General features: G+C 67.0%; 118 protein-coding genes, 1 tRNA gene, 1 other RNA gene and 4 pseudogenes (2 of these 124 cut by a window edge). 50 read left to right on the forward strand and 74 right to left on the reverse strand.

The window, feature by feature from the left end; all coding sequences use genetic code 11:
• On the reverse strand, positions 1 to 23 hold the start of the coding sequence (locus P1K88_RS00290; protein ID WP_276411584.1) for an AbrB/MazE/SpoVT family DNA-binding domain-containing protein. Its footprint begins 223 nt before the window's first position; the window shows 23 of its 246 coding nt (coding positions 1-23); the start codon lies at positions 21 to 23; its stop codon lies beyond the left edge, outside the window.
• Positions 24 to 400: 377 nt separating this feature from the next.
• Between P1K88_RS00290 and P1K88_RS00295 the strand changes: the two are divergent.
• The 4 genes and pseudogenes from P1K88_RS00295 to P1K88_RS00310 all read left to right on the forward strand — a co-directional run bounded on the left by P1K88_RS00295 (position 401) and on the right by P1K88_RS00310 (position 2,913).
• A pseudogene (locus tag P1K88_RS00295) lies at positions 401 to 1,242 on the forward strand (polyprenyl synthetase family protein).
• 32 nt (positions 1,243 to 1,274) lie between these two features.
• Complete coding sequence (locus tag P1K88_RS00300) at positions 1,275 to 1,835, forward strand: AAA family ATPase (RefSeq protein ID WP_276411586.1); 561 nt, start codon at positions 1,275 to 1,277, stop codon at positions 1,833 to 1,835.
• Positions 1,832 to 2,251: an RNA-binding domain-containing protein gene (locus P1K88_RS00305; RefSeq protein ID WP_276411642.1), complete on the forward strand. Its 420-nt coding sequence runs from the start codon at positions 1,832 to 1,834 to the stop codon at positions 2,249 to 2,251. Before P1K88_RS00300 ends, P1K88_RS00305 begins: the two co-directional genes overlap by 4 nt.
• Positions 2,248 to 2,913 (forward strand): HAD family hydrolase, encoded by a 666-nt coding sequence (locus P1K88_RS00310; protein WP_276411643.1) that lies wholly within the window; start codon positions 2,248 to 2,250, stop codon positions 2,911 to 2,913. The genes P1K88_RS00305 and P1K88_RS00310 overlap by 4 nt, the downstream gene beginning before the upstream one ends.
• 1 nt (position 2,914) lies before the next feature.
• On the opposite strand, the gene P1K88_RS00315 is transcribed toward P1K88_RS00310, so the two are convergent.
• Entirely contained in the window at positions 2,915 to 3,970 is a 1,056-nt protein-coding gene (locus P1K88_RS00315) for a molybdopterin-dependent oxidoreductase (protein ID WP_276411644.1), read from the reverse strand.
• 121 nt (positions 3,971 to 4,091) lie between these two features.
• On the opposite strand from P1K88_RS00315, the gene P1K88_RS00320 reads away from it, so the two are divergent.
• Positions 4,092 to 4,310, forward strand: a complete 219-nt coding sequence (locus P1K88_RS00320; RefSeq protein WP_276411590.1) for a hypothetical protein — start codon at positions 4,092 to 4,094, stop codon at positions 4,308 to 4,310.
• 9 nt (positions 4,311 to 4,319) lie between these two features.
• Here the strand turns inward: P1K88_RS00320 and P1K88_RS00325 are convergent, their stop codons facing one another.
• Complete coding sequence (locus P1K88_RS00325; protein ID WP_276411645.1) at positions 4,320 to 5,279, reverse strand: lamin tail domain-containing protein; 960 nt, start codon at positions 5,277 to 5,279, stop codon at positions 4,320 to 4,322.
• Positions 5,280 to 5,355: 76 nt separating this feature from the next.
• Here P1K88_RS00325 and P1K88_RS00330 point away from each other — a divergent pair, with 76 nt between their 5' ends.
• A complete protein-coding gene (locus P1K88_RS00330; RefSeq protein ID WP_276411646.1) occupies positions 5,356 to 6,249 on the forward strand; it encodes a CBS domain-containing protein in 894 nt (297 codons plus the stop codon).
• Here the strand turns inward: P1K88_RS00330 and P1K88_RS00335 are convergent, their stop codons facing one another.
• From P1K88_RS00335 to P1K88_RS00365, 7 genes and pseudogenes are all read right to left on the reverse strand, one after another.
• Positions 6,250 to 7,293, reverse strand: coding sequence for a nucleoside recognition protein (locus P1K88_RS00335; RefSeq protein ID WP_379786649.1), 1,044 nt, complete (start codon positions 7,291 to 7,293; stop codon positions 6,250 to 6,252).
• Between the two features lie 60 nt (positions 7,294 to 7,353).
• Positions 7,354 to 7,880: pseudogene (locus P1K88_RS00340) on the reverse strand (magnesium transporter).
• 40 nt (positions 7,881 to 7,920) lie between these two features.
• On the reverse strand, positions 7,921 to 8,499 hold the full coding sequence (locus P1K88_RS00345) for a magnesium transporter (RefSeq protein WP_276411648.1): 579 nt from the start codon (positions 8,497 to 8,499) through the stop codon (positions 7,921 to 7,923).
• A 110-nt stretch (positions 8,500 to 8,609) separates the two neighbouring features.
• Entirely contained in the window at positions 8,610 to 9,014 is a 405-nt protein-coding gene (locus P1K88_RS00350) for a universal stress protein (protein WP_276411650.1), read from the reverse strand.
• Positions 9,015 to 9,132: 118 nt separating this feature from the next.
• On the reverse strand, positions 9,133 to 9,408 hold the full coding sequence (locus tag P1K88_RS00355; protein ID WP_419181078.1) for a hypothetical protein: 276 nt from the start codon (positions 9,406 to 9,408) through the stop codon (positions 9,133 to 9,135).
• On the reverse strand, positions 9,405 to 10,961 hold the full coding sequence (locus tag P1K88_RS00360; protein WP_276411651.1) for a bacteriohemerythrin: 1,557 nt from the start codon (positions 10,959 to 10,961) through the stop codon (positions 9,405 to 9,407). The genes P1K88_RS00355 and P1K88_RS00360 overlap by 4 nt, the downstream gene beginning before the upstream one ends.
• A gap of 75 nt (positions 10,962 to 11,036) precedes the next feature.
• Positions 11,037 to 12,452, reverse strand: a complete 1,416-nt coding sequence (locus P1K88_RS00365; RefSeq protein ID WP_276411653.1) for a signal recognition particle protein Srp54 — start codon at positions 12,450 to 12,452, stop codon at positions 11,037 to 11,039.
• Between the two features lie 91 nt (positions 12,453 to 12,543).
• Here P1K88_RS00365 and P1K88_RS00370 point away from each other — a divergent pair, with 91 nt between their 5' ends.
• From P1K88_RS00370 to P1K88_RS00385, 4 genes are read left to right on the forward strand one after another with little or no spacing between them, the layout of a single operon-like run.
• Positions 12,544 to 13,452, forward strand: coding sequence for an AEC family transporter (locus tag P1K88_RS00370; RefSeq protein WP_276411654.1), 909 nt, complete (start codon positions 12,544 to 12,546; stop codon positions 13,450 to 13,452).
• Between the two features lie 31 nt (positions 13,453 to 13,483).
• Positions 13,484 to 13,858, forward strand: coding sequence for a cupin domain-containing protein (locus tag P1K88_RS00375; RefSeq protein WP_276411656.1), 375 nt, complete (start codon positions 13,484 to 13,486; stop codon positions 13,856 to 13,858).
• A gap of 38 nt (positions 13,859 to 13,896) precedes the next feature.
• Positions 13,897 to 14,205 carry a hypothetical protein gene (locus P1K88_RS00380; protein WP_276411657.1) on the forward strand — a complete coding sequence of 103 codons (309 nt, stop codon included), beginning with the start codon at positions 13,897 to 13,899 and terminating at the stop codon, positions 14,203 to 14,205.
• Positions 14,206 to 14,240: 35 nt separating this feature from the next.
• Positions 14,241 to 14,891 (forward strand): bifunctional 4-hydroxy-2-oxoglutarate aldolase/2-dehydro-3-deoxy-phosphogluconate aldolase, encoded by a 651-nt coding sequence (locus P1K88_RS00385; RefSeq protein ID WP_276411658.1) that lies wholly within the window; start codon positions 14,241 to 14,243, stop codon positions 14,889 to 14,891.
• 39 nt (positions 14,892 to 14,930) lie between these two features.
• Here the strand turns inward: P1K88_RS00385 and ftsY are convergent, their stop codons facing one another.
• Genes ftsY through rpl18a form a run of 3 tightly spaced genes read right to left on the reverse strand, consistent with a single transcriptional unit; the run spans position 14,931 to position 16,739 of the window.
• On the reverse strand, positions 14,931 to 16,091 hold the full coding sequence (gene ftsY, locus P1K88_RS00390; protein WP_276411660.1) for a signal recognition particle-docking protein FtsY: 1,161 nt from the start codon (positions 16,089 to 16,091) through the stop codon (positions 14,931 to 14,933).
• Positions 16,092 to 16,101: 10 nt separating this feature from the next.
• Positions 16,102 to 16,569 (reverse strand): prefoldin subunit alpha, encoded by a 468-nt coding sequence (gene pfdA / locus P1K88_RS00395; protein WP_276411662.1) that lies wholly within the window; start codon positions 16,567 to 16,569, stop codon positions 16,102 to 16,104.
• Positions 16,566 to 16,739, reverse strand: a complete 174-nt coding sequence (gene rpl18a / locus P1K88_RS00400; RefSeq protein WP_276411664.1) for a 50S ribosomal protein L18Ae — start codon at positions 16,737 to 16,739, stop codon at positions 16,566 to 16,568. The genes pfdA and rpl18a overlap by 4 nt, the downstream gene beginning before the upstream one ends.
• A 125-nt stretch (positions 16,740 to 16,864) precedes the next feature.
• On the opposite strand from rpl18a, the gene P1K88_RS00405 reads away from it, so the two are divergent.
• Positions 16,865 to 17,224 (forward strand): DUF5658 family protein, encoded by a 360-nt coding sequence (locus P1K88_RS00405; RefSeq protein WP_276411666.1) that lies wholly within the window; start codon positions 16,865 to 16,867, stop codon positions 17,222 to 17,224.
• A gap of 40 nt (positions 17,225 to 17,264) precedes the next feature.
• The gene (locus P1K88_RS00410) at positions 17,265 to 17,429 is read left to right on the forward strand and encodes a hypothetical protein (protein WP_276297168.1); all 165 of its coding nucleotides are present in this window, start codon (positions 17,265 to 17,267) and stop codon (positions 17,427 to 17,429) included.
• Positions 17,430 to 17,490: 61 nt separating this feature from the next.
• Here P1K88_RS00410 and P1K88_RS00415 read toward each other — a convergent pair whose 3' ends face one another.
• The 3 genes from P1K88_RS00415 to P1K88_RS00425 are packed head-to-tail and all read right to left on the reverse strand — an operon-like array spanning position 17,491 to position 18,586.
• Positions 17,491 to 18,153: a translation initiation factor IF-6 gene (locus P1K88_RS00415; RefSeq protein ID WP_276411669.1), complete on the reverse strand. Its 663-nt coding sequence runs from the start codon at positions 18,151 to 18,153 to the stop codon at positions 17,491 to 17,493.
• Between the two features lie 2 nt (positions 18,154 to 18,155).
• Entirely contained in the window at positions 18,156 to 18,434 is a 279-nt protein-coding gene (locus P1K88_RS00420; protein ID WP_276411671.1) for a 50S ribosomal protein L31e, read from the reverse strand.
• Positions 18,434 to 18,586 carry a 50S ribosomal protein L39e gene (locus P1K88_RS00425; RefSeq protein ID WP_276275507.1) on the reverse strand — a complete coding sequence of 51 codons (153 nt, stop codon included), beginning with the start codon at positions 18,584 to 18,586 and terminating at the stop codon, positions 18,434 to 18,436. The genes P1K88_RS00420 and P1K88_RS00425 overlap by 1 nt, the downstream gene beginning before the upstream one ends.
• 178 nt (positions 18,587 to 18,764) lie before the next feature.
• On the opposite strand from P1K88_RS00425, the gene P1K88_RS00430 reads away from it, so the two are divergent.
• Positions 18,765 to 19,253, forward strand: coding sequence for a hypothetical protein (locus P1K88_RS00430; protein ID WP_276411674.1), 489 nt, complete (start codon positions 18,765 to 18,767; stop codon positions 19,251 to 19,253).
• On the opposite strand, the gene P1K88_RS00435 is transcribed toward P1K88_RS00430, so the two are convergent.
• Positions 19,250 to 20,062, reverse strand: a complete 813-nt coding sequence (locus P1K88_RS00435) for a ZIP family metal transporter (RefSeq protein ID WP_276411675.1) — start codon at positions 20,060 to 20,062, stop codon at positions 19,250 to 19,252. The two genes, P1K88_RS00430 and P1K88_RS00435, sit on opposite strands and share 4 nt — an antisense overlap.
• Before the next feature lie 164 nt (positions 20,063 to 20,226).
• Between P1K88_RS00435 and P1K88_RS00440 the strand changes: the two genes are divergently transcribed.
• Positions 20,227 to 20,505: a DUF7999 family protein gene (locus P1K88_RS00440; protein ID WP_276411677.1), complete on the forward strand. Its 279-nt coding sequence runs from the start codon at positions 20,227 to 20,229 to the stop codon at positions 20,503 to 20,505.
• Here P1K88_RS00440 and thpR read toward each other — a convergent pair.
• Complete coding sequence (gene thpR, locus P1K88_RS00445; protein WP_276411679.1) at positions 20,502 to 21,065, reverse strand: RNA 2',3'-cyclic phosphodiesterase; 564 nt, start codon at positions 21,063 to 21,065, stop codon at positions 20,502 to 20,504. The two genes, P1K88_RS00440 and thpR, sit on opposite strands and share 4 nt — an antisense overlap.
• A gap of 80 nt (positions 21,066 to 21,145) precedes the next feature.
• On the opposite strand from thpR, the gene P1K88_RS00450 reads away from it, so the two are divergent.
• The 6 genes from P1K88_RS00450 to sufU all read left to right on the forward strand — a co-directional run bounded on the left by P1K88_RS00450 (position 21,146) and on the right by sufU (position 25,014).
• Positions 21,146 to 21,355, forward strand: a complete 210-nt coding sequence (locus P1K88_RS00450) for a hypothetical protein (protein ID WP_276411681.1) — start codon at positions 21,146 to 21,148, stop codon at positions 21,353 to 21,355.
• Positions 21,356 to 21,483: 128 nt separating this feature from the next.
• Entirely contained in the window at positions 21,484 to 22,215 is a 732-nt protein-coding gene (locus P1K88_RS00455) for a tetratricopeptide repeat protein (RefSeq protein WP_276411683.1), read from the forward strand.
• Positions 22,212 to 22,502 (forward strand): DUF424 domain-containing protein, encoded by a 291-nt coding sequence (locus tag P1K88_RS00460; RefSeq protein WP_276411684.1) that lies wholly within the window; start codon positions 22,212 to 22,214, stop codon positions 22,500 to 22,502. The genes P1K88_RS00455 and P1K88_RS00460 overlap by 4 nt, the downstream gene beginning before the upstream one ends.
• A 112-nt stretch (positions 22,503 to 22,614) precedes the next feature.
• Positions 22,615 to 23,067, forward strand: coding sequence for a hypothetical protein (locus P1K88_RS00465; protein ID WP_276411686.1), 453 nt, complete (start codon positions 22,615 to 22,617; stop codon positions 23,065 to 23,067).
• Positions 23,068 to 23,137: 70 nt separating this feature from the next.
• Positions 23,138 to 24,385, forward strand: a complete 1,248-nt coding sequence (locus P1K88_RS00470; RefSeq protein WP_276411687.1) for an aminotransferase class V-fold PLP-dependent enzyme — start codon at positions 23,138 to 23,140, stop codon at positions 24,383 to 24,385.
• Positions 24,386 to 24,585: 200 nt separating this feature from the next.
• Positions 24,586 to 25,014 (forward strand): Fe-S cluster assembly sulfur transfer protein SufU, encoded by a 429-nt coding sequence (gene sufU / locus P1K88_RS00475; protein WP_276411689.1) that lies wholly within the window; start codon positions 24,586 to 24,588, stop codon positions 25,012 to 25,014.
• Positions 25,015 to 25,258: 244 nt separating this feature from the next.
• Here the strand turns inward: sufU and P1K88_RS00480 are convergent, their stop codons facing one another.
• From P1K88_RS00480 to P1K88_RS00510, 7 genes and pseudogenes are all read right to left on the reverse strand, one after another.
• Positions 25,259 to 27,418 (reverse strand): hypothetical protein, encoded by a 2,160-nt coding sequence (locus P1K88_RS00480; RefSeq protein ID WP_276411690.1) that lies wholly within the window; start codon positions 27,416 to 27,418, stop codon positions 25,259 to 25,261.
• A 483-nt stretch (positions 27,419 to 27,901) separates the two neighbouring features.
• Positions 27,902 to 29,854, reverse strand: coding sequence for a heme-binding protein (locus tag P1K88_RS00485; protein ID WP_276411692.1), 1,953 nt, complete (start codon positions 29,852 to 29,854; stop codon positions 27,902 to 27,904).
• 62 nt (positions 29,855 to 29,916) lie between these two features.
• Positions 29,917 to 30,239, reverse strand: a pseudogene (locus tag P1K88_RS00490) (DUF5783 family protein).
• Positions 30,240 to 30,285: 46 nt separating this feature from the next.
• Entirely contained in the window at positions 30,286 to 30,519 is a 234-nt protein-coding gene (locus P1K88_RS00495) for a hypothetical protein (protein WP_276411693.1), read from the reverse strand.
• A 76-nt stretch (positions 30,520 to 30,595) separates the two neighbouring features.
• Entirely contained in the window at positions 30,596 to 32,056 is a 1,461-nt protein-coding gene (locus P1K88_RS00500) for a RecJ family nuclease (protein WP_276411695.1), read from the reverse strand.
• A 44-nt stretch (positions 32,057 to 32,100) separates the two neighbouring features.
• Entirely contained in the window at positions 32,101 to 32,646 is a 546-nt protein-coding gene (locus P1K88_RS00505) for a hypothetical protein (RefSeq protein ID WP_276411698.1), read from the reverse strand.
• A gap of 3 nt (positions 32,647 to 32,649) precedes the next feature.
• On the reverse strand, positions 32,650 to 32,904 hold the full coding sequence (locus P1K88_RS00510) for a hypothetical protein (RefSeq protein ID WP_276411699.1): 255 nt from the start codon (positions 32,902 to 32,904) through the stop codon (positions 32,650 to 32,652).
• Between the two features lie 245 nt (positions 32,905 to 33,149).
• On the opposite strand from P1K88_RS00510, the gene P1K88_RS00515 reads away from it, so the two are divergent.
• On the forward strand, positions 33,150 to 33,878 hold the full coding sequence (locus P1K88_RS00515) for a PspA/IM30 family protein (RefSeq protein WP_276411701.1): 729 nt from the start codon (positions 33,150 to 33,152) through the stop codon (positions 33,876 to 33,878).
• 1 nt (position 33,879) lies between these two features.
• Here the strand turns inward: P1K88_RS00515 and P1K88_RS00520 are convergent, their stop codons facing one another.
• From P1K88_RS00520 to P1K88_RS00540, 5 genes are all read right to left on the reverse strand, one after another.
• Complete coding sequence (locus P1K88_RS00520; RefSeq protein ID WP_276411703.1) at positions 33,880 to 35,067, reverse strand: MFS transporter; 1,188 nt, start codon at positions 35,065 to 35,067, stop codon at positions 33,880 to 33,882.
• A 2-nt stretch (positions 35,068 to 35,069) separates the two neighbouring features.
• A complete protein-coding gene (locus P1K88_RS00525) occupies positions 35,070 to 35,822 on the reverse strand; it encodes a uroporphyrinogen-III synthase (RefSeq protein WP_276411705.1) in 753 nt (250 codons plus the stop codon).
• A complete protein-coding gene (gene cobA / locus P1K88_RS00530; protein ID WP_276411707.1) occupies positions 35,822 to 36,580 on the reverse strand; it encodes a uroporphyrinogen-III C-methyltransferase in 759 nt (252 codons plus the stop codon). Before cobA ends, P1K88_RS00525 begins: the two co-directional genes overlap by 1 nt.
• The gene (gene hemC, locus P1K88_RS00535; RefSeq protein WP_276411709.1) at positions 36,577 to 37,722 is read right to left on the reverse strand and encodes a hydroxymethylbilane synthase; all 1,146 of its coding nucleotides are present in this window, start codon (positions 37,720 to 37,722) and stop codon (positions 36,577 to 36,579) included. Before hemC ends, cobA begins: the two co-directional genes overlap by 4 nt.
• Positions 37,723 to 37,785: 63 nt before the next feature.
• The gene (locus tag P1K88_RS00540) at positions 37,786 to 38,331 is read right to left on the reverse strand and encodes a CDP-2,3-bis-(O-geranylgeranyl)-sn-glycerol synthase (protein WP_276411710.1); all 546 of its coding nucleotides are present in this window, start codon (positions 38,329 to 38,331) and stop codon (positions 37,786 to 37,788) included.
• Between the two features lie 120 nt (positions 38,332 to 38,451).
• On the opposite strand from P1K88_RS00540, the gene P1K88_RS00545 reads away from it, so the two are divergent.
• Positions 38,452 to 39,096 (forward strand): DUF502 domain-containing protein, encoded by a 645-nt coding sequence (locus P1K88_RS00545; RefSeq protein WP_276411712.1) that lies wholly within the window; start codon positions 38,452 to 38,454, stop codon positions 39,094 to 39,096.
• Positions 39,097 to 39,102: 6 nt separating this feature from the next.
• Here the strand turns inward: P1K88_RS00545 and P1K88_RS00550 are convergent, their stop codons facing one another.
• The 5 genes from P1K88_RS00550 to twy1 all read right to left on the reverse strand — a co-directional run bounded on the left by P1K88_RS00550 (position 39,103) and on the right by twy1 (position 43,147).
• Positions 39,103 to 40,035 carry a branched-chain amino acid transaminase gene (locus P1K88_RS00550; RefSeq protein ID WP_276411714.1) on the reverse strand — a complete coding sequence of 311 codons (933 nt, stop codon included), beginning with the start codon at positions 40,033 to 40,035 and terminating at the stop codon, positions 39,103 to 39,105.
• 158 nt (positions 40,036 to 40,193) lie between these two features.
• Entirely contained in the window at positions 40,194 to 40,487 is a 294-nt protein-coding gene (gene yciH, locus P1K88_RS00555) for a translation initiation factor (protein WP_276411715.1), read from the reverse strand.
• Positions 40,488 to 40,698: 211 nt separating this feature from the next.
• Complete coding sequence (gene ribB, locus P1K88_RS00560; RefSeq protein WP_276411717.1) at positions 40,699 to 41,373, reverse strand: 3,4-dihydroxy-2-butanone-4-phosphate synthase; 675 nt, start codon at positions 41,371 to 41,373, stop codon at positions 40,699 to 40,701.
• Positions 41,360 to 42,058: a DUF120 domain-containing protein gene (locus tag P1K88_RS00565; protein WP_276411719.1), complete on the reverse strand. Its 699-nt coding sequence runs from the start codon at positions 42,056 to 42,058 to the stop codon at positions 41,360 to 41,362. Before P1K88_RS00565 ends, ribB begins: the two co-directional genes overlap by 14 nt.
• Before the next feature lie 111 nt (positions 42,059 to 42,169).
• Positions 42,170 to 43,147, reverse strand: a complete 978-nt coding sequence (gene twy1, locus P1K88_RS00570) for a 4-demethylwyosine synthase TYW1 (RefSeq protein ID WP_276411723.1) — start codon at positions 43,145 to 43,147, stop codon at positions 42,170 to 42,172.
• A 431-nt stretch (positions 43,148 to 43,578) separates the two neighbouring features.
• On the opposite strand from twy1, the gene P1K88_RS00575 reads away from it, so the two are divergent.
• A complete protein-coding gene (locus tag P1K88_RS00575; protein WP_379786639.1) occupies positions 43,579 to 44,370 on the forward strand; it encodes an aldo/keto reductase in 792 nt (263 codons plus the stop codon).
• Between the two features lie 57 nt (positions 44,371 to 44,427).
• Here P1K88_RS00575 and P1K88_RS00580 read toward each other — a convergent pair whose 3' ends face one another.
• From P1K88_RS00580 to P1K88_RS00590, 3 genes are read right to left on the reverse strand one after another with little or no spacing between them, the layout of a single operon-like run.
• Positions 44,428 to 45,216 carry an ATP-binding cassette domain-containing protein gene (locus P1K88_RS00580; RefSeq protein WP_276411725.1) on the reverse strand — a complete coding sequence of 263 codons (789 nt, stop codon included), beginning with the start codon at positions 45,214 to 45,216 and terminating at the stop codon, positions 44,428 to 44,430.
• Positions 45,213 to 46,217, reverse strand: a complete 1,005-nt coding sequence (locus tag P1K88_RS00585; RefSeq protein WP_276411726.1) for an ABC transporter permease — start codon at positions 46,215 to 46,217, stop codon at positions 45,213 to 45,215. Before P1K88_RS00585 ends, P1K88_RS00580 begins: the two co-directional genes overlap by 4 nt.
• A gap of 42 nt (positions 46,218 to 46,259) precedes the next feature.
• Positions 46,260 to 47,510 (reverse strand): sugar ABC transporter substrate-binding protein, encoded by a 1,251-nt coding sequence (locus tag P1K88_RS00590; RefSeq protein WP_276411727.1) that lies wholly within the window; start codon positions 47,508 to 47,510, stop codon positions 46,260 to 46,262.
• Between the two features lie 132 nt (positions 47,511 to 47,642).
• Between P1K88_RS00590 and P1K88_RS00595 the strand changes: the two genes are divergently transcribed.
• A complete protein-coding gene (locus tag P1K88_RS00595) occupies positions 47,643 to 48,596 on the forward strand; it encodes a C-terminal binding protein (protein WP_276411729.1) in 954 nt (317 codons plus the stop codon).
• A gap of 522 nt (positions 48,597 to 49,118) precedes the next feature.
• Here the strand turns inward: P1K88_RS00595 and P1K88_RS00600 are convergent.
• A complete protein-coding gene (locus P1K88_RS00600; protein WP_419181083.1) occupies positions 49,119 to 49,634 on the reverse strand; it encodes an IclR family transcriptional regulator in 516 nt (171 codons plus the stop codon).
• Positions 49,618 to 49,854 (reverse strand): helix-turn-helix domain-containing protein, encoded by a 237-nt coding sequence (locus P1K88_RS00605; RefSeq protein WP_276411733.1) that lies wholly within the window; start codon positions 49,852 to 49,854, stop codon positions 49,618 to 49,620. Before P1K88_RS00605 ends, P1K88_RS00600 begins: the two co-directional genes overlap by 17 nt.
• 778 nt (positions 49,855 to 50,632) lie before the next feature.
• Between P1K88_RS00605 and P1K88_RS00610 the strand changes: the two genes are divergently transcribed.
• Together P1K88_RS00610 and P1K88_RS00615 are read left to right on the forward strand one after the other, a co-directional pair.
• Positions 50,633 to 51,004: a NifU family protein gene (locus P1K88_RS00610; RefSeq protein WP_276411734.1), complete on the forward strand. Its 372-nt coding sequence runs from the start codon at positions 50,633 to 50,635 to the stop codon at positions 51,002 to 51,004.
• 252 nt (positions 51,005 to 51,256) lie between these two features.
• The gene (locus P1K88_RS00615; RefSeq protein ID WP_276411736.1) at positions 51,257 to 51,574 is read left to right on the forward strand and encodes a hypothetical protein; all 318 of its coding nucleotides are present in this window, start codon (positions 51,257 to 51,259) and stop codon (positions 51,572 to 51,574) included.
• A gap of 16 nt (positions 51,575 to 51,590) precedes the next feature.
• Here the strand turns inward: P1K88_RS00615 and P1K88_RS00620 are convergent, their stop codons facing one another.
• Together P1K88_RS00620 and dgoD are read right to left on the reverse strand one after the other, a co-directional pair.
• The gene (locus P1K88_RS00620) at positions 51,591 to 52,415 is read right to left on the reverse strand and encodes an SDR family NAD(P)-dependent oxidoreductase (RefSeq protein WP_276411737.1); all 825 of its coding nucleotides are present in this window, start codon (positions 52,413 to 52,415) and stop codon (positions 51,591 to 51,593) included.
• A gap of 53 nt (positions 52,416 to 52,468) precedes the next feature.
• On the reverse strand, positions 52,469 to 53,650 hold the full coding sequence (gene dgoD, locus P1K88_RS00625) for a galactonate dehydratase (protein ID WP_276411739.1): 1,182 nt from the start codon (positions 53,648 to 53,650) through the stop codon (positions 52,469 to 52,471).
• Between the two features lie 218 nt (positions 53,651 to 53,868).
• Between dgoD and P1K88_RS00630 the strand changes: the two genes are divergently transcribed.
• The 3 genes from P1K88_RS00630 to P1K88_RS00640 all read left to right on the forward strand — a co-directional run bounded on the left by P1K88_RS00630 (position 53,869) and on the right by P1K88_RS00640 (position 58,009).
• Entirely contained in the window at positions 53,869 to 54,627 is a 759-nt protein-coding gene (locus P1K88_RS00630) for an IclR family transcriptional regulator (protein WP_276411741.1), read from the forward strand.
• Positions 54,628 to 55,479: 852 nt separating this feature from the next.
• Positions 55,480 to 56,982, forward strand: a complete 1,503-nt coding sequence (locus P1K88_RS00635; RefSeq protein ID WP_276411742.1) for a sulfatase — start codon at positions 55,480 to 55,482, stop codon at positions 56,980 to 56,982.
• Position 56,983: 1 nt separating this feature from the next.
• The gene (locus P1K88_RS00640) at positions 56,984 to 58,009 is read left to right on the forward strand and encodes a lysylphosphatidylglycerol synthase transmembrane domain-containing protein (RefSeq protein ID WP_276411743.1); all 1,026 of its coding nucleotides are present in this window, start codon (positions 56,984 to 56,986) and stop codon (positions 58,007 to 58,009) included.
• A 77-nt stretch (positions 58,010 to 58,086) separates the two neighbouring features.
• Here the strand turns inward: P1K88_RS00640 and P1K88_RS00645 are convergent, their stop codons facing one another.
• Positions 58,087 to 58,974: a ketopantoate reductase family protein gene (locus tag P1K88_RS00645; RefSeq protein WP_276411745.1), complete on the reverse strand. Its 888-nt coding sequence runs from the start codon at positions 58,972 to 58,974 to the stop codon at positions 58,087 to 58,089.
• An 85-nt stretch (positions 58,975 to 59,059) separates the two neighbouring features.
• Here P1K88_RS00645 and P1K88_RS00650 point away from each other — a divergent pair, with 85 nt between their 5' ends.
• Positions 59,060 to 59,608: a hypothetical protein gene (locus tag P1K88_RS00650; RefSeq protein WP_276411746.1), complete on the forward strand. Its 549-nt coding sequence runs from the start codon at positions 59,060 to 59,062 to the stop codon at positions 59,606 to 59,608.
• Here the strand turns inward: P1K88_RS00650 and P1K88_RS00655 are convergent.
• From P1K88_RS00655 to P1K88_RS00670, 4 genes are all read right to left on the reverse strand, one after another.
• Entirely contained in the window at positions 59,605 to 59,907 is a 303-nt protein-coding gene (locus P1K88_RS00655) for a DUF7130 family rubredoxin-like protein (RefSeq protein ID WP_276411748.1), read from the reverse strand. The two genes, P1K88_RS00650 and P1K88_RS00655, sit on opposite strands and share 4 nt — an antisense overlap.
• Before the next feature lie 34 nt (positions 59,908 to 59,941).
• Entirely contained in the window at positions 59,942 to 61,150 is a 1,209-nt protein-coding gene (gene metX / locus P1K88_RS00660; protein ID WP_276411749.1) for a homoserine O-acetyltransferase MetX, read from the reverse strand.
• Entirely contained in the window at positions 61,147 to 62,433 is a 1,287-nt protein-coding gene (locus tag P1K88_RS00665; protein ID WP_276411751.1) for an O-acetylhomoserine aminocarboxypropyltransferase/cysteine synthase family protein, read from the reverse strand. Before P1K88_RS00665 ends, metX begins: the two co-directional genes overlap by 4 nt.
• Before the next feature lie 77 nt (positions 62,434 to 62,510).
• On the reverse strand, positions 62,511 to 62,909 hold the full coding sequence (locus P1K88_RS00670) for an SHOCT domain-containing protein (protein ID WP_276411753.1): 399 nt from the start codon (positions 62,907 to 62,909) through the stop codon (positions 62,511 to 62,513).
• A 92-nt stretch (positions 62,910 to 63,001) separates the two neighbouring features.
• On the opposite strand from P1K88_RS00670, the gene P1K88_RS00675 reads away from it, so the two are divergent.
• The 3 genes from P1K88_RS00675 (at position 63,002) to P1K88_RS00685 (ending at position 65,309) form a co-directional block, all read left to right on the forward strand.
• Complete coding sequence (locus P1K88_RS00675) at positions 63,002 to 63,277, forward strand: DUF7967 family protein (RefSeq protein WP_276411755.1); 276 nt, start codon at positions 63,002 to 63,004, stop codon at positions 63,275 to 63,277.
• 83 nt (positions 63,278 to 63,360) lie between these two features.
• The gene (locus tag P1K88_RS00680) at positions 63,361 to 64,275 is read left to right on the forward strand and encodes an ABC transporter ATP-binding protein (protein WP_276411756.1); all 915 of its coding nucleotides are present in this window, start codon (positions 63,361 to 63,363) and stop codon (positions 64,273 to 64,275) included.
• On the forward strand, positions 64,272 to 65,309 hold the full coding sequence (locus P1K88_RS00685) for an ABC transporter permease subunit (protein ID WP_276411758.1): 1,038 nt from the start codon (positions 64,272 to 64,274) through the stop codon (positions 65,307 to 65,309). Before P1K88_RS00680 ends, P1K88_RS00685 begins: the two co-directional genes overlap by 4 nt.
• A gap of 6 nt (positions 65,310 to 65,315) precedes the next feature.
• Here P1K88_RS00685 and ligA read toward each other — a convergent pair whose 3' ends face one another.
• The 4 genes from ligA to P1K88_RS00705 all read right to left on the reverse strand — a co-directional run bounded on the left by ligA (position 65,316) and on the right by P1K88_RS00705 (position 69,652).
• Positions 65,316 to 67,409 carry an NAD-dependent DNA ligase LigA gene (ligA, locus tag P1K88_RS00690; RefSeq protein ID WP_276411760.1) on the reverse strand — a complete coding sequence of 698 codons (2,094 nt, stop codon included), beginning with the start codon at positions 67,407 to 67,409 and terminating at the stop codon, positions 65,316 to 65,318.
• 70 nt (positions 67,410 to 67,479) lie between these two features.
• Complete coding sequence (locus P1K88_RS00695) at positions 67,480 to 67,791, reverse strand: HalOD1 output domain-containing protein (RefSeq protein ID WP_276411762.1); 312 nt, start codon at positions 67,789 to 67,791, stop codon at positions 67,480 to 67,482.
• Between the two features lie 200 nt (positions 67,792 to 67,991).
• The gene (locus P1K88_RS00700) at positions 67,992 to 69,095 is read right to left on the reverse strand and encodes a pyridoxal-phosphate-dependent aminotransferase family protein (RefSeq protein ID WP_276411763.1); all 1,104 of its coding nucleotides are present in this window, start codon (positions 69,093 to 69,095) and stop codon (positions 67,992 to 67,994) included.
• A 65-nt stretch (positions 69,096 to 69,160) separates the two neighbouring features.
• Entirely contained in the window at positions 69,161 to 69,652 is a 492-nt protein-coding gene (locus P1K88_RS00705) for a zinc ribbon domain-containing protein (protein ID WP_276411765.1), read from the reverse strand.
• A 225-nt stretch (positions 69,653 to 69,877) separates the two neighbouring features.
• Here P1K88_RS00705 and P1K88_RS00710 point away from each other — a divergent pair, with 225 nt between their 5' ends.
• The 6 genes and pseudogenes from P1K88_RS00710 to P1K88_RS18310 all read left to right on the forward strand — a co-directional run bounded on the left by P1K88_RS00710 (position 69,878) and on the right by P1K88_RS18310 (position 77,858).
• Positions 69,878 to 71,356, forward strand: a complete 1,479-nt coding sequence (locus tag P1K88_RS00710; RefSeq protein ID WP_276411767.1) for an ATPase domain-containing protein — start codon at positions 69,878 to 69,880, stop codon at positions 71,354 to 71,356.
• 8 nt (positions 71,357 to 71,364) lie between these two features.
• Positions 71,365 to 73,536 carry a PAS domain S-box protein gene (locus P1K88_RS00715; protein WP_276411769.1) on the forward strand — a complete coding sequence of 724 codons (2,172 nt, stop codon included), beginning with the start codon at positions 71,365 to 71,367 and terminating at the stop codon, positions 73,534 to 73,536.
• Between the two features lie 138 nt (positions 73,537 to 73,674).
• Positions 73,675 to 74,271, forward strand: a complete 597-nt coding sequence (locus tag P1K88_RS00720; RefSeq protein WP_276411771.1) for a hypothetical protein — start codon at positions 73,675 to 73,677, stop codon at positions 74,269 to 74,271.
• Between the two features lie 33 nt (positions 74,272 to 74,304).
• On the forward strand, positions 74,305 to 76,041 hold the full coding sequence (locus P1K88_RS00725; RefSeq protein ID WP_276411772.1) for an excinuclease ABC subunit C: 1,737 nt from the start codon (positions 74,305 to 74,307) through the stop codon (positions 76,039 to 76,041).
• A gap of 1,359 nt (positions 76,042 to 77,400) precedes the next feature.
• Positions 77,401 to 77,610, forward strand: a pseudogene (locus tag P1K88_RS18305) (M48 family metallopeptidase); the annotation flags it as partial.
• A 107-nt stretch (positions 77,611 to 77,717) separates the two neighbouring features.
• Positions 77,718 to 77,858 (forward strand): hypothetical protein, encoded by a 141-nt coding sequence (locus P1K88_RS18310; RefSeq protein ID WP_336407611.1) that lies wholly within the window; start codon positions 77,718 to 77,720, stop codon positions 77,856 to 77,858.
• On the opposite strand, the gene P1K88_RS00735 is transcribed toward P1K88_RS18310, so the two are convergent.
• Positions 77,859 to 78,782, reverse strand: a complete 924-nt coding sequence (locus P1K88_RS00735) for a hypothetical protein (protein ID WP_276411773.1) — start codon at positions 78,780 to 78,782, stop codon at positions 77,859 to 77,861. It abuts the gene before it with no gap.
• Between the two features lie 172 nt (positions 78,783 to 78,954).
• Positions 78,955 to 79,794: an alpha/beta fold hydrolase gene (locus tag P1K88_RS00740; protein WP_276411774.1), complete on the reverse strand. Its 840-nt coding sequence runs from the start codon at positions 79,792 to 79,794 to the stop codon at positions 78,955 to 78,957.
• A 377-nt stretch (positions 79,795 to 80,171) separates the two neighbouring features.
• On the opposite strand from P1K88_RS00740, the gene P1K88_RS00745 reads away from it, so the two are divergent.
• Together P1K88_RS00745 and P1K88_RS00750 are read left to right on the forward strand one after the other, a co-directional pair.
• Positions 80,172 to 81,263: a DUF7972 family membrane protein gene (locus P1K88_RS00745; protein ID WP_276411775.1), complete on the forward strand. Its 1,092-nt coding sequence runs from the start codon at positions 80,172 to 80,174 to the stop codon at positions 81,261 to 81,263.
• Positions 81,264 to 81,490: 227 nt separating this feature from the next.
• A complete protein-coding gene (locus P1K88_RS00750; RefSeq protein WP_276411776.1) occupies positions 81,491 to 82,822 on the forward strand; it encodes a hemolysin family protein in 1,332 nt (443 codons plus the stop codon).
• Positions 82,823 to 83,641: 819 nt separating this feature from the next.
• Here P1K88_RS00750 and P1K88_RS00755 read toward each other — a convergent pair.
• Complete coding sequence (locus P1K88_RS00755; RefSeq protein ID WP_276411778.1) at positions 83,642 to 84,235, reverse strand: LURP-one-related family protein; 594 nt, start codon at positions 84,233 to 84,235, stop codon at positions 83,642 to 83,644.
• A gap of 288 nt (positions 84,236 to 84,523) precedes the next feature.
• Between P1K88_RS00755 and P1K88_RS00760 the strand changes: the two genes are divergently transcribed.
• Entirely contained in the window at positions 84,524 to 85,516 is a 993-nt protein-coding gene (locus P1K88_RS00760; RefSeq protein WP_276411503.1) for a transposase, read from the forward strand.
• 169 nt (positions 85,517 to 85,685) lie between these two features.
• Here the strand turns inward: P1K88_RS00760 and P1K88_RS00765 are convergent, their stop codons facing one another.
• On the reverse strand, positions 85,686 to 86,018 hold the full coding sequence (locus P1K88_RS00765) for a DUF5789 family protein (protein ID WP_276411780.1): 333 nt from the start codon (positions 86,016 to 86,018) through the stop codon (positions 85,686 to 85,688).
• A gap of 383 nt (positions 86,019 to 86,401) precedes the next feature.
• The gene (locus tag P1K88_RS00770; RefSeq protein WP_276411781.1) at positions 86,402 to 86,872 is read right to left on the reverse strand and encodes a DUF7992 family protein; all 471 of its coding nucleotides are present in this window, start codon (positions 86,870 to 86,872) and stop codon (positions 86,402 to 86,404) included.
• Between the two features lie 331 nt (positions 86,873 to 87,203).
• Here P1K88_RS00770 and P1K88_RS00775 point away from each other — a divergent pair, with 331 nt between their 5' ends.
• Entirely contained in the window at positions 87,204 to 87,371 is a 168-nt protein-coding gene (locus P1K88_RS00775; protein WP_276411783.1) for a putative zinc finger protein, read from the forward strand.
• 228 nt (positions 87,372 to 87,599) lie between these two features.
• On the opposite strand, the gene P1K88_RS00780 is transcribed toward P1K88_RS00775, so the two are convergent.
• The 14 genes from P1K88_RS00780 to P1K88_RS00845 form a co-directional block, all read right to left on the reverse strand.
• The gene (locus P1K88_RS00780) at positions 87,600 to 88,409 is read right to left on the reverse strand and encodes a formate/nitrite transporter family protein (protein WP_276411785.1); all 810 of its coding nucleotides are present in this window, start codon (positions 88,407 to 88,409) and stop codon (positions 87,600 to 87,602) included.
• A gap of 363 nt (positions 88,410 to 88,772) precedes the next feature.
• Positions 88,773 to 89,642, reverse strand: a complete 870-nt coding sequence (locus tag P1K88_RS00785; protein ID WP_276411786.1) for a universal stress protein — start codon at positions 89,640 to 89,642, stop codon at positions 88,773 to 88,775.
• 93 nt (positions 89,643 to 89,735) lie between these two features.
• On the reverse strand, positions 89,736 to 89,972 hold the full coding sequence (locus P1K88_RS18360; protein WP_419181084.1) for a universal stress protein: 237 nt from the start codon (positions 89,970 to 89,972) through the stop codon (positions 89,736 to 89,738).
• Between the two features lie 178 nt (positions 89,973 to 90,150).
• On the reverse strand, positions 90,151 to 90,327 hold the full coding sequence (locus P1K88_RS00795; protein WP_336407610.1) for a universal stress protein: 177 nt from the start codon (positions 90,325 to 90,327) through the stop codon (positions 90,151 to 90,153).
• 9 nt (positions 90,328 to 90,336) lie between these two features.
• Entirely contained in the window at positions 90,337 to 90,624 is a 288-nt protein-coding gene (locus P1K88_RS00800; protein WP_276411789.1) for an amphi-Trp domain-containing protein, read from the reverse strand.
• Positions 90,625 to 90,923: 299 nt separating this feature from the next.
• Positions 90,924 to 92,120, reverse strand: coding sequence for a cation:proton antiporter (locus P1K88_RS00805; protein ID WP_276411790.1), 1,197 nt, complete (start codon positions 92,118 to 92,120; stop codon positions 90,924 to 90,926).
• Positions 92,120 to 92,608 carry a cation:proton antiporter regulatory subunit gene (locus tag P1K88_RS00810; protein WP_276411791.1) on the reverse strand — a complete coding sequence of 163 codons (489 nt, stop codon included), beginning with the start codon at positions 92,606 to 92,608 and terminating at the stop codon, positions 92,120 to 92,122. Before P1K88_RS00810 ends, P1K88_RS00805 begins: the two co-directional genes overlap by 1 nt.
• A 43-nt stretch (positions 92,609 to 92,651) precedes the next feature.
• A complete protein-coding gene (locus P1K88_RS00815; RefSeq protein ID WP_276411793.1) occupies positions 92,652 to 93,113 on the reverse strand; it encodes an FKBP-type peptidyl-prolyl cis-trans isomerase in 462 nt (153 codons plus the stop codon).
• A gap of 86 nt (positions 93,114 to 93,199) precedes the next feature.
• A complete protein-coding gene (gene uvrB / locus P1K88_RS00820; RefSeq protein WP_276411795.1) occupies positions 93,200 to 95,263 on the reverse strand; it encodes an excinuclease ABC subunit UvrB in 2,064 nt (687 codons plus the stop codon).
• Between the two features lie 51 nt (positions 95,264 to 95,314).
• Entirely contained in the window at positions 95,315 to 95,929 is a 615-nt protein-coding gene (locus P1K88_RS00825; protein WP_276411797.1) for a rubrerythrin family protein, read from the reverse strand.
• An 88-nt stretch (positions 95,930 to 96,017) separates the two neighbouring features.
• Positions 96,018 to 96,412: RNase P RNA component (gene rnpB, locus P1K88_RS00830), an RNA gene on the reverse strand.
• A 315-nt stretch (positions 96,413 to 96,727) separates the two neighbouring features.
• The gene (locus P1K88_RS00835) at positions 96,728 to 97,006 is read right to left on the reverse strand and encodes a DdfA family disk-determining factor (protein WP_276411798.1); all 279 of its coding nucleotides are present in this window, start codon (positions 97,004 to 97,006) and stop codon (positions 96,728 to 96,730) included.
• An 86-nt stretch (positions 97,007 to 97,092) separates the two neighbouring features.
• Complete coding sequence (locus tag P1K88_RS00840; RefSeq protein ID WP_276411800.1) at positions 97,093 to 98,856, reverse strand: nitrite/sulfite reductase; 1,764 nt, start codon at positions 98,854 to 98,856, stop codon at positions 97,093 to 97,095.
• A gap of 94 nt (positions 98,857 to 98,950) precedes the next feature.
• The gene (locus P1K88_RS00845; protein WP_276411802.1) at positions 98,951 to 99,292 is read right to left on the reverse strand and encodes a DUF8134 family protein; all 342 of its coding nucleotides are present in this window, start codon (positions 99,290 to 99,292) and stop codon (positions 98,951 to 98,953) included.
• Between the two features lie 259 nt (positions 99,293 to 99,551).
• On the opposite strand from P1K88_RS00845, the gene P1K88_RS00850 reads away from it, so the two are divergent.
• The 4 genes from P1K88_RS00850 (at position 99,552) to P1K88_RS00865 (ending at position 101,086) form a co-directional block, all read left to right on the forward strand.
• On the forward strand, positions 99,552 to 99,716 hold the full coding sequence (locus P1K88_RS00850; RefSeq protein WP_276411803.1) for a hypothetical protein: 165 nt from the start codon (positions 99,552 to 99,554) through the stop codon (positions 99,714 to 99,716).
• Positions 99,717 to 99,754: 38 nt separating this feature from the next.
• On the forward strand, positions 99,755 to 100,432 hold the full coding sequence (locus P1K88_RS00855; RefSeq protein WP_276411805.1) for a DUF7119 family protein: 678 nt from the start codon (positions 99,755 to 99,757) through the stop codon (positions 100,430 to 100,432).
• Positions 100,433 to 100,466: 34 nt separating this feature from the next.
• Positions 100,467 to 100,540: transfer RNA gene (locus P1K88_RS00860), tRNA-Lys, on the forward strand.
• Between the two features lie 330 nt (positions 100,541 to 100,870).
• The gene (locus P1K88_RS00865) at positions 100,871 to 101,086 is read left to right on the forward strand and encodes a DUF8123 family protein (protein ID WP_276411807.1); all 216 of its coding nucleotides are present in this window, start codon (positions 100,871 to 100,873) and stop codon (positions 101,084 to 101,086) included.
• 55 nt (positions 101,087 to 101,141) lie between these two features.
• On the opposite strand, the gene P1K88_RS00870 is transcribed toward P1K88_RS00865, so the two are convergent.
• From P1K88_RS00870 to P1K88_RS00885, 4 genes are all read right to left on the reverse strand, one after another.
• Positions 101,142 to 102,002 carry a hypothetical protein gene (locus P1K88_RS00870; protein WP_276411808.1) on the reverse strand — a complete coding sequence of 287 codons (861 nt, stop codon included), beginning with the start codon at positions 102,000 to 102,002 and terminating at the stop codon, positions 101,142 to 101,144.
• 2,100 nt (positions 102,003 to 104,102) lie between these two features.
• Positions 104,103 to 104,882: an SDR family NAD(P)-dependent oxidoreductase gene (locus tag P1K88_RS00875; protein WP_276411811.1), complete on the reverse strand. Its 780-nt coding sequence runs from the start codon at positions 104,880 to 104,882 to the stop codon at positions 104,103 to 104,105.
• A 212-nt stretch (positions 104,883 to 105,094) separates the two neighbouring features.
• The gene (locus tag P1K88_RS00880) at positions 105,095 to 106,138 is read right to left on the reverse strand and encodes a zinc-dependent alcohol dehydrogenase (RefSeq protein WP_379786682.1); all 1,044 of its coding nucleotides are present in this window, start codon (positions 106,136 to 106,138) and stop codon (positions 105,095 to 105,097) included.
• A 246-nt stretch (positions 106,139 to 106,384) separates the two neighbouring features.
• Positions 106,385 to 107,233 (reverse strand): fumarylacetoacetate hydrolase family protein, encoded by an 849-nt coding sequence (locus tag P1K88_RS00885; RefSeq protein ID WP_276411813.1) that lies wholly within the window; start codon positions 107,231 to 107,233, stop codon positions 106,385 to 106,387.
• A gap of 110 nt (positions 107,234 to 107,343) precedes the next feature.
• On the opposite strand from P1K88_RS00885, the gene P1K88_RS00890 reads away from it, so the two are divergent.
• The 3 genes from P1K88_RS00890 to P1K88_RS00900 all read left to right on the forward strand — a co-directional run.
• A complete protein-coding gene (locus tag P1K88_RS00890; RefSeq protein ID WP_276411815.1) occupies positions 107,344 to 108,030 on the forward strand; it encodes an AzlC family ABC transporter permease in 687 nt (228 codons plus the stop codon).
• A complete protein-coding gene (locus tag P1K88_RS00895; RefSeq protein ID WP_276411816.1) occupies positions 108,027 to 108,359 on the forward strand; it encodes an AzlD domain-containing protein in 333 nt (110 codons plus the stop codon). Before P1K88_RS00890 ends, P1K88_RS00895 begins: the two co-directional genes overlap by 4 nt.
• A 320-nt stretch (positions 108,360 to 108,679) precedes the next feature.
• Positions 108,680 to 109,640, forward strand: the 5' portion of a protein-coding gene (locus P1K88_RS00900) for a Gfo/Idh/MocA family protein (RefSeq protein WP_276411818.1). 137 nt of this gene lie beyond the right edge of the window; the window shows 961 of its 1,098 coding nt (coding positions 1-961); the start codon lies at positions 108,680 to 108,682; its stop codon lies off the right edge, out of view.

Consider the following 109,640-nt stretch of genomic DNA (forward strand, 5'->3'; position numbering starts at 1 on the left):
TCGTCTTCGACCTCGTGGGACATGGAAAGATTTTCGCGACGGATACAAAAATAATTTGCCTCCAAATTTGCCAGATATAGTAGTAGAACGGAGCGATGCTGAAATCGTCCAAAGCTGCTTCGAGGTGATACCGGCACGCCTCGAAGCCATTGGCGGGTTACACCGTTCCAAGCACGGACACCGAGCGGTCGGCCGTGAGCGCGCTCCGTCGCGAGAACACGGGGGGCTGGCCTAGAACAGGCATCCGGCGGCTCTGCCGCCGGTTCACCGGTCGCGAGCGACGCGAGCGACCGGCCTTTTCGCCCACGTTTTTCAAGGAGTGGTTCGCGCGAAGCGCGAACCCGACGCCGAAAAAGGTGGGTCGTCAGGTACTTTTCGGCCTGGTCCTAACGCCAGGGTGATGGAGTATCTCCACCGGCGTCGTGACCGCGTCGAGGAGCGACTGGAGGCGGTGCTCGACGACGTCGAACCGTCGGCACTCGCCGACCAGGTCCGGCACGTCGCGCTCTCGGGGGGCAAGCGGGTGCGACCGACCGTGACGGTGCTGGTCTGCGAGGCGCTGGGCGGCGACCCGGACGACGCCCTCGACTTCGCCGTCGGCATCGAGCTGGTCCACAACGCGTCGCTGGTCATCGACGACATCATCGACGAGTCCGAACTGCGCCGCGGGACCCCCTCGGCGTGGTCGGCGTTCGGCCACGGCCCGGCCATCGTCGCCTCGGACGGGCTGCTGGGTGAGGCCTTCGCGCTCTTCTCGGCCGACGAGCGGGCGATGCAGACCGTCAGCGAGGCGATGGTCGAACTCGGCGAGGGCGAGGCGACCGAACTCATCGCCCAGCCCTCGAACGAGGCCGAGTACATGGAACTCGCGCGGCGCAAGACCGGGGCCCTGTTTCGCGCGGCGGCCGAACTCGGTGCCATCGCGGCCGACGCCGACGCCTACACCGTCGAGACCATCGGCCGCTACGCCGAGCGGGTCGGCGTCGCCTTCCAGATGCGCGACGACGTGCTGGACGCGACGGCCGACGCGGAGACGCTGGGCAAGCCCGCGGGGCACGACGCGGCGATGGATCGCCCCTCGATCGTCGAGGTGACCGATCTCACGGCCGACGAGGCCGACCAGCGCGCTCGCGAGGAATCGGAGACGGCCTGGAGGCGCTCGCGACCATCGACGCGCCAGAGTCCCAGTCGATGGACTACCTGCGGGACCTGGCGGAGTTCGTCGTCGTCCGCGAACGGTAGGGCTTTTGGCCGGCGCTGGCCAACGCACGCCAATGACAGTCATCGGCATCGTCGGACTGCCCGGGAGCGGCAAGAGCGAGGCGGCCAACGTCGCCGTCGACATGGGGGTGCCGGTCGTCACGATGGGCGACGTCATCCGCCAGGAGTGTCGCGACCGGGGGCTGGACCCGGCGACGGACCACGGGACGGTGGCGACGGCGCTCCGCGAGGAGAACGGCCCCGCGGCCATCGCCGAGCGGTCGTTGCCTATCATCGAGGAGCGCCGCGAGGACAGCGACACCGTCGTCGTCGACGGCATCCGCTCGGACGTGGAGGTCGAGGCGTTCCGCGAGGCGTTCGGCGAGTCGTTCCTGCTGGTCGAGGTGGACGCACCCTTCGAGGTCCGCGCCGAGCGCCTGGATCTGCGTGGCCGGGACGCGAGCGCCGAGGAGGGCGGCGAGTCGCTGGCGGACCGCGACGAGCGCGAGCTCGGGTTCGGGATGGGCGAGGCCATGGCGATGGCCGACCTGACCATCGAGAACACCGAGACGCTCGCGGCCTTCCAGCGGACCGTCCGGACGCTCCTGCGAGAGGGGGCGGAGGCCCTGGAATGAGTGCCGTCTACAGCGTCGACGTCCAGGTCACCGCGCCGGTCAACGACACCGAGGTGACCGCCCGGGTGGCCGACGCCATCCGCAACCTGTTCCCGGAGGCCGACCCGGAACACAGCCACGGCGAACTCCGCGCCGAGGTCCACTCGATGGACGAGTTCTCGGAGTTGCTCCACCGCCTGGAGATTCTCGACACCGCGCGCTCGGTCTTCTTCGACGCACTCGAGGGCGACACCTTCGCGTTCGACGTGAAGAAGCAGGCGGCCTTCGAGGGGCGTATCAACTTCGCCGTCGGCGAGCCCGCGGAGCTGGGCGACATCCACGTTCGCGTGCGGGTACGCGAACCCGACGCCGAGGCCTACATCGACTACGTCGCCCCGCCGACCGAGGACGGGACGCCGGTCGACTCCGAACCATGACGACCGCGATCTGTTTCGACCTCGACGGGACGCTCGTCCACTGGACGCGTCCGCACGAAGCGGTGCTGCGTGAGACGCTGGCCGACCACGGCATCGACCCCGACGACACACTCGTGGCGACAGTCGAAGAGACGTTCTGGACCGCACACGATACGATGGTGGAATCGCCGTTCGAACAGGCGATGGCGACCGCGCTCGACGAGGCCGACGCGGACGGCGGCGACCCGGCGGCGATGGTCGAGACGTTCCGGGAGCGGACCTACGAGGCGACGACGGTGCCCGACGGCGCCCGCGAGAGTCTGGCGTCGCTCGGTGCCGACGACCCGCTGGCGGTCGTCACAAACGGCGTCCGCGAGTGGCAGGTGGGCAAGCTCGCCCATCACGACCTGACCGACCACTTCGACGTCGTCGTCGCCTCCTACGAGGCCGGCGCGCACAAACCCGACCCGGCCCCGTTCGACCGCCTGCGCGACAGACTGCCGGCCGACGAGTACGTGATGGTCGGCGACGACTACGAGGCCGACGTCGAGGGCGCGCGAGCGGCCGGGTTCGTGCCCGTTCACTACGAGCACGAGGCGCGAAGCGCCTCGGACGGGGCAAGCGGCGACCAGCCGCGAGACGCGGGGCCCGACCTCTGGGCGACCCTCCGGGCGCTCGTGTAGGTCAGAAGCCGCTGACGAAGATGGCGAGCCACTCGCCCACCTCGCGGCGCTTGGTGACCCGCACCTCCTCGACCCACTTGACCCACTGGAAGCCACGCCGTCCGGGCGCGACCAGGCGCATCGGGAAGCCGTGGCCGTGCGAGAGGCGCTCGCCGTCGACGTGCGTCGCGAGGACGGCATCACGGGCCTCGTCGATGGGGAGGCTCCAGCGGTAGCCCGTGACCGAGCGGAACTGGACCCACGCCGCTGGGTCGTCCGGGTCGGCGGCCGCGAGCAGGTCGCCCACGCGGACGCCCTGCCACGCGTGGTCGGAGTACCACCCGCTCGTGCAGTCGAGCAGACCCTCCCGCGTCGCATCCGCCGAGAGGTCGTCGACCCCGTACTCGGCGGGCGTCGAGACGCGACCCACGACCGACAGCGACCAGTCGGCCGGGTCGACCGGGTCCGGGTCGTCGGCGACCCAGCTGGTCACCGGGAAGCGGTTGCCCTCGCCGCTGCCCTCCTCGCGCGACCCCGTGTACCGCCGGTCGGCTCCCGCGGTGTCCAGCAGGTCGTTGACCGGTCGCTGGAACCGCCAGACGAGCGCGCCCGCGGTGACGACGCCGGCGTAGCGGAGGACGTCGCGGCGCCGGCCCACGGTGGCCCGCGTGGGCCGGTGGTAGCGATAGCGCAGGTGTGTTGCCAGGAGGACGGGCACCAGCAGGCCGAGGCCGACGTGGAGGTGAAAGAGCCCCCACGGCCCCAGGTCGAGCGACCCGCCGAACACCCACCAGACGCCGGTCGCCAGGGCCGCCGTCACGTCGGCCGCGAGCAGTAGGGAGAGAACCCGCCGGCCGGTGAGCCGCGCGGGCGAGACCCGGTGGGAGACTCGCCACAGCTTCATCGGCACCAAGGCGACGAGCACCACCCCCGCGATGGCGTGGAGGTCGATGAGCCACGCACCACGCGGCGTCCCGGCCCAGATGGTCGCCACGCCGGTCGCGAGTAGCGTCGTGACGGCGACGAAGAGACTCCAGTCGACGGCGCGTGGCGACGGGACGACCCGGCGAACGTCCATGGCAGTCCTTGGCACCGAACGGCCAAATACTGCCGGGCGTGTTCGACGGTCTGACCGGCACTCGGGAGCGGTAAATACGTCTGACGTGGAAGTTATGATCGCAGGCTACCAACGTGCCACTATGGCCTGCCTACAGACGCGGCTCCTGGGTGTCCAGCTGGTGGCGCTGGCGACGGCGGTCGTCGGCGAGGTGGTCGGGTCGCGAGCCGTGACCACGGTCGGCGTCGTAGCCTTTTCCCTCGTGCTGGCGGCGGCGCTCGTCGCGAGGGCCAGCGAGCGAGTCGCAGGCGTCCTCAACGGCGGACCGGCCGATCCTGCCTCGCGGCGGACCGAGCGCTGAGGCGGGCGCTCACCCGTAGGTTCGCCGGGCGACGACGCGCCCGCTCGCGTCGCGGACCGTGACCGTATCGCCCCCGTTGTTCCAGACCGCCCTGGTACGTCCCCAGTAGCGGTCCGTCTCGGTGTCGGTGCCGGCCCCGGTGTGGAGGGTCACCCGGTCGCCGGGGGCGAGCGTCAGCGCGTCGAACGTGTAGACGTGGTCGGCCGCGTCGGCGACCGTCCACCCGGTCAGGTCCAGCGCCGACTCGCCGCGGTTCTCGAAGACGACGTACTCGTCGTTCAGGTTCTCGTTGTCGTCGCCGGCGGCGTCGGCGTTGATCGTCGCTATCGCCAGGCCGGTCTCGCCGGCCGTGACCGTCCCGCCGTCGGCCACCGGCGTCCCCGTCGTTGCCGGGTCGACACAGCGCCAGAGGCCGCGACCGTTCTCGCGGGCCGCCGTCTCGGCGCTGTAGAACCGGTCCGCCCGCGAGAAGTCGCTGTCGTAGACCCTGGCGTGACCGGTGGCGACCAGGCGGTAGTTGAACAGTCGGTCCTCGACGACGACGTACGCGAGCAGGCGGTCGTAGTAGCCCCGCCGGTCGGTCGCCGGGTCGAACGCGAGGCCGACCTCGCGGCCCAACAGGGCGTCTTTCGCGAAGTTCGAGGCGTCGGTGCCCGCCTCACGGAGACACGCCCGTCCCGCGTCGGTGTCGGGGACCCCCTCGAACTCCGCGGGGTCGTTCTCGACGTGGACCTCGGGCGTGTCGACGCCGACGAGTCGCACGGTGTCGACGGTCCCGTTCGGGTACGCGACGCGAATCGTGTCGCCGTCGACGACGGCGGTGACGCTCACCGAAACGGTGTCCTGTGGAATCGGGCCGGCCGACCCGACGGCGGTCGGCGTCGACGCCGACGGGGCGGACGCGGAGAAACCACCACATCCGGCGAGGGCGACCAGCAGCACGAGGGCGACGAGCGAGCGGCGGTCCATCGCCGGAGAGACGGGCGGCGGGCCCACAAACCTGACGGGGGAGATTATGTCGCTGGGAGCGATAGTTCGACGCAGGATGCTCGTCCCACTGCCAGTCCGCGACGTGATGACCGCCCCCGCACGAACCGGCACGAGAGACACGACGATCGTAGCAGTGGCGGGTCGGCTGCGCGACGAGGGCATCGGCTCGCTCGTCGTCGAGGCAGATGGCGAGCCCGTCGGCATCGTCACGGAGAGCGACGTCGTCGCCGTCACGGCCGAGGGGGGCGACGCGACGGCGCTGACCGTCGGCGACGTGATGTCTTCGCCGCTCGTGACGATACGCCCGGACGCGAACATCGAGGCCGCCGTCGAGCGGTTGCGGTCCCACGGCATCAAGAAGCTGCCCGTCGTCGACGACGGCGTCCTGGTCGGCATCGTGACCACGACGGACCTCTCGCACTACATTCCCCAGCTCGCCCATCCGACGCCGGCGCCGGACCTCCCCCACCAGCGCAAGCGGTTCACGCGCCCCGACACCGTCTACGAGGACGACGACTGGACCTTCGAGAGCTACGGCGTCGAGGACGGCATCGACGTCGGCGACCACGTCCGCTTCAGCAAGACCCTCACCGAGGAGGACGTCGAGCAGTTCGCCGAGGTCAGCGGCGACACCAACCGCCTCCACCTGGACGCCGAGTTCGCCGAGGGGACCCGCTTTGGCCGCCGCATCGTCCACGGCACGCTGGTCTCGGGGCTCATCAGCGCCGCGCTCGCCCGCCTGCCGGGGCTCATCATCTACATCTCACAGGAGCTCAGCTACCGCGCTCCCGTCGACATCGGCGAGCGTGTCACCGCCCACTGCGAAGTCGTCGAGCGCATCAGGGACGACCGGTTCCGCCTCACGACGGCCGTCGACGGCGCCGACGGCGAGGCCGCCCTCGAGGGCGAGGCCGTCGTCATCTCGGACCCCATCCCCGAGACGCGGTGATCAGAGGCCAAGCAGGACGACGAGTGCGGCGGCGATCCAGACGATCTTCAGGCCGGTGTTCACGACGATGACCTTCGTCCCGAACTCCCGGCCCCAGATGCCGTACTGGAACGGGATGGAGCGCTTGAACGTCGAGACGGCAAAGGAGACGATGCCGCCGACGAGCATCGTCGCGACGGCGGTGCGGGCGGTGAAGGTGCCGTCGGCGATGAGCGGTGCGATGACGGCCGCCCCCGAGGTCGTATCCAGTGCGTAGGCGGCGACGACGGGTGCGGCCGCACCGGGCAGGCCGAGCGACCCGGCGAGCGCGTCGGCGGTGGCAGTGACGCTCGCCCCGCCCGGGCCAAGCAGCGCGAGCAGTTCCTCGGAGTAGGCGACCAGCAGCGAGACGACGACGTAGATGGCGACCAGTCGCGGGAGGATGTCCCGGATCCGGTCCAGCGTCTGCCCGTAGGCCTCCCGGACCGCGGCCTCGCGGCTCTCGGGGCCGTCGGTACCCGCATCGGGAGCGTTCCCGTCGTCGGCCCGCCCGCCGTCGGTGCTGGCGTCGAGGTCCGCTGTGCGGCGCGTCGACCCGTCGAGCAAGAGCGCGCCGGCGACGATGCCGGTCAGCGTTATCGCCAGCGCGACCAGCCCCCGTGTCGCGACGTAGAGCACCCCGACCTCGAGGCCGAGGATGGGGATGAGGACCGGCGCGTAGAAGGTCACGATGTGCTGGGCGAAGCCGAAGAAGGTGTTTATCGTCACCGCGACCAGCGTCGCGCGGTCGTCGAGGACGCCCGACTCCCGGAAATCCGCGAGCATGCCGTAGCCCGCGGTGGTCGAGGCCGTCGTGGTCAGGATGGCGGTGCCCACCTCGTCGGGGAGATTCGCCGGGTCGGTGAGGTACCGCGAGACCGCCGCGATGCGCTCGACGAGGCCGAAGGCGACCGCGAGGTTCGCGAGGAAGACCCCCAGCGAGAGAAAGACCACGATGCGAAGCACCCGGTCGGCGACGGTCACGAGGACGTCGGCGAGCGGCGGCGTCGCGAGGACGGGAGCCACGGTCTGCACGGTCGGTAGTGAGGCGGTGACCGGCAAATGTCCGTCGATGGCCGTCCGACCTTAGACGAGCACCCGGACGACGCCAAAGAGCACCAGCACGCCGAGCACGTCGCTGACGTTGGTGACGACCGGGATGACGATGTCGTCGGGATCCAGCTCGAACCGGTAAGCGGCGTAGGCCGTCACCGCCGTGACGACGACCACCAGCGCAGCCAGCACGAGACCACTCGTCGTCGCGACGACGACGACCGTCAGGAATGGGAGCTGGACGGTCCCGAGCAGCGCCTGGAGCGCCCACGCGCCGGCCCCGACCAGCGGGAAGACCGTCAGCGCCAGCGCCACCGTCGCGACGGCGTTGCCCCCGAGCCGGTCGTCCGTGGGGTGAAACGAGACGATGCCGAGGTGGACCGCCGTCGAGAGCCTCGCGGCCGGATACTTCCGAGGTTGCCCGCCATCCCGATGGTGACGGGGACGAGGACCAGCAGCGTGGGGTACTGCAGCAACACCGACTCGAACGTATCGAGCACGATGCCGCTCCCGAGTTCGATGGACGTCAGCACGACCAGCACGGGGAGCATGCGCCGCATGATGCCCCGGACCGACCACTGGTCGACGTACGTCGACACGTCAGCCACCCCCCAGCGCCAGGACGATGCGGGTCGCGACCAGCAGCGTCGCGACGCCGACCACGTCCCCCGTCGTCGTCACCACCGGCCCCGCGAGCGTGTCGGGGTTCAGGCCCCGCCGGTAGCCGACGAAGACGACCGAGACCACGACGACGGTCAGGATGAGCCCCGAGACGACGCCCGCGAGCAGTGCGATGGCGACCAGCGTCGCCAGCGGCGCCGACGGCCGGCCCAGCGCGGTGAGCAACCCCACCGCGAGCACCGCCGAGAGCATGCTGACGAGCACGCCGTTGGCCAGCGACGCCGCGACGGCCGCGTTGACGCGCTCGTCCGCGAGCGAGAGCGTCGGGTCGACCAGCCCCTGGTGAAGCGCAGACCCGAGCCGGCCACCGAGCGATCCGTAGACGTTCCCGCGGGTCGCAAGCAGCGCGGGCACGAGCACCAGCAGGCCGGCCACCTGCTCGAGCTCGGCGTCCATCCCCCCGAGGACGACGCCCGCAAAGAGGCCACCGACTGCACTGAGGACCAGTACCGGAACGGACTCCCGATAGGCCTCGGTGGCGATCTCGCGGACGGTCATTACCGACAGCATCCGAGCGCAGTCGCAAAAAGGGACCGAAGGCCCGACAGCGGGCCGTGCACCAGCCCGTCGGCTACCGGAGCGACCGTCTGCTGGCGGAGTCGGTGCGCTCAGTCCTCGTCTCGCTCGCTGCTGACGACCAGTACCGAGCGGTCGGTCCCGAGGATGACGTCCTGCGTGACGCTCCCGAACAGCGCCTTGCCGGCGGGCGAGCGCTTGCGGCCGGCGAGGACGATCAGGTCCGCGTCCTGGTCGTCGGCGACCTGGCGGATGGCCGCCCCGGGATCCCCGCTGGTGCCTTCGAGAGAGACGTCGATTCCGGCGTCCTCGAGCAGTTCCTTCGCCCGACGGACCGACGCGATCTGCGTGACGAACGCCCCTTCGCGGTTCTGTTCGAAGTCGTGTACCAGCGTGACGTGGACCGACTCGGTATCGAGTGGCAGACTCGTGAGTTCGGTGGCCTGTGCTCGCGCGCGTGTCTCGTCACGGTCGATGCCGACGACGATCTCGTACATACCCCACGGTAGTCAGAGCGGGGTCAAAATACTGTGGGCCAGTCTCACGCGATGAGAACGGTGGGGCCGGTCGACGGGGCCGTACAGCCGTGGCGACGCCCGTCTGTGTCGACGACGTTCAGCTGCCGTCGGCGCGGTGCAGGCGCCCCTCGGCGTCGAACTCGCCGTAGTCGCCGGTCGGATACCACTCGCCTCTGGTCGTGCTCGCCGCGACGTCGCGGGTCTCCCAGTAGCGGTCGGCGACGTGGTCCCCCCGGAACAGGATCTCGCCGTCCTCGCCCAGGGCCATCTCGGTCCCGGGCAGGGGCGACCCTAGCGCCGTCGGGGCCGAGGACCCGTGTGGCGTCACGCACCCGACGCCCGTCAGTTCCGTCGTCCCGTACACTTCGCTCACCGGGACGCCACAGCCCCACAGGAACTGGAGGCGCTCGGCCCCGAGGCCGTCGCCCCCCGAGAGCGCGTACTCGAGGTTCTCCAGCCGAACGACTCGCGCAGGGGCGCGAAGACGAGGCGTTCGGCCGCGGTATCGGTGAGCGACTCCCCGCCGCCGTCGCGCAGCTGCTGGCCCCGCTCGACCGCCCGGCCGTCGGCGAGGCGCCCCTTGACGCCGCCCAGGTCGTCGATGTGTGCCGCCAGTGCGTCCGCCAGGCGGTCGTAGACCCGCGGGAGGCCGACGAGGACCTCCGGGCTGAGCAGTCGCAGGCCCGCGAGCAGGTCGTCGCTCGGGACGTACGCGGCGGCCGCACCGCTGTCCCACAGGTAGTAGGTCGCGACCCGCTGGAAGACGTGCGACAGCGGGAGCGAACAGGTCCCGGTCCCCCCCGACGGGACGGGGAACTGATCGCCCAGCATCGCCACCGCCGCCAGCAGGTTCTGGTGTGAGAGCCCGACGCCCAGCGGTTCGGCCTCGGTGTCGAGTTCGTGGACGACGGTGGCGACGTCGTCCGGATCGGCCTCGAAGCCCGGCAGCGCGGGTCGGTCGCCCCTGGGGAGGTCGGCGACGTCGAAGACGGTCCCGGCGGCCCCGGCCACCGCCTCGCTCGGGTCGCCGTCGGTCACCAGCGCGTCGATGCCCGCCGTCGTCTCGGTCGCGACAGCCCGCTCCTCGTCGAACCCGGAGTAGATGGGAACGGAGACGACCCCGGCGAGATGACAGGCCAGGTCGGCGACCGACCACTCGTAGCACGGGCGGGTGCGAATCCCCAGGGTCGTCCCCGGCTCGACGCCGGCGTCGAGAAAGCCCGCGGCGACGGCCCTGGCGTCCCGGTAGAGCGTCTCGAAGGTTCGCGTCTCGAACTGGCCGTCCTCGTAGGCGTACGCCGCCGTCCGGTCGCCGTGCCGGTCGGCGAGGCCGCGGATCCAGTCCGCCATCGAGCCGTGTGGAATCGAGACGGCCCCGCCGACGTGGACGTCGCTCCCCAGGCGGACGCTCTCCTCGGACGCGTCGTAGGTCCGGTCGTCGTCGCGGGACTTGTTCAGCTTGCCCGGACTGTAGTCGTAGTCCTCGGGGACCGTCTCCGAGAAGTACTCGCCGTAGTTCTGGTCGACGTCGGCCCCGGCGATGTGGGAGTCCAGCCAGTCTCTCGCGAACTCGAGGACGTCGACGGTGATGGGTTCGCCCGCCTCGTGCTTCTCGCGGAACTCGCGGACGGTCTCGGCGAACTCTGCGTGCATCTCGCGGTGATTGTAGAAGCAGTCCGCACAGTCCATCGCGTACCCGCAGTCCTGCATGAACTCCTCCTCGTCGCCGAAGTGGTACTCGGTGTACCGCTCCAGCTCCCGGAGGATGTCGCCGATCGCCGCCTCCGAGTGGCCCTCGTCGACGGCGACATAGAGGTCGTTCAGCAGACCAAAGAGGTGCTTGTGCTGTTCGTCGAACCTGTCGATGTCGGTGCTGTATCGCTCGTCGACCCACTCGATGAACGTCTCCCCCGGCCCGGATGCCATACGTGTCTTTCAGAAATTCGAATACAAAAAACGCCAAACCGATTCCCAGCGGGTGAAAACCTCCGCTGGCCCGGATCAGTCGCCGAACGGGCCGCCACCGCCGCCGCCCATGCCACCCATGCCGCCCATGCCCCCGCCACCGCCGCCGCCCTGCTGCATCTGTTTCATCATCCGCTCCATGTCGCCGTCGCCCATGCCCTGGAACTGCTTTAACATCTGCTCCATCTGCTTGTGCTGCTGGAGCAGCTCGCGGACGCGTTCCTCGGGTTTGCCCGACCCGCGGGCGATGCGCTCGGTCCGGGACTGGCCGACGACGCGGGGGTTCTCCAGCTCCTCGTCGGTCATCGAGTCCATGATGACCTCGAAGTCGACCATCCGTTCCTGGGTGACGTCCATGGCGTCGTCGGGCAGCTGGTCCATCAGCCCGCCGCCAAGGCCCGGAATCATGTCCAGCACCTGGTCGAGGGGGCCCATCTTGTTCATCGTCTGCATCTGCTTTCGCATGTCGTTGAGGGTGAAGGGCCCGTCCATCATGTCCTCGGGGTCCCAGTCCTCGTCTTCCTCCTGGGTCTCGGTCATCGCGCGCTCGACGCGCTCGGTGAGTTGCTTCAGGTCGCCCATCCCCAGCAGGCGGGAGATGAACCCCGAGGGCTCGAAGCGCTCGATGTCCTTGACGGTCTCCCCCGACCCGAGGAAGGCGATGGTCGAGTCCGTCTCGTTGACGGCGGCGAGTGCGCCCCCACCTTTCGCCGTCCCGTCGAGCTTGGTGATGACGACGCCGTCGATGCCGATGGCCGACTCGAAGTCGGCGGCCTGGCTCTTGGCGCTCTGCCCCATCGCGGCGTCCAGCACCAGCAGGTTCCGGTCGGGGTTCACCTCGGCCTCGATTCGCTCGATCTGCTCGATGAGCTCCTCGTTGAGCCCGTCCCGACCGGCGGTGTCGACGATGCGGACGTCGGCCTCTTTCGTCGCTTCGAGCCCCTCGCGGGCGATCTTCACCGGGTCGTCGGCGTCCGGGTCGCCGTAGAAGTCGACCTCGGCGTTGTCGGCCATCTGCTCGGCCTGGTCGTACGCCCCCGGTCGATCCGTGTCGGTCTGGATGATGGCCGGGTGCAGCCCCTTCGTCGAGAACCACCACGCCATCTTCGCGGCCGTCGTGGTCTTCCCCGACCCGTAGAGGCCGGCGAGCATGATGGTCTGTTCCTCCAGCGGGAGGTCCGTCGACTCCCCGACCAGGTCGACCAGCTCCTCGTAGACGATGCGCAGGACCCAGTCGCGCGGCGAGGTGCCGGCGGGCGGGTCCTCGTCGAGTGCGCGTGACTTGATGCTCTCCGAGAGGTCCTGAACGAGCGAGACGTCGACGTCGGCCTGGAGCAGGGAGCGCTGTATCTCCCGGACGACGTCCTCGACGTCCTCCTCGGAGATGCGGGACTTCCCCCGGAGGTTGTCGAGCGTCCCGCGAAGCGAGCTCCCGAGATCGTCGAGTACCATTTGCCAGTCGGTACGCGGTCGGGTCGGTAAAGGCTTGCCGTCCACACATCGATGCCGAAAGCAACATACCCATCTGTCGTCTGGCTCGCGTATGGGCGTCTTCGAGCAGTTTCTCTACATGCTCGCCTTCCTGGCGCTCGGCGTCGGCGTGCGCCGCGTGGGCCTCCTCGAGGAGCGCCACGTGAACTGGCTGACCGCGGGCGCCTTCTACGTCGCCCTGCCGGCGCTCATCTTCTCCGCGACGTACGACCAGTCGCTGGACGAGCTGGTCTCGCCGGCGCTCGTCCTCGGCTTCTGGGCCGTCGTCGGCGCGACGGCGCTCGCGGCGTGGCTCCTCCACCGCCGTACCGGGGAACGGTCCCGGCGGAGCGTCGCCATCATCCAGTCGTACCACGGCAATCTCGGCTTTCTGGGCGTCCCGCTGGTCGCCGCGACGCTGGGTGGCGAGGCGACGGCGGTCGCCAGCGTCGTCCTCGGCATCGGGGTGCTCACGCAGACCCCGATCACCGTCCTCACGCTGGTCCGGACCAACGGCGTGGCCGCGTCGGTCACGGGCGAACTCCGGAGCGTCGTCACGAACCCGATCCTCCTGTCGCTCGCCGCGGGCGTCGTCGCCTCGCTCTACGGCGTCGGCATCCCCCCGGCCGTCGACGGCGGCCTCACCACGATCGCGGACCTCGCGCTCCCGCTTGCGCTGGTCTGTATCGGCGGGACCCTCGACACCGATCTGCCCGAATCGCGGCTCCGTGATGCGGGGAGCGTCGTCGCGCTGAAGATCGTCTGGATGCCCGCCCTGGGCTATGTCGTCTACTCGGCGCTGGGACTTGGACCGACGGCGCTGGCCGCGAGCGTGCTGATGCTGGGCACGCCCACCGCTGTCGCGACGTACGTCTACGCGACGGAACTGGGCGGCGACGTGGCCGCCGCGTCGATGAACGTCTTCGCCTCGACGCTGGGCTCGCTGGGGACGCTCTCGCTGCTGGCGTGGCTGCTGGGGTAGGTTTTTGCGATGTGGGGGCCCCACGTCCGGTATGGTCTACCACCACCTCGACCCCGACGACCTCCCGGAGACGGCGGACTACCCCTGTGACCGCCGCGGCATCTCGGACGCCGCCGAACTGGCCGTGCTCCACGCCGCTACCTACGAGATGGTCCCCGGCGAGCAACTGCCCCGGACCTACCACTACCACGAGGTGCGCGAGGAGCTCTTCTACGTGTGTTCGGGGACGCTCCACGTCGAGACGCCCGACGGCGAGTACCTCGTCCCGGCCGGCGAGGTGTTCGTCGCCGAACCCGAGAGCCCGCACCTGGCGTACAATCCGGCCGACGCCGCCGAGTCCGTGAAAGTACTCGGCGTCGGCGCACCGAAGACGGACATCGCACTCCCGTACGAACCCGAGGCCTGACCCCCGGCCACGTCTGCCCGTCTGGAGGCAGTGGACTGATGTACGACCGGACGGAAGCGACGAGCATGCCCTCCGACACAGCCGGGAACGCACCCCTCCGCGCCGTCCGCCGCTGGCTCCGCGTCATCGCGTTCGCGCTCGGTATCGGCCTCGTGGCGCTCGCGGAAATCGGCCACGTCACGGCCGGCTACCACAGCGGCCTCCTGTTTGCGGTCACTGGCGTCGCCGGCGGCGTGGTCGCGCTCGCGGCGGCGGTGACGCTGCTGGCCGACCTGCTGCCGGCGTCGTCCGCGCCCGACCCGGACAGCCCCTCGGCGGCCGGATCGGAGGAGACACGTACAGAGTAGCACGTTTTTTCTCCCCGCCGCCCGCACCGTCGGCCATGACGAGAAAACAGGACGTGCAGCAAGCGCTCGTAGACAGCGGCGTCACGGCGGTCCTCCGGGGCATCCCCGAGGACCAGATGGTCGACGTGGCCCGGGCCATCCACGAGGGCGGGGTCCGCGCGCTCGAGCTCACCGCCGACGCCAAGCGGTGCTCGGACATGATCGCGGCCGTCGACAGGGAGCCCGAGGACACGGACGCGGTCATCGGCGCGGGCACCGTCATGGACGCCGCCGCCGCGCGCAACGTCATCGAGGCCGGCGCGGAGTTCGTGCTGGCGCCGAACCTAAACGAGGACGTCGTCGACGTCTGCAACCGCGCCGGCGTCGTCTGCGTGCCGGGCGTGATGACGCCGACGGAGGCTGCCCAGGCGATGGAGGCCGGCGCGGACATCCTCAAGATGTTCCCCGCGAAGACCGTCGGCCCGAGCCACATCGGCGCGCTCCAGGGGCCGCTCGGTGACATCCCGATAATGCCGACCGGCGGCGTCTCGGTGGACAACGTCGCGGACTACTTCGAGGCCGGCGCCGTCGCTGTCGGCGCCGGCTCGGCGCTCGTCGACTACGAGGCCATCGAGAACGACGACATGGACGGCGTGCGCGAGAGCGCCGCCGAGTTCGTCGAGGCCGTCGAGGCCGCGCGCGAGTAGCACGGCTCCTCGGCGGGGAAAGTCGCGGCCAGAAGCGGGTCAGTCGAACAGGCGGTCGACGATCGCCTCGGGGTCGAAGGCCTCGAGGTCGTCGTAGTCCTGGCCCGTCCCCAGAAAGAGGATTGGCTTGCCGGTTACGTGGGCCACCGAGATGGCCGCGCCGCCCTGCGGGTCGGCGTCGGCCTTCGTCAGGACGGCCCCGTCGATGGCGGCCGCCTCGTCGAACTCGCGGGCGCGGTTGACCGCGTCCTGGCCCGCGACGGCCTCGTCGACGAACAGCGTCATGTCGGGGTCGATGTTGCGGTCGATCTTCTCCAGCTGGTCCATCAGGCCGTCGTTGGTGTGGAGTCGGCCGGCCGTATCGCCCAGTACGACGTCGACGTCGTTGGCCTTCGCGTACTCGACGGCGTCGTAGATGACCGCCGTCGGGTCCGAGCCCTGCTCGTGGGTGATGAGTTTCTTCTCGAGGGTGTCGGCGTGCTTCTGGAGCTGCTCGTTCGCGCCGGCACGGAAGGTATCGCCGTTGGCCAGCACCGTCGAGAGCCCGCGGTCCTCGAAGTACTTCGCCAGCTTGGCGATGGTCGTCGTCTTCCCGACGCCGTTGACGCCGGTGAAGACGATGACGACCGGCTTGTCGGCCTCGGCGACCCGCTCGTCGAAGTCGAACTGGCCGACGCTGATGACGTCGTACAGCGCCTCGCGCAGCGCGTCCCTGACGAGGTTGCCCGTACTCGAGAGGCGCCGGCGGGTCTTTCCCGTGAGGTTCTCCTTGACGCCCTCGAGGATCTCCTGGGCGACGCCCATCTCGACGTCGCTGGACAGCAAGGCGAGTTCCAGGTCGTCGAGGTGCTTCTGGAGGTCCTCCTCCTCGATGACGGTCTTGCCCGTGGCCATTATCTTGGCCTTCTGGGTGAGACTCCGGCCGCCCGCGTCCCCGGACTCGTCGATGTCGTCCGCCGCCGTCGAGGGGGTGGTCTCCTCGGCATCCGCTGCCGCGTCGGCCTCGGCCGTCGCTTCAGAGTCGCCGCTCTCGTCTGTCACCGCCCCGGCGTCAGCATCCGTGGCCTCTGCGTCGGGTACCGGCTCGTCGGCCTCGTCGGCCTCGTCGACCGCCTCGACCGCCTCGACCGCCTCCTCGTCGACGTCTTCCTCGACGTCGCTGGTGAACCCACCGAGTTTGTCTTTCAGTCCGTCGAACATCGGCGCCTGCTTACTCGTCGCCCTGCTGTTCTTCCTGCTGTTGCATCATCTGCTGCATCTGCTGTTGCTGCATCTGCTGGGCCTGCTGTTCGAGTTCCTCCATCTCCGTCTCGACTTCGGCCTTCTCGGACTGGAGGTCGCTGATGTGGTCGTCGAGCGTCTCCTGTTTGGTCTCGAGCGTGCTGATGGCGCCGTCCTGTTCGCGCTCGGCGGAGTAGCCACCGCCAAGCGAGACGACGACCTCGTCGATGTCCTCGATGGTCGCGCGGATGTAGGCGTCGCCGCCGACCGGGACCTGGACCGTCGACCCGGACTCCAGCGTCTCGATGGCCTCGATGGCCTCGTCGATGTCGGTCTGTTTCTGTCGGAGGTTCTCGATCTCCTCGTCGATAGCCTCGACTTCCTGTTCCATCTGCTCGATCTCCTGGGCGACCTGCTGCATCTGGCCGCCGCCGCCACCGCCACCGCCGCCCATCATGCTGCCACCTCGTCGATCTCGATCTGTGTGCGCTTGAGGTTGTGCTGGGAGCCAAGCAGGCTGTAGAGTCGCTCGGTCGCGACGTCCTCGTTGGGCGCGTCTACCTCCGTTTCGAACTCCTGGGACCCGTCACGGGCCGGGAATCGTCCGCGAACTGTGAACGTGCTCATACCCATCGGTGGGTGCACGAGAGGGAAGTATCTTCCCCTTCGGCCGCTCTCGGGGCGTGGGCACCGATACCACGCGCTGGCGGGTCGTTTTATCAGGCACCCGGCCGTCGACTGCGAGCAGAACCGTGCCCGGCGATACGCTCCCCGAGGAGTCGGACCTGACGTGGGTCTGGACGGTCCACCGCGAGCTCTCCGAGTCCCACGCGGTCCTCTGGACCGTGGTCATCCTCGCCTCGGTCTTCGACATCGTGACCACCATCGTCGGCCTCGGCCTGGGCCTCCAGGAGGCAAACGCCGTCGCGCGGGCCTTCATCGCCACCTACGGGACGCCGGGCATCGGCCTGTTGAAGTTCAGCGCGCTGGTCGTGGTCGTCCTCCTGTGGGCCGCCCTGCCCGACCGGTACGCGACCGTCGTGCTGTCGGTGTTCGCGTGGGTCTCGCTGCTCGTCGTCGCGGTCAACGCCGTGACGCTGGCGACCCTCTGAGCGGGGCGAACGTTTTGCACCCGCCGGCCCTAGGGCGACTATGAGCCCAGCCACCCACCGCTGTGTCTGTGGCGCGACGCTCAGGTTCAGACAGGACCTCACCAAAGAGTCAAACGGCACCTCCCGGACGTGGAAGTGCACCGACTGCGGGACCCCCGTCCCGGGCGTCGTCGGCGAGCGGTTGAGTCACCAGCACCCGTCCTGAGCACGAGAGCGCCAGGTCAAAGACGGGGTCGCGAGAGCGAAAGCGGTGACGACCGCGACGCTCAGAGGTAGCCCAGCGCCGCGTCGATGCGGCCAAGTTCCGGCCCGGAGGTGTCCGAGCCACAGACGTAGCCGTAGTCGTTGGCGACCAGGCCCGACCCCACGAGCGGGCCGCCGTAGTTGACTGTCCCGATGTCGGCGGGGACACCCAGGACGTCCTCCAGGGCGTCGAGTTCGCCGTCGGTGGCCTTCGGGTGACAGAGGACGCCGTTGTTGGTGGCGACGGCGGCGGTGCCGACGGTGTTGACGCCGCCGATGACGCCCCGTTCGACCTCGACGTCGAGGCCGTCTCGGACGGCCTGGACCGCCTCGCGAGAGAGGTCCGGGTGGACGTAGGCGCCGGTGTCGTTACAGCAGACGACGTTGCCGGCCGCGTTGATACGGCCCGGCAGTTCGGTCACGGGCAGGTCCACGACGTCCCGGATGCGCTCGATTTCGGTCTCGCGCACGCGTGACGTGACCAGCAGTCCGTTCGCGTTGCCCGTCGCCAGCGCGCCGACGGTGCCGGACTGGCCGATAGTCGTCGGGACGACGGGGACCTCCAGTTCCTCGGCTAAGTCCTCGCGCAGCGACCCGTCTACGTCGGGGCGGACCAGCACGCAGTCGTCGGTCGCACGGGCGAAGACGCCGACGTACGACGACCCGGAGAAAGCCGCGCGGAGCAACGTTACGCTGCCGTCTCGGCTTCGACGATGGACTCGCCGTCTTCCTCGAAGCGAGCCGCTCTGACGCGGAGCTTGCTCGGGACGTTCGCACGGCCGCGGGCCCACGTCGACTCGTTGATCGAGGGGTCGATGCGGACCGCGCTCTCGTCGACCGAGAAGTGCTTCGCGAGGTGGGCGCGGATCAGGCGCATCGCCTTGTCGGCGCGCTGGTGCTTCGGTTCGGCTCGGACGTCACGGAGCGGAATCGTGATGACGCGCTCCTCGAAATCACTCGCGCTCATTATTCGTCAGTGTCGCTGCGCCGCCAGTGGCGTCGCTTGGGGTTGCGCTGCACCTCGCGGTCCGTCTTGAGCATGACCCAGGCCGGGACGCGACTGTTCTGGTTTTCCAGCTTCGCCAGTCGCTTCTTCTTGGCTTTCGACTTCTTACTCATGGTATCCTGTCCCTTTCGCACCGTGACTTAAATTCCTTCCTTTTCGGGGCCGAGTCGGGGCCTGACCCATCCACGTCGGCCACACGGCGCGTTATCACCGGCTATAATTTCGAGCGTGGAATTAAGTGTTATTCCGGCCGAGTTCCAGTCGATGAACCGCCGGTCGGTGTTACGCACGATGGGGGCAGGACTGGCGACCGCCGGGGCGGGGTGTCTCGGGACCGGGGGCGAGGTGGTGGTGTCCGTCCAGCAGGACGTCCACGTCGAACCCGGCAGGGCCTGGATGGAGACGGGAATTCCCGACGTCTCTGACCCCGGGGGCGCACTCCGGTACATCGTCCGGGCCCAGCAGCCGTTCGACGTGTACTTTTTTACCGACGAGGCGGCCTTCGAACGGTACAAGGCCTACATCCAGGGGCGGGAACCGACGGAGACGCCGCCGGCCAATCCGGAGTACAGCCAGACGGCGCTCCCGAAAGACGGCGGCGACCTCTACGAGGCGTCGACGAAGAGCGGCGGAGCGCGCGAACCGCTCGAGGCGTCGGGGCCGTACTACTTCGCGGTCGACCACTCGAACTACCGGATGGAGACGCGCGTCGACGAGTTCGGCGAGGAGCTCACGGCCTTCGTCGACCTCACGGTCATCCGCGACCGGCTGCCCTTCTAGACGAACGCGAGCGGGACCATCGCGAGGACGCCCACCGTCCCCCCGACGGTGAGTTCGCGCCACCCGCCGCTGGGGAGGTCGGCGCCGTACTCCAGGGCCTCCGGGACGAACTCCGTGAACACGAGATACACCATCGCGCCCGCGGCGAACCCGAAACCGAAGGGGAGGAACTCCTTGGCCAGCGTCACGAAGTAGTAGGCGATGACCGCACCCAGCGGCTGGGGGAGCGAGGAGAAGACGGCCCACCAGACCATGCGCCACTCGCTGACGCCCAGCGAGCGAAGGGGGATGGCGATGGCCGTCCCCTCGGGGACGTTGTGGATGGAGATGGCGACGGTCATGAACACCGCGAGCAGGGGCACCGTCGTCCCGGCGATGGCGACGGCCGACCCGGGCGAGGGCGTCCCGAGGCCGAGCTCGGCAAAGGAGACACCGACGGCCACCCCCTCCGGGAAGCTGTGGACCGTCAGCACGCCCAGGATGAGCAGGAGCTTCTTGAAGTCGGCCTGCTCGTACTTCTTCGGGCCGTGGTCGACGCCGTCGAGGATCCGGTGGCCGACGACGACCAGGACGACGCCGGCAAGCATCCCCGGGACGAGGAGTACCGCCGAGCCGTACGCCAGCCCCTCGCGCACGAGGCCAAAGAGCGAGGCGGCGACCATGATTCCCGACGCGAGCCCCCACAGCAGGACGTTCCACCGGTCGGAGAACTCCTCGACCAGGAAGAACGGCACTGCCCCGAGTCCCGTCGCCAGCGCCGTCAGCAGTCCGGCCAGGAAGACGAACACGACGTGCTCGAGGACGACCATAGCGGGCCTAGGCGAGTGGGGGACATAAGAATTGTCACATTCTCGAGAGATTTTGGCGCCCCTAAAGGCCAGTCCGGCGTCGATTAATACACCTTATACTGTACAGTCGTGTATCACCGGCTAGACGGCAACGTTTATGCATAGAACTCGGTGTTTTTTACTACATGTCGAGCACGAAAGCGTCAGAAACTACCGAAACGTACATCGTCGACGCCGCGAGCGACCCGGACGTCAAACTCACCCTCATCGACGACCGGACCGGAAAGCGCTACCACGTCGTGGACTTCGCCGACGACGTGGTCCGCGAGAAACTGCAGGTCCGGGGCCCGGGGAAGACGGTGCGCGTCGACATGGTGCCACTGGACCCAGAGAGGACGGAGTGGCAGGTCACGCGCCTGCTCCCCGGGTCGCTGCCGCGGGTCGGGACGGGCCTGCGGCGCTAGAGGGGGACGGACGCGAGCGTCCGGTACGCCGGGCCCGCGTCGGTGAGGACGCTCTCGGTCAGTCGCAGCTCCGCCACCGCGAGTCGGCCGACGTCGGGGTCCGCACTGCGAACCACCTTCTGGACCAGGTCTTTCCCGCCGGCGTGGTCCATCCGCGCGATCGTGGCGTGGGGCGTGAAATCGTGATCTTCCGGGTCGAACCCCATCGCCACCGTCCGCGCCTCGACGGCCTCGTGGAGCGTCGTCAGCTCGGCGTCGCCGTGGCCCTCGCGGACGCCGACCCAGACGACGCTGATGTACTCGAGCGAGGGGAAGACCCCCAACCCGCCGAATCGGGCCTCGAACGGGTCGACGCCGCTGTCTGCGACCGCGTGCTCCAGTTCTGTCACCAGGTCGTCGATCCGGTCCGGGTCGGTGTCGCCGAGGAACTTCACCGTGACGTGGGCCTGTGCCGGGTCGGTCGGCCGGAGCCCACTCGCATCCGCGAACCGCTCCTGGACCGCCGCGACGGCGTCTTCGAGGCCGTCGAGGTCGACGCTGACGAACAGTCGCTTGCCCATGCGACGGGGTACGCGGCCCCGCCACTTCGTCGTGGGTGGTGTGCCCCAGGGTTTACTCCCGTCGCGACACAGCCACCGGTATGGACGACGCTGCCCGCCTCCGCCGTACCGTTCGTCGGTGTACCGCCGTCGTCGTGACGGCGCTCGGACTGGTGATCGCCGCCCTGGCCGGGTCGACGCTGTCACCGGTCGGCGCCGCGCTCTCCGTCGGCGCACTCGGGTATCTGGCCGCCAGCTTCGTCTTCGTCCCCGAGTGGGCGACCGACGACGAGTCCGCCGCGGACCACTGATAGTGATTGCTGTGACTGTTTACCGGTACGACCGCACGTAGTCGTGCGGTTGGTACCGAAATGACTCACAGCAGTCACTATGAGCCCGTGACGTAGCCCTTAACCCCGCTGGCCGACAATCGATGGCTATGACCGACAACGACCCGGAAGACCACACGTTCTCCGAGGGCCAGGGCTTTGGCGATCCCTACGAGGGGTTCGACCTCGAACCCCCGGAGTTCGAGGTCGACGCCGACAAGGTCGACCCGGTCGACTCGCGGGTCCTCACCGACCTGCTCGACCGGCACAACGTCCCGTCCGACGAGGTCGACGCCGACCAGCTGCTCGAGGTCGGCCTGGAGTACATGCAGATCAACCGCCACGAACAGGCCGCAGAGACCTTCGAACGGGTCGCCCGATTTTCAGACGACGAGCGTCTCGGGCAGGAGGCCTGGACCAACAAGGGCGTCGCCCACGCCGAACTCGAGGAGTGGGACGCCGCCATCGGCGCGTTCCAGGAAGCCCTCTCGATGGACGAGGAGTCGGACCACGCGGCGACGGCCGAGACGAACCTCGCGTACGCGCTGTGGGAGTCGGGCCGCACCGAGCAGGCGCTGGAACACGCCGAGCGGGCCGTCGAGATCGACCCGCGCTTCGGGCAGGCGTGGTACAACCGCGGCTTCTTCCTGCTGGAGCGTGGCCTGGCCGAGGACGCCGTCGACGCCTTCGACAACGCCATCCGCCTGGGCTTCCGGAACGCAGAGATACTAGAGGAGAAGGCCCGCGCGCTCGAGGAGCTGGGCGAGTACGACCGCGCCGAGGAGCTGGCCGAAGAGGTCGACGAGATGCGCCAGGACGCCGAAGAGCAGCTGCTGGAATGATTCTCAACGAACGCGAGACGAGCGAGGGGCTGCTGGTGTCGGTCTGTGACCCGGACGTCATGGGCGAGACCTTCGAGGACGGCCCGGTGACGCTGACCGTCGACGAGTCGTTCTACGGCGGCGACGAGGTCGACGAGCAGGCCGTCGTCGACAGCCTCGCGCGCTGTAGCGTCGCCAACATCGTCGGCGAGGAGGCCGTCGACGTCGCCGTCGAGCACGGCTTCGTCGACGAGGAGAACGTCCTGGACGTGGCCGGGACCCGCCACGCCCAGCTGCTCTGGCTCTAGCCGGGTCCGAGCCCGTTCGCGCACCGCCGGAGGACGGCCGCCACCGCGAGCCACGCGGTCAGCAGCGTCGCGGCCGCCGACACTTATCGGGCCCCCGCTCCGAGGTGACGGTATGTACTCTCGCGACCACGCGCTCGTCTCGGTCGTCGTCGCCCTCCTCGGGACGCTTGCGCTGCCGCTCCCGTTTGCCTGGCCCGTGGCGGTGGGCTACGCCGTCGTCGTCGGCGTCGCCATCGACGTCGACCACTTCGTGGTGGCCCGCCTCACGACCGGCGAGTGGACGGCGGTGCGGCGCTGTCTCCGGAATCCCCGGCTCGTCGTCCTGGCACAGGACGAAATATTCGACCCGGGCGACCTCACGCCCCTCCAGCGGCTGTTGAGCCACCACGTGATCGCCGGCGCGCTGGTGGGCGGGCTCTGGGTCGTCAGCGAACCGCTCGCGGTGTTCACGGCCGTAGTCCTGTACGCCCACGTCGTTGCTGACCTGGTCTGGGACAACCGCCTGCTGGGGCTGGACCACCCGGAGCCCGCCGACGCGGGCGGCCGGGACGAGTCCGTGCGGTAGCCCCCGGCGACTGGCTCGAGGTTTAGGCGAACCGAAGGAAAGTTGCCCGTCCAGCCCCACTACCGAACCAATGGGACACTCCGAATCCACGCTGCTCGACGTCGAGCGCATACGCGAGGACTTCCCCATCCTTCAGCGCGAGTTCGACGGCCAGCAACTGGTCTACCTGGACAACGGGGCGACGAGCCAGACCCCCGAGCCGGTCGTCGAGACCATCGCGGACTACTACCGGACAACCAACGCGAACGTCCACCGCGGCCTCCACCAGCTTAGCCAGGCGGCCTCCATCGCCTACGAGGAGGCCCACGACCGAGTCGCCGAGTTCGTCGGCGCCTCGGGCGGCCGCGAGGAGATAATCTTCACCAAGAACACCACCGAGAGCGAGAACCTCGTCGCCTACGCCTGGGGGCTCAACGAGCTCGGCCCCGAGGACGAAGTGGTACTGACCGAGATGGAACACCACGCCTCGCTGGTCACCTGGCAGCAGATCGCAAAGCGCACCGGCGCGACCTGCAAGTACATCCGCATCGACGCGGACGGCCAGCTCGACATGGACCACGCCCGCGAGTGCATCACCGACGACACGCAGATGGTCAGCGCCGTCCACGTCTCGAACACGCTCGGGACCATCAACCCCGTCTCGGAACTCGCGGACATCGCCCACGACCACGACGCCTACATGTTCGTCGACGGCGCCCAGTCGGTCCCCACCCGCCCCGTCGACGTCGAGGCCATCGACGCCGACTTCCTCGCGTTCTCCGGCCACAAGATGATGGGGCCGACCGGCATCGGCGTCCTCTATGGCAAGCAACACATCCTAGAGGAGATGGAGCCGTACCTCTACGGCGGCGACATGATAAAGAAGGTCACCTTCGAGGACTCGAAGTGGAACGACCTCCCCTGGAAGTTCGAGGCCGGCACGCCCCCCATCTGCCAGGGCATCGCGCTCGCGGCGGCCTGTGACTACCTCGACGACATCGGGATGGACCGTATCCGACGCCACGAGAACGACCTTGCCCAGTACGCCCTCGAACAGCTGCAGGCCACGGGCGACGTCGAGACGTACGGCCCGCCGGCGGGCACCGAACGCGGCGGTCTAGTTGCATTCAACCTCGAGTCGGTCCACGCCCACGACCTCTCCTCGATCCTGAACGACTCGGCAGTGGCCATCCGGGCCGGCGACCACTGCACCCAGCCGCTCCACGACAAACTCGGCGTGGCCGCCTCCGCCCGCGCGTCCTTCTACGTCTACAACACGCGCGAGGAGGTCGACAAGCTCGTGGCCGCCATCGACGACGCGCGGCAGCTGTTCGCGTAAGCGCCGCGGGTTCGTCGACGTATCGACGACGTACTGGCCGAACCCAGTGAGCCCGGTGCCAGCGAGACGAGCGAAGCGAGTCTCGCCAGGCACGGCAGCTGTCCGCCTGACTTGTACGACGGGCTGTCACCGGCGACGGGCGCGTGCGAAGCGCTCCCTCGGAACGCTTTTCCGAGCGACGACCGTACCCTAGTTCAATTATGGGTATCGGCGGCTCAGACATGTACAGACAGCAGATTCTCGACCACTACAAGAACCCGCGCAACTACGGGGAACTGGAGGAGGCGACCTTTACCCACGTGGGCGAGAACCCGATGTGTGGCGACGAGATCACCATGGACGTCGTCTTAGGCGACGACGAGGAGACCATCGAGCGGGTGGCCTTCCGCGGGGACGGCTGTGCCATCTCCCAGGCGTCGGCGTCGATGCTCACCCAGAAACTCCAGGGGATGTCCGTCGAGGCGCTTTCGGAACTGGACCGCGACGACGTCGTGGACATGCTTGGCGTCGACATCTCGCCGATGCGGATCAAGTGCGCCGTCCTGGCCGAGAAGGTCGCACAGGACGGGGCGGACATCTACTTCGGCGAGAAGGACCTCGACAGGTCGAGCACCGAAGCCGACGAGTGACCGGACCCCCACCCCGGGCAGGCGCCACTATTTTGCGTACAACAGCGACGACCGAGCGCCCGCTCGGCGAGACGGTGCGAGCGCCGGACTGATCTCGAGCGTTCGAGACGCGTGGGCCTCCTATCCGCCATCTCGAACGTAGTGCAGTGCTATCGACCGCCCTGAGCACGATCGAGACAACGGCCAGAGACGAACGCAGGGCCGAGGCGACGACCAGCGCTCGACGGCGTCACCGAACGGGGGTTCAGCTCCGCCTCGACGAAACAGAGATACCGGTGATGAGCAGGGCGAGCATGGTGAGTGCACCGATGCCGAGTGCGAACTCCATCCCGCCACCCCCCGCGTCGTCTTCGTCCTCGTCGGTTTCTGTTTCGGCCGCCCCGTACCGTTCACTGATGCTGATCCTGCCTGCGTCGACGCCATCGACTGCGACTGTCCCCCTTGCGGCTTCGAATTCGATAGTCACCATCTTGCGCTCGCTGGGTTGGAGCCTCACCGTCTCGTTTGCGACCGGCCGGTCGTCGACTGTCACTGTGAGCGTCCGGTTTGCCGTCCGATACGCCGTGTTCAGGACCGTCGCTCTCACGGTGGTCTCGTAGCCGCTCTTGACCCAGTCGGCCGGTGTCGTGGCATCGACGACCTCGATCCATCCGGTGGTTTCGTCGGCATCGTCGGCTGCTCGGGGTGTCGCTGTCGGGTCGTCGCTCGCGGCGGTCACGGTCAGCGTGCCCAGTGACCGATTCGCGACGGCGAGCTCGTACGCAGTCGGTTCGTCGAACCGATGTTGGAAGACGATCGTCCCGGTTTCGCCCGCCTCGACGGTGACTGACTTCGAGTCGACCGTCTCGGAGTTTGCGATCAGCTCCGTTCGGAACGTGCCGTCCTGCCCACCGGCGTTCTCGACCTGCAGTGCGATCTGTGCGCTCTCTCCCGCGGTAATCACCGTGTTGTCGAGTGTCGTCGCCAAGACGTCGAATCTCGCTTCCGGCAGGGGCGTCGGAGTTGCGGTGGCAGTCGACGTCGGTGTCGATGCCGTGGGTGCGTGCTCCCCGGCACCGTCTGTGTCGTCGTTCGTGTCTGCAACCTCGTCTTCGTGGTCGTCCGCGTCGTCGTCGGCGTCCCCTTCGCTCTCAGATTCGGTGTTCTGCTCGTCCTCCCCGCCGTCCGCCTCATTCGTTCCGTCGTCTGCGGCATCGTCGGCGTCTTCGTCGTCGCTCTGCTGGTCTTGACGCTCGGTCACCTCCTCGTCTGCTGTGTCGTCGCCGGTTGCATCGTCTTCAGTCTCCCCGTCTGCTGTGTCGTCCTTCTCGTTCCCTGGGTTTTTGTGGTCGTCCGCGTCTTCGTCGTCCTCTGCTCCGTTCCCGTCCTCCCCCTGCTCGTCCCCTGCCTCGTCGTCGTTTCCTGCCTCGTCGTCGTTTCCTGCCTCGTCGTCGTGTTTCCCCATCTCACTCCCGTTCTCGTTCTTCTCGTCCTCACCCTCCCTCTCACGCTCGTCCTTCCGGTCCTCACCATCGCCCGCATCGTTCTTGTCGTCATCTGCGCCTTCGTGATCGTCCGAGTCCTCGTCGTCTACGTCTCTGTTCTCGTCTGTCTCGTTTTTTTCCTCACTCTCGTCCTCCTCGTCCGTCTCTTCCTCATCGTCCGCCTCATCTTCACCATCGCTGTCGCTCTCGTCCGCATCGTCCATACCGTCTTCCTCGTCCGTCTCTTCCTCATCGTCTTCCTCGTCCGTCTCTTCCTCATCGTCTTCCTCGTCCGTCTCTTCCTCATCGTCTTCCTCGTCCGTCTCTTCCTCATCGTCTTCCTCGTCCGTCTCTTCCTCATCGTCTTCCTCGTCCGTCTCTTCCTCATCGTCCTCCTCGTCCGCATCGTCCTCCTCATCCTCACTATCGCTGTCGCTCTCGTCTTCCTCGTCCGTCTCTTCCTCATCGTCCTCCTCGTCCGCATCGTCCTCCTCATCCTCACTATCGCTGTCGCTCTCGTCCTCCTCGTCCGTCTCTTCCACATCGTCCGCTTCATCCTCACCATCGCTGTCGCTCTCGTCCGTCTCTTCCTCATCATCCTCCTCATCCGTCTCGTCCTCCTCGTCCGCATCGTCCACATCGTCCTCCCCGTCCGTCTCTTCCTCATCATCCTCACCATCGCTGTCGCTCTCGTCCGCCTCTTCCACATCGTCCTCCTCATCCTCCTCTTCCTCCTCGTCCGCATCGTATTGGAATCCGTATTGCTGGGACGAGTGCCACCGAGAGTCGTAGTGAGACGCGCCTGGGGAGCTCCACGCAGCACCGAGTTGCCCGTCGTCCACGACGCCTCGCTCCGGGACAGTGGTTCCAGATACCCCGTACGTGGCCGTCACCACGACGAAGGCGAGACACAGGAAGCCCAGTGCGCCAACCGTTCGCATTGAAGGGACGTTCGGTTACGAAGATATAGTTAACAGCCATCAATTGTGAGATAATATCGTGTTATCGATTGCTGCCTGGAGTCGTGTTTTCCCACCGGTTGTGGGTGGACAAATAATGCGAGATTTCGCTCAGTTCGAATTCGATACTCTGGAACGTTCACCTCGATGGAACAGTCGATTTCCTGTGGCTCAGGGGAAGAACCGCGTGGTACGTCGATAGCGATAGATTACGGCGGGAGCGCAGCCGGCGGACCCCCGGCTGGCATGCGCAGCTGTCTGGTCCCCCGACACCTGTTTGGCTGGGGGTGGGGCATTCCTCGCGAAGGGGACGGCCGCCCTCGACACTGGGCCCGACCAACAGCGGGGACGTACCGGTCACTCGTAGTGACCGCTGTGAGTCAGTTCGACATCGACCGGCCGACGGCGTGCGGTCGTACCGGGACACGGTCACAGCGATCAGTGACAGACGCGACCGCGGCCCGCTCAGGCCAGGAACACGTGCCGGGGTCGGTCGGCCAGCACGTCTCGTCCCCACGAGACGGTATCCGAGAACGCGTCCGAACGGAAGAAGGCCATCGCGTCCTCCTTCGAGTCCCACTGGCTGGCGATGAACATGTCGTTCTCGTCGGCCCGGTTGGCGAGCAGTGCGGTCTCGCGGTGGCCCTCCATGTCCGCGAGCAGGTCGCCGACGGTGTCGAACTTCTCGACGAAGTCCTCGCGGTACTCCGGCTTGACGGTGTAGAACATCCCCATCGTGCCGAAGCCGTCGCCCTCGCCGTGGCGGCCCTCGACCTCGGGGAGGTCGGTCAGGTAGCCACTGGCCGTCTCGGCGGCGTCCTCGGTGTCCCACAGCGAGGCGACGGCGACGGTGTCGGCGTCCGGGTCCTCGTAGACGGTCGTCCGGACGTGCGTGTCGTAGCGGTCGAAGGCCGCCCGGAGGTCGGCCACCTCGCTATCCAGCGTCTCGGGGTCGGCCGACGAGTAGACGACGAGCGCGTAGACGTCCTCGCCGTGGGGCTGGCCGGCATAGACGCCCTCGGCCTCGAGCTGCTCGCGGATCGACGCCGAGGAGGCGGCGGCCGCCTGCTCCTGGTCCGCACCGTCCTCGCTTGCCTCGCCCAGCGGCCCGCCGAACTGGCCGGTGATGCCGTCGAGGTCGCCGAGGAACCCGGCCGCCGTCTCGGCGGCCTCCTCGGCCGTCCAGATGCTGACGACGTAGGTCTGGCCGCTCTGGGCGCGGACGGTGGTCTCGACGTGGCGGTCGTAGTGGTCGAAGCTGCCGGCGAGCTCGTCGACGTCGTCGACGAGGTCCTCGGCGTCCGTCTCGGAGTGATACACCAGCGCGAAGTCGCCCGCGTCGTAGTCCGCGCCCGCCTCGAGTCCGAGTCGGTCCACGCGCTGGACGGCGTCGTCGACGCGCTCGAAGTCGCCCGAGACGTCCGGACGGCCGCCGCCGTGGTCGGCGTCGTCGGCGTCGTGGTCCTCGCCGTGCGGGTGGTCGCCCTCGCTCGCGCTCCCGGGGTGGGCGCCGCCGTGGGTATCCGTGTCACCACCGGCCTGGGCGTCGGCGCCGACGTGCTCGGGGTGGCCGCTCGCCCCCTCCCGGCTCCGTTCGCTGACCGCCTCGGGACGGTCCTGCCCCTCGTCCGTCGGGGTCCGCTGGCCGGCCAGAATTGCCGGCAGGTCCCCCGGTTCGAAGCGCCGGCCGACGTAGAACGGACCGAACTCGGCGAACTGGGAGGTCGAGGGGTCGAAACGCATCTCGGTCAGCAGTTCCTTGATCGAGGCCATCTCGTCGCTCCACAGCGTGATGCCCCACTCCCAGTCGTCGAAGCCGATGGAGCCACAGATCATCTGGTTCACGTCGCTGCCGTAGCCGCGGCCGATGTCGCCGTGGCGCTTGATGTGGGCCGCCCGCTCCTCGAAGCTGGTGTCGTACCAGTTCTGGTCGGGCTGGCGGCGCTTGCTCATCGGGTAGAAACAGACGAACTCCTCGTCGGGGACGTCGGGGTGCAGACGAGCCTGGATGTACTGGGCCAGCCCGGAGTCGTCGTCGGCCTCGCCCTCGAAGTACTCGCGGGACTTCTCCGTGTAGCCAGAGGCCTCGGTGACCGAGACGTAGGAGAACGCCCGGTCGGTGAAGCCGGCGAACTCCGTCTGCTCGAAGTGACGCTCGGCGGCGTCCAGGTCGGCCATCGTCGGTCGCAGGTGGACGATCATGATGTCGGCCTTGTGGCCAAGCACCGTGTAGACGGCCGTCTGGCCCTCCGTGGCGTCCTCGACGGCCTCGTAGGCCGAGAGGAAGTCGATACCCTCCGAGAGCGCGCGGTCCCGGACCCGCGAGGGGGCCTCCCGCCAGGCGTCCCAGTCGATACTCCGGCAGTCGTGCAGCACGTACCACCCCTCCTCGGTGGCCGGGGGCTTGCGTTGCTCCATGTCCCGGGGTTACGGTTGGACGGTAAGGAACCTTCCCATATTCTCGTTCGACGGGAACCGGCCTACGCCTCCTCGAGGCCGAAGACGGACCGGAGCTCTCCCCTTCGATCTCCTCGGCGTACCGCTCGAGGACGGCCTCGGCTTTCTCGTCGTCGACGATGACCGCCGTCAGCCGGTCCAGCGGGTCCTCGGGGAGCGCGAGGCGGAACTCGCCGTCCTCGTAGAGCGGTTCGGACTCGTTGAGTATCTGCTGGTCGATGGCGTGGACCAGTTCGGAGTCGTAGGCGTCGTTCATCGTCTCGAAGGCCTGCTTGTAGGCCTTCTGCAGTTCCGGGAAGTAGTTCGCGTACTTGTCCTCGAACTGCTCGGGATCGAAGTCGGTCATTGGCCGGGGGAACGGGGGCCGAGGATAAAGAAGGTGCGACTCCCGACTACGGTTTGACCGCCCGGGCGTCCTTCTGCGGGAGGTAGACGACGAGATACGTGACGAAGGCGGCCCCGAAGATGCCGCCGACGAGCAGGTAGACCCGAACGTCGAGGGAAAGCAGGATAGCGACGAGCTCCCAGATGGTCGCCCGTGGGTCGACGAAGCCGAAGGTCTCCGTGTACGCCAGGAGGCCGGCGACGACGACCAGCAGCAGGTCGAACGTGTTCCGAGAGTCCATTGCCGGAAGGTCCGGTATCGGACGTGATAACTCTTGTTGCCACGCTACGGACACGCCGGCCCGCGTTCGGCGGGACTCAGCCGTCCAGTTGGTCAGCGACGATATCGTCGGCGGCCTCGACGAAGGCGTCTTCCTCGCCCTCGGGGATGGTCGCCCCGGCGGCGATGTCGTGCCCGCCGCCGTCGCCGCCGACCGACTGGGACGCCTCGCGCATCACGACCGAGAGGTCGACGCCCCGGCCCACCAGCGGGCCGGTCGCCCGCGAGGAGACCTTCGTCTCGCCCTCGCCGGTGCTGGCGAAGGCGAGGATCGGCCTGTCGGCGTCGACGCCGTCCGTTCCGAGTGCCATCCCCGCGACGATGCCGACGATCGTCTCGCGGATCTCGTCGCCGGCGTCGAACCACTGGACGGCCCCGGCCTGGGTGACGCCCTGTCGTTTCACGAGGTCGAGTCCCTCCGAGAGGTTCCGGCGGTGGTTCGCGAGCAGGGTGCGAGCGCGTTCGAGGGGCCCGTCGCGCTCGCCGAGACAGACCGCCAGGCCGACGTCGGCCCGCTCGTAGCGGGCGGTGGCGTTCAGCAGCGTCGAGAACTCGCTTGCGTCACGCAGTTCCGTGCCGGTGGGTTCGGCCGTCAGCGTGTAGGTGGTCCCGACGAGCGTGTCGATCTTGTCGGCGGGGACGCCGCGCTGGACGGCCCGCTTGACCAGCGCGCTGGCGATCGTCTGGCGCTCCTCGTCCGTGAGGTCGGCCCAGGTGCGCCACTCGCCGTCGCGTTTCAGGTCCAGACCCAGGTCGTTCAGGAACCGCGTCGCACCGGCCTGGTCCCCGGAGATGCCGGGGATAGGGACCTCGGTGGCGTACTCGAGCAGTTTCGGGAGCGGGCGGGTCTGCTTGCCGTACAGCGAGAGGTCGGTCCCCTCCTCGAGGACGCCGGCTTCGACGCCCTCCGCGACGATGCCGGCGTTCGCGCCGACGAGTTCGCCGCCCACGGCCTGCATGTCGCCGACGGCACCCACGACGGCCAGGGCCGCGAGGTCGCGGTTGTCGCCCCCCTCGGGTTCGAGCGCACGCGCGAGGACGTACGCCGCGCCCGCCCCGGAGAGCTCCGACGCGCCGTTGATGCCCTCGAGCAGGGGGTTGAGGTGCCACGCGAAGTCGGCGTACCCGTCGGTCTCGGTCACCACGTCGGGGTGACACTCGTCGGGGGCCGCAGGCTGGTGGTGGTCGGCCACGAGCGCCTCGAAGTCGCCCGCCGCGACGTGTTCTGAGATGACGTCGAGTTGTCCCGACCCGAAGTCGGTGAAGAGGACGGTGTCGTGCTCGCGGGCGGCGATGCTCGCGATCTCGGTCGCGTCGAGTTGCTTCTTGAACACCGTCTCGACCGGAATCCCGGCCCGCTCGAGTGCCGCCGTCGCGACGGCCGCGCTGGTCAGCCCGTCGGCGTCGATGTGGGAGGCCAGCAGGACGCGCTCGGCCGACCGCAGGCGCTGTGTGCAGGCGTCGGCGCGGTCGGCGAGGTCGGGGACGGGGCCGCTCATAGCCCGGGGTAGGACCGTCCGGGGATAAAAACCTTCACTCGCGGTCAGGCGACCTGTCGCCGGTCGCTGAAGGTGACGGTCCGGTCGGCCGTCTCCACGGTCGTCTGGACGGTAATCCAGCCGCCGTTGCGCTGGACCGCCAGCGCCTCGCCGTAGGAGAGCTCGACGCGCCTGGTCGCGGTGGCCGTCCCGTCGGCCGCGAGGGTGCCGACCCGCTCGCGCCCCTGCCAGGCCACGTCGCCGCCGGTGCCGTTCCCGACGAAGATACGCGTGTGGACCGTGACGTTCCGCGCGGTCGTGTCCTGCTGGTTGGTCAGCGTGGAGGTGACCGCCCGGCAGGTCCGCCCACAGTCCTCGATGGAGTCGATGGCGAGGGCGAACGGCGGCGTCGGCGTCGCCGTGACGGTCGTCGCGTCGCCGCCCCCGCCGTCGCCGGTCGAACCGCTCTCGGGCGTCGCCGTCGGGAACGACTCGGCGTTGGCCTCGTCCGCACCACCTGGCAAGGGCCCGAACCCGGTCACGAGGGCGCCGACGACGCCGGCCAGCACCACCAGCAGGACGCCGACGAACGCGAGCAGTTTCCCGTCCACGGGTCACCACCACCCGCCCACGGGTTCGCTGACCCGGGTCCCGGGGTTCCCGTCCGCGATGCTGTCGACGAACTCGGCGAGGCGGTCGGGGACGGTCGCGACGAAGTCGGGCACCGGATCGGGCGAACCGCCGGACGGTCCGGTGGCCGCGGGTTCGGCGCCTGACAGCGACGCTGCGGGCGCGGGTCCAGCGGTCCCCGACAGTAGCACGGGCTCCGCCACGAACACGCCGGTCGTTCGGAGTCGTCGTCCGGTCATCGCTACCTGACGGTTCTGTCGCCAGTCACATGAAGGGCCCAGCCGGTAAACCCGAGTCGTCGCCCGTTCAGCCGGTTTCGGCCGGATTAACCCGGATCAAACGCTTGCCGGCCGCAACGGGGAGCGAGTAGCCGCCCGCCGCACGCCGATGGTGTTATTCCGTTGTCACGCGTACACGGGAGCATGTTCTCTCAGTCAGGTCAGGGGACCGCCGTACAGACGACCCAGCGGGCGGAGGCACGCTGATGGGGCTCCTCGGTCGCATCTCCTTTGTCGTCCGGTCGAAGCTCAACGCGCTGCTGAACCGCGCGTCAGACCCGGGCGCCGAACTGGACTACTCCTACGAGCAGCTGCGCGACGAGCTCCAGAAGGTGACCAGGGGCATCGCCGACGTCACCACCCAGAAGAAACGGCTCGAGATTCACCGCCGGCGGCTGCGCGAGAACGTCGAGAAACACGACGGGCAGGCTCGTTCGGCGCTCCGGGAGGGTCGCGAGGACCTGGCGAAGCGGGCGCTGGAAAAGAAGCAGGCCAACGTCACCCAGATCACGGAGTTGAGCGGGCAGATCGACTCGCTGCAGGCGACCCAGGACAGCCTGGTCGGCAAACGCGCCGAGCTCAGCAGCCAGATAGAGCAGTTCCGCACGAAAAAAGAGAGCATGAAGGCACGCTACGAGGCCGCCGAGGCGTCGGCGCGGGTCGCAGAGGCCTTCACGGGCGTCGGCGACACGATGGAGGACGTCTCGCGGTCGCTCGAACGCGCGACCGAACGGACCGAACAGATGGAGGCCCGCGCCGCCGCGCTCGAGGAACTCGAAGAGACCGGCGCGCTGGAGTCGGTCCTCGACGAGGGCGACTCCATCGACGCCGAGCTCGACCGGCTCTCGAACGAGCGGGCCGTCGAGTACGAGCTCGAGACGCTCCGTGCGGAACTGGCGGGCGACGAGGAACGCACCGCGGAACCGGCCGACTGACCTACGTCCGCCGGACGACCAGTGCCAGCGACGCGGTGCCGGCCAGAGCCACCACGGCGAGCAACAGCCACCCGGTCCGGTAGGACGCGGTGTCGGCCAGCCAGCCGAACGCCGGCGGCGCCAGCAGGGCCCCCGCGTTGAGCGACGTCTGGCCACCGGCCGTCGCCGCCCCCACTTCCTCTGCGGGGACCAGCGCCGTCATACAGGCGTAGTAGAGGCCGGTGAAGCCCAGAACCGTCGCGCCGATGCCGCCGACGACGACGAGGACGGCGAGTCGGGGGAGCCAGGGCACAGCGAGCGCGGCGAGCAACGCCACGCCCAGCGCGGCCTGCCAGGTGAGCACCGTCGCCGTCGCCCGGGCCTCCGGCGCGTCCCGGCGGTCGGCGAGCCAGCCCGCCACGACCCGGCCGGCGCTGCCCGTCGCCTGCATCGCGGCAAAGCCCAGGCCCGCAGCGGCGACCGAGACCTCCACGGCCTCGGTCAGGAACAGCGTCGTGTAGGCCACGGTCGTGAACAGCGCCGCGCCGAGGAAGAAGCCGCCGGCGGCGAGGGCGACGTAGGTCCGGTTCCGCCGGAGCGCGCGGAGGTCCGGGAACCGCCAGGCCCCGGCAGGCGACCCCCGGTAGAGGAGCGCGAAGACGACGGCGACGACGGCGGCCAGGCCGCCGGTGAGCAGGAAGCCGAGGTTCCAGGCGCCGACATTCGGTGCGAGACTCACCACGAGCAGCGCCGCGAGGCCGCTGCCGGCGGTGACGCCGACCTGCTTGATGCCCATGGCGCGCCCGCGCAGCGCCGCCGGGACGCCGGTGACGATGGCGCGGTTCGTCGCCGGCATCGCCGTCGCGTAGGCCCCACCGAGGGCCACAGCCCCGAGCGCCAAAAGCCCGACACCGTCGGCGAGGCCCACGGCGACGACGCTGCCCGCCAGCGCCAGCAGGCCGGTCACCATCACCGGCCGTTCCCCCGCGCCGTCGACGGCGGCGCCCACCGGAAAGAGGGCGACGGTGTAGCCCAGCGTGGCCGCGGTCACCACCAGGCCGAGGCGAAAGCGCGAGACGCCGAGCGACTGGTGTAACAGCGCCGTCCCGGCGAACAGGGCGTAGAAACAGGTGCTCGCGACGACCTGCCAACCGGTCACGAGCGACAGCGGCCGGAGCGACGCCCGGAGAGAGGCCCGCTCGTCGGACACGCTCACTCGTGGTGGGTCGGGGCCGCGTCCTCGACGACGGCACAGGCCAGCGTCTCGAAGTCGGCCGTCTCCGGGACGACGTCGACCGAGATGCCGGCCGCCTCGGCTGTTTCCTTCGTGGGCGTTCCGATGGCACCGACCGTCGCCTCGTCCAGTCCGTCGAGGACGGTCGCCCGGAGTCCGCGGTCCTCGGCCGCCGCCAGGAAGTTCCGGACGGTGAGCGAGGAGGTAAAGAGGACCGCATCGAGGGCGCCGTTGGCGGCCAGTTCGGTCGACTCGCCGGCGCCGTCGGGTCGGACCAGCCGGTAGAGTATCGTCTCGTGGACGTAGGCGCCGGCCGCCTCGAGGCCGTCAGTCAGGACCGCCGAGCCGTGGTCCGAGCGGGCGACTTCGACGCGGGCGCCGGCCACCTCGTCGGCGAGTCGCTCGACCAGACCGACCGAGGAGTACTCGTCGGGCACCACGTCCACCTCGTAGCCGGCCGCCCGCAGGGCGTCGGCGGTGGCCGACCCGATGGCACAGACGGTCGCGTCGCCGGGGTCCCACCCCACCTCCGCGGCGAGTTCGACGCCGGTCTTGCTCGTCAGGACGACGTAGTCGGCGTCCGGGCGGGGCGCGTCGCCCGTCGGTTCGACGGCCAGCATCGGGTCGGGGACGGGGTCGGCACCCAGCGACTCCAGCAGTTCGACGGCGTCGGCGAGACGCTCGTCGTCGGGCCGGAAGACGGCGACGCGCAGGCGGGGCGACTCCCGCATCAGTACCCCTCCAGGAACTCGACGACCTGTTCGCGCTGGCCGGCCACGTCGCCGATGACCGTGATGGCCGGCGGTTCGATGCCCTCGGCGTCACGCACCTCGACGATAGTCTCGAGTGTGCCGGTGGCGACGCGCTGGTCGGGCCGGGTCGCCCGCTCGACCAGTGCGACCGGCGTTTCCGGTTCCATACCGGCCTCGAGCAGGGCGGCGGTGTAGTCGGGCAGCTTCCCGACGCCCATGAGGACGACGATGGTGCCCCCCGTCGCGGCCAGGGCCGCCCAGTCGACCATCGACTCGTCCTTCGTGGGGTCCTCGTGGCCGGTGACGAACGACACCGAGGAGGTGTGGTCGCGGTGGGTCACCGGGATGCCCGCGGCCTCCGGGCCGGCGATGGCGCTGGTGATGCCCGGCACGATCTCGAACGGGATCCCGTGGTCGGCGAGGTGGGCCATCTCCTCGCCGCCGCGCCCGAAGACCGTGGGGTCGCCGCCCTTCAGCCGGACCACAGTCTTGCCATCCTGGGCAAGTTCGACCAGCCGGGCGTTGGTGTATTCCTGGGGCGTCCACTCGCCGCCGGCGCGCTTGCCCACGTCCTCGCGTCTGTCGTCGGGAATCAGCTCCAAGATCTCCGGGCCAGGGAGCTTGTCGTGCAGGACCACGTCGGCCGTCTCCAGGAGGTCTCTGGCTTTCACCGTCAGCAGGGCGGGGTCGCCGGGGCCCGAGCCGACGAGGTACACCTTGCCGCCGTCCCCGGTCATGCGTCGCCGTCCTCCTCGGTGGCGGTGGCGGCGTCGTCGTCTGCACCGCCCGCGTCGCGCTTCGCCGCCGCGATGAGGTCGGCCGCCCCCTGGTCTGCGAGTTCGGCCGCGTAGTCCCGGGCGGCGTCGACGTGGCGCTCGACGGGCAGGTCACGACTCGAGCGGATCTCCTCGTCGCCGTCGCGCGCGAGCACCCGGACGTTCGTGTGGACGACGCCACCCTGGAGCGTGGCGTAGACCCCGAGCGGGGCCACACAGCCACCGCCCAGTTCCGCGAGGATGGTCCGCTCGACGGTGGTCTCGACGCGGGTCCGCGGGTGGTCGAGTCGGTCCTTGATCGTCTCGGCCAGGTCGCCGTCCAGCGCCGTCACCGCGAGGGCGCCCTGGCCGGGCGCGGGGACGAACTGGTCCCGGTCGAGGTCGGTCAGTTCGACGTGGTGGCTGAGGCCGGCCCGCTCGATGCCCGCCCGCGCCAGCACGATGGCGTCGTAGGGCGTCTCGACGTCCCGTTCCATGGCCCGCCGGTGCAGTTCCGGGAGGTCGTCGAACCACTCCTCGATTGTCCGGTCGTAGGGGTGCTCGTAGTCCTCGTCGTCGGCGTTACCCTTTCGCTCCTGTTCGGCCTCGTGGCGGTCCTGGTGTTCGGCCTGGAGCGACGGCGCGAGCAGCTTCTCGAGGCGTGTGTCGACGTTCCCGCGCAGCGGTTCGACCTGCAGGTCCGGTCGCTCGGCGAGCAGCTGTGCCCGCCGCCGCAGACTCGACGTGCCCACGACGGCATTCTCCGGTAACTCCTCGACCGAGCGGCCCTCGGGCGTGACGAGTACGTCGCCAGCAGCTGCCCGCTCCGGGACGCCGGCCACCACGAGGTCGTCGGTCCCCTCGGTGGGCATGTCCTTCATCGAGTGGACCGCGGCGTCGACGTCGCCCGAGAGGACCCGTTCGTCGAGGCTGCGGACGAACGCGCCGGTCTTGCCGAGCCGGTGGATGAGCTCGTCGCGAATCTGGTCGCCCGTGGTCTCGACCTCCACGAGTTCGACCAAGAGGCGGCGACCGCCCAGCGCCTCCTGGACCGTCGCGGCCTGTCGCAACGCGAGGTCGGACCCCCGCGTCGCCAGCCGTAGTGTCTCCCCACGTGTAGTCATACCCGATGGTCGTTCGCCGGCGCGTAAAAGCACATCCACTTCGGCCCCGCGGCCGGCCCCGGGTCACCAGGGCTCGTTCTTCAGACCCAGCAGGTAGGCGATACCGTTCGTCACGACGTGCAGTACCGGCGTCACGACGACGACGACGACCAGGACCGGCAGGGTGAACGTCGCGCCGAACCAGGCGGGGGCGACGAGGAACGCACAGACCAGCGCGCCGACGACGAAGTCGAGCTGGTCGAGGCCAGGGAACGCCGCACCCCGCTCGCGGCCGCTCCGACGCTTGACGAACGAGGCCCCGATGTCGCCGAGCATCGCCCCCAGGGCGAGGCCGAACCCGGCGGCGAGCGGAAAGTCCGGGAGCGGGTGTCCCACGAGCGCGCTCGCGGCCGGCACAAGCGCGTCGAGCGCCAGTGCGACCAGCGTCCCGGCGAGCGCCCCGGTGGCGGTCCCCCGCCAGGTCTTCCCGTCGCCGAGCAGCCGGCTGTCGCCCATCGTCCGCCCGCCGTCTATCGGTCTGCCCCCACCGGCCAGCACGGCGGCGTTGTTGGGCACGTACGCGGGCAACATCGCCCACAGCGCCGTCGCGACGACCCCGAGTGTGTCCATGTTCCCGGCGTCGCGGCCCGAGTGTATTAATCCGTGTGACTGCGGGCGAGCGCCGTCGGACGGCTCTGCCCCGCTGTCGGGAAGGGAAGGGCTGATATTGCGTCACCGACACGTACCGGTATGGACTCTTCCACGTCGTGGAAGCGTGACTTCGCGAGTGGGCTCATCGTCCTGCTTCCCTTTCTCGTCACGACGTACGTCATCGTCTACCTCTATAGCATCCTCGCCTCCGCCGCCGTCATCCCCGCCATCGACTCCGAACTGCTGCTCGCGCTCGGCCTGCCGGCCTCCGCGACGGCCGTGGAACTTGCCCGTGTGATCACGTCGCTGATCATCTTCGTCCTCATCGTCTTCTCGACGGGCTATCTGATGCGGACGGCCTTCGGCGACATCGTCGAGGGCCTGCTGGACGACTCGATGAACCACATCCCGGGGCTGCGGGTGGTCTACAACGCGTCGAAGATGGCCATCGAGACGGCCGTCGGCGGCACCGATGAGCTCCAGAGCCCGGTGAAGATAGAGGTGTGGGACGGGATGCGGATGACGGCCTTCAAGACCGGCAAGACGACCGAGGACGGCCGCGACGTCATCTTCCTGCCGACGGCCCCGAACATCACGACGGGCTTCGTCATCGAGGTCGAGTCACACGAGTACGAGGAGACCGACGAACGGGTCGAGGACGCGCTGACGCGCATCCTCAGCGCCGGGTTCGGCGACACGGCCGAGCGGAACCGACCGATTCCGGTGGTCGACGACGACGATTAGCCCCGTCTAGACGTACGTGAACCACTCCTCGCGCTCGCCCGCGTCGATGACGTCGAAGAAGGCACTCTGGATGTCGTCGGTGACCGGGCCCTTCGTCCCCGCGCCGATCTCGTTGTCGTCGACGCTCCGGATGGGCGTGACCTCGGCGGCGGTGCCGGTAAAGAAGAGCTCGTCGGCCGTGTAGAGTTCGCCCCGGGAGATGGTCGCCTCGTCGTGGACGGTATAGCCCAGTTCCTCGGCCAGCGTGATGGCGGTCTGGCGGGTGATGCCACCGAGGATGGACTCGGCCATCCCGGGCGTGTATATCTCGCCGTCCTGGACGAGGAAGATGTTCTCGCCGGGGCCCTCGGCGACGTTGCCCTCCTTGTTGAGGACGATGGCCTCCGTGTAGCCGTTGCGGCGGGCCTCCTCGCCGGCGAGCATGCTGTTGACGTACAGCCCGGTCGTCTTGATGTTGGTCGGAATCTGGCTGGAGGCGTGTTTCCGCCACGAGGAGACCATGACGTCCACACCCTCCTCTAGGGCCTCTTCGCCGAGATACGCCCCCCACGGCCACGCCGCGATGACCGTCTCGGTCGGGCAGCTGCGCGGGCTCACCCCCAGCGAGTCGAACCCGTAGTAGACGATGGGGCGGATGTAACAGGACTCGAAGCCCTCGCTGCGGATGAGTTCGACGGTGGCGTCGGTCAGTTCCGCCTTCGAGAAGTCGATGTCGAGGTCGTAGGGTTTGGCCGACTCGTAGAGGCGGTCGAGGTGTTCCTCCCAGCGGAAGATGGCGGGGCCCTGCTCGGTGTCGTAACAGCGCACGCCCTCGAAGACACCGGTGCCGTAGTGCAGGGCGTGCGTGAGGACGTGAATCTGTGCGTCCTCGAAGTCGACGAACTCGCCGTCCATCCAGATTCTATCCGCCCCCTCGAACATCTCCGGCCGGTCGCTCACTGCGACCACCCCCGGGCGGCGTGATACCTGTCTGCGATACCGGCCGATGGCTCGTCGTGTGTCATAGCTACCCCATCGAATCCCTCGGTTAAGAGTGTTGACGGTCCACGTGCGGGTCGTCGATCCGCCGGCCGGTCAGGGCGTGGGACAGCAAGCCGTCACGTGACGGTGAACCCCTCGTCGCGCAGGAGGGAAACGACTCGCTCCTCGTGGTTCCCCTGCAGTTCGATGTGGTCGTCCCGCACCGTCCCCCCACACGCGAGCCGTGACTTCAGCGTCGACGCCAGTTCCGCGAGGTCCACGTCACCGGCGTCGAACCCCTCGATTACGGTCATCTCCTTGCCGTAGCGGCGCTCGTCGATACGGACCGACAGCTCCTGGGCTTCCCGCGCGACGTCCTCGCAGATGCAGAGCTCTTCCGGGAGTCCACACGTCGGACAGGTCGCTGCCATCATCCGTGTGTACGGGTCCCACACATATTATTGCTCGCCACCGCTGGGGAACGGTGGCCATTGCGGATGAAGAAAGACCAGCGATGAACAGCCAGAAAGCCCCCGCGCTCTCAGCCCCGCCCGTAGTTCGGTGGTCAGCCAGCTGGGGCTTTCCGGCTGTTTCTACGCAAAATCGAGCGGCGATACGCTTCCCAGGCGCCGACGGTGACGGTCAGCCGAGGCGCTCGTCGAGCGTCGCGCCCTCGACGTAGACCAGTCCCTCGCGCTCGGCGTAGGCCCGGGCCTCGGTCGGGGCGAGCGCCGCGCCGGACTCGTCGTCGAGCATCTCACAGACCACGGCCGCGGGCGGCTGGTCGGCCGCGCCGGCGAGCGCGACGCCGAGTTCGGTGTGACCCTTCCGGTCGGCCAGCAGGCCCGGGGCCGCCCGGAGCAGGTGGACGTGCCCGGGCGAGCGGAACGTCTCCGCGAAGGCCGCCGGGTCCGGGTCCGTCGCCGCGGCGGCGAGTTCCCGGATGGTCAGCGCGCGGTCCGCGTCGGTGATGCCGGTGTAGGTGTCGCGGTGGTTGACCGTGATGGAGAACGACGACCGCTCGTCGTAGCCCAGGTCGTGGTCGGCCGACGTGGGGTGCTCGAGCACCGACTGCATGAAGGGGAGGTCGAGTGCGTCGCCGACGGCGTCCGAGAGCGCGACACAGACCAGTCCCCCGGCGTCGTTGCGCATCCGCGCCACGTCCGCGTGCGTGACGGCACCGGCCGGGTAGACGATGTCCGTCTCCCCCTCGCGGTCGGCAGCGTCGTGGATCAACACCGGGTCGCCCCGGGCGAAGGCGGCGACGGCGTCCGCCGCGGCGTCGGCGTCGACGCGGGCGTCCTCACTCCGCGACATGGACGATCACCTCGTCGCCGTCGGCCAGTTCCAGCACGTCGCGGAGTTTCTCGGGGGCGATGAGCTCCAGTTGCTCCTCGCCGTGGTGGGTCCGCTCTGGCGCGATGACGTGGGCCGGTTCGTACTCGCCGTCACCGCTCTCGACGGAGGCGACGTAGCAGTACGCCGGGCCGTAGGTGCGCTCGTCGTCTTCCCACCCTTCGATGGTGACCGGTTCGAGCGCGCCCAGTCGCGCGCGCTTGCGGACGCTCTCGTCGGCCAGTTCGACGTTGAGCGTCCCGGCGAAGGGCTCGTAGCCCAGTTTCTCGATGAACTGCTCCATGTAGCCCGGCAGCGTGATGTAGTGGCGACCCTCGCCCATCCCCGAGGTGACGATGCCGGTCAGGTCGACGCTCGCGTCGGCCTCGAAGATGCGCCGGTAGTCGGCGTACTCGGACTGGAGGCGCCCCTCGCCGGCCGCCGTGATGCGGACGTTCTGCCCGTCGCTGACGATGTCTCGCTCGAGCAGGCCGGCGTCCTCGAGTCGCTGGAGGCGCCGGGAGGCCGTCTGGTTCGACGCGTCCAGCCGGCCTGCCAGGTCCGCACAGGAGACCTTGGTCCGTTCGTCGAGCGCGCCGTCGAGCGCGAGCAGCTTCAGCGTCGCGAGCTCGTCGCGCCCCACCGCGTGCCCCGTAGATTCGGCCATGTCCCGACGTTGGCACCGTCTCGGGAAAAGGATACCGAATATGGAATGCGTTCCAGATGTGGAACAGTGATGAACTCGCGTCGGGTTGACAGTCCCGTCGGCGGCCGCCGCTCAGTCCTCGACGACGGGGTCCCGCGCCCAGAACTCGCTTCCCTTGTCGAGTTTCGGGACCCAGGTGTCCGCCTCGCGGGCCAGCATCGCGACGCGGGAGGGTTCGACCTCCTTGAGCGTGTCGTGGTCGGACAGGAACGCCCCCACCTGCTCGGTGAACGCGCGGACCTCGTCGTGTTCGGGCATCGAGTCGCGGTCCAGGCGGCCCCGCGAGTGGCCGACGTGCATGTACGCCTTCAGCTCGACGAAGTCGGCGCCCGCCCGGTCGCACATCGCCGCGTACCAGGCCGGGTGGTGCATGTTGTGGCCCTTCACGAGCGTGGTGCGGATGACCGTGCGCGTCTCGTCTTTCGCCGCCAGCACGTCGAGCGTCTCGACGAGGTTGTCCCAGGCGTCGTCCTCGACGGCCTTGACCGTCGCGTCGAAGGTCTTCCGGTCCGGGGCGTCGACCGAGACGTACAGCTGCGTGGGGTCACAGCGGTCGAGCATCTCGGGGTCGGTCCCGTTCGAGACGAGGAAGGTGGTGATGTCGCGGGCGTGGAACTCCTCGATGAGTTCCGGCAGGTATGGATACAGGGTGGGTTCGCCGTCCAGCGAGATGGCGACGTGCCGTGGCTCCATCGCCTGCTCGAAGCGCTCGCGGGGCACCTCCTCGTGACCGCCGAACCCCGAGAGCAGTTTCTTCTGGAGGGCGACCGAGGCGTCCGCGACAGCGGCCGGGTCGTCCCACTCGACGTCGCCCAGCTCGTAGGCGTGGCCCGCGTGGTCTCGCCAGCAAAAGACACACCGCTCGTTGCACTTGACGACCGGCGTCATCTGGATGCAGCGGTGTGACTCGATGCCGTAGAAGGCGTACTTGTAACATTTGCCCTCCCCGCGCAGGGCGTTTTTCGTCCAGCCACACGACTGGGCGGCCGTGTGGTTCTCGCTGTGGTAGTTCGGGTCGTCTACCTGCATGGGCCCGTCCGATTCGCTCATCGTGGAACCAATCGGGAGCGAGACTAAAACATCCTTTCGTCCGTGGCGACGTGGTTCGCCGGGCCCACCGCACTTTGGCCCCGTGGGAATCGACAGCGAGGGCGTCCGAGAGCACCAGCGATCGAGAACAGGCGCATGCGACACATCTCGGAACAGATTTTCGGATACGATCTCGGAAATCCGGTACTATATATTTATATCCCGATATACAGGTCGTCAAATGCTCATATACGCTCGTATTTCCCAAAGAATTTTGCATATTATAAATTTTAGAATTATATATGTATTTTATGGAGATGCTCTGGCGAATTAGAGGGGTCATCCCGTACCCGTTCATGCTACCCACTCAGCACGGGGGAGAGACACGCTCAAGCGAGCCGATTTCGACCGAGGGTAACATCTAAGTCCCACTCTGCCGAGACACCGAACGTATGCGCTCGATGCCGCCGATAGGGCTGGGTACCTTCCAGAACACCTATCGAGACGAATGTATCGACAGCGTCACCACCGCGCTCGACGTCGGCTACCGGTTCGTCGACACGGCCCAGGTCTACGACACCGAGGCGTTCGTCGGCGACGCACTCGAGACGAGCGCGGTCGACCGCGAGGACGTCTTCGTCGCGACGAAGATCTGGAACGACAACCTCGCCTACGACGACATCCTCGAGTCCTTCGAGGCGAGCCGCGACCGGCTGGGAGTTGACGTCGTCGACCTCCTGTACGTCCACTGGCCGGCCGGGGCCTACGACCCCGACTCGACGCTCGCGGCCTTCGACGAGCTCTACGACGCGGGGAAGATACGCCACGTCGGCGTCAGTAACTTCACCCGCCCACAGCTGGAACGGGCCCAGGCGGTCCTCGACGCGCCGGTCTTTGCGAACCAGATCGAGGTCCACCCGCTCTGTCAGCAGCCCGACCTCCGGGCGTACTGCGAGGCCGAGGACATCGAGGTCGTCGCGTACTCGCCGCTCGCCCGCGCCCGCGTGATCGGCAACGAGGAACTGCAGCGCATCGCCGCAAAACACGACGCGACGGTCCCGCAGGTGAGTCTCGCGTGGGTCCGCGAACAGGGCGCGACGCCGATTCCGATGGCCCGGACGGGGCCACACATCCGCGAGAACTACGAGTCGCTCGACCTGGAACTCGACGAGGCCGACCACGAGGCCATCGCTGCCCTCGACAGCGAACAGCGGACCATCGACCCCGAGTACGCGCCCTGGTGAGGGCACTGTCCCTGCGGTCGAACTCGCGGACAGCCAGCGAGAACGGGAATCCGGACCCTACCGGTGTCCGGTGGTGATGAGGTTCGTCAGCGTCGCCTTGTCGACGTCTTCGGGCTCTACGACCTCTGCGATCTCGCCCTGGTAGAGGACGGCGATTCGGTCGGCCAGATCCAGCACCGACTCGAAGCTGTGGCTGACGACGACCTGCGTGTGGCCCTCGTCGCGCAGCGTGTGCATCGTCTCGTGGACGAGTTCCGTCCCGGCCACGGAGAGCGCCGACGTCGGTTCGTCCAGGATGAGCACGTCCGGGTCGAACGAGATCGCCCGGGCGATGGCGACGAGCTGGCGCTCCCCGCCCGAGAGGAACGAAACCTCCGAGTGCGGGTCCAGGTCCAGGTTCAGGTAGTCCAGGATCTCCGCGGTCTCGCGGTAGGTCTCGTTCCAGTCGATCAGTTCGACGGGCCCCACGCTCAGGCGCGACGGGAACTGGTCCATGTAGACGTTGGTCGCGATGTCCAGCTCGTTCATCAGCGCGAGGTCCTGGTAGACCGTCTCGATGCCCATCTCCCGAGCCTCGCTGGGGTTCGAGAACGTCACCGGCTCGCCGTCGTAGTACACCGTGCCCGAGGTCTGTTCGTGGACGCCACAGAGGATGTTCATCAGCGTCGACTTCCCCGCGCCGTTGTCCCCGACCAGCGCGAGTATCTCCCCGTCCCTGACCGTGAGGTCGATGGACTCCAGCGCCACGAGGCGGCCAAACTGCTTCATGATGTTCTCGAAGCGGACCTTCACGTCGGCCGCCTGGGCCGGCGACGAGCTCTCGGAGGCGTCTTCGGCGTGGCTCATTGTGACACCTCCGCGGCGAGGACGCGCTGACGGATGTTCGAGCGCGTGTTGTACAGCAGGATGGCGACCAGGAGGACGGCCCCGTTGACCGCCTGGATCTGGGCGATGCCGACGCCACTGAGGTTCAGCGCCGACTGGATGACGCTCAGCAGGAGGACCCCGCCGAGCGCGCCCGAGACCTTCCCGCGGCCGCCAAAGAGGCTGATGCCGCCGATGACCGCCGCGGCGAACGCCGGGAACACCATCCCGCTTGCCGTCTCCGGCGAGACCGTCGTCGTGAAGCCGGTCAGCATCAGCCCGCCCATCGCCGACAGCAGGCCGCTCAACCCGTAGACGGCGATTATCATCCGGTCGGTGTTGATACCGACCGCGCGCGCGGACTCCTTCTCCGAGCCCAGCGCGTATATCGACTGCCCGATGTTCGTCTGGCTCATCAGCACCGCCGCGACGGCGAAGGTGACCAGCAGCAGGCCGATGGCGTACTCGGGCGTGCTCCCCACCATGGTGTACCCCTCCGGAAGGTCCGAGACCGGGAGGCTACTCAGCGATATCTTCAGCCCCTCGAAGATGATGAGGAACGCCAGCGTCTGCAGGAACGGGTTGATACCGAACTTGCTGATCATGATGCCGTTCGTCGACCCGATTACCGTCCCGACCGCCAGGATGACGACGAATCCCAGAATCGGGTCCGAGAACACCGCCCACTTGCTCGGCGAGAGCATCAGCGCCGTCAGCATCGCCGAGAAGCCCGCTATCGACCCGATCGAGAGGTCGAAATGCCCCGAGATGAGACAGATCGACTCCGCCAGCACCAGGAATCCGAGCCCGACGGACCCGTGCAGGAGGAGTTCGACGGACCGCAGGTTGCGGAACGTCTGTGGCACGAGGACCATAACGCCGACGAGGGTCAGCGCCAGGATCGGCCAGATCATGTTGTCCAGGAGAGTGAGCACGACGTCGTCACTCCCCATGTCCGGACGAAGCAGGTTTTCGACGCTCATGATATCTCTCTTTTAACGCACATTGATAAACGTTCGGGGACGTTATCCCCAGATGTTACCCCAGAGGTAGGGTTCGTCGGCGTTCTCCTCGGTGACGGTCACGGAGTTCGTCTGGAACTGGACGTGCCCGTCCTTCTCGACGATCTCGGCGGGTGCCCACACCGGTTCGGACCACAGCTCGACGCCCTTGTGCTGGGCGGACTCGATGGTGAGGTCGTCGGCCGTGATGGTCGTGCCCACTTCGGGAATCTCGTCTTCCCCGTCGCCCTCGACGTACTTGCGCATGTACTCGAGCGCGATGGGGCCGTAGAAGTAGTTGGGCTGGTCGATGGCCGCGTCGATGTACCCGTCGTTGATGCCCTGGATGACCTGCGGACCGGCGTCCAGCTGGACCAGCACGACGTGGTCGTCCTCGCCGCGCTTCGACGCCAGGCCGGCGTTCTTCAGTGCCGTCAGCACGCCCAGCCCCATCGAGAGGTTGGCCGAGTAGATGGCGTCGGGCGCGCCGTTGGCGTTGATCCACTCGGAGGTGGCCTGCTGGGCAGCGTCGCGGGTGAACTCGCCGGGCACCTTGTCCGCGATCTCGAAGCCATCGGTGTTCGAGATTTTCTCGACGAACGGCTCGTCGCGCTGCTGGGTGATCTGCTGGGCGGGCGCGCCCATGACGTCCAGGATCTGGTAGCTGTCCTGGTCGGGTTTCTCCTCCTCAAGTTCGGCGATGGTCTGCTCGGCGGCCGTCTCCGCGGCGGCGCGGTTGCTGAACGCGACGTACATCGTCACGTTCTCCGTCGTCGCGTCGACGTTGGCGGTGAAGACCGGCACGCCCTGGTCGGTGGCCTCGTCGATGGCGGGGTTGACGGCCTCGGAGTCCCAGGTGTTGACCAGGATGCCGTCGTAGCCCTGGTTGGCCATCTGCCGGATGTCGCTGACCTGCTTCTGGCCGCTCTCCTGGTTCCCGAACTCGTTGTAGTCGAAGTTCTGGTCTTTCGCGTAGAACTCCGTCGCGTCGAGGAAGGCCGTGATCCACGCTCCACCCCGGAAGTACGTCGAGAAGCCCATCGAGAGCTGGGACTGCTCGGTCGTGCTGCTGCCCCCGCTCTCGCCGTCGCCACCGTCACCGTCGCTACTGCCGTCGCCACCGCCGCCGTCGCTACTGCCGTCGCCACCGCCGCCCGAGCCACCGTCGCTGCCGTCGCCGTTCGACGAGCAGCCGGCGAGTCCGGCGAGGCCCGCGGCTCCCGTTGCTTTCAGAATACGGCGTCTGCTGATGTCGAGACTCTGTCGATCTGGCATATCCATTGAAATCGTGCACGGAGGGGTATAAATAATTTTCCCACACAGACCGGTCGCCGGTGGGCGAGCGACGCGGGAGTGGGGTGCACAGCAGGTACGTTTAAATACCCCGGACAGCACCTTTCGGGACAGATGCCACCCAAGGTCGTCATCACTGACTCTACCTATCCGGACGCATCCATCGAGCGAGAAGAACTCGCCGACGTCGGGGCGACCGTCGAACTGGCGAACGCGCGGACGCCGGCGGCGGTGATCGAGTTCGCGACCGACGCCGACGCGCTGTTGAACCAGGAGACGGAGCTCCCGGCGGCGGTCTTCGAGTCCCTCGATGAACTGGAAGTCGTCGCCCGGTACGGCGTCGGGGTCGACAACATCGACCTGGACGCGGCGGCGGCACACGACGTCTCCGTGCTGAACGTGCCGTCCTACTGTGAGAGCGAGGTCGCGACGCACGCGCTCACGCTGCTTCTCGCCTGCCGGCGTCGGGTGCCACTGTACGACGATCGGGTCAAAGGCGGCCAGTGGGACTGGAAGGACGGCCGCCCGATATCGGCACTCGAAGGGAGCACCGTCGGGTTCGTCGCGTTCGGCAATATCGCACAGAAGTTCGACGCGATGCTCGACGGGATGCCCGTCGAGACGGTCGCGTACGACCCCTACCAGTCAGAGGAGGTGTTCAGGGCCCACGACGTCGAGCCCGTCTCCTTCGAGGCGTTGCTCGAGCGGGCCGACTGCGTCTCGGTCCACGCTCCCCTGACCGAGGAGACGCGCGGCCTGTTCGACGCCGCGGCCTTCGAGCGGATGAACGACGACGCCGTCCTGGTCAACGTCGCCCGTGGGCCGGTCGTCGACGACGAGGTGCTCGCCGATGCGCTCCGCGCCGGCGAGCTGGCCGGCGCGGGGCTCGACGTGCTCCCGGAGGAGCCACCGGAGTCCTCGCCGCTGTTCGACATCGACGAGGTGGTGCTTACGCCCCACGTCGCGTGGTACTCGGAGTCGTCGATGGAGACGCTGCGGCGACGTGCGGGACGTGGCGTTGCGGCGTGTCTCCGGGGCGAGCGTCCGGACAACCTCGTCGTCGAGTGACGGACGTGGGGGCACGCGGGCCCGGTTCCGGCGCCGTCCGGACCGGTCGCGGGTCCGGGTGAGCGCCGATCCGATGATGTTGAACGCGTTCTTGGTACCGACTACCACGCACGTCTCCGCGGCGTGCCGGCGGACGACACGGGGGAGGAATGTCTGGGCGAACCGGGACAGCGTCCCCAGCGGAGCGAGCCTCGCACCCGAGCAACCTGTCGAGCCGACGGGCCACTATGTGGCAAGCGACGGTTCAACAGCGCGTGCACCCGGATTGATCGCCCCAGTTCGTCCAACAGTGTTGAAAAACCGGAACCGAGTTCGGGGAGGTCGGCGTCGTCTGGCCCCTCACGACGGGACCACTGTGTCGGGCCATGACCCGATGGCTGCCGGAACCACCGGATAACAGCTCGACGACGGCGGAACTCGGCGGCCCCCGCTCGGCAGACGCCGTGTGCGAGCCCGCCGTGTCGCTCTGGAGGCTTGAATCAGTGTAGAAAGCGATTCAAGATGAGTAAATTGATAGCCCCGTCACTGGCCACCGGAGATGTAGTGGTTGTACCGGAGTTCGATGACGTTGGCGGCGTTCTGGACGGCCTCGACGACGTCGTCGGCCACGCCGTCGTCCCAGAGCCGGGTCCGCGGCCCGGAGACGCAGACGGCTCCGACGACACTACCTGTCGCATCGTCGACGATGGGGACGCCGAGGGCGAGGATGCCCTTGCGTCGGTCCTGGTCCTCGACAGAGTAGCCGCGCTCGCGCGTCCGGTGGAGCTCCTCGTGGAGCGCCTCGCGGTCGGTGATGGTGTGTTGGTTCGCTCGCGGGAGACCGTGTTCGTCGACGATGGCGTCGACCCGATCGTCGGACATGGCCGACAGGAGCGCCTTCCCCAGTGCCGTCCAGTGCAGGTGGGTCTGCTCGCCCGTCGGCGCGTTGTCGTAGACCGCCCTGGCCGGCGACTCGGACTTGTAGACGAGGACGCGCTTGCCGCGCTGCTCGACGCCGAGGTTGGCGGCTTCGCCGGTCTCCTCAGCCAGTTCGTCGATGTGGCGCTTGGCCGCGCGGTAGAGTCCCCAGCTGTCGGCGCGCGTAACTCCCGTGTTTCAGGAACTTCAGGCTCAACCGGTAGGTGCCGTCGTCCTTGAGCACGTAGCCGGCCTGATGGAGCGTGTTCAGGTGGACCTGTGCGGTGCTCGGCGGTATCTCGAGGTGGTCGGCGAGGGCGCTCACGCCCGCGCCGTCGAGTTCCTGCAACGCGGTGACCACGGTGAACGCCTTTTGGACCCCCCTGGAGTGTGTTCGTCGAGGTGTGCTGGTCTGTCATTGGCTGTCCCTGTCGACAGAATACGAACCGGGACACTAAGGATTTTCGATGGTCGCACGTTTATTCGAAATCATTAAACTCGAACGCGAGGACAGCACAAGCGAGGGCGGTGGTCGACGGGCGGGCGAGCGCAGGGAACGGAATAACAATCGTACCCCCATTAGTGTTTGTCCGGTCCGCCACTCGAACGGCCGGCGCCAAGAGACCACAGACGGGGAGGCTGTCCCACCCACGACGACAGGCGGACGTTGAAGGCCCTATCTGGAAGTATATACCCCCAATATATGGAATAGTAGCAACAGATATCGTATTATTTGAGTAGATAATGTTATTTAATCGTAATAAAGGCATTTTCTTCGATATAAATTTCATATTCAGTTATAGATATCCCATTATATGGATATTCTGCGTCTCTATCCCACGCCAGCACCTCTGTGAACCTATTTATCGAGTTGTTCCGGCCGTATTCAGTTTCGTAATCCGGTTGCTGCCGTCGGATTGCATTCGGTCGGACAGACAGGGTGAAACGACAGTCCGTTTCGAGGTAGCTGATAGCACCCGTGAGCACCGATGGCAGACGACTCGTGGCGATACAGCCGCGTCGAACGAGACCCCGGAGCCGTATCGTCACACCGTCGCCGGGTGGGGGACGCCGGGGGACCAACCGACACCGGGTGAGTCCAAAGGTCTAAGCACTCGCAGAACAGAGGTCTATCCACTATGAGCACGGAGACAGACGCCGGAGACGACCTTCGAGAGCGCATCACGAACTTCCTGCGCCGGAACTTCCCGCAGATCCAGATGCACGGCGGCAGCGCGGCCATCCAGGAGCTGGACCGCGAGGCGGGCAGCGTCACCATCCAGCTCGGCGGTGCCTGTTCGGGCTGTGGCATCTCACCGATGACCATCCAGGCCATCAAGACCCGCATGACCAAGGAGATCCCCGAGATCAACGAGGTCGTCGCGCGGACCGGCATGGACGGCGGCGAGGGCATGTCCGGCGGTTCTGGCGGCATGAGTCCGTCGTTCCCCGGCGAGTCCCGCGGTGGCGACGTCGGCGACGACGACGAGGGCCCGGAAGCGCCGTTCTGAGGCCGGATTTCTCCCATCTTTCGCGCCGTGTAGCGACTGCTCCGAACCGTCGGCTCTACCGACCGACTGTACGGTCGGCACGGAGGTGTGTTCGACCGTCACCGAAAGGATAGGTTCGGAATCGATAAATCGACAATAGACACACCAGGTCTGAGTGAATATTCCTCGTTCCAGTTCGTCATCTCTCGGATACGTCCATATATCCTCGAGAGGTGGGTAGGTTTGGACAGTCTGTTCCTACTATGCGTGTATTTGTCTTCGGAATCGGGCAATCTCGGAACTGTCGCCGAGTCCCACCCCGTGGCGGCGCTGGTCGACGAGGGCTGGCTCCCGAACGACCGCTACGAGGAGTTCCAGAGCGCGGTCCGCAGCGAGGTCGGCGAGGCCGTCGACATCGAGAAGCTCGAAGTCGCCGAGTACGACTCCGACGGGCACGCACACGCCGCCGAGGAGGTCGCCAACGCCGTCCGCTTCCTGGCCTCGCCGGCCAGCGACTGCGTCAAGGGCCGCGAACTGCGCGTCGACGGCGGGCAGGTCCCCATCGACTCCTGGCGCCTGGACAGCCGGTAGGCCCGGTCGTAGCGACTCACTCCTCGCGCTCGGTGCGGTACGACCGGTACAGTTCGTCCTGCATCACCTGACTGCGGCCGCCGTCGACCAGGATCGACTCGCCGGTGACGAAGGTAGCGTCGTCGCTCGCGAGGAAGGCCGCCATCCCTGCGACGTCAGCGGGGCGGCCCAGCCGACCCACCGGGTGGATCTCCTTCGTGTACTCGTACTCCGCTTCGCTGTCGAACTCCTCTCGGGTGCGCTCTATCTCGACCCAGCCGGGGTTGATGGTGTTGACGGTGATGTCGTCGGGGCCAAGTTCCAGCGCCAGCGCCCGCGTGATGCCGTTGATGCCCGCCTTCACCGCGTTGTACGGGAACAGGCCCGGCATCGTCAGGAACGCGTGGTTCGAGGACGTGTTGAGGATGGTCCCGCCGGGGGGCATGTGCTCGGCGGCGTGTTTCGCACAGAGCCAGAAGGAACGAAAGTCCGTCTCGACGACGAACTCCCAGTCGTCGATGGTCGCCTCGGCGGCGGTCGTCTCGGTCTGGACGCCGGCGTTGTTGACGAGCACGTCCACGCGGCCGTACTCGTCGACGGTGTGTTCGACCAGCGCCTGTATCTCGGCGGGGTCGCGCATGTCCGCCTGGACGAACGTCGCCTCGCCGCCGCCGGCCTCGATGTCAGCGACCACCGCCTCACCGGGACCGCGCGAACGGCCGGTGACGACGACGGACGCTCCTTCGGCGGCGAATCGCCGGGCGACGCCGGCACCGATGCCGCGTGTCGACCCTGTGACGAGGACGACGCGGTCTGCGTGGCGGGACGGGACGGCGTTCTCGGTGGGGTCTGTGGGAGCCATCTACCCGATGGGTCGGCCCTCCACCGGCAAAAGTCAGTCGGAAACTTGCCGGCTTACCACTCGGCGACGCTGCCGTCCTCGTGGCGCCAGACCGGGTTGTGCCAGTTGACGGTCTTCTCGGACTGCTCGCGGACGTAGTCCTCGTTGATGTCGATGCCCAGGCCCGGGGCGTCCGGGACGGTGACGTAGCCGTCGCGGTACTCGAACACCGAGGGGTCGGCGAGGTAGTCGAGGACGTCGGTCGTCTCGTTGTAGTGGATGTTCAGGCTCTGCTCCTGGATGAGGGCGTTGGGCGAGCAGGCGTCGACCTGAATGCACGACGCCAGCGCGACCGGGCCCAGCGGACAGTGGGGGGCGAGCGCCACGTCGTAGGCCTCGGCCATCGCGGCGATCTTCTTGACCTCGGTGATGCCGCCGGCGTGCGAGAGATCCGGCTGGATGACGTCGACGGAGCCGTCCTCGAAGACCTCCTTGTAGTCCCAGCGCGAGAACATGCGCTCGCCCGTCGCGATGGGGATGGTCGTGTGGGCGGCGATGTCCGGGAGCGCGTCGTTGTGTTCGGGCAGGACCGGTTCCTCGATGAACATCGGTTCGTACGGTTCCAGCGCCTTCGCGAGCCGTTTGGCCATCGGCTTCGAGACGCGGCCGTGGAAGTCGACGCCGATGTCGACCTCGTCGCCGACGGCCTCGCGGACCTCGCGCAGGCGGTTGACCGCGGCCTCGACGGTCGCCGGGTCGTCGACGCGCTTGATCTCGGCGGTGGCGTTCATCTTCAGCGCGGTGAAGCCGGCGTCGACCTTCTGTTCGGCCTGGTCTGCGACCTCGGAGGGACGGTCGCCGCCGATCCACTGGTAGACGCGGATGCGCTCGCGGGCGGCCCCGCCGAGCAGCTGGTGGACCGACGCCCCCAGTTGCTGGCCCTTGATGTCCCAGAGCGCCTGGTCGATGCCGGCGATCGCGGACATCAGGACCGGGCCACCGCGATAGAACCCGCCGCGGTACATCGTCTGCCAGTGGTCCTCGATGTCCTCGGGATTCTCCCCGAGCAGGTAGTTCTCCATGAGTTCCTCGACGGCGGCCCGGACCGTGTGGGCGCGCCCCTCGACGACGGGTTCGCCCCAGCCGACCGTGCCGTCAGCGGTCTCGATGCGCAGGAGGAGCCAGCGCGGCGGCACCTCGAACAGCTCGTAGTCGACGATGCGGTCGGTCCCCGTGGACTCCGTGCTCGAACTCATCGGTTCAGGACCTCCGTGCGATACGACGACTGGCAGGCGCTACGTGTCTCGGCCGGGGGCAGGACGGTCGCGGCCGTCCGTCCCCGAGACTGGTCCGGGCGGGTAGTCATCGTGCACAGCTTTGCGAACCCCTCATATAATCATTGTGCACGGACGGAGCCGGACGCTCGTTCATGTGTTACGAACGATTTTTGATGGCGGAGTCGCATTCTCGATTCATGAACGACAGCGCGCCCCGGGCGAAAACCACCGTAACGAGCTTCCGGATAATCGAGGCCGTCCGCGACGACCCCGGGGTCGGAGTCAGCGAGCTGGCCCGGCAGGTCGACCTCTCGAAGAGCGCCGTCCACAAGCACGTCCAGACGCTGACCGACCTCGGATACCTGGTCCGCGAGGGCACCGCGTACTACCTGAGCAACCGGTTCCTGAGCCTCGGTGTGCGGGCCCGCGAGCGACTGGCGCTGGAGCCCGCACGGGACGTCGTCACCGACCTGGCCGAGACGACGGGGCACGTCTCGAGTTTCATCGTCCACGAGAACGACAGCGGCGTCTACGCGCTCCGGGTCGGACCGGAGGGTACCGCCCCCAGCGACGTCACCGAGGGGGACGTCGCCCCCCTGCACGCGACTGCCGGCGGGAAGGCCATCCTCGCGTTCCGCTCCGCGGAGAAGCGCGCCGAGATCCTCGAGAGCGTCGGCCTCCCCACGCACACGGACAAGACGATCACCGACCGGGCGGAACTGGAGCGGGAACTCCGGTCGGTGCGTGACCAGCGCGTGGCGTTCGACCGCGAGGAGTACATCAGCGGCCACCAGTGTGTCGCCTCGCCGGTCGTCGGCGCCGACGGTGAGCCCATCGCCGCCGTCAGCGTCACGGGGAACATCTACCACATGTCCGGCAAGCGCCTCGAGGAAGACGTCACGGGCCTCGTCACCAGCGCCGCGAAGTCGATCGAGAACCGACTGCTCCCGCAGTGACCGATATTCACGATGTGCGAACGGCCGCCCGCGAACCCGCTCGCGGACGGCAGATAGACAGGAGACGGACCGAGACGCACCGCTCGACCGACCGAACGGCGGCAGTTCGGTGACCGGCTGTCTCGACTACCGCAACCAGTAACATCCGTACATATGTTATAACCAGCACGTCACGTCCACCTGCCGAGCGCCTCGACCACTCCGTTCTCCCATCGAGAACGTGCGGACGGGCCCGTTCGGCAAGTGGACCGCCGCGGCGCGACGCTCCGGGGACACCGAGACGGTGTCGGGGCTGATCGGGGATGCCACCGGAGGCCAGGGGACGAGAGAAGTAACACTATAAAATACATATATAGTACAAAATATAACTTAGAGAATTACACAGCTCTCTGATTCTCGAATCCGCCAGATAGAGGGGCACTCAAGCCCGTTTCCGTCCGAATAACCACCCAAGTCCTGGTAGGTCGACAACTCGCTTCGAACCCGACAATCGGACATAGATGTCTCCAATTGTGCTATCTTACGGCCCCAAACTCGTGTTTTCCCGTAAGAATCGAATCCAGTGCACAACTATCATAATACATATATTATCTTCGAACTACTGGTTTTCTTATAATTTCTGAGGTGGCCGGCGCAGGGGACTCGACGACGGCGACGTCGGACGCGTCCAGGGTCGGACCGCCCACGAGAACCCCGCCGTGCGGACGGTCCTCAGACCGGCGTCGGCCATCTGACGGGCTCGGTCCCCCAGCGCTCGCTGGGCCGGTGGGACGGTGATACGGCTTCCCCACGGGCGCCGCGGGGGTATCGCGAACCCGGAGGTTTTACGCTCCCGGAAAAGGTGCCTCAACTATGACCGACATGGACGGGTCGAACGTCCTGTTCGTCGTGCTGGACACGGTCCGCAAGGACCACCTCTCGGTGTACGGCTACGACCGGGACACGACGCCACACCTCGCCGACTTCGCCGAGGAGGCCGCCGTCTTCGAGCAGGCCGTCGCGCCGGCCCCGTGGACGCTGCCCGTCCACGCCTCGATGTTCACCGGACTCTACCCCAGCGAACACGGCGCCACCCAGGAAGACCCCTATCTGGAGGGAGCGACGACGCTCGCCGAGTCGCTCTCGGCGGCCGGCTACGACACCGCCTGTTACTCCTCGAACGCCTGGATCACCAGTTACACGAACCTCACCGCGGGGTTCGACGACCACGACAACTTCTTCCAGATAATGCCCAGCGAACTGCTCTCGGGGCCGCTGGCGACTCTCTGGAAGACGATGAACGACAACGACATCCTGCGCGGGGTCGCCGACCGCCTCGTCCAGGTCGGCAACAAGCTCCACGAGCACCTCGCGGAGGAAGGCGGTGGGGACACGAAGACCCCGCAGGTCATCGACAGGACCCTCGACTTCGTCGACGGGAGTGACGACTTCTTTGCCTTCATCAACCTGATGGACGCCCACCTCCCCTACCACCCGCCCGAGGAGTACGCCGAGCGCTTCGCCCCCGGCGTCGACTCCACCGAGGTCTGCCAGAACTCCAAAGAGTTCAACTGCGGCGCCCGCGACATCGACGACGACGAGTGGGACGCGATCCGGGGCCTCTACGACGCGGAACTGGCCCACATCGACGACCAGTTACACCGGCTGTTCGCCCATCTCAAAGAGACCGACCAGTGGGAGGACACCACCGTCGTCGTAGCGGCCGACCACGGCGAACTCCACGGCGAGCACGACCTGTACGGCCACGAGTTCGGCATCTACGACCCGCTCGTGAACGTCCCGCTGCTGGTCAAACATCCCGACGTCGAACCGGGACGCGACGAGGAGACCACGGTCGAACTGGTCGACCTCTATCACACCATTCTCGACGCGGCGGGTGCCACCGGCCGGGGCAAAGCCCTCGACGAGGCCCGCTCGCTCCTCTCGGCGGACTACCGCGACTTTGCCGACGACGTCGGGGGCACCGACCGCAGCGACGTCGCCTTCGTCGAGTACCACCAGCCCGTCGTCGAGTTGCGTCAACTGGAGGGCAAGGCCTCCGGCGCGGGCATCACGCTCGACGAGCAGTCACGCTTCTACTCGCGGATGGGGGCGGCTCGCACGCCCGACGAGAAGTACATCCACTGCACGCGCATCCCCGACGAGGCCTACGCCGTTGGCGCCGACCCCGGCGAGACCGAGAACCTCGCGGGGACCGACGACGAACCCACCCACCTGAGAGACGCGCTGTTCGCGTTCGTCGAGGCGGTCGACGCCACCTGGCCCGACGAGGCCGACGGGGCCGACGGCGACGTGCTAGACGAGATGGACGAGGACACCAAGGACCGCCTGCAGGACCTGGGCTACATCGACTAGCGTGACCTCGGACACGCCCGCGCTGGATTTCGTCAGCCGCCGGACGGTCGTCCAGATAGTCCTGGGATTTGCCGTCGCGGCGGTGGTCCTCGCCGTGCTCGTCGACTTCGTCGGCGCCGCGAACGTCCGGGCGCGCCTGGAGGCCGCCGACATGTGGTGGGTCGCCGCCGGATGTCTCTCGACAGTGTTCTGTCTGACCGCGTGGGGGAAGGCCTGGCAGCTGGTGCTCGAGGTGGCCGGCATCGAGGAGCGGTTCTCGCGACTGGTCGTGACCTACTTCGCCGCGACGTTCGCCAACTACGTCACGCCGCTGGGCCAGGCCGGCGGGGAACCGTTCATCGCCTACGTGCTCTCGCGGGACACGGAGGCCAGCTACCAGGACAGCCTCGCGAGCGTCGTCACGGCCGACCTGCTGAACCTCTTTCCCTTCGTCACCTTCGCGGGCGTGGGGTTCGCGGCGCTGCTGTACCGGGCGTCGCTCCCCGAGGCCATCGAGCCGCTGGCCGGCGGCCTGGTCGTCCTCTCGGTCGGCGTGCCACTGGTGGCGGCCATCGGCTGGCGGTTCCGCGTCCAGCTCCGGCGGGGCATCGTCCGCGCGACGGCCCCGCTGGCCCGCCGGACGCCGGTCCTGACCGTCGAGGGGGTACGCGAGCGCCTCCACGAGACCGAGGCGGCGTTCCAGCGCATCGCCCGCGACCGCCACGCGTTAGCAAAGGCCCTGACCTTCTCGTACGTGGGCTGGGTGTTCTTCGCGCTGCCGCTCTATGCCGCCGCTATGGCCGTCGGCGAGTCGATGCCCCTCCTGCTCGTCCTCTTTGTCGTCCCGGCGTCGACGCTGGCGGGACTGGTCCCCTCGCCCGGCGGCTCCGGAGCCGTCGAGGCCGCGCTGGGGCTGCTCGTGGTGACGCTGACGCCGATCGATCCCGTCGGCGCGACGGCCATCGCCATCCTCTACCGCGTGGCGAGTTACGTCTTCGCGCTCGTGCTGGGCGGGGTGGCGGCGCTGTACGTCATCAAGCGCAACTGAGTAGCCAGCGAGACTCGGGGCACTCCCGACCCCACGACACCAGTGCGGTCGGTGGGTAAACCGTTCCAATCGGTACGTCAGCGCAGGTCCCGCGCCGACTCCCAGGTCCGAACGAGTCCTGTGAGCGTCTCGTTGACCGGAGCGGCTCCCCCGGCGTGGTCCACGACGTATCCGTTGATGGCGTCGACCTCCGTCCGCCGCCCGTGCTCGACGTCCTGGTACATCGAGGAGCGGTTGGCGGCGGTCTCGCGGGCGACGTCGGCGGCCAGCGAGACCGCGCGGTCGTCGGGCAGCGCGATCCCGTGTTCGCGGGCGACGCCAGCCGTCTCGCGGGCGGCCGAAGCGAGCAGCGCCTCGCCCGGTGACTCTGTGAGTGCGCCGTTCTCGACGGCGGAAAGCGCCGTGGTGGCGTTAATGGCGGCGTTGACCGCCAGTTTCTCCCACAGGCGGGTCGGCATGTCAGCGTCGACGCCGGTCGCGACGCCCGCCGCCCGGAACGCGTCGGCCACCTCGTCGGCGAGCGCGGACGCGCCGCCCTCGCGGTCGCCCAGCACCACCTCGCCCCGGCCGGTGAACGCGACCCGGCCCGGATCGACGAGGCGCGCGCCGTAGGTGCAGGTGCCCGCGAGCACCGGGCAGTCGAGGGCGGCGGCCAGTCGCGCCTCGTTGCCCATCCCGTTCTGGAGCGAGAGACAGGCATCGAGCGTACAGTCCGCGAGCGTCTCGGCCACAGCGGCGGTGTCGTAGGCCTTCACCGTCACCAGCGCGAGGTCGGCGGCGTCGGGGAGGTCCGTCCGTGCCGTGGGGGCGACGGTGAACTGCTCGGTCCCGACGACCGCCAGCCCCTCGCGGCGGACCGTCTCCACGTGGGGGTCCCGACCGACGAGCGTGACGTCGTGCGCGCGGGCGAGCAACCCCCCTACGAGGCTGCCCAGGCTGCCAGCGCCGACGACGAGGACGTCCATACGCCCCGCTCGCGCGGGATGACATATAAAGGCTCGCCGCGGGCGGAACCAGCAGTCACTTCTGCCGGCCCGGCGAACGCCGGGTATGGACGACCAGGACGGCACGGGCGTCGACCCGCGCGGCGCCGATCGGCTCCCGGACCGCGTCCTCGACACCTGGACCGAGGCGGGCCTGGACAGCGACGGGCGCTGGTCCTCGCCCGCCGACGAGGCGCAGTTCGGCGTCGAGCTGACGGACGCGGCCGACGGGGCGGGCCTGGACGTGGTCGCGGCGGTGTTAGACGCCACGCCCCGGGACCCGACGACGCTCGTGGTCCACGTCGAACGGGGACGCCGCGCCGACCTCACCGGCGAGCGCCGGCACGCGCTCGAACGCCTGGCCGCGAACCCCGACGTGACGGCGCTGGCCGCCGATACGGCCGGGACGGCGCCGGCGACCCCCGAGGTGCTCGACGCGGTGTTTCGCCTCTACGACGCGGGACTGCGACGGGCGACCGTCCTCGACGAGTCGGGGCTGGCGATAGTGGAGTCGCTGGACGGCCGGGTGGAGTTCTCGCTGCCGGCGGCCGACATCGCCGCGGTCCGGTCGGCGCTCCCGGAGTCCGTCGGGGACCGCCTCGCGCGCCGGTCCTAGTCTTCCTGCCAGTAGTAGATGTTCTCCTTCGACGCGCCACAGGCAGGGCACGACTCGGGGATCTCCTGGATGTCGCCCATCTCGCCACACTCCCAGCAGCGCCACATCAGCTCGGCCTCCCCGGCCATACCGGTCGAGACGTGCTCGCTGGAGAGCGCCTCGATGCCGTCGAGCGTCGTCACGTAGAAGCCGTTCTCGTCGGACCCACGGATGGAGCCCAGCTCGTTGCCCTCGTCGTCGTACACCGTCTGTCCGAAGGAGACTCGCGTCCGTTCGGCCTCCGTAGATGCGTCACCCATACACACATATAGACTCGTTGAAACGTGATAAAGCCTACCGTGAGAAGAGGCTGTTGTGGACGGGGGCGAAGTCGCTCTCCTCGCTGTCCTCGACGACGGAGTCGGTGACGGCCTTGCCGGAGACGCCGTCTGCGAGGAAGTCCGAGAGCGGCGGCCCCACGTTGTCCGGTTCGACCAGGAAGGCGTCGTGGCCGTGGTCGGAGTCGACGACGTGGTGGGCGACGTCGGAGTCGGCCGCGCGGAGCGCCTCGGCGACGGATTCCGCCTGTTCGGTGGTGAAGTGCCAGTCCGCCGTGAACGACATCACCAGCGCCTCGCCGTCGAAGGCCGCGAGCGCGTCGGCGTCGGACTCGAACCCGGCCGCCAGGTCGTAGTTGTCCATCGCGCGCGTGAGATAGAGGTAACTGTTGGCGTCGAAGCGCTCGGTGAACTTCTCGGCGTTGTAATCGAGGTAGGACTCGACGTCCCGGTACGGGAAGAAGGCGCCCGCCTGGTCGGTCGGGAAGCTCCGGACGGCGTCCCGACCGGCGGCCCGGCGGCCGAACTTGCGTTCCATCGAGGCCTTCGAGAGGTACATCACGTGGCCGAGTTGCCGGGCCAGGGCGAGGCCGTCGTTCGGTTCGGCCTGGTCGTCACCGTAGTAGTGACCCCGGTTCCAGTTCGGGTCGGTGGTGATGGCCCGGCGGGCGATGGCATCGAGCGCGAGACACTGGGGGTCGAGGCGCGCGGCGGCGGCGATGGGCGCGATGCGCTCGACGTGGTCCGGGTGGCGCTTGGCCCACTCGAGGACGTTCATCCCGCCGACGCTGCCGCCGACGACGGCGTGGAGCGCCGGGACGCCGAGCTCGTCCAGCAGGGCGCGCTGGGCCTCGGTCCAGTCGCCGACGGTCACCGGCGGGAAGTCGGTGCCGTAGGGCTCGCCGGTCTCCGGGTCGACGCTCTGGGGGCCGGTCGACCCGTAGCAGGACCCTGGGACGTTGACACAGACTGCGTAGTACTCCGTGGTGTCGATGGCCTTGCCCGGCCCGACGATGTCGTCCCACCAGGCGCGGGCCTGGTCGGCGCTGTCGACCCGGTCGCGGCCGGCGACGTGGGCGCTGCCGGTCAGAGCGTGACAGACCAGCACCGCGTTGTCCCCCTCGAACTCGCCGTAGGCCTCGTAGGCCAGTTCGAGGTCGGGGATCGTCTCGCCGCACTCGAACTCGAAGGCGCCGACGGAGACGGTGTCGTGTTCGACGTTCATGTGACCTCGTCGATGGCGGCGTTGATATCTGCAATGATGTCCTCGGGGTCCTCGATGCCGACGCTCATCCGGACGAGGTCGGGACGGACGCCGCTGGCGCGCTGTTCGGTCTCGTCGAGCCGGGCGTGGGTGGTGCTCGCGGGGTGGGTGACCAGCGTCTTCGCGTCGCCGATGTTCGCGAGGAACTGCGCGAGGTCGGTCGCCTCACAGAAGCGCTGGCTGGCCGCGTACTCGCCGAGGCCGAAGGTGACGATGCCGCCGAAGCCGCCGGCGAGATACTGCTCGGCGAGGTCGTGGGTCTCGTGGTCCGCGAGGCCGGGATAGGTGACCCACTCGACCTCGGGGTGATCCCGGAGGTGCTCGGCGACGGTCATCGCGTTCGAGCAGTGCCGGTCCATCCGCAGCGAGAGCGTCTCGGTGCCCTGGAGGGTGGCCCAGGCGTCGAAGGGCTTCTGCCCGTCGCCCAGCGTGCGCAGGCCCCGGTGGCGGGCCGCGACGGAGAAGGCGCGGTCACCGAAGGCGTCGGCGAAGACGGTGCCGTCGAACGCCGGGTTCGGGGCGCCCAGTTCGGGGAACTTCTCGGGGTGTTCGCCCCACGGGAACGACCCGCCGTCGACGAGGACGCCGCCGACGGTCGTCCCGGAGCCGTGGATCCACTTCGTCGTCGACTCCCAGACGAGGTCCGCGCCGTGGTCCAGCGGGTTACACAGCGCGGGCGTCCCGAACGTGTTGTCGACAAAGAGTGGGACGCCGTGGTCGTGGGCCACCGCGGCGATGTCCTCCAGGGGTGGAACGACGAGCGAGGGGTTCCCGATGGTCTCGCAGTGAACGTAGGCCGTGTCCTCGTCGATGGCCGCCGCGTATGCCTCGGGGTCTAGCGTGTCGACAAAGCGGGCCTCGATGCCCCGGCGGCCGGCGGTGTGGGTCAGATAGCCGTGGGTGCCGCCGTAGATAGACGAAGCAGAGACGACGTTGTCGCCGGCCGCCGCGAGGACGAGCGTCCCGGCGTCGAGCGCGGCCATCCCGGACCCGGTGGCGACGGCGTCGACGCCGCCCTCCAGCGACGCGAGCCGTTTCTCGAGCATGCGCACCGTCGGGTTGTCGAACCGGGAGTAGACGTTCCCGTCGTCCTCCAGTGCGTACCGCTCGGCCGCGGTTCCGGCGTCCTCGAAGACGTACGAGGACGTCTGGTAGATTGGCGGCGCGCGAGCGCCCGTCGCCGGGTCGGGCTCTTCCTGCCCGGCGTGGACACAACGCGTCCCGAAGCCGTAGTCGTCGGTCATGTATGACACGCATATATCTCTAGGCATCTATAACCACGAGTTACGGCAAAACTCTCCACGGCTCGGCTCCGGACCGCTCAGGTTCGCTCCGTCTCGCGCGTGCGGTCTGGGGCGTCGTCCTCGACGTCCTCGAGGGTCTCCGTCTCGAGCAGGCGCTCGACCTTCCGCTCGAACTGCTCGTCGGTCAGTTCGCCTTCGGCGTAGCGTCGGCGGAGGCGTTCGAGCGGCGTCTCCGCGTCCGCCGTCTCGTCGGCGGCGTCGCCAGTCGACTCGTCGTCCCACCACCGGGCCCGGTCGGTCTCGTCGCCGAGCAAGATGGCCGTCAGCGGGACGACGGCGACGTACCCGAGCAGCAGGGCCGCCAGCCACCAGTCCTGGCCGGTGAACAGGGCGGCGAGCCAGACGCCGGTGACGAGCGTCGAGACGACGCCCGTCGCATTGTCTCTGATGCGGTCCAGTATGGTCTCACCGGGCATGGGCGGGCCTTGGGCAGCGGGCGACAAAGGCGTGTATGTCGTCGCGAGGGGCCTCGGTGGATACAAACGGGCGGGCACCCAACGACGTGCCAATGACCGAGTCCGAGGAGACGGTCCGGTGCTGGCTGGTCGAGCGGTCGAGCTACGGCGACGAGCGCGTCGTGACGCTCGTCTACGCGACGCGCGACGGCGACCGCCGGCTGAAAAAGCAGCTCTCGACGAACCTATTGATGCAGAAGGCCGTCACGGCCGCCGTCGACGTCGAATCCAAGCGGCTCGAACCCGTCGAGGACGCCGAGACGCGCGAGCGGTACGCGGCCGAGGCGGCGCGGATGGCTGAGCGACATGACCCGGACGAGGAGGTCTGAGCGGGCAAGCGACGCGCCCTCCCGCGGTCGGGTGTCGACCGAGACACGAAAGACTATACCGGATGCCGTCACAACGCGGCCGTATGGCCGCTATCGAACTGGACGGCGTCACGAAGCGATTCGGCGACGTCACCGCCCTCGAGGAGGTCGACCTCACCGTCGAGGAAGGGGAGGTGTTCGGCTTTCTCGGGCCCAACGGGGCCGGGAAGTCGACCACTATCAACATCCTGCTCGACTTCGTCCGGCCCACCGCCGGGTCCGCATCCGTCCTGGATGCCGACACCCGCGAGGAGTCGAAAGCCATCCGGGAGCGCACCGGCGTCCTCCCGGAGGGATACGACGTCTACGAGCGCCTCACCGGGCGCGAGCACCTGCAGTTCGTCGTCGAGGCGAAAGACGCAGACGACGACCCGATGGAACTGCTGGAGCGCGTGGGTCTCGACGCCGAGGCCGCCGCCCGCCCAGCCGGCGGCTACTCGAAGGGGATGACCCAGCGCCTCGTGCTGGCGATGGCGCTGGTCGACCAGCCGGACCTGCTCATCTTAGACGAACCCTCGACCGGCCTGGACCCCAACGGCGCCCGGATGATGCGCGAACTCGTCCGCGAGGAGAGCGAGCGGGGCGCCACGGTATTCTTCTCCTCGCACATCCTCGGCCAGGTCGAGGCCGTCTGTGACACCGTCGGCATCCTCCAGGACGGGCGGCTCATCGCTAAGGACTCCGTCGACGAGTTGCGCGACCGGACCGAGGGCGGGACGACGCTGCACGTCACGCTCGCCGACGGCGCCACCGACGCGGCCGTCGAGGCCGTCACGGGCCTGGACGTGGTCTCCTCGGTATCGGCCGACGGCGACACCGTCGCGATCAACTGCGAGAGCGACGCGAAGATGACCATCCTCAACGCCATCGAGGACGCGGGCGCCGAGGTGGCGGACTTCGAGACGACCGAGGCCTCGCTGGAAGACCTCTTTGCCTCCTACACGGGAGGGGACCGATGAGCGGGCGCGGCGACCGCAACATGCGCGCTGACATGAACGGCGTCGACGCGGCGCTGCGCGACCAGTTCGACTGGTACCCCGTCGCGAAAAAGGAGTTCAAGGACGCCATCCGCTCGCGGGGGTTCCTCGTGCTCTCGGTGCTCTTTACGGTCTTTTTCATGCTGCCGCCGGCCAGCGTCGTCTTCGGCATCTTCGACTTCGGGCCGCAGGGCCAGGACGTCGGGATGCAGTTTCTCATCTCCTCGGTGTATCTGAACATGGTGACGCTGCTGGTGCCCGTCGTCGCCCTGTTCGTGGGCTACGCCGCCATCACCAAAGAGCGTACCAGCGGGTCGCTGAAGCTCCTGCTGTCGCTGCCGTTCTCGCGCCGGGACGTCCTGGTCGGGAAGGTGATCGGCCGCTGTGTCGTCGCCGGCGTCACCCTCGGGTTCGCCCTAGCGCTGACGGCGCTGTTTTTCGTCGCCTCGGAGCTGACCTTCAAGGGCGACCTGTTCGGCCTGTTCGTCCTCTATACGATGGCCTTCACCGTCGTCTTCGTCGCCATCGTCGTCAGCATCTCCGGGGCGTTCTCGACGAGTTTCCGGTCGGCCATCGCGAGCTTCTTCGTCTACTTTTATTTCACCTTCGGGTGGAACTCGCTGGCAAACGGCATCGGCGACCTGCTCGCGGACTACCTGGGCGTCACCGGGTCGCTGCGCTGGAACGTCGTCCTGTTGGTCAAGCTCGTCAACCCCAACCAGGCCTACAAGACGCTGACGAACTCGATGCTCGCCGAGGGCTCGAACGCGATGCGCTCCTCGCGGTTCGGGATGTTCAGCCAGAACACCACCCAGATGCAGGAGATCTGTACCGGCGTCCTCAACGGGAACGCGACCCTCCAGCGCGGCCTCTTTGGCAACACGACCGTCTGTGGCGAGAGCGCCCGCTCGATTCCGTTCTACGTCTCGGACCCCGCGGTCTTCGTCTACATGGTCGCCTGGATCGGCGTCGCGGCCGCGCTCGCGTACTACACGTTCAGCGTCGTCGACCTCTGAGCGGTCTCAGGTCTCGATGCCGTGTGCCGCGAGCAGGTCGACGAACTCGTTTTCGTCCAGCTGCTCGACGTCGTTGTCCGCGGCGGCCTCGCGCTTGCGCCGGCCGGGACTGGCGCCGACGACGAGGTAGTCCGTGTTGCCCGAGACGCTCGAGGTGGCCGACCCGCCGTGGCGCTCGATTACGTCCCGGGCCTCGCTGCGGGTGAACGCGTCCAGGGACCCGGTGAACACGAAGGTCAGTCCCGTCAGGGCGTCGCCGCCCGTCTCCTCGGCCGGCTGGGGGTCGACCGCCTCCAGCAGCTGGTCGACCACGGCACGGTTGCCCTCGTGGCCGAAGAACTCGACGACGGAGGCCGCGACCTCGGGGCCGACGTCGGGGACGGCCTCGAAGGCGTCGGTGTCGCCGGCCTCGGCGGCCGCCAGGACCGCCTCGAACGTGCCGAACTCGCGGGCGATGTTCCGGGCGGTGACGCCCCCGACGTCCGGGATGCCCAGCGCGACGAGGAAGTCCGCGAGCGGCGGTTCGCGGGTCGCCTCGACCTCGCTGACGAGGTTCCGTGCACTCGTCTCGCCCCACCCCTCCAGGTCGGAGAGGTCCGCGGCAGCGAGGTCGTAGAGGTCGGCGGGGCTCTCGACGAGGCCGGCCTCGAGCAGCTGGGCGACGGCCGTCTCGCCCAGGCCCTCGATGTCCAGCGCGTCGCGGCTGGCGTAGTGTTCGATGGCCCGTTCGCGCTGGGCGGGACAGGTCAGTTCGCCCGTACAGTAGGCCATCGGGCCGTCGCGCTCGACGGGGCTGTCACAGACCGGGCAGGTGTCCGGGAACTCGAAGTGCCCGTCGTCGCCCGTCTCGACGACCTCGACGACGTCCGGGATGACGTCGCCGGCGCGCTTGATGCGCACCCGGTCGCCGACGTCGACGCCCAGTTCCGCGACGAGCGAGGGGTTGTGCAGCGAGGCGCGGGTCACCGTCACGCCGCCCACCTCGACGGGGTCCATCAGCGCGACGGGGGTGAGCCGGCCGGTACGGCCCACCTGGACGACGATGTCCCGCACCGTCGTCTCCTCCTTTCGGGCGGGGAACTTGTATGCGAATGCCCACCGCGGCGCACGGCTGGTCGTCCCCAGCGCTTGGCAGGCGTCGGTGTCGTTGACCTTGAGGACGACGCCGTCGATCTCGTAATCGAGGTCGTCGCGGACGGCGAGTTGCTCGTCGCGGTAGTCGATGGCCGCCTCGGCGTCGTCGACGACGCGCGCCCGGTCACACACGCGCAGGCCCCACTCGGGGAGGCGGTCGTGTATCTCCTCGTGGCTCTCGAACTCGGTCGAGGCGTCGAGCACCCCGAAGAAGAACACGGAGAGGGGGCGCTGGGCGGTGACGCTCGGGTCCAGCTGCCGGAGCGTCCCGGCAGCGGCGTTCCGGGGGTTCGCGAAGGGGTCGTCGCCGGCCTCGACGCGCTCGCGGTTGTACTCGGTGAAGGCGTCCCGGGGCATGTACGCCTCGCCACGCACCGCGAGGAAATCGGGGTACTCCCCGCGCAGGCGCTGGGGGACGCTCGCGATGGTCCGGACGTTGGCGGTGACGTCTTCGCCCACCTCGCCGTCCCCGCGGGTGGCCGCCCGCTGGTAGACGCCGTCCTCGTAGACCACTTCCACCGAGAGGCCGTCGAACTTCGGCTCACAGAAGTACTCGAGGTCGCCGTCGGAGTCGGCCAGACTGCGCCGGACGCGCTCGTCGAAGGCCCGGACGTCGTCGGCCTCGCCGCCCTGGTCGATAGAGCGCATCGGGGCGGCGTGTTCGAGTTCGCCCAGTTCCTCGAGCGGTTCGCCGCCGACACGCTGGGTGGGACTGTCGGGCGTCGCGATGTTGAACGTGCCCTCGAGGGTCTGCAAGCGGGCGAAGAGCGTATCGTAGGTGCGGTCGGCGATGACCGGGTCGTCCTCGACGTAGTACCGGTGGTCGTGATAGCGGATGGCCTCGCGCAACTGCTCGGCCTGCTCGCGGGCCTGGTCGGGGTCGAGCGTCTCGACGTCCGCGAACGACGTCGGCGGGTCCTCGACGTACGGGTTGTCCCCGAGATCGGAGTCGGAGGCAGCTGCCATTGCCAGTGCTCGGAGGGCCGGGTACTAAGCCGCTACGTCACGCCGCGCGCGGTGCGGCGACGTCCCGGAATCAGGACGTGGGCTCCGGGGCGTCGACCAGCACCTCGCCGTCGCCCGAGACGCTGACCTCGAAGCCGTCGTGGGGGAAGGTTACAGTGCAGTCCGCCGCGGACTCGCCGTGTCGAACCAGCGAATCCAGCGCGTCGGAGTCGACGGTGTCATAGAGGGGTCCGATCTCGTCGGGCTCACAGTCGGCGGCGTCGGCCAGGAGTTCCGCGACGGCCGTACTCGGGTCGACGGCCGACCAGTCGAAGCGGCGGCGAGTCAACTGCCCCGTTTGAGCCGCCTCGTCCGCATCAACTCCGACGTCACTTGTGCTCATTTCGTCGTCACCTACGTACCACTACCGGCCGGGAGCTCATATAGTCTCCCCATCATTATCGATATGTGAAACGGCCGACAGAAATAGCAGCGTGAGAATAGCGGCCCCGAAACAGGAGTATTCGCCGAACCCCGGCTCCCGTTCGCTGCGTCGGGGACGACCGGTGCGCGGATCGACGGCCGTGTCGCTGCCCGCGCGACCTACAGGCCGGCGACGTCTTCGATGGCGTCCGTGAGCGCCTGGATGCTCTCGACGGTGTGTTCGCCCATGTGACCGATGCGGAACGACTCCTCGCTCAGGTCGCCGTAGCCACTGGAGAAGACCATGTCGTACTTCTCGGAGACGGCGGCCGTCGTCGCTGCGACGTCGATGTCGCGGGTGTTCTCGACGCAGGTGACCGTCTGGGACTCGTAGCCCGCCTCGGGGAAGAGGCCGAAGTGCTCGCGGGCCCACTCGCGGGTGTACTCGGCCATCTCGCGGTGGCGCCGATCGCGGGCCTGGTGGCCCTCCTCGAGCATGTGTTTCATCTGTTCGCGGTAGGCAAGCATGAGCGGGATGGCCGGCGTCGAGTGGGTCTGGCCCTTCCGGTCGTAGTAGTCCAGACAGCGCTGGAACCCGCCGTACCACGACGCGGACTCTTTGTCTAGTTCGCGCTCGTAGGCGGCGTCGCTGACCGTACAGACCGCAAGACCCGGGGGCATCGCGAAGGCCTTCTGCGTGGAGGTGAAGATGCAGTCGATGTTGTGGGCCTCCACGTCGATGTAGTCCCCGCCCAGACAGGAGATGGCGTCGACGACGAAGTAGGTGTCCGGGTAGTCACCCAGCAGGTCGCCGATCTCCTCGATCGGGTTGCGCACGCCCGTCGAGGTCTCGTTCATCACCGCGCCGACGGCGTCGTAGTCCTCCGATTCGAGCGCCGCCTGGATGTCCTCGGGCTTGACGGCCTCGCCCCACTCGTACTCGATGCGGTCGACGTCCTTGCCCAGGCGCTCGGCGACGTTGGCCTGCCGCTCGCTGAACGCGCCGCTGGTCGGGACGAGCATCTTCTCGTCGACGAGATTGAGCGTCGTCGCCTCCCAGAACTCGGTCCCCGACGCCGTGAGGACGATGACGTCGTCGTCCGTATCGAGGAACTCCTTGGTGTCCTCGACGATGGTGGTATAGAGGTCGGTCATCCGGTCCATCCGGTGGCCGAACATCGGCTGGGCCATCGCCTCGATGACGTCGTCGCGGACCTCGGTGGGGCCGGGGAGGTACAGCGTCTTCTCGGGATAGTCGTCGGTATATTCGCGTTTTTCGGTCACGGGTGACACCTCGGTACCTGAACTCTCGTAGCCAGATGGCATGGTAGTTTTGATACCGGCGCGAGTCAGGCCTCGAGACGACCCCGAATTCTGCGGGCAGCGAAGAGCAGGAGGGCGGCGTAGACCACCGGGCCGACGAGGACGCCCACTCCGACGGACCGCCCGCCGAGTGCGGCGACCACCCAGAGGGCGAATGGCGCGAGCGCGAGCAGCTGGACGCCGCGGTCGACGGCGTCCGCGAACGTCTCGCGCTGGGCGGCCAGATACCCGACGGCGACGACGGCGACCAGGTACAGCAACGTGGTCCCCGGCGGCGAGACGACCGGGAGCGTGAACAGGGCGACGGCCCCGAGCACGATGCCGGCGGCCGACGGGCCGTACTCGCTGTCGCCGACGACGACCAGGACGTCGTCCGCGTCGCCCCGCTCTAAGGCCGACGCCAGGTCCGACCCGCCCGCGTCGACCGGCTCCTCGAAGTCCGCGCCACAGTGCATACACCAGGTGGCCGTCGAGCTCACCTTCTCGTTACAGTGGGGGCAGCGAGGGTCAGGGCGCATCACCAGTCCTGTCGGTCGACGGGAAGTTAGCCGTTTGGGTTCCCCGTCCGGGGGGTCGCACACTCGGCGATGGACTGCAAGGGGACCTGGTAGCGAGACGGGCACCGAATACGGCCTGACCGGCGCAAGTGCCCACAGCAGGCCGTCAGCGCCGGTTTTCCACGCTCAGGCCGTCCGCGTTATGTTCCCCGGTCACTTATAATCACAGACGCCCTTGGCGCCCCTATGTCCACCGAGGGGCTTTCCAAGATTCCATCCGGGACGCCGGGGCTCGACAGCGTGCTGCGGGGCGGGGTGCCGGAAGCGCATACGACAATCGTCTACGGCGGTCCGGGGACGGGAAAGACGATCCTCGCGCTGCAGTACCTCGCCGCCGGCGGGGACGGCCTGTACGTCGGCTTCGAAGAGCGAGAGCGGGAACTCCGACGGAACGCCGCGGCGCTCGGCATCGACCTCTCGGACGTCCGCATCCTCGACCTCAGTCCGAAGGGCGAGCAGTTCTTCACCGACGAGTCCTACACCGTGTTCCCGACCGAGGAGGTCGACGGCGAGGACCTGCTCGACCGGATCGCGTCGGAACTCGAGACGAGCGACGTCGACCGCCTCGTCGTCGACCCGCTCTCGGAGCTCCGGGCGCTCCTTCCCGACGACTTCCAGTTCCGACGCAAGATAACGTCGCTGTTCAACGCCCTCACCAACCGCGGCGTCACCACGGTCTGTACCGCCCAGCCACCGGCCGACCCCGACGGCGACGACGACCTCCAGTTCCTCGGGAACACCGTCGTCGAACTCCGGCGGACGACCGAGCAGCGGACGCTGGAGGTGACGAAGTACCGGGGTTCGGGGTTCGCGTCCGGCGTCCACACCTATCGCATCCACGCGGGCACCGGCGCCCGCGTCTACCCGAAACTCGTTCCGGGCGACCACGAGCAGACCCACGAGCGCGACCAGCTGTCCTCGGACGTCCCCGAACTGGACGCCCTGCTGCACGGGGGCATCGAGCGCGGGTCCGTGACAGTCATCTCCGGGCCGTCCGGCGTCGGGAAGACGACCACCGGGTCACAGTTCGTCCAGGCCGCCGCGGACAGGGGCGAGCGGGGGCTGGTCTACCTCTTCGAGGAGCTCCGCGCGGACTACCTGTATCGGTCGACTGCGCTGGGCATGGAGCTGGAATCGTTCGTCGACGCCGGCGAGCTCGAGGTCGAGGAGGTGGAGACTCTCACCCGGACTCCCGACGAGTTCGCCGCGCACGTCCGGGAGGCAGTCGAGGAGCGTGACATCGGGTTCGTCATGCTCGACGGCATCGCGGGCTACCGTCAGGGATTGCGCGGCGAGGAGTCGACGGCGGCGCTGACCCGGGAGCTACACGCGCTCTGTCGATACCTGAAACGGATGGGGGTGACCGTCGTGCTCATCGAGGAGATCCAGTACGTGACCGGCGAGTTCTCGCCGACGGCCCACGAGATCAGCTATCTGGCGGACAACATCGTGTTCCTGCGCTATCTCGAGACGGAGGGCCGACTGGAGAAAGCCATCGGCGTCCTGAAGAAGCGATACGGCGGGTTCGAGAAATCGCTGCGGTGGTTCTCCATCGAGTCCGGGGAGGGCCTGCAGGTCGGTGAGGCGCTCGCGGGGTACCAGGGGCTGTTGACCGGCATCGCCGAACCCGTAGACGGGCAGGACAGCGACCCGCCACGGGAGTAGGACCACACATGGACCGGAACAGTAGCCCATCTGACACGAAAGTCGGCCTCGATATCACTCGGGACCGGAATCGTGAGTTGCTCGAGAAGCTGTTCGAGGCGTGTGACGTCGTCGAGTTCTCGGGTGCCGTCCCGGACGGGACCGACGTGTGCATCGTCGACGAAGCCGCCATAGGGCGGTCACCGGGGCGGTTCGAGACGTGGCAGACCGAGCAGTCGCCGGTGTTTGCCCCGGTGGCGCTCCTGTCTGAGACCGACGACCGGACGTTCGGGGACCTGCCGACGTCCATCGATTCCGTGCTGCGGATACCGATGCCCAAGGCGGAGCTCAGCGACCGCATCGACAACCTCCTGCAGATGCGGGACTTCTCGCGGGAGCTCGTCGCGGAACGACAGCTGACAGAGCTCGTGTTCGAGTCGAGCCCGCTGGCGAAGCTCGTCCTCGACCCCGACGGGACGGTGGTCAGGGCCAACCGGCGAGCCGGCGCGCTCTTCGAGTCGACACCGGCGGACCTGGTCGGAACGAAGTACCACGCCGGCAACTGGACGGCGGTCCGGATGGACGGGTCCGAGATTCCACGCGAAGAGCGGGCGCTCACGCGAGTCCTCGAGACCGGCCAGTCGGTCTACGAGTACGAGCACGTCATCTCGCGCCCCGGCGAAGACGACATTTGGGTGTCGGTGAACATGGCCCCGATTCTGGACGAGTCGGGCGGGATAGCGTACGTCGTCGCCGTGCTCGAGGACGTGACGGTACGACACACCCAGGCACAGGAACGCGAGCGGCAGGTGGACCTGTTCCGGAAGGCCCAGGCCATCGCGAAGGTGGGGGCCTGGGAGTACGACGCCCAGCAGGACAGCGTCTACCTGACGGCGGAGGTGTACGAAATCCTCGGCCTCGAACCCGGGACCACGCTGACGATGGACGCGATGTTCGACCAGTACAACCCGGCCGACCGAGAGACGGTGCGGGCCGCATTCCGGCGGGCGCTCGACGACGGTGAACCCTACGACGTGAAACTTCGCGTCGCCGTCGACGACGGGGCGGAACGCTGGGTCCGTACCCGCGGGGAGCCACAGCGCGAGAACGGCGACGTGGTCCGCGTCCGCGGAACCGTCCAGGACATCACCGAACAGAAACGTCGAGAGGAGCGCCTGCACCAGATGACCGACGCTGTGGACAAGGCGCCGATCGGGATCGTCCTGAGCGACCCCACGCAGGACGACAACCCGCTCGTCTACGTCAACGAGGGGTTCGTGGAGGTGACCGGCTACGAGCGCGAGGCGGCGACCGGCCGCAACTGCCGGTTCCTCCAGGGCGAGAAGACCGACCCGGAGACGGTCGCGCGGCTCCGCCGGAAGATAGACGCCGAGGAACCGGTCACGGTCACGGTTCGGAACTACCGCGCCGACGGAACCGACTTCTGGAACCGGGTCGAGGTGGCGCCGATCAGGGACGAGTCGGGGACCGTGGTCAACTTCATCGGCTTCCAGCAGGACGTGACCGAGCGGGTGGAGCGACAGCGACAGATAAAACTGCTCGACCGCTATCTCAGACACAACATCCTCAACAAGATGAACGTGGTCAACGGCCTCGCCGAGTCGATACAACGGGTGGGCGACCCACCGGTGACGGACTACGCGACCACCATCGAGGAGGCGGGCCAGACGCTGCTCCAGAACATGGAGAAAGAGCGGGAGGTGACGAAGCTGCTCCGGTCGGACCCGGAGCCGTCGCCGACCGGGCTGATGTCGCTCCTGCGACCGGTCGTGGCCGAGCTCGCAGACCGGTATCCCGACGCGACCATCGGCCTGTCGGGTCCGGAGTCGGTGACGGTCACCGGGATAGCCGCCCTCGAACAGGCGTTCAAAGAGCTCGTCGACAACGCCATCGAGCACAACGGCAGCGCGTCACCGACGGTCGAGGTGACGGTCGACCCCGGGCCCGACACCGTCAGCGTCCGGGTGGCGGACGACGGCCCCGGCATCCCGGAGATGGAGGCCGACGTGCTGCTGGACGCCGGTTCGGAGAGCGAGGTGTACCACGGGAAGGGGCTGGGGCTCTGGCTGGTCTACCTGGTCGTGACCCGCTCCGGTGGCAGCCTCGAGTTCGACGCCCCGGACGACGGCGGGGGCGTGGTCGTGGTCGAACTCCAGCGCGCGGACGAACCCGCCGGCTGACGCCTCGAGCGACACGGAAGTGTAAGCGAGAGCCGGCGTCGGGCGGCCTGGCGACGGCGTGTCCGGCTGGACTCACGGCCGTGACCGCGACGGCCCCGACAGGCGCACATTCAAATCCCAGCACGCACAACGGGAGGTATGGACTGGGTCGAACGGGCCGGGGACCTCCTGTACGACGGGGAGACTATCGAGACGGAGGTCCGCGTGGGTTCGGGCGGTCTGGTGGTGACGAGTCACCGCGTGCTCGCGTTCACGCCCGACCGCGACGGGCCGAACTACCGTGCCGTCGACCGGCCGAACGTCGAAGGCGTCGACGTGACGACGAGCGGCGAACCGGCGTTCCTAGAGCAGGGCCTCAAGGCTCTCGTCGCCGGCGTCGTCCTCGTCGCGGCGGGGCAGTTCGTCAGCTTCGATAGCATGGTCGCGGACGTCTCGGTCGGCGGCGGCCAGGCGGCCAGCGCCGTCGGTATCGGTCAGATGCTGGGCCTGCTCCAGACCATGCTGACCCTGCTTGCCCAGCTCGACGACCTCATGCAGCTGTTCGGCGGCCTGGCGCTGGCGCTTTCGGCCGTCGTGCTGGCCGTGTACGCGTGGAGCCGGGAACGTGTGCTCGTCGTGCGCGTGGCCGGCGACGAGGACCTCACGCTGTCGGCGCCCGGGGACGAGGACACCGTCGACCGGATCGGCGCGGCCCTCCGGCCCGGGGACGCCCCCGCCGACGACCCGCTCCCGTGACGTTCAACTCCGCCGAGCGCCAACCCCGGGGTGATGGACACAGCGGCGGTCCGCGACCGTGCCGGTGAACTCCCCCGCGAGCCGGGGGTCTACCAGTTCGAGACCGACGCGGACCGGGTGCTCTACGTGGGGAAGGCCGTCGACCTGCGGAGTCGCGTCCGGTCGTACGCCGACCCGCGCGGGACCCGCATCGCGAAGATGGTCGCGCGAGCCGACCGCATCGACTTCGCGGTCACCGACACGGAGACCCAGGCGCTCCTGCTCGAGGCCAACCTCATCAAGCGCCACCGGCCGCCCTACAACGTCCGCCTGAAAGACGACAAGTCCTACCCGCTGGTGCAACTCACCGACCACCCCGTCCCGCGAATCGAGGTGACCCGCGACCCCGAGGAGGGAGCGACGGTGTACGGCCCGTTCACCGACAAGGGCCGGGTGGAGACGGTCATCAAGGCGCTCCGGGAGACGTACGGCCTGCGGGGGTGTTCGGACCACAAGTACAGCACGCGCGAACGCCCCTGTCTGGACTACGAGATGGGCATCTGTACCGCCCCCTGTACCGGCGAGATCAGCGGGGACGCGTACGCCCAGGACGTCGAGTCGGTGACCCGCTTCTTCGAGGGCGAGACGGGCGTCCTCTCGGACCCGTTGCGCCGGGAGATGGAGGCCGCCGCCGCGGCCCGGGAGTTCGAGCGGGCCGCCAACCTCAGGGACAAGCTCGACGCCGTCGAGGCCTTCCACAGCGGCGGGGACAGCGCCGTCAGCGACACGACCCACTCGGCGACGACCGACGTGCTGGGCGTTGCCGTCGAAGGCGAGAGCGCGATCGTCGCCCGCCTGCACGCCGAGGGCGGCAAGCTCGTCGACCGCTCGCGCCACACGCTCGAGGCCCCCGACGGCGAGGGCGCCGCGGGCGTCTACCGGGCGTTCATCCCGCAGTACTACGCCGAACGCGAGCTGCCGGACGCCATCCTCTGTGCGGAAGCCCCCGCCGACGCCGAACTGGAGGGCTGGCTGGAGGACGAGGGCGTGGCCCTGCGGGTCCCCGGTGCCGGCCGGGAGGCGACGCTGGTCGACCTCGCCCTCAAGAACGCCCGCCAGCGGGGGGGCACCGACGACGGTGTGGGGCGACTCGCCGACGCGCTCGGTATCGCCCGGCCCGAGCGCATCGAGGGGTTCGACGTGAGCCACGCCCACGGCAAGAGCGTCGTCGGGTCGAACGTCACGTTCGTCGACGGCCAGCCGGAGACGTCGGGCTACCGGCGGAAGAAGCTCACCGAGCGCAACGACGACTACGCGAACATGCGTGACCTCGTCCGGTGGCGGGCGACGCGTGCGCTCGAAGGCAGGGACGACAGACCCGACCCGGACCTGCTGCTCATCGACGGCGGCGACGGCCAGCTGGGCGCGGCCCGCGACGCGCTGGCCGAGACGGGGTGGGACGTCCCGGCCGTCGCGCTCGCGAAAGACGAGGAGCGCGTCGTCACGCCCGACGGGGTCTACGACTGGCCCGACGACGCCGCTCATCTGCACCTGCTCCAGCGCGTCCGGGACGAGGCCCACCGCTTTGCCGTCCAGTACCACCAGACGCTCCGGGACGACGTCTCGACGGCGCTCGACGACGTGCCCGGCGTCGGCCCGAAGACGCGGACTCGCCTGCTCCGGCGCTTTGGCAGCGTCGACGGGGTCAGGGCCGCGTCGGTGGACGAACTGACCGCGGTCGAGGGCGTCGGCGAGGCCACGGCGGAGACGATTCGTACCCGGCTGGGCTGATTCTGTATAGCGGGGAGCGATATATCGCACAGAACGTACGGTCTGCTAGCGAGTGCCCGAATACGACGGATTCGTGGCCCAGAGCCGTTCTCGGTCCCGATGTTACGCGTCGGCCGGCGGACCACCGCTGGCGGTCCGGCACTTCTCCGCGCACTGACCGCGGGCGTAGACCGGCGGCTGGCCGACAGGCAGGTCTCGCCGGGATCGCCCCGCTATCGGCGGTCACCCCGGCCACGGCAGGGGCTTCGCTCACCCTGGCCCCACTACGCTCGGGGCGGAACTGCAGGGCCCGCAGCGAGTCGGGCCGCCGGTCCCGACGCCCCGGAGGCCAGACCGGAGAGACGGCGCGTACACGAAAAGCGACCTCTACCTGTCGGACCTGGACCGGAGGGACGTTCGGCGCCGGTTCGCTGTGCCACATCCCGAGAGGGTCGTCGACATCGAACGGACTGGCCGTCTGCCGCTGGCCGGGCCGACGGGCACCGCCGGACCAGACGGGTCGGCCTGTCTCCGGGCGGACGTCGTCTGGCACCGGGGCGGCCACCACCCCGACGACGGATCGGTTCGGCGGTCACACTGTTTCGAGCGGCGCGAGTGGAGACGACCCGGCGCGCCGCGGGCCAGTCGGCCTCGGTCCCTGTCGGCACACTGCCCGACGGGAGAGCCGTTCGGGCGTGTGGATTCCGCTCCGATGTCGGTTGGGACGAATTCGCCCGATTTCGGCCAGCAGACACTCCCGGAACCCACAGCTCTGTTACGGGGTGAATCGGGGGCGTCTGACGCTGTACACTTGCAGCCGCTATACGAAATCGCCTGCTGGCCGGTGAGCCCGGACAGAGAACGACCCCGGGCAAGAGCACGCGCGCTGTCTCGAGTTCGGTATCAGAACCCCGCGACGGGGGCACCGAAGCGATTTCAACGGCCCCCACCTAGCCACAGCCATGCACGCCGGACGACGCCTCGCGATGGCGCTCGTCGGGATTGCGTCGCTCTGTGTCTACGTGCTGGCGGCGGCAGTCGGCTACCGTCTTGTCGTCGAGCTGTGAGCGCGCCGCCCCTCGCCAGCGGTGGCGGCGGTGGCGATACTGGCCGGTGCCGTCCTCGTCGGACTGGTGAGTTACTGGGCCGGGACGACACAGCTCAAGCGGTCGCTGGACGCGGTCGAACTCCCCTACGCTCGGGCGCCGGGCGTCTACCAGCGCCTGGCGTGGCTCAGCGAACGCATGGACGTCCAGACCCCACAGCTGCTCGTCCCCGCCTGCCGGTGCCAAACGCCTTCGCGGTCGGCGGGACCCAGAGAGCCATCTCGTCGACAGCCGGCTGTTCGGCTTCCTCTCGGGCGACGAGCTGGAGGCGCTCTTGGCCCACGAGCTGGCCCACCTCGAGACCCGGGACGCGCTGGTCCAGACGCTCGCCTACAGCCTCTTTCAGAACCTCGTCGGCCTCGTCGTCGTGCTCGTCCTCCCGTTCGCGATGCTGGCCGGCGGCGTCGCGCGGGCGCTGGCGCTGGTCCGGGGGCGGCCCGACCGGTGGACCGACTCGCTGCTCGGGCGGGTCCAGCGCAACGCACTCGGACTCGTCGGGCTGCTGGGCGCTGTCCTGGCGCTGCTCGTCCTCGCGTACTCGCGCGGGCGCTGCGGAATATCGAGCGCGCATCGACGCCCGGCCTGGGACTGTTGGCCCCGCTGTACGTCCACGGCGATGACGACAGCGCCCTGTCGCGGCTGCTCTCGACGCATCCGCCGATGGACGAGCGCATCGACCGACTCCTCGAGCGGACAGAGCGGGACGGCGTCCCGATACAGATTCGCCGCTGATCAGGCGGGAAAGAGGTCCCGGAGCGTCGTCCGGAGATCCTCGCTCCCCGGCGTCTGGGGCACCTGCTGGACGACGTCAGCCTGGAGCCGTTCGAGTGCCTTCGAGGGCGAGATGTCGTCCAGCAGCGGACCGTACTTCAGCGCTACCCGCGGCGAGACGTCGAACAGCAAGTCGCGCTTGCCGACCAGCGAGTGCGTTATCGAGAGCGTCTCGACGGCCCCGGAGACGAACGTCTCGCGTGCCACCGCCGACCCCGCGTCGATGGCCTCCGACAGGAGTGTCTGGAGTTCCCCCTCCCGGTCGTGGATCGCCGGTGGGTCGTCGAGATAGGTCGTCCCGTCGGGCAGTTCCGGGAGCATACCGCGACGGGGGGCATACGAGAGGACGGCGCCGGCGAGCGGCGTGGTCGAATCCGGGAGGGGCACGTCCAGGCGCTTCGACGGGCTGGTGTCGGTGAAGACGACGATAGCGCGGGCGGGCTCGCCCGAGATGGCCTCCCGGTCGTCGGTCGCGGGCCGTTCGTAGCCCCGGGTGACGGCCTCCCGGAGCGTCGGCGGGACCGGACCCGTCTCCCCCCGGAGTTCGACGTGCACGACGACCGGTCCGCTGGCACTCGCTTCGAGTATCGTCCAGAGCGTCGGCACCGAATCCCGTGCGCTCGTCGACAGCTGGTAGCACGGGCCGCCGACCTCGGCGGCCAGCAACCTCGCCAGCGCGCTGCCGTGCCACCCGGTCAGGTCAGCGACGTAGAACCACGGCAGGGGGAAGACCGGTCCGAAGGCCGCATCGCCCGCGTCCGGGTCCAGCGGCGCCGGGACCAGGTCGAGGTACGCCGTGAGCGACGCGCGCTCGGGGGCGAAGTAGTCACCAGCGCCGTCGGGGAGCGACGCGTCGAGTCGGCAGTGGGCCGGAACGGTGGGCATGCCCCGTGGTTCGCCGGTCCCGGGGAAAACGGTGCTGGCTCGCTGGCGTCCTCGACAGCCGCGGTGGCGGCCAGAATGATAGATTCAATATAGCAGATAGAAGTTTATCGAGAGAACGGTCCCAAAACTTGGTGAGCAAGTAGAAGCGCTCTATTTCGTCGAATCGGCCCTCTCAGCCCTCGTCGACTCTGCGAATCAGTTCTGCGACGCGGTCAGGTCGTTCCCGCGGCGCCCAGTGACCACAGTCCTCGACGACGGTCAGCGTCGCGTCCGGGACACGGTCGGCGGCGCGCTCGGCCCACGAGACCGGGAACAGCTGGTCGTCGGCGCCGTGGACGAAGTGCGTCGGCACCGAGACGTCCTCGAAGCGGTCCGGAAAGGTCGTCCGGTAGCCGTCGCGGGTCACCTCCGCGGCTCTGAACCGTCGGAACGCAGCCCCCGCCGTCGGCCGCTGTACCTCCGCGAAGACGGCGTCGACGGCGGCGGCCGGGAGCGCATCCAGGTCGTGGACGATGCCGCCCAGGCTGGCCCGCGTGAGGCCGCGGCTCCGCCGAAAGAGAGCGATGGCGAGCCTGTTCAAGACCTGCACGCGGGCGAGCAGGTACGAGAGGCGACCGTTCGGAAGGTCGGCACCCAGTCCGTATGCGTCGACAGGGACCAGCCCAGCCACCGCGTCCGGCCGGTCGAGTGCGACCTGGATGGCGACCCCGCCGCCCAGCGAGTGACCAACCAAGGTCACCGGGGCAAGGCCCAGTCCGTCGAGGACGCCGGCGACGACGTCGGCGTGGCGCTGGACCGAGTACGGGCCCGGGGGCAGGTCGCTCTCGCCGTACCCGAGCAGGTCGGGGACGACCACGGTCTGGTCGGCCGCGAGCCGGTCGACGACCGGTGACCAGGTGACGGCAGCCGCGTCGATGATGCCGCCGTGCAAGAGGACGACCGGCGGCCCGTCGCCAGCAGCGAGGTAGTGGATTCGGTCGCCGTCGACCGTGACGGTCGCGTCGGAGTGCATGGGTGACCGTGGACGCGCGACACCGAAGCGTTTTGGGCGATACGGGCGCGCTCGGGCAGTTTCGGTGGCGAATCTGTGCCTGTGGGAATTTCGACGATATATTTTATTTCGCTATACCAAATCGGGTTCAGTGGAAGTTGTCTATTTGCGCGGGCGAGACGGTGGCGCGTGTCAGGGGGCGTTTCCACGTCGTGGCCGCCAGGAACCGGTACGGACTCCTGTTGTATACCAGGCGGTTCGATGCCCGACGGGTTATCTGTCTCAGGACGTGGACGCGTGCCGGACCGATGGCGGACCGCGGCGAGTCCCTGCTCGTCGACCTGGCCTGACCCGAGTTCGGCACACGGTTTTTCAATTGTGAGCGGAGTACGGCCGGTATGAGCGACAGTGATGGAAGTCGCCCGAGCGACACGATGCGGGAGCGCGTACCGGAGAACAGTCGGAAGTTCTGGTTGCTGTTGAACGCGAATCGATGGCTGGTCGCCGCTGGAATCGCGGGCGGCGTGTTCCTCGCACTCGCCATCATCGGGCAACTCCACCCGACCGGGACGCCGGCGCTGTTCAACCAGGCGGACCCTATCGAGACGCTGTTCCAGGGGCTGCTCACGTCAATCATCACGGGCGTCACGCTCGTGCTCACGCTCAGCCAGCTCGTACTCTCCCAGGAACAGGGGCCGGTCGGGGACCAGCGCGAGCGCATGGAGGGCGCGATGGCGTTCCGGAAGGACGTCGAGGACGTTATCGAGGAGCCCGTGAGTCCCGCCCAACCCTCGGCGTTCCTCCGGTCGCTGGTGAAACTCACGAAGCGACACGCCGAAGCCGTCTCGGACGCCGTCCAGGACATTGACGACGAAGCCCTCACCGATCAGGTGGCCGCGTTCACAGAGAACGTGAAGGGGAATGCCGACGCCGTCGAGAACGGTCTCACGGACGCCCAGTTTGGGGAGTTCGACGTGGTGTTCTCCGCGCTGAACTACAACTACTCGTGGAAGTTGTACGCGGCGCGCCGCATCCGCGCGGAGAACGAGGACGTGCTCACCGAGGACGCCCGCGCGGCGTTCGACGAACTCATCAACGCGCTCGAACTGTTCGGGCCGGCACGCGAGCACTTCAAGACGCTGTACTTCCAGTGGGCGCTCATCGACCTCTCCCGGACGATGCTGTACGCGTCCATACCTGCGCTCTTCACGGCGGTCGCGGGCATCGTCTACCTCGAACCGACGCTGTTCCCGGAGACCGTGTTCGGCGTGCGCACGCTCGTCGTGGTGGTGAGCGCGGGCGTCGCCGTCTCCCTGCTACCGTTCGCGTTCCTGTTGTCCTACATTCTCCGCATCGTCACCGTGACGAAGCGCACGCTCTCCATCGGGCCGTTCATCCTCCGGGAGACCGACCGGTCCCGCGACCTCGACTGGGGCGAAACCGAAGCGAAGAGCGGGGAACACGCGGACGTTGGGGATGAGAGTGAGTAGCGTGGATATCGGCCGTTCGCTTGACCAAGCGATCGTTCTCGTAACCGAGGCCGCGTCGATCACGTCTTCGAACTCAAACCCCGACGTCTAATTTGCCTACGGAATGTGGAGGTCCTATTGACAGTAGTCGATCACCCGCGAGTCCTATGGATGGTTTTAGTAAAGGGAACGAGATGCATAGCTATGGACACACTACAATCGAACGGCAGTCCGTTCCGGGAGTACCGATGGTAAACGTCGCGCTCTCAGTGGGACAACTGGTCTTGGCGCTGTTCCTCGTGGTTCTCAACGGCTTTTTTGTCGCTGCAGAGTTCGCCTTCGTTCGGATCCGGGGGACATCGGTTGACCAGCTCGTCGAGGAGGGGCGCCCGGGTTCGGGGGCACTCCAAGGAGTGATGACCAATCTCGATAACTACCTCGCGACGACGCAACTGGGCATCACCATCGCCTCGCTCGGGTTGGGGTGGGTCGGCGAACCCGCCGTGGCGGCGCTCATCGAACCCGTACTGGAACCGATTCTCCCGGCGGGACTCATCCATCTCGTCGCGTTCGCAATCGGCTTCAGTCTCATCACGTTCCTCCACGTCGTCTTCGGTGAACTCGCGCCGAAGACGCTCGCGATCGCCCAGACCGAGCGACTCTCGCTGTTTCTCGCCCCGCCGATGAAGTTCTTTTATTATATCCTCTATCCGGGAATTGTGGTCTTCAACGGGGCAGCCAACGCGTTCACGCGGTCGCTCGGTGTGCCGCCCGCTTCCGAAACCGATGAGACTCTCGGTGAGCGAGAGCTCCTCCGAGTACTAACACGGTCGGGCGAGGGAGGGGACATCGACGTTGCGGAAGTGACGATGATCGAACGGGTCTTCGATCTCGACGACATCGTGGTTCGGGAGGTCATGGTTCCACGACCGGACGTGGTGAGCGTTCCGGCCGATGCTCCCCTCTCCGACCTCCAGTCGATAGTCCTCGAGGCTGGTCATACGCGCTATCCAGTCCTTGCTGCCGACGACGGCGACCAGGTGATCGGATTCGTGGACGTCAAGGACGTGTTACGAGCTGAGGTGGAAGGCGGGGACGCCGAGGTAGTCGGCGACATCGCCCGCGAGATCGTCATCGCTCCCGAGACGATGGCACTGAGCGATCTCCTGAGACAGTTCAGGGAAGAACAACAGCAGATGGTCGCAGTTATCGACGAGTGGGGGGCATTTGAGGGGATCGCAACGGTTGAAGACGTCGTCGAGGCGCTCGTTGGAGACCTCCGAGATGAGTTTGATGTGGACGAGCGTGAACCCTCGATTCGAAGCCGTGGCGATGAGGGGTACGACATTGACGGGAGCGTCCCGCTGTCGAAAATCAACGATATGATCGAGGGAGAGCTCACAAGTGAAGAGGTCGAAACGATCGGTGGACTGGTACTCGAGCAACTCAACCGTGCGCCAGAACGTGGCGATCGCGTCGAGGTCGACGGATACGTCGTTGAGGTGACGAGCGTTGAAGGGACCCGAATCTCGACAGTCAGGGTCCACGAACGCGAAGAGGATGATTCAGGGGTGGACTAATCGGGATTCTGATAGCCGGTCGGAGGTCCAGAGACCCTCGACCGGCAGAGTATGAGATTCGCATGAAAGCGAATCGATGGACTACTACGATACCAGATACGCGCGCTGTATGCAGCAGTGCCTTCTCGAACTACCCAACGTCTGTCAGTACCGGCGTGACCGATACAGAGATTCAATGCAGCACTCGGTTACTGTTGGCTCCACACCCTTATTGGTGAATCAGCTGCACAGTAAGCCTGCCAATCTATCGGAAGCAAATCATCCATATATTGCCTCACCGAGATTGAATTCTGTTTCACATTCGGTACAATACTTCTCAATGTCGTGCACATCTAAGCAATGTGAGTAGCAGTAAATGTCTTCATTCCCGCAATTCGGACATTCCTCAAGTTCTGGGACGACCATGTTAGAATAAGCATATGCTGCTCTTCCAATAGAGTTACTCTCATCTACACGTTCGTATTCAGACGAGTATTACTCCCGCTGTACTAACCGAATCAGACGGCCCTGATTCTCGGTGTGTGACGTGCTGCATCCGCGCTCTGTATGCAGCAGACTCCCACAGTTAGTTCATACACCTAGAAGTTCAAACGGTCAATCCGCTCCAAGCTAGCGGTTCTCAACCTAATAACGACTACTAGTAGTTTCTGAATGTGGAACGCCGTTTCCTGAAGAGTCCCTCTCCAACTACGTGGTCACCACATCGGAGAACTGCTAGTAGTTCACCACCGGCGACACAGCAAAACCTCACTGAGTAGCTGTCAGGAACGGCATCCAAGATGTAGAGCACTCAAACGTTTCGAGCTGATCTGAGATGGTTTAATTGCCTTGGATGGCATCGATAACCACTGCGCTCACCACGATCGGGTCTATGGGGACCGAACTGGCGTCGCTAATCGTAATCTCGTATTGATCATTAATTGCAAAATCGCTCTCAATGGTGCCAACGGAATTGCCTTCTGCGTCAGCTATCTCGAACTTGTGGCCGATAAACTGTCCCACTGGCAGAAGCTTTCGCCCCACTGTGATGAGTCCTCCACGCGAGCTAATCTCAGCGATAAGAGACTCGTCCTCGGCATCGCGCATTCGCCACGTATCCTGAAAGAGCGAAAAGTCATTGTCCAGAACGATCAAATCTTCCCCGGTCTGGCTATCTGTCAGCAGGTAATCGCCAGCCATATCCAACGTACCGCTGGCTGTTACAGTCACTAACTCATTGTCGTCGTCATCAACAAAGGGAGTTCCACTCTTTCCCTCGTACGTATTATAAGTGCAGCGGAGTATCGTGTCGCCAGTAACATCTCTGGCTTCGTACTCGGGTCGAAAGTTCTTGTCCTGCCCCGTCTGTTCGACAGTATACTCAGTGCCGGACAGGCCAAGCCCGGAGATCTCGTATTGTTGTAGTGTTCCCATTGCGTAGATGCCATTTGGAAAATGGATAAATCCGGGGTATCCTAGCCGAGGTACTGTGAGTCCGACCAGTAGATTTCGCTTGTTTCAGGCGTTCTCTGTAAAAACAGTCTGCAAGAAACTGTAGCACCGGGTTTTTACGCCTGTCTATACAGTGTGCGTAATATGGAAACAATTTATTCTCTTCATTTGGTAGGAGTCGGAATGGCTCTAACCGGCAGCGTTCTGCTATTTGCCTCGGGGAGCGTGTCATAGAAACGTTCTCAGAGAAGGAAGCAGGGTGTTGGAACTGTGTCTACGAGCGCCAGCACCCTGCAAGACGTAGCTTCGGTAGACGACTTCTTGAATGTCGCGGCTACCGAGACAGTCCCGCTGTTCGAGCACCTTGAGTTCGAGTTTCTGCTGAATTACGACGTGTTCGCCCCCGCTTTGAGGGGGCGAACACGAGTGCATCAGCCACCAGACCTCTTTTGCGGCTTTCTGCACTGCTATTACAAGGACATCTACGGAACGCGTCCGGTTGCACGAGAACTCCAACACGGCCTCGTCTGGTACTACTGCGGACTCGACAAACCTCCATCCAGAGACACGGTTGACCGCTTTCTCACCGACCTCGAACACGTCATCGACGATGTCTTCGACAGGCTCGTCGAGCAGGCCGCCTGTCGGGGCCTGCTCGACTCGACGTACTCTATCGACTCAACGCACATTGAGGCGATTCAGTACAACGACGCGGCGTCATGGAACTACGATCCAACGGCCGAAGATTACTACTACGGCTTCGGCTGTACGATTGTCTCAACCGGTCCAAAGATACCGATTGCAGCGGAGTTCACACAGACCAAGCAAGCAGACCAGGAGACGGCGATGCGCGTCACGCGTAACGCGCTCGCCGTCGATACACCAATTTGGATGCTCGGAGACAGCGCCTACGACGTCCTCGACTGGCACGACCACCTGCTGGCCGCAGGGGTCGTGCCAATCACCCCATACAATCCGCGAAACACCGACGACCCGAAAGACATCGAGTACAGGGTCGAAGACCGCATCGAGGAACACAGCCAGGACGTACAGCTGAAACAATCCCTCTTGGACGAGACGTACAACCACCGGACAGGAGTCGAACGGACCAACGACGCAGTCAAGGACTGCGGCCTCGGGCACGTCCGCGCCCGAGGCCGCGTCCACGCACGAACAGAAGTGTTCCTTGCACTGTGTCTCCGGCTCGTCGTTGCAATCACCAACTACGACCGAGGAAACGAACCGGGCTGTGAGAAGCTATGAGATGGATTCTATGACACGCTCTCTTGTACGCTAGGTTCAACTCTCACAGAACCTGACAGAACCGCCGTGCAAGACTCAGAGAGTGGATTCAGCAGAGCGGCCACCACAGAGGGAGGTTCGTTCGGCACAGGCGGTCCAATTTGCGAGACGAGTGTGTTGGGCCGTTGTGCTATCGCCCGATGAGCCCCAGTATCCGTCTGTGAACGTCCTCGGCTGAGTCGTATATTTCGTCATCAGTTGAAGCGAGTACGTCCTCTAGGGATTTCTTGCCGTCCTGCGTTCCAAGTTCATAATCGCCATAGGCCGCAACCAACTCAGTTTTCGTGGCTGGATAGTCGTGCGATGTGAGCCCTACATCAAGATCACCAAGCCCCTCACCAGCGTCGACGCGCATCGGCTCTTCTTCATCGGCGCGGGTACGTGCCTCCTCTTGCATCCGCTCTCGCTGGCGGCGTTTTTCGTCATCGGCTTGTTCATCTCGGCCCTGTTTATCATCTGCCATACACTACGGTAGGGGATTCAGGCGGATAACAGTAGGGCTACCTATTGGAGATGCGGGTCGAACTTCCCGTCCCGACAGCCCCGGATCTCGAAGCCACTCCCCAGGACGTTCAGGATCAGGAAAACGACCTCGTCGCCGACGAACGCGATCCCGGCGGCCCTGGCGCTGTTGCTGGTCTTGGGTTCCCACCGCTGGGTGTAGACCTCCTGGATCGAGAGGTCTCCCGAGTCGCTAACGGCTCGGGAGCACGACTCATGTAGTTCGCGCGCGGTGTTCGGTGGATTCAGCTACGGTTAGGGTTTCATCCCGGACCACCTTCTGGAGGTTCTTGACTCCCACCAACGCCCACCCTACTACCGCCCGCGTTCCTCCGTTACCTCGCTCTACTCGTCGCGCTCGCCAAAGGGTTCCTCGTTCCGGTCGGAGGCGTCGCGGGTCCGCTGGAGGTAGTTCTGGAGCGTCTCGTGGACGGCCCGGCCGAGGTCATGTAACTCGCCGTTGATGGCCGAGACCGAACTCGAATCGAGCGATTCGGTCACGTCGCGCTCGCGCCAGTCCTCAGGCACTGTCGGGGCGTCGAAGCGAAGGTGATCGTCCGTTGGATCACGATAGAAGTCGAAGGCCTGGAACAGGTCGAGGTCGTCGACGACTCGGACCTTCTCTTTATCCAGGTCCGTGTACTCCGCCCACTCCTCGAATCCCTCACGCCACGCGCCTTCTTGGAGGAGGTTCTCGAGGTCCTCGCGGTGGAAGTCCTCGGATCCGAGGGTTTCCGATTCTTCCCAGTCGAAACCGCTCGGTCGCCCCCGGTTCGAGAGCTCGGGCGGCTCCGGGATGGATACGTCGAGTGTCATACCGATAGTAGAGCGGACACGACAATAAAGCCCCGTAGCGATTCCAGGAGAAGGGAGCCCGAGTGAAGTGGTAATCGATAGATCACTCCTCCCCGACACGCTCCCAGTCCCGGGACGGACAGTCACGGTGACTTGCCTGGTCTGCCAACCGATTCCCGTGCAAGATTCGCGCTTTCGATGTAGCAGACGCTGAACGGAACCTCAGGCGATCGTCAGAACAGGCGTGGTCGACTTGGAGGCAGAATTCAGCAGATCGGTAACGTTAGGCAACAGCGTTGACAGTATGATTCGTGGCTAACAATAATAACTCGTGACCCTGTTACTCCATTACATGGTCAAATGTACTCGATGTGGCCGTGATGTGGATGACGTTCAAAATATCACGCCAGATGTTATCACGAAAGAACTGATCGACTCGATCGACCACGGCGAAGAAGACCTCGCCGGGGGCGGTATGGAAGTTTGCGCCGAGTGTATGGATGAATTGAAGGGAGACTGAAAACAGAGCAGGTATGATTACCGATTATCTCATCTGTACACGGTAGCCTCGGAGAAGTCCGTAATCGGCATCGTCCGTCTTTGCTACCGCCTACGTCACGCTCCTACTTCAACGGGCAAAGCTGGGTGATGATTTCGGCATGATCTGGGTTACAAGATCCGTGCCCTGTATGCAGCATAGAGTCCGAAACGTACCATCGTGCGAGGGTTTCAACAGACTCACTTTCCACTAATCCCCGCCCCGGACAACGTGGCCGTATTTCAACAGGGCAACGAACACAACCCCGCCGACTGCGTTTCCCATCGTGGCTAACGCGAGGAACGAGACGTAGTCCATCGCTGATATTTGGGGCGACAGAAACACGCCGAATAGCACCTCAACGTTACCGGCAATTGAGTGCGGGAGATGGAGGATCCCGATTACCCCCGTGACGATCCAGATAATAATGAGACGGCTTGTCGTTTCTTGCGCAGCGGTAACCAGCCACGCGAGCAGTCCCATCAGCCACCCCGCGAGCAGGCCAGCGGCGAATAGCCATGTGAAACCATTGTTAACGAGTGAGAGCGCGATGGTTTCGAAGGCCTCCGGCGAGGCGACACCTAGATCGGGCAGCAGCGTGACGATGAGTGCGACGAACGCCGCACCACCGACGAGATTACTGACATAGATCCAGCCCCAGAGACGGCCTAATTCCGCGAGTGACGCTCGTCCGGCGAGAACCGGCATCACGGCGACGGTCGTATGTTCGGTGAACAGTTCTAACCGTCCCAGGATGACAAAGGTAAATCCGACGGAGTAGACACTCGCAAGTAGCAACTCCGTCCCGAGATCACCATACCCACCCGGTGAGAGGGTGAGTATCACCGCCATCAATAACGGTCCAAATCCAATATCCAGCCCAGCAGAGAATCCAGACAGTAACAATCCGTTCGTCTCACGGTTGATTTCGTGGAACCCGCTTTCGATCAACGAATCGAGGACCGCTGTCACTCGCGTTGGATCACCCGTGTCCCTGCTTTCCGGTCCTGATTCTGTCACATACGTTTTCTGTGTCCGTCGCTGCAAAAGCATAGTGACCGGCGTGAATCAGACGCATCTCCGTGACCCGTTCGGGAGAGCGCTACCCCGACCAAGACAGAATGAACGGCCTCCAGTAATAGATACGCGCTGTGTATCTTGCACGGCTTCAGGAAAATGATATAACGTTGTTATCTTGGTTGCTGGGCGGTTTACTCGCAAATCCACGATTGAAGCTACACTCCACCCTGCTGTGTGCCTCGTTCGCTGGCGCGCACTGCGGTGCTCCATTAACACGAGAGTTCACGCCTGACGAGAGTTCACGCCCGAAATCACCTACGTACGTACAGGAGTTCGATAGCCACGAGCCATCTCACAGAACCGCTACTCCCCACGTCCAACCGTGATGACGGGAACTGGTGCAGAGCGGACGGTCTTCTCGGCGACGCTCCCGAGAAGGATTCGATCGCTCCCGCGTCTCCCTGTCGTTCCCATCACGACGGCGTGGATAGCGTTCGAGTCGATGGTGTCGAGTATCACCTCGATAGGGGACCCGTGCTCGACGTGCCGGACACTATTCGAAACGCCGCGTGTCTCCGCCTCGGACACGACGTCGTCCACGGCATCGGTCGCTGCCTGTCCACGTTCCCGTCCCGAGACCGTGGAGCGAACGTCCAGACCCAGGGAGGTATCGTCGACGACAGACAGCACGTGAACGGTCGCATCGAGCGCCGCTGCCAGGGAGAGGCCATGCTCGGCAGCGTGGGCCGCACCGGCACTCCCGTCGGTCGGTATGAGAATGTTCTCGTAGGGGAACACCAGTTGTTCGTCGGGCTGCATCCGCGCTGCGATGACAGGGACCGAAGACAGACGGACGACCTTCTCCGTGACGCTCCCGATGAGGTATCGTGACACCCCCTCCCGACCGTGGGTCGGCATCACGATCACGTCGTACTCGTATTGCTCGGCGTACTCGACGATTGTCGGCGCTGGATGCCCCTGGACGACGTTGGAATCGTAGTCGATACCGAGTGTGTTCAGTGTCTTCTCTGCTTCCTCGACGATGTCCTCGCCCTCCTGAACAAGAGCATCAACGACCTCGGTTTCGACGACCGTGACACTATCGCGTGTCGTATCCGCGACGAACAGAACGTGGATCGTGGCGTCGGCCCAGTGTGCAATCTCGGCAGCGTGATGTAATGCCTCCGCAGCCCCATCGCTTCCATCGAACGGGAGCAGAATGTCCTCGTACATGTGCACTGCGAGTACCTACGTGCATCACGCTCAAGTGGTTTGTCACCCACCAGCAGAGGGGTCTCACCTACCACTCGAGTCCGGCTCCCGAACTCACATCACCGGAACTGGCGACGTTCGGACAATCTTCGCACTTACCCCACCCATCATGTATCGGCTGAGATCAGTCTGACCGAGCGTACCGAGGATCGCGAAGTCGATGTCGTGTGCATCGATGTAGTTCCGGATTGCTTTCGACGGGACACCGAATTCGATTTTACTCTCGACGCTATCGACCGTCGCCGCCTCTGCGGTCTCGATGGCGTCTGCGATGATCTCGTCCGCTGCAATCCACGCCGTCCGTGGGTCGGTATCACGATCAACTCGATGGCTGACTGCGTACGATACTCGACAATCGCCTCAGAGGGGTCACCGTGGAGTCCCCTCCGAGATCACGGTGATACCGCGTTCTGTCGCACGCTGTGCTGCTTCGTTCACGACCGCTTTCCGTCCTGGTCCAGAACGGCACTCACATCCTCTTGTGCTCTGGTAGGGGTGTCGTGCTGGTGTCTACGACATTGAGGACGTGGATCGTTGCCTCGTGCTCGGAGGCTATCTGGAGAGCATAGTCGAGAACAGCTTCTGCTGGCTCGCTCCCATCTGTGGGAAATAGAATCTGGTCGCACGTAGAACGGTCTGAGAGGATGAGCGGGCGTTACTGACCCTCTGTAGTGATATCCAACGTTCCTTCCTCTGCCGTCTGGGCCTCACGCCACCAGACTAACTCGAACTCGATACTCTGTTTTGCCTCGGTATCCCCTTCAGACCAGTCTGACTCGCCCTCCAGCTTGAACGTCACCGGGTTCGTCGGGTCCAACTGAACCTGCTGCCTACCGAGTTCGAGTGTCACAGCGTCGTCGCCGTCGAGTTGCTCGGCCAGGTCGCGAAGGGACGATGCAATTTCGGACCGCGTTTTCTCGGCTTCAGTTTCGAGTTCTCCCATGAATACAGATACGCGGAAAGACCCGATAAACAAAGGCGGAGATTCTCCTGCCGGCGGAATCGCTCACCGGTGCTAGAGCAGAGATACGCTGCATGAGACCGGTCGATGAGGCATCTCAGTTTTCTTCCGAGCAACAACTCCAGCACGTATGCATTGAGAGCCCCAGTCTCAGCTTCTGGGGTTCAGTAGCCGAACCCCGGCCACAGTAGAGTCCGACAGTGAGGCGACGAACGGCGACTGGATGTATCAAGCGTCGCTCGCGCGGTCGGCGACGTGGACCGCGAGCGTCGCTGCCGTCGTCACTCGGTGCTCGCCGTCCGGCCGAGCAGCGTCTCGGTGATGGCGTCGGACTGCTGGATGAGCACGGACCCGAGGATGCTCATCACGAGGACGTAGCCGACCGTGAACGCCGGGAGGACGGTGCCGAGGCGGCCAGTCCCGATGCCCGCGGCGAGCGTCGCGATGACCAGCGAGAACTCCCCGCGGGGCACCAGGCCGATGCCGACGCGGAGCGAGCGCTGTCGGGTGAGGTCGTAGACGCGACCCGAGAGGGTGCCACTGACCAGTTTCCCGAGCGTCGTCAGGACGACGGCGACCCCGACGAGGGTGGCGACGCCGCCGAACAGCGTCACGTCGGTGGCCAGCCCGATGCTGAAGAAGAACACGGCCGCGAAGATGTCTCGCGCGGGGGTCACGATGTGCTCGATACGCTCGACGTGCGAGGTCTGGCTCACGCCGGTCCCGAGGAAGAACGCCGCGACGGCCTCGCTGACCCCCAGGGCGAGCGCGGCACCCGCGACCAGCGTGGTGACGCCGACGATCCGGAGCACGAACAGTTCGTCCGAACGGGTGGCGAACACGCGATCGAGCCAGCCCGCGCCGTACCACGCGACGGCGGCGAGCCCGCCGAGAAACAGGAACGCGGTCCCGACCGAGACGGCGGCGTCACGGAGCCCCCCGCCGCCGGCGACGGCCGCGAGCAAGGCGAGGTAGACGGCGATGAGGATGTCCTCGAAGACGAGCGTTCCGAGGATGGGGCTGGACTCGTCGTTGGCGATCCACCCCTGCTCGATGAGCGACTTGGTGACGACGGCGCTCGAGGAGATGTAGACGATCCCCGCCAGAAAGAGCGTCTCGACGATGGTCCACCCGAAGGCGAGGCCGATCGCCGCGCCGACGCCGAAGTTCACGACGAAATCCAGCACCCCGATGGTGGTGATGCGGTTGCGGTCCTGCAGGAGCTGGTCGACGCTGAACTCCAGGCCGAGGAAGAAAAGCAGGAAGACGACGCCCAGCTCTGCGAGGACCTCGATGAACTCCCGGTCGCCGACGAGCGTCAGGGGCAGGCCGAACAGCGAGGTTGGTTCGTTCGGGCCGATGAGGATGCCCACCAGGATGTACGCGGGGATGACCGAGAGCGTAGAGCGGGTGGCGAGGGTCCCGGCGAGAGCGATGCCGGTGAGCGCGATGCCGACCTCCAGCAGCAGTTCGGCCATCAGTCGCCGTCCGATTCGACCAGCCCTTCCAGGGCGTCGAGTTCCGCACGGGTCCCGAGCGCGACGAGGATGTCGCCCGACTGGAACGTGTCGTCGGGGCCGGGATTGGGGATGGTTTCCTCACCCCGCCGGATGGCGATGACGGAGGCCCCGGTTCGCTGTCGCAGGTTCGCGTCCGCGAGGGTCTGACCCTCCAGGGAACAGTCGGCCTCGACGTCGACCCACTCGATGATGGCGTCACCCAGTGGCACCTCGACGTCGCTCAACTCGACGGGCTGGAAGTACGCCCCCTGGATGATGGCCCCGACCTCGCGGGCGCGCTGACCCGAGAGGGTGAACAGTCGCTCGGCGTCCGCGTCGGGGCTCGACTTGTGGAAGAACTCCCGTTTGCCGTCGTGGTGCATCACCAGGACGAGTCGCTCCTCACCGTCGAGTTCCACCTCGAACTTCTTGCCGACGCCCGGGACGTCGGTCTCGTAGACGGTCATACCAGGTCCACTCACCGGGCAGAAATAAACGTCCGGGACCCGGTCACTCGACCGAGATAATCTCGACCTCGAAGGTCAGCGTCTCGCCGGCCAGGTCGTGGTTGAAGTCGACCCTGACGAGTTCGTCGTCGACGTGGGTGACGGTCCCCGGGAGACCCTGTTCGGTCTGGATCTGCATCCCCTCGCTGGGCGTGTGGCCCTCGACCATCGCCGCGAACTCCCCGGCGTCGTACTCGACGACCCGATCCTCGCTTCGCTCGCCGTATCCCGCTTCGGGCGGGATTGTCACGGTGTCGGTGTCGTCCTCGTCCATGCCTTCGAGGGCATCGTCCAGGCCCTCGATGACCTGGCCGGACCCGACCTCGACGGTGAGCGGGCTGAACTCGCGGGCCGTCTCCAGGCCCACCTCCTCGGCGACAGACTCGCGGGAGGTGTCGAAGACGGTACCGTCGTCTTGGCGGCCAACGTACTCGATGGTGACGGTGTCACCTGCTGTGATCGGCATATCGTCGAGACGCGTGGCTGGGGGATAAGGAGTCTGGTCGCTGCCCCGACTCCGGGACCACTCCCCCGTCGGCGGCCGGGCGTCGCTCAGAACTCCGAGCGCGGCGCGGGAACGCCGCCGTCCTCCTCGTCACCGCCGTCGAGGTCGAACTCCTCGCGCAGTTCGCGGATGCGGTCGCGGATGTCCGCGGCGAGTTCGAACTCCAGGTTGCTGGCAGCCTCCTGCATCCGTTCCTCCAGGTCCGCCACCATCCGTTCGGCCTCGTCTGCGTCGGCCGCGCCGTCGCTCGCGACCCCGCTGGTGTCGGTCTTGCTCCCGGGGAGGTTCGTCTCGCCGACGGCCTTCTCGATGGTCGTCGGTTCGTGACCGTGTTCCTCGTTGAACTGCTGCTGGATGCGCCGGCGGCGCTGGGTCTCCTCGATAGCGGCGTTCATCGCGTCGCTGCGCTCGTCGGCATAGAGGACGACCTCCCCGTTGACGTTCCGGGCCGCCCGACCCATCGTCTGGACGAGCGTCGTCTCCGACCGGAGGAACCCCTGCTGGTCGGCGTCCAGAATCGCGACGAGCGAGACTTCCGGGATGTCCAGGCCCTCCCGGAGGAGGTTGATACCGACGAGGACGTCGATGTCGCCCAGACGGAGCGACCGGACGAGTTCGTGGCGCTCCAGCGTGTCGGTTTCGTCGTGCATGTAGGCGACGTCGACGCCCGCCTCCTCGATGAACTCGGTGAGGTCCTCGGCCATCCGCTTGGTGAGCGTGGTCACGAGCACGCGCTCGTCGCGCTCGATGCGCTCGTCGATGCGGGCGAGCAGGTCGTCGACCTGGCCGGTCGCCGACGCCACCTCGACGGCGGGGTCCACGAGGTGGGTCGGGCGGACGATCTGCTCGACGATCTGGTCGCTGTGCTCGCGCTCGTAGTCGCCAGGCGTCGCCGAGACGTACAGCGTGCGGTCGGTCTTCGCCTCGAACTCCTCGAAGGTCAGCGGGCGGTTGTCGAACGCCGTCGGCAGGCGGAACCCGTTCTCCACGAGGCTCTCCTTGCGGGACTTGTCGCCAGCGAACTGCCCGCGGATCTGGGGCAGGGTCTGGTGGGACTCGTCGACGACGGTCAGGAAGTCCTCGGGGAAGTAATCGAGCAAGGTGTAGGGTGCCTCGCCGGTCTCGCGGTCCGAGAGGTGGACCGAGTAGTTCTCGATGCCCGAACAGTATCCGGTCTCCTGCATCATCTCGATGTCGAATCGGGTGCGCTCCTCGATTCGCTGGGCGGCGACGGCGTCGCCCTGGCGCTCGAAGTAGCGGATGCGCTGTTCGAGCAGTTCCTCGATCTCCTCGATGGCGCGTTCGAGGCGCTGTTCGGGGATGGAGTAGTGCTCTGCGGGGTGGACCAGCGCCGCGGGTTCCTCGCGGACGACCGTCCCCTCCAGGGGGTCGACCTTCAGCATCCGGTCGATCTCGTCGCCCCAGAACTCCACGCGGATGGCGTAGCGGCCGTACATCGGGTAGATTTCGAGCGTGTCGCCACGTACGCGGAAGGTCCCCTGGGTGAAGTCGACGTCGTTGCGCTCGTAGTTCAGGTCGACCAGGCGACCCAGCAGCTCGTCGCGGTCGATCTCCTGGCCGACTTCGAGCGAGAGGGACATGTCGACGTAGTTGCGCGGGTCACCGAGGCCGTAGATGGCCGAGACCGACGCGACGACGATGACGTCGTCGCGGGTGAGCAGGGACCGGGTCGCCGAGTGGCGCAGGCGGTCGATCTCGTCGTTGATGGAGGCGTCCTTGTCGATGAAGGTGTCCGTCTGCTCGACGTAGGCCTCGGGCTGGTAGTAGTCGTAGTAGGAGACGAAGTACTCGACGGCGTTGTCCGGGAACAGATTTCGAAATTCCTCGTACAGCTGGGCGGCGAGCGTCTTGTTGTGGGCGATGACGAGCGTCGGCGTCTGCAGTTCCTCGACGACCCAGGAGACGGTGTTGGTCTTGCCCGACCCCGTCACGCCCAGCAGGGTCTGCTTGTCCATCCCGTCGCGATAGCCCGCGGCGAGTTGCTCGATGGCCTCGGGCTGGTCGCCGGCCGGGTCGAACGGGGCGTCGACCCGGAACTCGCTGTCTGCGTCCGGTCGGTCGATGGAGAGCGGGCCTCCGGCGTCGGTCATTGTGTGGGGGTAGGGCTGGAACGTCTTGAGCAGTACGCTCTCCCGGCCCGGTCAGCAGACCGGTTTGGGGTTGACGCCGAGGTCCTCGAGCGTCTCGAAGAACTCGTCGTAGGCCGCCTCGACGACGGCGGTCGCGCTTTCCCGGGCGTTCGCCCAGTCGTCCTCGCCGTCGCAGACGGCATCGAGCAGGTCGCTCACGTCCTCGCGCAGGTCGACGACGTCGCCCCCGGCGCTCCGGAACGTGCTCGCCGTCTGCGGGTCGGCCTGTCCGGTGAAAAAGCCAGTGAGCTGTTCCTTGACCTTCTTGTCGACGAGCGTCCAGGCGACCAGGCCGCCCAGGCGGGCGACGGTGCCCTCGAGGTCGTCGAGCGTGTCGTGCATCGCCGGCGTCCAGTCGGCGGGCTCGGCGTCGAGACTCGCCAGGCGGCTCTCGGCGGCCTCGGCGGTCTCGGCGAAGAGCGCTGCCGCCTCGTCGTGCTCCTCGTCGTCGGCCCACGCCGCGAACGTCCCGCTGGCGGCGGCCTCGCGGGCGGCCGCGGCGGCGAAGACGGTGTCTGCGTCCATCTCGCCCCGCGTGTCGGCGTACAGCGTCTTCGAGGACCCGATACGCGAGAGTTCGGTCTGCTGGTCGTCGGTGACGTCGTCGATGAGGGCCGCTGCGTCCATACCCGCCACTCCGGGCGGGCCGTGCTTGTAACCATCGCTAGCGTCGCTGTGCGCTCGCCGGATACGGCGTAGACACTCGCAGCGTCGCGGCTGAGGGGAGTAAGCCCCCTTCTGTTCGGGCCGGCATTCGGCTCAGCGGCCACGTCCGAGCGCTCGCGCGCGGTGTCGAACTACCTGTCGACGCGGCCTTGCACCGGTGAGGATTCGCCGTTCCATCGGTCCGTCGCGAGCGTCGGGCGCCGTCAGGCGGCCAACGGTGGCCCTCGGTGGGTTAACGCTCCGTCGCTTCCGGGGCGTGCGTGCCACGGTGTGACACAACGCCCCGTCGCTCGGGATCCGCGCACCTCATCGGTCTCGCGACGACGTGTCGTTGCTGTTCCATCGCCGACGGTCTCCCGCCCCGGGCTTGCGCCCGGTCACCTGTTCGACGGGTGGGGGGACTTTCCTCATGCCTCGCGGCACGGGAGCCGGCCTCCCTCTGCCACTGCCGAGTAGACGACTGGTGCCGATAAGGCTTGCCACCCACCGTTTTCGGCGTCGGGTTTCCTCGCGCTGCGAAGCGGCGCTGCGGGAGTAGCGTGGCGGCTTCGCCGTCACGTCAAACGGTTGCGGGTCGAAGACCCGCAAACCCGCCCCCTGAAAAACGTGGTCTTACTGAGCGAAGCGAGGCTCAGAAGACGAGCGAAGCGAGTCTTCCGGTGGCGAACGAGACGGACTCTCGGTCTTCGACCTCGAGTCCGGTGAACCGGCGGCTTCGCCGCCGGATGCTGGTTGTAGACCTGCCTGTCCCCGTCGCCGTCACTCTGCGGACTCGACCACGGTGACCCGCCGGTCGGCCGAGACGGTGACGCGGTAGCCGGCGTAGCGGAAGGTCACCTCACCGTTCGCCCGGTCGCCCGCGAAGAGGGCGTCGAGCGCGTCCGGGTCGACCACGTCGGTCAGACTCGGAAGCGCCGTCGGGGCCGTCCCCGCCGCCTCGGCGACCGCGTCGACGACCGCGCGACCCGTCTCGCTGCCCGTTCGGTGTTGCGTCCGTGCTCGCGGTTCCCCCGCCTCGGTCCCCACCTGTGAAGACATGACAGACATACCTTATGTTCAATTGGATATAAAATCGCGTCAGACGGCCGTCAGACGCCCGAATCGTCGCCGGGGTGCTGATCCGGTCAGTCGTCCGAGGCGATCGGCTGGCCCTGCCCGTCGGTCGGCGCGGGCGAAGCGTCCATGTCGTCGTCCTCGGCGTAGGGGTACCACGTCATCTTCGTGTTGTGCATGTACGGATCGTGGTAGTCGGTCTCCTCGGGTTCGACCAGCTCGGCCAGCGTCTCCTCGTCGCGCGCTTCGACGAAGTCACGGAAGGTCTCGTCGCCGTCGCGGCGTTCCTCGAAGTTCGCGACGAGGTTCTCGATCGCACCGGGCACCTCGTCGGCGGGGACGCGCATCTTCACCCAGTCGGCGAAGCGCGGGTCGTCGCCCAGGCCGCCGCCCAGGCCGATGTCCAGCGCCTCGACCGGTTCGCCGTCCTTGCGGGTCTTCATCCCGCGCAGGGAGACGTCGGCGATCTGGGGCTGGGCGCAGGAGGCCGTACAGCCCGAGAGGTGGATGTGGAACTCGTCGTGGTCCGCGGGGAGCGAGACGTTGTCCTTGAGCCAGCGGGCGTAGCGGACCTGGCGGTTCTTCGTCTCGACGATGGACAGCGAACAGAACTCCGTGCCCGTACAGGCGATGGAGCCGCGCATGAACGGCGAGGGGTCGGGCGAGTAGTCCTCGAGCAGCGGCTCTGCGAGGAAGTCCTCGAGGTCGTCCTCGGGGATGTCCGTGACGATGACGTTCTGGCGCTGGGTCAGGCGGACCTCGCCGGAGCCGTACTCGTCGGCGAGTTCGGCCAGTTCCAGCGTGTCGTCGGCGCCCATCCGGCCGACGAGGACGTTCAGGCCGACGTAGTAGTTGCCGTCTGGCTGTTCGTGGACGCCGACGTGGTCGTTGTGGCCATCCTGGGTGCCGGTGTTGTAGGTGTACTGGTCGCGCATGTCCTCGCCCGCGGTGGGCAGTTCGAAGTCGACGAACTCGTCCTGGAGGACCTCGCGCATCTTCTCGGTGCCCCACTCGTCGACGAGGAACTTGATGCGGGCGTTGAAGCGGTCCTCGCGGTCGCCGTACTCGCGGAAGAGCGCGGACATGCCGTGGGCGACGTCGGCGGCCTGCTCGGGGGGCACCCAGACGTCCAGCGAGCGCGCGAGCCGCGGCTCCTTCCGGGAGAGGCCGCCGCCGACGCGGACGTTGAAGCCCAGTTCGTCGTCCTTCTCGGCGGGCTCGAAGGCCAGGTCGTTGATGTCGCCCTGGCCACAGCCCTCGTCACAGCCGGTGACGGCGACCTTCCACTTCCGGGGGAGGTTCGCGTAGTCGTCGTTGCCCTTGAACGTCTCGTGGAGGTCCTCGGCGACCGGCCAGGCGTCGACGTGCTCGTGTTTGTCCTTGCCGGCGACCGGGCAGCCGACGATGTTGCGCCAGGAGTCACCACAGGCCTGCTGGGTCGAGAGGCCGACGGACTCCAGTTTGTCGAAGATCTCGGGGACGTCCTCGAGTTTGATCCAGTGCAGCTGGATGGACTGGCGGGTCGTCCAGTCACAGTAGGCGTCCCCGAACTCGGGGTTCTCGGCGGGGCCCTGTGCGTACTCTTTTGCGACCTCGCCGATGACCTCGAGCTGGCCCGGTTCGATGACGCCGTTTGGCGTTCCGATGCGCATCATGAAGTACGACTCCTGGCCCGAACGCTGGTGGTACAGCCCCCACCACTTGAACCGCTCGAACCAGGCGTCCTGCTCGTCGTCCGGGATGGCGTCCCAGCCCTGCTGGGCGAACTCCATGAGGTGGTCGCGGATCTCGGTACCGTAGACGTCGTCCTTCCAGTGTTCTACCTTGCTCGGCATCGTTAGTCGTATGCCAACCTCTAGAGAGCCACCCTTATACGACGCTCCTTGCCGTCAACCGTCTCCCCCACTACCGGAAAACGGAGAATCCTGCCTACTCCTCGGGGCGGGCCAGGCGGGTGCGCTTTGCCGGGAAATGGACGCTCTCGGGGACGACACCGTAGAACTCTCCCGCGTTCGGGTCTACGACGCGGCCGACGGTCAGCCAGTCCGTGACGCCGCTGACCCCACACGCGATACACTGCCCGGCGATACGCGCCTGGATATCGGGGTGGTCGACGCCGACCTCGACGAATCCCTCGGCGAGGAAATCGGTCGTCTCGCACCCACAGAAGTCGCTCCGTGCCAGCAACCACAGGTCCGAGACGTTCACTTCGCGGGCGTCGTTCACCGAGATCCAGGCCCCGTCGTCGAGCTGGTGAACGTCGGTCGTCATTACATCTCATTAGGTCGCCGGCGTACCTTAGCCCGTCGCCGGTCGCAAGTTTCACCGGAGACCGGGTCGTCCCCCTCCCGTCCCGCGGTGGGTGGCACGCGCTGGCACGCTGAGGGGCGTGCACAAGATAGCGGAATCTGTTGCCTGTAGGCCGCAGTGCTGGTCGTTGTTGCAGGGGAGACCGCCATTAAGAGGGACGGGGTGATACAGTGGGACACCAGCGGGTCGGGCCGCGCCCGGCCCGGCCGAGAGAGCAACGATGACGAAGGCACACCAGACCCACGACGAAACTGACGCCGAGACCGACGCCGAAGCCGAAGCGCCCGCGACCGACCACCTCGAGGATGTCGAGGACGGCTGTGGCTGTACCGAGATCTGGGAGCACCTGAGCGAGGAGCGCGAGAGTCCCGCCGCCGACGATTGACGGGACGCTTTTATGAGTCGGCCGCCAACACCGTACTGATGTCAGAGGGGCCAGACGACCACGCGCCGTCGACCGACCGGGAGTCGCCGGTCGGGAAACCGGTCATCCGTGGCGATCCGACGCTGACCGGCCAGCGGGCCAAGGAGGCCGTCGAGTTCGACCCGGACGACCCCGAGAGTCTCGCACTCGCGGCCGAGACGGTCCGCCGGTTCTCCGAAAACACCGCCGGTGCCGACGACAACGTCTACATGCTCCGGGGTGCTGCGGCGTGTGCGGCGCTGGTCCGCGGCGAAGGGTCCTACAAGGAGGCCGCCGCCCGCGCCGGCGGCGACGCGACCGTCTCGTTCATCCGCAAGTGGTCCCGCGTCCACGACCTGCCGCGCTCGATCCGCATCCACGTCGCGAAAGGCGAGATCGCCCCGACGGCCGCGAAACACATCGCCCGCGTCTCCGGGGAGGCCCGCCTCCTGCTCGCGTGGGCCGCCCTCGACCACGACCTGACGGTCCGCCAGATCCGCGCGGTCGCAAGCAGGGTCAACGACGACGCGTCGGTCGAGACCGCTCTCGCCGAGGAAGGATACACGCTGGGCGAACTCACGGTCCACATCGACCGCGACGCCTACTGCAAACTCCGCCGCGAGGCGGCCCTGGACGCCACCGACCCGAGTGCCGTCGTCACCGAGTCCCTCGAATCGACGCTCGGCGACGGACCGTAAGGCCTTAGCCGTCTGTCCCCCCAGCGAGTACCGTGGGCCGGTAGCTCAGTTAGGCAGAGCGTCTGGCTTTTAACCAGATGGTCGGGGGTTCAACTCCCTCCCGGCCCGTGCAGCGAACTGACGAGCGCAGCGAGTCAGTGAGCGAACCGGCAGGAAGGCGTCGAACCAGGAAAGTCGCAGGGTCGAGCGGAGCGAGACCATCGTCTTTCCGTTGTTCAACTCCCTCCCCGTCGTCCTGCGAACGACAGTGAGCAGTGCCGCCGGTACGGAGGGCGTTGAACGCTGGAATGCGCGCGCAGCGAAGCGAGCACGTCTGCCTCCGGCTCGACTCCCGACAGACGCCGATGGGTCTGTCGACCCCCGCGAACGTGCTGCGTTGTTGGTCCCTGCCGACCGGAGACCGGACCATTTACCACCGCGTCGGTGGACAGGGCCAGTATGAACCTCCGATCGGAGTACGTCACGGACACGCTCGAACCGCTCGGTGTCGGCGTCGGGGCCTTTCTGGTCCTGGCGGCGCTAGGGACCATCGCGGGTGCGCCGTGGGCCACCCACGCCAGTGTCGTCTCGGCGGCGGTCCAGGTCGTCGGGGCGGTCCTGATGGCCGTCGTCGGACTCACCCTCGCCTACGTCAGCTGGACGGGGCGGGAGTAAGTACGCGCCCGGGGCCGAAAATCGGGAATCCAGCGGCGCTCGAAACGACGAGTTCTCAGCCGCGGGTCGGCATGTAGGCCATCCCGAGGAGCAACACGGCGGCGAGACCGCTCAGGATAGAGACGCCCCAGAGGCCGTTCTTGCGTTCGTGGAAGTAGTCCTGGCGCTCGAGTGTCGTCTGGTACTCCGGATACTCCTCGACGCTGACGACCTGGACCGTGCTGTGGTCCGGGAAGTGAGCGAAGTACTGCTGGCCGCTCAGCGTGACGTTGCCGCCCTCGCTGAGTTCGCGCGTCTGCTCTTCGGGGCCGGTCCACTCGAGGGTGGCCCCGCTCCCGGAGACGGCGGCGACGGTCGCCTGCTGGGTGCCGCTGTCGGTCGTGACCTCGTAGGTGTCGCCGGGCGAGAACTTCAGTGTCTCGGGCTCGGGGAGCCACTCCTCGAGGGGGCGAAGCGTCTCGTTCTCGCGGTAGACGACGTACTGGGTCCCGTTCTGGGTCGCCAGCGAGTTCCTGACTGCCGGGTCCTCGCGGAGCAGCCGGGAGACGTTGAGCTCCTGGCGCAGGGTGACCGTGCTGGTCTCGTTGTCGGTCAGCACCAGGTAGGTCTCGTTCTGGTACGTCGTCGTCGTGTTGTGCTCTACCGTCTGGGTGAACCTGGCGGACTCGTTCGTCCAGGCCAGTTCGGCGGCCATCGACCCGCCGCCACCGTGTCCACCGCCGCCGGACGCCATGTGGATGTTCGATGCCGTGTAGGTCGTCCCGTCGACGGTGAACGTACTCCCGTTGGTCAGTTCGGCGGTCTCGTCGAGGTTCACCTCCGGCCGCTGACTCTCCGCGACGCCAATGTACGCGTAGGCTGCGACACTGACGACGAGGAAGAACACGAAGTATGCCGCGGCGGCTCGTCGTTGCATATCCGGACGGTCGGTCGGCGCGCGGTTTAATGATTACTTTTCGGCTGGACGGTGTAGCGTCGACATCGTCGGTTCTCTGTGCCCTGCCGGGCCGGAGAGGCTCCCTGGACGACGCCGACAGAGGAACGTTCCACACTGTACGAGAGTGATCTCTTCCGGGCGCAAGTACATCCAGATCTGCGAACTGTACGGCTATAAGATAGGGTTTAGACGTTTTAGTTACTCGTATTCCAAGTTTACGACAGTATCTAGTGTCTAGTCGCCCATAATAAACAGATATAGTTACTATATCGACTCACAAACTCTAGTATTGGATATATTTTCGAGAAGGTAAGGCTCGAACTGGTAGAAGGCTTCAAACTGCCGTCGTATCGTCTTTCTTTGGTGTTAGAAGCCGCGGAGTAGCAGCAGACGTCGTGCGTCGCCAGTTTCGGGACGCCGTCGGACAGCTCGACAGATGCTCCGTTCTAGCAGTACCCGACGGCCCGCTGAGTATCGCATGGCGTCACGAACGTGCCGGTCAGCGGATACGCGGGGTCCACCCGCGCGGCGAGGAGAGAACCGCCGCCGAGCGCCGCTGGCGTCTCGGCAGCCACGCCCGAGAGCGTCCGACCCGGCACACCGGGCGAACGGAGAGCTACCCCAGGCTGGTCGTGTCGGCCCCCGAATAGTCGGGGGTCAGTCGACCGACAGGCTGGACCGTGAGGAACGCGATGCCGTCGGACCAAGGACGGCCGATCGGCCGTCGTGGCACCCTGCGAGCCGTCGGACGGTTCGAACGCAGTTGAGTACCCGGATAGCGCCTCGGACGGCGGCCCGGAACCCGGAGTGCCAGCGAGAGCCCGTCCGAGCCGGGCGGCCGGCATCCGGAATATCAGGTGCACGACCAGTACTGGCGCTGGGCACCGAGCGAGAGCCCTGCGAACACGAGATGGTGTCAGCGGTGCCCGGGAAGAGTAGAGGGTCTACCGCCCCCTCGGAGGTCAAGTAGCCGGCGGGAACCGTGTCCGAACCGGCCGACCGAACTTTCAATAACAGGCGTACACCCGTTACTATCAGGGTTCAGACGATGCGAGCCGCGACGCGACTGGTCGCAGCTGTCGTTCACCCCAGATGAACGTAATTCAATGAAAGATTGTGTCTGATGCGCGATGATGTCAGCAATGATGCGAGTCGAGATCGACCGCGTCCGGGGGACTGCGTCGCAGAACCAGGTGTCAGGGGACTCTCTGTGGAACCGGCAAGGCTGAGTTGCCCCCGAGAACCCCGCCGTGTACCGAATCGGGCCGGCGATACGGTGCGGGCGCTGAAGATCCCCCTCGTCGGGGAACGCGAACCGTCGGTCGAGAACCGGCACATCGAGGTCCGGGAACAGTAATCGGACCTGGGAGGTCGTTCTCTCCTTCCACCTGTGAGCATCCTGTGCGAGCGTCGCGGGACAGTTCCGGGTGGTGCGATTGAGCGAGTTTCGGGCGCGAACAGCGTCGTCACGTCCGCACGACCGACTGGTTTCAACTATTCAACAGTAGTGAACGGACCGTCGATAGATTCACTGGATTCCGTGCATAGGTGCCCACAGATATCACCAAGTAATCAAATATCGAAATCGTGTTCAGCAGTCCGGAACTGCTGTTCGCCGAGACGTCTCGATACTCGACTCGTCGTCCCAACCGATAGAAACACCCGGAGGCGGCGAGTTCGTCCCTCGGTCAAGTCACCGAGAACGACACCCCGTCTGAACTGCGCGCACCGCTCGATAGCGCCTTGTCGTCATCTAGGAACACGTTCCGTGCGAAGTGGGACACTGGTATCGGCACGTTCACTCAGGCCAAACGGGTTATGTTACCGAGTGGCAAGGAAGAGTAGCCGGATGGCTCGGGATTCCCGGACCGTGTGCTCGCGGCTCTCCGGTTCGAATCGACGGGGGCTCAGGGTGTCGGCCGCGACGTCGTCACCGCGTGAGGACAGAGCTGCCCGGTTCCACTGATTCGCGACGGTTCGAACCGGTTCGTGTCGTCGAGACAGCGGAGCATCGCCTGCTGGACCATCGTACCACTGGAGCGGTACCCGGCGTGGCAGTCCGGTTACGGGGCCACAGTTTCACTGGTCGCCTGCGCCCCACGCGTAGGCCTTCCACCCGCCGTCGGCGTAGAGGACCTCGCCGGTGACGAAGTTCCGCGTGCTCGTGAGGAACTCCGCGCACTCGGCCATCTCCTCGACGGTACCGAACCGTCCGAGGGGCGTCCGGTCGCGGATGTCGTCGTCGGTGTAGCCCGCCGACCCCTGTGTCTGGTCCGTGATCTCCGTCCAGATGTATCCGGGCGCGAGCGCGTTGACGTGGACGTCGTGTTCGGCCCACTCGACGGCGAGGGTCCGGGTGAGGTTGTTGACGCCGGCCTTCGACGAGCAGTAGGGGGACCGCCGGTGGAGACCGCGCGTACTCATCAGGGACGAGATGTTGAGGATGGCCCCACCCTCGCCCTGGTCGATGAACTGCTTGCCGGCGACCTTCGACCCGACGAAGGTCCCGGTGAGGTTGACGTCCACGATCCGGCGGAACTCGTCGACGTCGAACGACTCTGCGGGGCCGATGGTCGTGATGCCGGCGTTGTTCACCATGACGTCCAGTGCACCGAACCGCTCGACCGTCGTCTCGACGAGCGCCGACATGGCGTCCTCGTCGGTGACGTCGGCGGCGACGGGGATCGCCTCGCCGTCCGTCTCGTCGGCGATCTCGGTCGCCGCCGCCGCTGCGCGTTCCTGCGAGCGGGAGTTGACGACGACGTTCGCCCCCTGGGAGGCGAAGTGCTCGGCGATTCCCTTCCCGATGCCCGCGCTCGACCCGGTGACGATGGCAGTCTTGCCGCTGAGATGTGACATGACATACGAGACCAATTCCTATCGATGCTTGGTTCTATCGGTGTTCCATGCAGACGCTTCACGGGGGCGCCGGCGGTCGTCGCGGTCCGGCGGCGGACGCGTTCGACGTTCCCGAGCGGGCACTCGGCCGCGTCCGGGCCGTCTGTGTGTCCCGAGCCCGGGCGAGGAGCGACGCCGGCGCTCGCGGTGGGTTCTCGAGGTTCCGTCGACCGCTACGCCCGGAGTTCGGAGACGTCGAACACCGGTTTCACCGTTTCACCGGCGAGGAACGCCTCGAACGCCTCGTCGGCGTCGAGCAGCGAGAACCGATCGTCGACGAACGTCGCTGCGTCGACCTCGCCCCGCCCGATCAACCGGAGGGCGTGCTCGAAGTCCCGATACGTCGAGGCGTAGGAACACTGGACGTCGATCTCACCGCGCACGAGCGGGGAGTACGGCATCGTGGTTTCGCCGGTCTGCCCGACGAGGACGATCTGGCCCCCCTTGCGCACCGCATCGACGGCCCCGGTGAGTCCGGAGGGATGGCCCGTCGTGTCGAAGACGACGTCGTACCCGACGCCGTCCGTCAGTTCGTCCCGCCGACCCTCCGCGTCGTCGTCGGCGACGTTGATCGTCTCGAACCCGAGGTCTTCGGCGAGCGGGAGTCGGTAGTCCGCGTCCTGGCCGACGCCGGTGACGACGACGTCGCCGCCCTGCGCGCGGGCGATCTGGGCCGTGAGGAGGCCGATCGGTCCCGGTCCCTCGACCATGACGCGGTCGCCGGCGCGGACCCGCGAGTTCTCGATGACGGCGCGCGCACCGACGCTCGTCGGTTCGACCATCGAGGCGTATCGCTGCTCGACGTCGTCGGGGACGGGGTGGAGCGCGCGCTCCGGGACGGCGAGATATGGCTCGTAAGCCCCGTCGTGGTCGACGCCGGTGATGACCGCGTTCTGGCAGACGTTCTCCTCGCCGATATCGCACTGGTAGCAGTCACCACAGGCGCGGATCGGACGCTCGACGACGCGGTCACCGACCGCGAACTTCGTGACGGCGTCGCCGACCTCGACGACGCGTCCGGCGTACTCGTGCCCGATGACGGTCGGGAGGTCCATCCGCTCGAAGGCCGACTCGAACTCGTAGATGCCGGCGTCGCTTCCACACATGCCGGCGTAGTCCACCGCGACGAGTGCCTCGTCGGGGGCCGGGTCCGGCTTCGGTCGGTCGATCAGCTCCATTGACGCGTGACCACGGCTGGTCTTGGCAAGCCCACGCATACGGGGACATCAGTCCCCGGCCGTATTATCTCTACGGACCCTGCCGGGCGACACGATGGGGGGCCCAGGCGAGTGATACCTCGCGGCGTCCGCTGGACCGGCGGGTGGAGGTCTCCGGTGGGGGCCGAATGGCGTGGCCCGTTCAGTCCACGCCCGGTCACCGCCGGATTTCGTGTCCAATAGCAGCCGCTACGGGTCTGGAACGGCGAAGGGACCCGTCGCTGGGTCGCCGCCGTCGCCGAGCGGTTACTCGCCGTCGACGACCGGGTTCGACAGCGTGCCGATCCCCTCGATTTCGACCTCGACGGTATCGCCCGCCTCGAGCAGTTCAGGCGGCTCGCGGAAGATGCCGACACCGCCGGGGGTGCCCGTCGAGATGACGTCGCCGGGGCGGAGCGTCATCGCGTGGCTGATGTACTCGACGAGCTCGTAGGCGTCGAAGATGAACTCCGACGTGTTCGAGGACTGCATCGTCTCGCCGTTGACCCGACAGGCGACGTCGGTGGCGTTCGGGTCGAAGTCGCCGCCCTTCGTCAGCGCCGGTCCCATCGGCGCGAAGGTGTCGAAGCTCTTGCCGCGGAGGAACTGGCCGTCCTCGAACTGCGCGTCCCGACCGCTCACGTCGTCGACCACGGTGTAGCCCGCGACGTACGACTCCGCGTCTGCGGCGTCGACGCGGTGGGCCTCCCGGCCGATGACGACGCCCAGTTCGACCTCGAAGTCGACCTCCTCGATCTCCGGCGGGCGGCGGATCGGCGCGCCCGGGTTCGTCACGGCGGTAGGGGCCTTCCCGAAGAGGAGCGGCTTGTCCGGGATGGGTTCGTCCTGTTCCTCGGCGTGGTCCCGGTAGTTCATCCCGACACAGACGATCTTCCCCGGTTCGGGAACGGGGGCGAGCAGGCGAACGTCGGCGACCGGGAGCGTGGTCAGCGCCCCCTCGTCGACGAGCGTCCGGGCGTGTGACCGGTAGCTGTCGTTCGTGATGTCCTGTAGCGACGGCGGCCCGGCCGGGTGATCGGCCAGTGAGTGGACGTCGTCGCCGTCGAGCACACCCCAGTGGCCGGCACCGCCGGCACTGTATCTGACAAATTGCATCGCCTAAGCGGAGTCCTCGTTCGTACTTAACCCTTGTTGTGGCAGCAGCATCGGCGCCTCGTCGCTGGAAGGCGAATCGTTTTATGATAGTACACCGCGTTGCCTACGTAATGACCGCGCGAGACGACTTCGTCGCCGGGGTGCGGACGATGGCGCCGGTGTTACCCGGGATACTCCCCTTTACCCTGATCTTCGGCGTCGTCGCGGTCAGCGTGGGGATAACCCCGCTGCAGGCGGTCGCGATGTCGCTGGTGCTGTTCGCGGGCACCTCCCAGCTCGCGGCCATCGAACTCATCGGCCAGCACGCGCCGGCCGCGGTCGTCGTCCTGACCGTCGTCGTCATCAACCTCCGGGTCGTGATGTACAGCGCCTCGATGGCGCCGTACTTCAGTGACCTCGGGGTCCGCTGGCGCGGCGTGCTCTCTTACCTCCTCACCGACCACGTGTACGCGCTGGCAATCACGGAGGCAGAGGCCACAGACGGGTCCGTCTCGCTGCGGTGGTACTTCCTCGGGCTCGGCACCGCCATCTGGGTCGCGTTCCAGGCCGGAACCGTCGCGGGGGTCGTCCTCGGAGCGACGGTCCCGGATCGGTGGGGACTCGAGTTCATCATCCCGCTCACCTTCCTCGCAATTCTGGTTCCGGAGATGAAAGAGCGGACGAACGCGGTGGTCGCCGTCGCTGCGGGGGCGATCGCCGTCGTCGGTGCGGAGCTCCCGGTGAACCTCGGTCTCTTCGTCGCCGCCGTCGTCGCCGTGCTCCTGGGGGCCGTGCTGGACGGGGTGAGCGGCGAGTGACCCCCTCGTCCGACTGGCTCATCTGGATGGTCGTCGTCGTCGGTGGCCTGGCCACCTTCGCACTGCGCGCGTCGTTCATCTTCCTGTTCGAGCGGCTCGGCGATCTGTTGACGCGACTCGAACCGGTACTGGACTACGTCCCCGCCGCGGTTCTGGCGGCGCTGGTCGCCCCGAGTTTCGTCGTTCTGGACGGAGCCGCCGTCGGTGTCGGGAACGAACAGCTCCTGGCCGGCGTCGGCGCGTTCGTCGTCGCCTGGGTGACCGAGAACATGCTGGCGACGATCATCAGCGGGATGGCCATCTTCTGGGCGGTCCGGTTTTTGGCGTAGTGGGCCGGCGAGACCGAGCGGGCACCGGTCCGGCGCCGAGAGGCCGTCATCAGCACGAGCAACCCGACGAGGGCAGTCTCGGGGTCCGACACCGGGGAGAATCGGTGCCCCGCCGCTGGGGAGATGTGACAGTATATCGGTATAGCGGGCGACTCTGGGGACGCCGAGCGCTCCGGTCGACCGGATACCTTTAAGCGTGGTCACGAATAATTCCCGCTCGTGACCCCACTGATCGACGGTACGAATTGCACGCAGTTGAGTCACCCGCGCGGTCACGCGGGCACCAGCGGTCCCGAATCGGCAATCACCCACGAACACGCATGACCTACAGAGCAGGCATCATCGGTGCAGGCGGCATCGCGGGAATGGGTGTGCTGGGCTTCCACGACGACGACGCCATCGGGAAGGAGAAGATCGACTCGAGTCACGCGGGCGGGTACAACAACACCGACGACATCGAACTCGTCGCCGTCGCCGACGTCGACGAGGAGAAACTCGCCACGTTCGGCGAGGCGTGGGACATCCCCCCGGAACGTCGGTACGTCGGCCACGACGGGATGCTGGCCACGGAGGACCTCGACGTCGTCTCCGTCTGTACGCCCTCGTTCCTCCATCACGACCACGTCGTCGACACGGTCCGGTCCGAGGCCGACCCCGACGTGATCTGGTGTGAGAAACCGATCGCCTCCTCGGTGACCGACGCCGAGAACATGATCGAGCTGTGCGACGACCACGGCACGGAGCTCGTCATCAACCACTCGTTCCGGTTCACCGACAAGCTGCAGACCCTCGAGGAGCACATGCGCGACGGCGACCTGCTGGGGGACGTTCACTCGGTGGCGACCCAGTTCCGGATGGAGCTGCTCCGGAACTCGACGCACCTCCTCGATACGCTCGTCTACCTGCTGGACGCCCGCGCCGAGGACGTGAGCGGGTACATCACGGGCGAGAACCAGGCCGTCGACACGCTGGAGGCGGGACAGACAGTCGACGACTCGGGCGGCGGCGGCTACGTCGTCATGGACGACGGGACGTTCACGACGATCGACTGTACGCCCCCGCGCGACGAGTCCTCGATGACGCTGAACTTCATCGGGTCGAAGGGGAAGCTGTACATGAACAACGACGACGGCGAGTGGCGCTACTGGAACCACGACGGCGACGGCTACGTCGAGGAGTCACTCCCGGGTATCGAGGGCGCATGGACCTGGGAAGACGACTACACGCGCTCCTTTGCAAACGCAGCACAGCACGTCGAGGCGCTGCTCGATGGGACGGCGG

The organism is Haloarcula halobia (genome assembly GCF_029338255.1).
Classification (GTDB): Archaea; Halobacteriota; Halobacteria; order Halobacteriales; family Haloarculaceae; genus Haloarcula; species Haloarcula halobia.

Coding starts and splice junctions, on each gene's coding strand:
- P1K88_RS00300 (WP_276411586.1), top strand. CDS start 1,275: ATGACAGTCATCGGCATCGTCGGACTGCCCGGGAGCGGCAAGAGCGAG.
- P1K88_RS00305 (WP_276411642.1), top strand. CDS start 1,832: ATGAGTGCCGTCTACAGCGTCGACGTCCAGGTCACCGCGCCGGTCAAC.
- P1K88_RS00310 (WP_276411643.1), top strand. CDS start 2,248: ATGACGACCGCGATCTGTTTCGACCTCGACGGGACGCTCGTCCACTGG.
- P1K88_RS00315 (WP_276411644.1), bottom strand. CDS start 3,970: ATGGACGTTCGCCGGGTCGTCCCGTCGCCACGCGCCGTCGACTGGAGT.
- P1K88_RS00320 (WP_276411590.1), top strand. CDS start 4,092: ATGGCCTGCCTACAGACGCGGCTCCTGGGTGTCCAGCTGGTGGCGCTG.
- P1K88_RS00325 (WP_276411645.1), bottom strand. CDS start 5,279: ATGGACCGCCGCTCGCTCGTCGCCCTCGTGCTGCTGGTCGCCCTCGCC.
- P1K88_RS00330 (WP_276411646.1), top strand. CDS start 5,356: ATGCTCGTCCCACTGCCAGTCCGCGACGTGATGACCGCCCCCGCACGA.
- P1K88_RS00345 (WP_276411648.1), bottom strand. CDS start 8,499: ATGACCGTCCGCGAGATCGCCACCGAGGCCTATCGGGAGTCCGTTCCG.
- P1K88_RS00350 (WP_276411650.1), bottom strand. CDS start 9,014: ATGTACGAGATCGTCGTCGGCATCGACCGTGACGAGACACGCGCGCGA.
- P1K88_RS00360 (WP_276411651.1), bottom strand. CDS start 10,961: ATGGCATCCGGGCCGGGGGAGACGTTCATCGAGTGGGTCGACGAGCGA.
- P1K88_RS00365 (WP_276411653.1), bottom strand. CDS start 12,452: ATGGTACTCGACGATCTCGGGAGCTCGCTTCGCGGGACGCTCGACAAC.
- P1K88_RS00370 (WP_276411654.1), top strand. CDS start 12,544: ATGGGCGTCTTCGAGCAGTTTCTCTACATGCTCGCCTTCCTGGCGCTC.
- P1K88_RS00375 (WP_276411656.1), top strand. CDS start 13,484: ATGGTCTACCACCACCTCGACCCCGACGACCTCCCGGAGACGGCGGAC.
- P1K88_RS00380 (WP_276411657.1), top strand. CDS start 13,897: ATGTACGACCGGACGGAAGCGACGAGCATGCCCTCCGACACAGCCGGG.
- P1K88_RS00385 (WP_276411658.1), top strand. CDS start 14,241: ATGACGAGAAAACAGGACGTGCAGCAAGCGCTCGTAGACAGCGGCGTC.
- ftsY (WP_276411660.1), bottom strand. CDS start 16,091: ATGTTCGACGGACTGAAAGACAAACTCGGTGGGTTCACCAGCGACGTC.
- pfdA (WP_276411662.1), bottom strand. CDS start 16,569: ATGATGGGCGGCGGTGGCGGTGGCGGCGGCGGCCAGATGCAGCAGGTC.
- rpl18a (WP_276411664.1), bottom strand. CDS start 16,739: ATGAGCACGTTCACAGTTCGCGGACGATTCCCGGCCCGTGACGGGTCC.
- P1K88_RS00410 (WP_276297168.1), top strand. CDS start 17,265: ATGAGCCCAGCCACCCACCGCTGTGTCTGTGGCGCGACGCTCAGGTTC.
- P1K88_RS00420 (WP_276411671.1), bottom strand. CDS start 18,434: ATGAGCGCGAGTGATTTCGAGGAGCGCGTCATCACGATTCCGCTCCGT.
- P1K88_RS00425 (WP_276275507.1), bottom strand. CDS start 18,586: ATGAGTAAGAAGTCGAAAGCCAAGAAGAAGCGACTGGCGAAGCTGGAA.
- P1K88_RS00430 (WP_276411674.1), top strand. CDS start 18,765: ATGGGGGCAGGACTGGCGACCGCCGGGGCGGGGTGTCTCGGGACCGGG.
- P1K88_RS00435 (WP_276411675.1), bottom strand. CDS start 20,062: ATGGTCGTCCTCGAGCACGTCGTGTTCGTCTTCCTGGCCGGACTGCTG.
- P1K88_RS00440 (WP_276411677.1), top strand. CDS start 20,227: ATGTCGAGCACGAAAGCGTCAGAAACTACCGAAACGTACATCGTCGAC.
- thpR (WP_276411679.1), bottom strand. CDS start 21,065: ATGGGCAAGCGACTGTTCGTCAGCGTCGACCTCGACGGCCTCGAAGAC.
- P1K88_RS00450 (WP_276411681.1), top strand. CDS start 21,146: ATGGACGACGCTGCCCGCCTCCGCCGTACCGTTCGTCGGTGTACCGCC.
- P1K88_RS00455 (WP_276411683.1), top strand. CDS start 21,484: ATGACCGACAACGACCCGGAAGACCACACGTTCTCCGAGGGCCAGGGC.
- P1K88_RS00460 (WP_276411684.1), top strand. CDS start 22,212: ATGATTCTCAACGAACGCGAGACGAGCGAGGGGCTGCTGGTGTCGGTC.
- P1K88_RS00465 (WP_276411686.1), top strand. CDS start 22,615: ATGTACTCTCGCGACCACGCGCTCGTCTCGGTCGTCGTCGCCCTCCTC.
- P1K88_RS00470 (WP_276411687.1), top strand. CDS start 23,138: ATGGGACACTCCGAATCCACGCTGCTCGACGTCGAGCGCATACGCGAG.
- sufU (WP_276411689.1), top strand. CDS start 24,586: ATGGGTATCGGCGGCTCAGACATGTACAGACAGCAGATTCTCGACCAC.
- P1K88_RS00480 (WP_276411690.1), bottom strand. CDS start 27,418: ATGCGAACGGTTGGCGCACTGGGCTTCCTGTGTCTCGCCTTCGTCGTG.
- P1K88_RS00485 (WP_276411692.1), bottom strand. CDS start 29,854: ATGGAGCAACGCAAGCCCCCGGCCACCGAGGAGGGGTGGTACGTGCTG.
- P1K88_RS00495 (WP_276411693.1), bottom strand. CDS start 30,519: ATGGACTCTCGGAACACGTTCGACCTGCTGCTGGTCGTCGTCGCCGGC.
- P1K88_RS00500 (WP_276411695.1), bottom strand. CDS start 32,056: ATGAGCGGCCCCGTCCCCGACCTCGCCGACCGCGCCGACGCCTGCACA.
- P1K88_RS00510 (WP_276411699.1), bottom strand. CDS start 32,904: ATGACCGGACGACGACTCCGAACGACCGGCGTGTTCGTGGCGGAGCCC.
- P1K88_RS00515 (WP_276411701.1), top strand. CDS start 33,150: ATGGGGCTCCTCGGTCGCATCTCCTTTGTCGTCCGGTCGAAGCTCAAC.
- P1K88_RS00525 (WP_276411705.1), bottom strand. CDS start 35,822: ATGCGGGAGTCGCCCCGCCTGCGCGTCGCCGTCTTCCGGCCCGACGAC.
- cobA (WP_276411707.1), bottom strand. CDS start 36,580: ATGACCGGGGACGGCGGCAAGGTGTACCTCGTCGGCTCGGGCCCCGGC.
- hemC (WP_276411709.1), bottom strand. CDS start 37,722: ATGACTACACGTGGGGAGACACTACGGCTGGCGACGCGGGGGTCCGAC.
- P1K88_RS00540 (WP_276411710.1), bottom strand. CDS start 38,331: ATGGACACACTCGGGGTCGTCGCGACGGCGCTGTGGGCGATGTTGCCC.
- P1K88_RS00545 (WP_276411712.1), top strand. CDS start 38,452: ATGGACTCTTCCACGTCGTGGAAGCGTGACTTCGCGAGTGGGCTCATC.
- yciH (WP_276411715.1), bottom strand. CDS start 40,487: ATGGCAGCGACCTGTCCGACGTGTGGACTCCCGGAAGAGCTCTGCATC.
- ribB (WP_276411717.1), bottom strand. CDS start 41,373: ATGTCGCGGAGTGAGGACGCCCGCGTCGACGCCGACGCCGCGGCGGAC.
- P1K88_RS00565 (WP_276411719.1), bottom strand. CDS start 42,058: ATGGCCGAATCTACGGGGCACGCGGTGGGGCGCGACGAGCTCGCGACG.
- twy1 (WP_276411723.1), bottom strand. CDS start 43,147: ATGAGCGAATCGGACGGGCCCATGCAGGTAGACGACCCGAACTACCAC.
- P1K88_RS00575 (WP_379786639.1), top strand. CDS start 43,579: ATGCGCTCGATGCCGCCGATAGGGCTGGGTACCTTCCAGAACACCTAT.
- P1K88_RS00580 (WP_276411725.1), bottom strand. CDS start 45,216: ATGAGCCACGCCGAAGACGCCTCCGAGAGCTCGTCGCCGGCCCAGGCG.
- P1K88_RS00585 (WP_276411726.1), bottom strand. CDS start 46,217: ATGAGCGTCGAAAACCTGCTTCGTCCGGACATGGGGAGTGACGACGTC.
- P1K88_RS00590 (WP_276411727.1), bottom strand. CDS start 47,510: ATGCCAGATCGACAGAGTCTCGACATCAGCAGACGCCGTATTCTGAAA.
- P1K88_RS00595 (WP_276411729.1), top strand. CDS start 47,643: ATGCCACCCAAGGTCGTCATCACTGACTCTACCTATCCGGACGCATCC.
- P1K88_RS00610 (WP_276411734.1), top strand. CDS start 50,633: ATGAGCACGGAGACAGACGCCGGAGACGACCTTCGAGAGCGCATCACG.
- P1K88_RS00620 (WP_276411737.1), bottom strand. CDS start 52,415: ATGGCTCCCACAGACCCCACCGAGAACGCCGTCCCGTCCCGCCACGCA.
- dgoD (WP_276411739.1), bottom strand. CDS start 53,650: ATGAGTTCGAGCACGGAGTCCACGGGGACCGACCGCATCGTCGACTAC.
- P1K88_RS00630 (WP_276411741.1), top strand. CDS start 53,869: ATGAACGACAGCGCGCCCCGGGCGAAAACCACCGTAACGAGCTTCCGG.
- P1K88_RS00635 (WP_276411742.1), top strand. CDS start 55,480: ATGACCGACATGGACGGGTCGAACGTCCTGTTCGTCGTGCTGGACACG.
- P1K88_RS00645 (WP_276411745.1), bottom strand. CDS start 58,974: ATGGACGTCCTCGTCGTCGGCGCTGGCAGCCTGGGCAGCCTCGTAGGG.
- P1K88_RS00650 (WP_276411746.1), top strand. CDS start 59,060: ATGGACGACCAGGACGGCACGGGCGTCGACCCGCGCGGCGCCGATCGG.
- P1K88_RS00655 (WP_276411748.1), bottom strand. CDS start 59,907: ATGGGTGACGCATCTACGGAGGCCGAACGGACGCGAGTCTCCTTCGGA.
- metX (WP_276411749.1), bottom strand. CDS start 61,150: ATGAACGTCGAACACGACACCGTCTCCGTCGGCGCCTTCGAGTTCGAG.
- P1K88_RS00665 (WP_276411751.1), bottom strand. CDS start 62,433: ATGACCGACGACTACGGCTTCGGGACGCGTTGTGTCCACGCCGGGCAG.
- P1K88_RS00670 (WP_276411753.1), bottom strand. CDS start 62,909: ATGCCCGGTGAGACCATACTGGACCGCATCAGAGACAATGCGACGGGC.
- P1K88_RS00675 (WP_276411755.1), top strand. CDS start 63,002: ATGACCGAGTCCGAGGAGACGGTCCGGTGCTGGCTGGTCGAGCGGTCG.
- P1K88_RS00680 (WP_276411756.1), top strand. CDS start 63,361: ATGGCCGCTATCGAACTGGACGGCGTCACGAAGCGATTCGGCGACGTC.
- P1K88_RS00685 (WP_276411758.1), top strand. CDS start 64,272: ATGAGCGGGCGCGGCGACCGCAACATGCGCGCTGACATGAACGGCGTC.
- ligA (WP_276411760.1), bottom strand. CDS start 67,409: ATGGCAGCTGCCTCCGACTCCGATCTCGGGGACAACCCGTACGTCGAG.
- P1K88_RS00695 (WP_276411762.1), bottom strand. CDS start 67,791: ATGAGCACAAGTGACGTCGGAGTTGATGCGGACGAGGCGGCTCAAACG.
- P1K88_RS00705 (WP_276411765.1), bottom strand. CDS start 69,652: ATGCGCCCTGACCCTCGCTGCCCCCACTGTAACGAGAAGGTGAGCTCG.
- P1K88_RS00710 (WP_276411767.1), top strand. CDS start 69,878: ATGTCCACCGAGGGGCTTTCCAAGATTCCATCCGGGACGCCGGGGCTC.
- P1K88_RS00715 (WP_276411769.1), top strand. CDS start 71,365: ATGGACCGGAACAGTAGCCCATCTGACACGAAAGTCGGCCTCGATATC.
- P1K88_RS00720 (WP_276411771.1), top strand. CDS start 73,675: ATGGACTGGGTCGAACGGGCCGGGGACCTCCTGTACGACGGGGAGACT.
- P1K88_RS00725 (WP_276411772.1), top strand. CDS start 74,305: ATGGACACAGCGGCGGTCCGCGACCGTGCCGGTGAACTCCCCCGCGAG.
- P1K88_RS00735 (WP_276411773.1), bottom strand. CDS start 78,782: ATGCCCACCGTTCCGGCCCACTGCCGACTCGACGCGTCGCTCCCCGAC.
- P1K88_RS00740 (WP_276411774.1), bottom strand. CDS start 79,794: ATGCACTCCGACGCGACCGTCACGGTCGACGGCGACCGAATCCACTAC.
- P1K88_RS00745 (WP_276411775.1), top strand. CDS start 80,172: ATGAGCGACAGTGATGGAAGTCGCCCGAGCGACACGATGCGGGAGCGC.
- P1K88_RS00750 (WP_276411776.1), top strand. CDS start 81,491: ATGGTAAACGTCGCGCTCTCAGTGGGACAACTGGTCTTGGCGCTGTTC.
- P1K88_RS00755 (WP_276411778.1), bottom strand. CDS start 84,235: ATGGGAACACTACAACAATACGAGATCTCCGGGCTTGGCCTGTCCGGC.
- P1K88_RS00765 (WP_276411780.1), bottom strand. CDS start 86,018: ATGGCAGATGATAAACAGGGCCGAGATGAACAAGCCGATGACGAAAAA.
- P1K88_RS00770 (WP_276411781.1), bottom strand. CDS start 86,872: ATGACACTCGACGTATCCATCCCGGAGCCGCCCGAGCTCTCGAACCGG.
- P1K88_RS00775 (WP_276411783.1), top strand. CDS start 87,204: ATGGTCAAATGTACTCGATGTGGCCGTGATGTGGATGACGTTCAAAAT.
- P1K88_RS00785 (WP_276411786.1), bottom strand. CDS start 89,642: ATGTACGAGGACATTCTGCTCCCGTTCGATGGAAGCGATGGGGCTGCG.
- P1K88_RS00800 (WP_276411789.1), bottom strand. CDS start 90,624: ATGGGAGAACTCGAAACTGAAGCCGAGAAAACGCGGTCCGAAATTGCA.
- P1K88_RS00805 (WP_276411790.1), bottom strand. CDS start 92,120: ATGGCCGAACTGCTGCTGGAGGTCGGCATCGCGCTCACCGGCATCGCT.
- P1K88_RS00810 (WP_276411791.1), bottom strand. CDS start 92,608: ATGACCGTCTACGAGACCGACGTCCCGGGCGTCGGCAAGAAGTTCGAG.
- P1K88_RS00815 (WP_276411793.1), bottom strand. CDS start 93,113: ATGCCGATCACAGCAGGTGACACCGTCACCATCGAGTACGTTGGCCGC.
- uvrB (WP_276411795.1), bottom strand. CDS start 95,263: ATGACCGACGCCGGAGGCCCGCTCTCCATCGACCGACCGGACGCAGAC.
- P1K88_RS00825 (WP_276411797.1), bottom strand. CDS start 95,929: ATGGACGCAGCGGCCCTCATCGACGACGTCACCGACGACCAGCAGACC.
- P1K88_RS00835 (WP_276411798.1), bottom strand. CDS start 97,006: ATGTCTTCACAGGTGGGGACCGAGGCGGGGGAACCGCGAGCACGGACG.
- P1K88_RS00840 (WP_276411800.1), bottom strand. CDS start 98,856: ATGCCGAGCAAGGTAGAACACTGGAAGGACGACGTCTACGGTACCGAG.
- P1K88_RS00845 (WP_276411802.1), bottom strand. CDS start 99,292: ATGACGACCGACGTTCACCAGCTCGACGACGGGGCCTGGATCTCGGTG.
- P1K88_RS00850 (WP_276411803.1), top strand. CDS start 99,552: ATGACGAAGGCACACCAGACCCACGACGAAACTGACGCCGAGACCGAC.
- P1K88_RS00855 (WP_276411805.1), top strand. CDS start 99,755: ATGTCAGAGGGGCCAGACGACCACGCGCCGTCGACCGACCGGGAGTCG.
- P1K88_RS00865 (WP_276411807.1), top strand. CDS start 100,871: ATGAACCTCCGATCGGAGTACGTCACGGACACGCTCGAACCGCTCGGT.
- P1K88_RS00870 (WP_276411808.1), bottom strand. CDS start 102,002: ATGCAACGACGAGCCGCCGCGGCATACTTCGTGTTCTTCCTCGTCGTC.
- P1K88_RS00875 (WP_276411811.1), bottom strand. CDS start 104,882: ATGTCACATCTCAGCGGCAAGACTGCCATCGTCACCGGGTCGAGCGCG.
- P1K88_RS00880 (WP_379786682.1), bottom strand. CDS start 106,138: ATGCGTGGGCTTGCCAAGACCAGCCGTGGTCACGCGTCAATGGAGCTG.
- P1K88_RS00885 (WP_276411813.1), bottom strand. CDS start 107,233: ATGCAATTTGTCAGATACAGTGCCGGCGGTGCCGGCCACTGGGGTGTG.
- P1K88_RS00890 (WP_276411815.1), top strand. CDS start 107,344: ATGACCGCGCGAGACGACTTCGTCGCCGGGGTGCGGACGATGGCGCCG.